Raw genomic sequence first — 114,369 nt, 5'->3', positions numbered from 1 at the left:
TTGTGCAACGGTGGATAGTTGTCTGCGGCCACCGATGCCAGGAGTTCGGCCAATGTTCCCTTCGACTGGCTCCACGAGACCGCCTCATCATACCACAGGCTGGTTCTGTCCAGTTCGTAAAATCGGAGGAAGGCGGCTATCATCAAAATGACGACTAGCAGGATACCTGCGGCAGGGTTGGTTGGTTTTTCTCTTTCTGCCAGCTGCACGCCATCAGATCCTGGTTGATCGCTTGAGAGTGAAAGCTAGACAATTCAGTTGCATGAGGAAAGTTTATCTTCGTCGGGGATTTCAGCTCCGGTGGATTGTCGCTAAGCTATTGACGCTGTTTTAAGGATCCGAACCCTGAAAGTCTGACGTTTGAGCGAGAAATCCACCCCAAAGACCAAACCGGACACCGGTGCAGCCATCGGACCGGTGGTTTCGGCGGCTCATCTGGCCTCCGGTGCGATGCCGGCACTTTCTGAAATCGAATTTGCCGTAACGATGATGGTCAATGCCTATCATCGATGGATGGTCCGCTGCATGGCGGCCAGTGGCTCGGAGGGCCTTGGCCCGCTGGATGTGCTGGTATTGCACACGGTCAATCATCGCGGTCGCGCAAAAACGCTTTCCGATATCTGCCTGGTCCTGAATATCGAGGACACGCATACGGTCACCTATGCGCTGAAGAAACTCGTAAAAGCCGGACTGATCAGTTCCGGTCGTCGCGGCAAGGAAAAAACCGCGGAAATTACCTCGAAGGGTGAGAAAGCCTGCCTGGAATACAGGAGATTGAGGGAAGCGCTACTGGTCGAGCCAATGAAGGCGCTGGGCCTCGATGAAAGCGAGCTTTCCCGGTTGGCTGCCACTATGCGGCTGGTCTCGGGAAACTACGATCAAGCAGCTCGGGCCGCTGCTGCCATGTGAGAAGATCGATAGATTGCGACACTATTGTGCGTTGCAAACTACAAGATTTCTTGTAAGGTCGAAATATGCAGGAACAGGCAGCCATATCAGCGCTGGGTGCGCTCGCACAGGAAGATCGACTTGCGGCTTTCAGGCTTCTCGTCACGCATGGACCGTTGGGACTGCCGTCGGGCACGATCGCGGAGAAGTTGGATGTACAGCCGACGCGGATGTCATTTCACCTGACCACGCTGGAACGGGCGGGCCTGTTGAATGCGCAAAGGGAAGGGCGGCATATTCGCTATGCGGTCGACTATGAACAGATGAAGAGCCTGCTGAGTTTCCTGATGGAAGACTGCTGCGGCAACAATCCCGAGATTTGCGGCCTGTCGCACTCCAATATCCTCAAATCATCAAGTCTTTGACGAAACAGGACCAAAATGACCATTACGATCTACCACAATCCGAAATGCGGAACATCGCGCAATACTCTGGAAATGATCCGAAAATCGGGTGTGGAACCTGATGTCATTGAATATTTGAAAACTCCGCCCAAGCGGGAGGAACTTGTCGACCTGATTGGGCGCATGGGCTGTTCAGTGAGGGACCTCCTGCGCCAGAAGGGTACGCCTTATGATGAGCTGGGACTTGGCGAGGACAAGTGGTCCGATGATCAGCTGATCGACTTCATGCTGGAGCATCCGATCCTGATCAATCGACCGGTCGTTGTCAGCGAAAAGGGTGTTCGCCTCTGCCGGCCGTCTGAAAAGGTTATGGACCTTCTTCCAGCTGACCTTGGTTCCTTCACCAAGGAAGACGGGGAAGTGGTGTCCTCCGGTACCGCGAATGACTGACCCTTTATTGAATGCAACCGATCTGCCGAACATTTCATCCATCGACTTGGACGCGATAGCACCTTCGCGTCGGGACGCTGCCGGGCATGAAACTCACCGGCCCCGTGTCCTTCTGCTTTACGGATCGTTGCGCGAACGTTCTTACAGCCGCTTTCTGGTGCTGGAAGCTGAAAGACTGCTCAAGGCATTTGGTGCCGAAACAAGGGTGTTTGATCCTGCAGGCCTGCCCCTGCCGGACGATGTTGGCATCGACCATCCCAAGGTCGCCGAATTGCGTGAGGCCTGTACATGGTCGGAAGCACAGGTCTGGTGTTCGCCGGAGCGCCACGGCGCGATGACTGGCGTCCTGAAATCCCAGATCGACTGGATCCCGCTCAGTACGGGCGCGATCAGGCCGACGCAAGGGAAAACGCTTGCGCTGATGCAGGTTTCCGGCGGATCGCAGTCGTTCAACGCGGTCAATCAGATGCGTGTTCTCGGCAGGTGGATGCGCATGGTGACGATCCCGAACCAGTCATCGGTGCCCAAGGCCTACCAGGAGTTCGATGATGAAGGCCGCATGAGGCCTTCGCCGCTCTATGATCGTGTCGTGGACGTCATCGAGGAATTGATGAAATTCACCTATCTCGTTCGCGGCAGATCGGATTATCTGGTCGACAGGTACTCGGAACGCAAGGCGGCGCGTGAAAAGGACATGGCGCTGGAACAGGTTGCCCAGGGGGCCGGACTCTAGATCCGACGCAGTGATCGCCTGCATTCATGCTCTCGCGAAGACGCAGCTCAAACGGTCGCTGTCTCGTTTTCTTCTTCTGAAGTTTCTTCCGGAGCGGCAAGCGTTGCGTATTGCGCAAGTTGGGGCGAAAGCGAAATTTTTGGCGGCGGCAGGACTTGCTTCCGTTTTTGCGGAAACCAAAATCCGCCTTCCTCATTGTGAGGGAAGATCGGGTAGGCGGCTTCGTGCTTTGCCACGGTGCCCGGTTTGCCGAACATATAGCCTTGCACGAGATCACAGCCAGCGGCGCTCAGGAGAATGGCCTGTTCTTCCGTCTCTACTCCCTCGGCCGTGATGGTCACGTTCAGGGACCGACCCAGTCCCACGATGGATGTGACGATGGCATCCGTGCTCGTGTCCTTGCCGAGGTTCTGGATGAAGGCCTGATCGATCTTGATCTTGTCGAACGGGAAGAGACTGAGATAGCTCAGTGACGAATATCCCGTACCGAAGTCATCCATAGCGATTGAAACGCCCATGTCGTGGATCTGACGCAGCGTCTCGATCACGGCTTCCGTGTTGGATATGAGCAGGCTCTCGGTGATTTCGATTTCCAGGCGCCTCGGGTTAAGTCCGGACTTGTTCAGTGCCTGCGCCACTCTTTTCTGTGTTTCACCGGCGACGAACTGCCCAACTGAAACATTGACCGCTACCTTTTTGCTCTGATCTTCCCAAAGCATTGCTTCCCGGCACGCGTGGTTCAACACCCAGGTGCCGATTTCGTCGATCAGACCGCAGTCTTCAGCGATGGGGATGAAAAGATCGGGTCGGATTTCCCCTTTGGTGGGGTGCTCCCAGCGAACCAGAGCTTCGTAACCTCGCAGCGTACCGTCGCGCAGCGCGTATTGTGGCTGGTAGACGAGCTTGAACTGGTCAAGTTTGAGTGCCTTGGCGAGCCCGTTTTCGACTTCCTGTCGCTTTTGGGCTTCCGCGTCCAGACCAGGCGTATACCAGGAGAATGTGGACCGACCGTTGTGTTTGGCATGATAAAGCGCAAGGTCCGCGCAGTGAAGAAGACGGGAAACCCGCCAGGAACCGTCTGTGGCACGCGCAATGCCAATGGAGAGCGAAAGCTTGATATCCTTGCCATCGATAATGCAGGGTGCGGAAGTCGCTGCAATCATGTCTGTGGCAAGTCGCGTCATGCGTGCCGGATCTGAGATCGAGGTCAACAAAACTGCAAACTCGTCACCTGACAGGCGTGCCACAAGGTGTTTGTGGAAGACCGTCTGCAAGCGTTCAGCGACGATCTGCAAAAATACATCTCCAATACCGTGACCGTGCGTATCGTTGATTTCCTTGAACTTGTCGACATCGATCAGCATGACGCCGACATTCGACGCCTTGGCCTGTGCACTACGCAGTGCTCCAGCGAGCCTGGCATTGAACACAGCCCGATTTGGCAGGCCCGTCAGAGTGTCATGATGGGCAAGGTACTGAATGTTACTGTTCGTGCGGACCTGATCATAAAATCGCATCCAGAGCAGAATGGCGGCCAACGCGAAGGAGAGCAGGCACAGCACGCCGATTGCCGCGCTGATTGACCAGATCAATCCTGAAAGGTTTTCCAGAATACCCGTTTGCGTCACCAGCAGAACGAGACTGGGTTCGACGACATCCGCTCGTTTCGGATTGTAGACGACAATGGCATTGGAACCGAACGCTCCGAGCCAGGTCATGTCCGGAACAACGGTCAGGGCCCGGTCCGAATTGAAGGCGGCCCAGGCGTGATTGAGGGTGCGAACAGACGTAAGCTCATTCTTTGCGAGCCAATCTATCTGCGCAAAATCCGGAAGGTTCGGATTTTCGGCGGACGCGCCCGCCGGATAGACAAGCGCCTGGTTCAGAATGATCGAGTCAGCATGATGCCGTGCCAGCATCTTTTGGAATTTTTCGCGTGTTTCACCAGACATCCGGGCGGCAGCGCTGCTTTCGGCAGGTGGTGAAAGGCGTAATCCTTCAAGCTTCTGGCTGGACTGCGGTTCGAGCTCAACAGCGTAAGTTGCCAGAGCGGTCTGGATATCGGTTTGCTGGTCAGCATAGTTCTGCTCCAGACCACTCACCAGGAGCCAGTGAGTAAGCAGGCGATTGCTGACATAAACCCCAAGCGCCAGCGCAAGCACCAGCGACATGGATACCAAAAATATGACAATGTTGCTTCTGACGAGTGGGATTGCCATCCGGCTTGGTACCGTTTTTCGAACACTTGTATCGCGATCGTAAGCAGAAATCCTTTAACCATCATGAATCTGAGGACATTCTCTTTAGGTTTTAACGAACTTGCAGAGAAGCTGTGGAATTCGCTGCCGTTTCAGGAATGCGTGCTTCGTTCAGCCTTGCTTCTAGTCAAAGCTGACAAGTGCCGATAAGAGTGTGAAGAAGCTTTGATTCGCCACCAACCGGCGAGTTTTGTCGCGCCGTTTTGGACATAGTGGGAGCTTGTAGGTGAGCGTCTGGAGCAGTATCGGCAGCATTGTCAGCTCGATCGGAACTGGCGGCGCTCAAATTATCGACCGGCTCGTGCAGCTTGTCCTGGCGCGCCCGGAAGGCACAAACAGTGTCGGCTTCACCGTCGCGATGATCGCACTTTCCGCAAAAATGGCCAAAGCCGACGGTGTCGTGACGACCGACGAGGTTCTTGCGTTCCGCGAACTTTTCGAAGTGCCGCCCAGCGAAGAACGCAATGTTTCAAGGCTGTTTAACCTGGCGCAGGAAGATGTCGCCGGCTTTGAAGTCTACGCAAAGAAGCTGGCCGATCTTTTCCCATATGATCACAAGACCTTGCTCGATATACTCGATGGGTTGTTCCACATTGCAAAAGCTGACGGTGTCGTACACGAGAGCGAAGTAGGCTACCTTTCCAAGGTGGCCGAAGTTTTCGGTCTGGATGAGCGGGAGTTTGGCAAGGTTCTGGCCCGGCATGTTCGGAACGACGGTAATCCGTACGTGGTACTCGGATTGGGACCGGAAGCCAGTGACGCGGACTTGAAGTCCCATTACCGGCGGGAAGTCCAGGAGACGCATCCCGACCGTCTCATCGCACGGGGTGTCCCGGAAGAGTTTGTCCGAATTGCAAACGACCGACTGGCAGCCCTCAACGATGCATGGGCAAAAATCCGCGCGGAAAGGGGCATATGAACGTCGTGACGGACACCGGTGTCGATGCAAGGGTTCATCCATCACCAAACCACGGGCCGCGGGCTCAGGATGCGCCGATTGACATGCTCGTTCTTCACTATACCGGCATGGAGAGCGCTGAGTTGGCGTTGCAACGATTGTGCGATCCGCGTACGGAGGTCTCCGCCCACTATTTTGTGTATGAAGATGGGACCATTCTTCAATGCGTTCCAGAAGCAAGGCGTGCATGGCATGCAGGACGCAGTTTCTGGAAAGGCGAGAAAGACATCAATTCTCGGTCGATAGGGATCGAAATCGTCAATCCTGGCCACGAATTCGGCTATCGCCCGTTTCCGGAGAGTCAGATTGATGCGGTTGTCAGGTTATCGAAGGATGTCTGCCTGCGTCACGACGTGCTTCCCTGGATGGTTCTTGCACATTCGGATATCGCGCCTGACAGGAAAGAGGATCCCGGGGAGAAATTTCCCTGGAACAGGCTTGCTGAAGCCGGTGTCGGACTTTATGTCGAACCGCACGCGATTGTCGCCGGATTGCTGATGCAGGAAGGCGACAGAGGTCAACCGGTGGAAGCCTTGCAATCGATGCTCGGGCTTTACGGCTATGATGTCGATATCAATGGTGTCTTTGATGAAAAGACACGTCATGCCGTGAAAGCGTTTCAGCGTCACTTTCGGCAGGAAAAAGTTGACGGCGTCGCAGATCATTCGACCATCGAAACGCTTAATCTGCTTCTGCGGCGATTGCCGACTTTCTCGGTGTAGGCCCGGATGCCGGTCACACAAGACCGGGAAGGCCAGGCTACCGGATGCCGTTCACAATAGGTGCCTCGACCCACCCGTCACCATCGATTTTTCTATTTTGCACCGCAGCAAATTAGATAACTTTGCTGCAGTGCGTCATGAATGGTCTTCAGTTTGTCTGCAAATTGCCGGATGCACGGCAAGATTTCGTCACAAACCCCGTTTTTTTCCGATTTGGGCCTGATTTTTTGGTAAATTTCTGTAACAATTTGAAATAAATCGTGATTGGATTGCGCTAAATTTCGTCCCACAGGTCCTGCATTTCTCCGCTCCGAAATTAACCAGAATGAAAACCAAAAGGGCTGGACGAATGTTACGGTCATTCAATAAACTAACTGGGGCGCTTTGCCTTTTCGCCTTTGCAACCACTACGATTGCACCCGTCGCGATGGCAGCCGGTTCGGGGTCGGATCCGATCCTCCACGTCATCGACCCTGAAAAAATGAAGAAGAGTGCCGAGAAGCTGGCATCGAGGGAACAGGTAGGCTCCGGTTCGGACCCGATCCTGCATGTCATTTCTCCGAACACGGAAACTTCCAAGAACAAGAAGGCGACCAAGACCGCCGCCAAGAAGTCCAGTCCGAAAAAGACCAAAAAGAAAGCGCAGGTCAAACCAGCTTCTTCCAAGAAGACGGTCAGAGCGGCAAATGCTCCGGCCAAGAAGCAGGAGTTTTCCAGGTTGATCCGCAAGGCAGCAGCGAAACACGGTGTTCCCATCAGAATTGCGAAAGCGGTCGTGGAAGTGGAAAGCAACTTCAACCCGAGAGCACGCGGCCGGGCGGGTGAGGTCGGGCTGATGCAGATCAAACCTGCAACCGCGCGAGGTATCGGCTACCGTGGATCCACGAAAGCTCTTTACGATCCGGCGACAAATATCGAGTGGGGCATGAAGTATCTCGCCGGTGCCCATGAACGGGCCAACGGTGATCTTTGCGGCACGATCCTGCGTTACAATGCGGGTCACTATGCGAAGCGGATGAATCCAGTCAGCCGTCGGTATTGCAGCAAGGTCAAGCGCCTCATGTCGTCCAGCTGATCTATTGACCAGGTAAGTGAGGTCATTGATTTCTAACTGGATGATTGAACTTACCGGGATATAAAACCCCGCTGCAGAGGCAGCGGGTTTTTTTTGTTTGCCACCAGCTATTTCAGGCAAACTTTCGTCTGGCTGCCGGGATCGACTCCGGCACGGGAGTGCCTTCTGGGACGTCGTATGCATCGAAAGGCTGCCCGAGTGCAGTTGTGACGGGAACCACACCTGCCCAAAGGTCCGTTCCCAGGTCTTCCGTGTCATCAACCGGCCCGCCTGTCCGGACCTTGGTGCTGACATGCTCCATGTCCATGACAAGGACTCCGGTTGCCTTGTGTTCCTTCGCCATCATTGCGCGGCATTCATCCCAGCGACCGGGTAGAATATGATCGGTGATCGCGGCGAGTGCCTCAATCTGTTTGTCGTGATCCTCCACGAGGTGTGCGGTACCATGCACAATGGCGCAGCGGTAGTTCATCGAGTGGTGGAAAGCCGAGCGCGCGACAACGATGCCATCGATGAGGGTCACGGTCAGGCTTGCCGGAACACCATTCGCATTGTCCTTGATGATCCGTGTTGTGCTGGCGCCATGAATATACAGCTTGTCACCAATCCTGGCGTATGCCATCGGAATTACCATTGGCTTGTTTTCGTGTATGAAACCGCAATGGGCCACAAGACCGGCATCAAGGATTTCATTGGCAAGGGCGCGATCATAGCTGCCTCTGTTCATCTGCCTGATCTTTGCATAGCGCGGCAGGTTCGTGGCCTTGCGCTTCTCCAACGTGGACATGGGTAACTCCTGATCCAGGTTTGTCTTGTGCTGACTGGTTTCTTCGATAAACTGGACTTGTAAAAGATCCGGTTTTTAAAAAATGACAGAACCAGTTTTTCCTGAGGGTATTCTGACGCTAGAACGCTCCGGAAGGGTTCCCCTGGCCGAGCAGATTTATCGCGGATTTCGCGATGCAGTGCGCAGTGGCCTTCTTGTCTCGGGAACCAGGTTGCCGTCCACCCGCAGGCTTGCGTCGACGCTCGACGTCGCACGAAACACGGTGAATGCGGCTTACGACCTGCTTCAGGCGGAGGGTATCATTTCGGTGAAGGCCGGCGCCGCTCCCAGGATCACCGAGGGATTTTCCCTGGAAGGAAATACGGGCATTCGAGTTGCGCCGGCTTTCAAGTCAAACCTTTCCGGCCGTGGTCTTGCCATGTCGACGAACGTTCGCGGCGAAGCCTGGGCCTCACGTGATGGTGCGCTACAACCCGGTGCGCCTGCCCTCGATTGCTTTCCCTACGAGGAGTGGGCACGGTGTCTGCGCCGTGCTGCGAGGATGGAACGCAGTCCTGATCTGCAGTATCGGAATTATTCGGGAGTTCCTGTTCTCAAGGAACAGCTTTCGCGTCATTTGGCTGCCGAAAGAGGTGTACGGACCGAGCCCGCGCAGATCCTGATCACCAGCTCGATGCAGGCCAGTCTATCGCTGTTGTCAATGGCTTTGTCGGATCCCGGCGATGAAGCGTGGTTGGAAGAACCCGGTTATCTGGGTGCACGCACTGCATTTCAGGTTGCCGGTTTGAGCATTCGCCAGCTTCCGGTCGATGACCAGGGTGCTGATGCGGAACGCATGCCAGCTACCGGTGTCTCCCCGAAACTGATTTACGTGACACCATCCCACCAGTATCCGCTGGGTGTCCGCATGCCGCTGGGCCGCCGGTTGTCCCTGCTCGAAGCGACACGGTCGGCAGGCGCTGTCATTCTGGAAGACGACTATGACAGCGAATTCCTGTTTTCAGGGCGCCCGGTCGCCGCTCTTTATGGCCTTGCGGAAGAGGGACAGGTCGTCTACCTCGGCACCTTTTCAAAAAGTCTGATGCCAGGCCTTCGCCTGTCTTACTGCGTTGTTCCACCCCAACTGGTCGAGCCGCTTCAACAACTCATGCGCAACATGGGATGTGCTGCCAGCGTTCAGATTCAGGTAGCGCTGGCACAGTTCATGGATAGCGGCGCCTACAAGAAACACCTGAAACATATCCGGAAGATTTACGCGGAGCGCGGGGCTTTGCTCGTCAGGACGTTGAACGAACGTCTCGGCAACAGGGTTGAAGTGGAAGCGCCAAGCGGAAACGTTCAGGTCGCGATGATGTTTCGCGAACAGGTAGATGACAACGCCCTGGCGACAGCAATGCAGGAAAGGGGATTTGCGGTGTCCCCGCTTGGCAATTGTTATCAGGGCAAGGAGCGCAAGTCCGGCCTGATCATCGGATTTGCGGATGCCAGCGCAAGACAGATAACTCAGGGTGTCGATACCCTGGGAACGTTGCTCGATAGTCAAGCAACGGTCTCAACTTTCTGAAAACAGGGACATTTTGGGAACGTCCCCTTGAACGATAAGCTTGGCTTCCGTTGCTGAAATGACGTCGTCGACGCTGGCCCCCGGGCCGACTTCCTTCAGAACCAATCCATCTTCGGTCGGTTCTATCACCGCCATTTCGGTCACGATAAGGCTGACGCGGCGCCGGGCAGTCAACGGCAGATTGCATTCGCGCAGGATCTTTGGTTTGCCCCGGGCCGTATGAACCATCGCAACGATCACATGTTTTGCACCGGCTACCAGGTCCATCGCCCCGCCCATGCCTGGAACCATCTTGCCCGGGATCATCCAGTTGGCAAGATATCCGCGTTCATCGACCTGAAGTCCGCCGAGCACTGTCATGTCCAGATGACCTCCACGGATCAGGCCGAAACTCATCGCGCTGTCGATCGATGCAGCGCCGGGAACAGCGGTGACAAAGCCGCCACCGGCATCGGTCAGATCCGGATCTTCCATGCCCTCGGGCGGGCGGGCCCCAAGCCCGATGACCCCGTTTTCCGCCTGAAAGAAGACATGAACCTCTTTGGGAAGATAATTTGCAACCATCGAAGGCAACCCGATACCGAGATTGACCAGTGTGTCCGGCTCGATTTCCTGCGCCACGCGCCGCGCGATGATTTCCTTAGCTTCCATCGGGCTGTCTCTCCAGTAGATGATCGACCAGGATTCCAGGTGTTTTCACGCTGTCAGGTGAAATGACGCCGATCGGGACTATCGTCTGGGGTTCCGCGATAACGGTCTTTCCCGCCAGAGCCATGATGGGATTGAAATTGTGTGCAGTGAGCGAGTATTCCAGATTGCCAACATAATCCGCCTGGTGAGCGGCAATCAGTGCAAAGTCTCCATGGATTGGTTCTTCGAGCAGAAAATCCCTGCCACTGACAGTGACAATCTGCTTGCCTTCTTCAACCAACGTTCCGAGGCCAGTTGGGGTCAGAATCCCGCCCAGGCCGACACCGGCTGCCCTGATCCTCTCCACAAGCGTCCCTTGCGGCACCAATTCAACGTCGATTTCGCCGGAAATCATTTTTTGCTGGGTCTCGGGGTTCAGGCCGATATGTGAGGCAACGACCCTGGTAAGACAGCCTGCCGTGACAAGCTTGCCGATACCGCGCCCAGGCATTGCGGTATCATTGGCAACAATCGTCAGGTCGTTGATGCCTCTGGCAACGATTGCATCTATCAACCTGTGTGGCGATCCAACGCCCATGAAGCCGCCGATCAGCAGCGTTGATCCATCCGGAATTAGCTCAGCAGCTTCCGCTGCCTTGATCGCCTGTTTCATGAGCACGTTCCCACAATCCAACCTGTCATCAGCAGGTTAGCGCTTGTCATGCTGGTTGGACAATGAAAATTGTGCGTCGCGGTAGTCCACGGGATCGCGGCAGTTACAGCACAGGTGTCAGTTTGCGGGCTGCTGCCCTGAGTTTTCGACAGCATTTGCCGCATGATCTGCAGCAGCAAGAATTCTGTCGCTGTCCTGACCGTTTCGGGCGAGCGCATTGAGGCCAAGAAGGCAGGAAAGGGCAAAGGCCGCAAGTTCACGGGCTCTTTTCTTGTCGGGAATACCATTTTGCCGATGGAGCGTGTGGAAAATGCGGTCTTCGAGCACGTTCATCCGCTCGCGCACAAGCGGCGACGTCTGTCCCGTCTCACTTTCTGGACTTCCGGATGAGGTGAGCAACAGGCAACCACGCGGCGTGTTCCGGCTCATGAACAGTCCGACGTGGCGAATGAACTGCGCCACGGCCCGGCGTGGATCTGCTTCCGTCTTCAGGTGTGCCAGGCCGAGTTCCGTCGCCTCATTCCAGTATTTGTTCAACACAGTTGCAAAGACATCGTCCTTGCACCCGAAAGCCGCATAGAAGCTGCCGCGTTTTATTCCGGCCACCTGCTGCAGATCGTCGATGGATGTTCCCTGGTATCCTTTTGTCCAGAACACGTCGACGAATGCCTCAAGGGCAACGTCCATGTCAAAAGATTTGGGTCGTCCGGCCATTTTCCCTCGTTCTGGACTGGCTCCGGCAATTGCTGTTGCCGGAGCCGATCAGTTTACTCCGCAGCGATGACAGCCGGATTCCATTCGAATTTCCGGAAGGGGGCGTCAACTGGCGTGTCTGCCAAATGGTTCACATAGTTTGACATGACTTTCTGTGCAACGCCAAGAATGACGTCGAGGATCTGTCGCCGGGTATAGCCCGCTGCAAGAAATGCGTTTGTGTCCTCTTCTGAGACCACGCCACGCTGACGAACCACCTTGAGCGTGAACCGGCGCAGCGCCTCGAGTTTTTCATCCTCAAGCGGAGCCCCGTTTCGCAAGGATTCGATGAGACCGGCATTTACCTTCTGCATGTGCGCGATCGCCGTATGCGCCGGGACACAATAGTGACAGGCGTGTTCGACGTTTATGGCCATCCACACGACGGTCTGTTCGACGACCGAGAGGCTTGTCTGCTGAAAAAGTTCGTGCAGTTTCTGATAGGCCTCAAGATGTTGAGGAGAGTCTGCCATCACGGCGTGAAGGTTCGGAATCATTCCGAAGTCCTTGAGGGAATTGTCCAGAAGTGGACGGCTCTCGTCAGGTGCGGATTCCAGCGTGTGAAGTGTGAAATCGGTCATTTGCATCTCCTGTTTCGGCGTCATTCGACGTCGTTACCGTTTGTCGGTAACCGCGATGTAGGTATTCTGTACTTAGTAGTCAAAAATAAAACCGAACTCCGGAATCGCAAGAATCCGCGGTTCTTGGAACTCTTCAAGCAATCGTGAATTTGACGGTGATACGCTTGGCTTCTTGTCGAGTGAGAACGACGAGGGCTAAGCTGAAGACCAAGATCCGACAAAGGACCAAGGGTCGGAGAGCCGGAGGACAAAGCGCGAATGACTGTCATCCAGGAAAGTCAGGAGACACAAACAGCCCTTCGGGATTTCGGCCGCTGGCTGCTGCAGTCCGGTGGTTTGCCCGCCGACAAGACAGAAGACCTGCTGACGAAGTCCAGGGCCTTGCATTGCGGGTCTGGTGAAACCGTCTTTTCGGCTGGAGACACACTGGAAGAGCTGTTTTTCGTCAATTCCGGACTGGTCCGGTATTACTACCTCACACCCGAGGGGAAAGAGTACAACAAGAATTTCGTATCCTCCGGCAGTGTCGTGACAAGCCTGTCTTCCTTTCTGGAGGCAAAACCGGCACCGTTCTTTACGGAGGCTCTTGAGGACACTGTTCTTGTTGCAGTGCCGATCGAACTGGCAAGGAATCTGGCGTCCGATGACATCGACTGGGAACGGCTGGTCGGCCGTTTCGTCAGGGCCCTTGCCATTCAAAAGGAGCAACGGGAGGCATCTTTCCTTTTGAAGAATGCCGAACAGAGATACGAGGCATTTCTGAAAGATTTCAGCGCGTTAGCCATGCGACTGCCACAATATCACATCGCTTCCTATCTCGGCATCACCCCGGTCGCACTTTCACGAATTCGGTCCCGTCTTGCTTGTCGGCGCGTTTCTTAACCCCGGTTAATGCAGATGGTTTCAGCACTGAACATGATGCCCTCACATTGACCTGAGGACGCATTGGCATGAACAAAACCATCGTAATCACCGGCGGCGCAATCGGATTGGGCCGGGAACTCACGCGGCTTTACTGCAAAAGGGGGCATCACGTCGTGATTTGTGGCCGTACGCGATCGGCATTGGAAGAGGTCAGGTCTGCCCATCAGAACGTGACTGCTGTTTGCGCGGATCTTGCGGCACCGGAAGGCAGACGGCACTTTCTGGAGGAGATCCATGCTCTAGAAATCGAAGTCGATCTGCTGATCCACAATGCGGCGCTTCAATTCACGTATGACTTCGTGAAGGGCTGCGTGCCGGTTGAAAGGATTGAAACCGAGCTTCTGGTCAATCTCCTGTCGCCCATGGAATTGACGACGGACCTGCTCCCCTTGTTGAAAACATCAGGGGGCGCCCGTGTCGTCTTCATCTCATCAGCCCTTGCCCGCGTTCCCAAGCGGTCCGCACCGGTTTATTGTGCCAGCAAGGCTGGATTGTCGGTTTTTGCCAGGGCGCTGCGGTATCAGCTCGAAGACACCGGGATTCGCGTCACGGACGTTGTTCCGGATCTGATTGTGACCCGGATGGCACGTGGCCGCGGAGACAAGGCGCTTTCAGCGTTTGAAGCTGCCGGGAAAATAATAGCGGGCCTGGACAAGGGCAAGGATGAAATTCGACTGGGCCGCGTGCCGATATTGTACCTGTTGCACAGGTTTGTGCCAGGCCTTGCCTACAAGGTGTTGAAGGCTGCATAAGCTCCACGAAAACAGCTGCTTGGATCACTCCTTTGCTTGACCTCTGTCTAAAAGCCACTTAAGTCCGCAGGCGCCAGTCGGCCGGACAGCCGCTGCTGCAAGTGTCGAAAGACCGCAGGAGAGGAAAGTCCGGGCTCCAAGGAAACACGGTGCCGGGTAACACCCGGCGAGGGCGACCTCAGGGAAAGTGCCACAGAAAGCAAACCGCCTCGGCTTGCCGGGGTAAGGGTGAAAGGGTGGAGTAAGAGCCCACCGCGCTACTGGCAACAGCAGCGGCACGGTAAACCCCACCGGGAGCAAAACCGAATAGGGGCAGCGCGGTCCGGAAGCAATTCCGGGCCAGGCCGGTTTCCAGGCCAGCTGTCCGGGTTGGTTGCGTGAGACGCCTGGTGACAGGCGTCCCAGATGAATGGCTGTCGCGTCCGCGAAAGCGGGCCTTACAGAACCCGGCTTACAGGCCGGCTGGCAATTCGTTTCTCATTCACCCGGCCGTGTATTGCGGCGCGCTTGCCAGGAACTCACCATAGGACGCTGCATCCGGATAGGAGAATTGTTCTGCTATCGGGTTGGATCGTTTTGTCTTGCCCGCCCCCATGTCAGACAGCAGTTCGTCGAAATGACGGAAGTGGAACGGTGCTGAACAAAGGCCACCGTAAACCTTTGCCGCCGGACGCTCCTTGCGGCGCCAATCAAGCATTTCTTCAATATTGCTGTTCATGTCTTCATCGCTTGGCTGGTTGGCAAGTTTGCCGTCCGCATAGCGAACGAGCCAGTTCGCGATCATTTCGGCGGACAGGATCGTGCAGAAGCTGGAATTGAACCCGACAAATCCCATGTCCGGCATGTCAGGATTTACGGCGAGACGATACACACGGTATTGACCATCATGCTCGATCAACTTGTCCTGGTACTCCTGAGCCAGGTAGGGCACGCCAAGTTTCCACCCAACCGCTAGAATAGAGAGGTCGCAGGGCACTTTTTCACCGTTCGTCAGAACAATTTGATCCTCCTCATATCGCTCGAATGATCCCCTGACCGGTTTGATCGAACCGTCCTTGAAGCCTTCGAACAGGCCCGGGGTCACGATGGGGAGCGAGCAGGATGCATCCTTTTCAATCGGTGTGTCGGGCACCATGTCCCATTTTTTCAAGCCGAGCTGCAACTTGAGAAGGGTCTCAAGGCCGCGGAAGTTGGCCCAGATCAGCGGCTTGAACGCGGTAAAGAGAGCCTTGCCCAAGGGGGATGGACTCCACCCGTTGAACTGTTGCTCCTGCGCCCGCATGTACAAAAGGCGCTTGAAATTGATACCGCCGACGAAATACGGCACGCGCCACACGGGTTCCCGATAGACGAGTGTTACGGATTTCGCGCCGTTTGCTGCCGCGTTGACGGCAATATCGGTTGCGGACTTGGAACCTCCCAATACGACGACATTTTTCCCTGTCACCGTGGTCGGATCGGTGTATTCCGAGCTGTGGATGACATCACGACCCGTGGCCTGAAACGCGTCCTGGCCCGGATGGGTGATTATGTTCTTGTCAGAGAACTGTCCGGTGCAGACCGCGACAAAATCAAAGTCCTGCGTCCAGGTTTTGCCGGCCGCTTCCAACGTAAGCGTCCAGCCGGGCAGGCCGTCGTTTCTGCGATCCATGGATTGAACGTTCGTGTTCAGCTGAAACAGCCTGGCCAGTTTGTGTTTGTCCGCATAGGCATGAAGATAGGCATGGACCTGTGGCCCCTTCGGCCATTCGGGATATTCGTCCGGCATGGCAAGATCGGTGTATCTGTAAAGATCTTTCGGGGACTGGGTCTGGACGCCCGGATAGGAACGGGACAGTTCCCAGACACCGCCAAAATCGTGGCTTCGCTCAAAACCGAACACCCGATGTCCGCGTTCATCGAAGGCCTTGGCCGCGGCAAGGCCACTCACGCCGCCGCCGATGACAGCGACGTTCTTTCGTTTCGTCATTTTGATCTCCTCGCTGAATTTTCGCGCAGGTCAGGCCTGGTCCGGCGGTGGGAGGAAGTCGACTTCGTGCAGGGCCGACAGTCTGACCAGTTCCTGCGGATCGGTAACGCCATTCAGCGCACCGAATAGGTCGAAGAGCTTGCGTGTCGGTGCGACTCCGAAGATGCAGGTCGCGGTTTTGCCGGACCGATTGTAAATACCGTGGGCTTCACCCATCGGCATTCTTACCGTGTCGCCGGCCTTTGCCACGTGGGTCTCGCCGCCCATCTCGACCTGCAATTCACCCTCAAGCATGACGATCCATTCATCCTGTGTCGGGTGGATGTGCGGTGGGACGAATGTTTCTGCCGGAACAACAGCGTGCCAGATGAACGCATTGGTGCTGTGCAATTTTGGTGTGTAGGTATGCCCGACGACATTCCAGCTTATGTCGCCCAGGCTTCCGTCAGCGGATGTGATGCCAGCTCCGTTTTGCATTTTGTTCCCCTCCATTGTGCAGTGTGTTGGCGGAAAAATGCTAAACTGACTTCTCGAAATTGTTTTATCCAGATTGCGAAAAAAACTGACCGGATGCAGTAAATTGCCGCATTGTCGGATCCGAATGCTTGAATGAATTTCCTGCTCACGGCATGATTTGTCATGTCCCAGGCCGCGCATAGACCGCCATTGAGTAACTACCGGTGTTTTGAAACGTTTGACGTTGACGAAGCCCGGGAAATCGTTGCGCGCAATTTTTGCAGCCACAGGCTTGATCGAATGTCCTCGGGGGATCGGTTCGATGCCTGCCAGAACAGGGTCGATGGCGAAAGACTCTCGCTGAACTACATTCGCTACGGTGCCGATGTGACCATCGATCCGGGCGAACTTTCGGAATTCTATCTGATACAGATTCCGATCACAGGCACGGCGCAAGTCAGGAACGGAATTCGATCCGTTTACTCAACACGTTCCGTCGGGGTTGTTTTGAACCCGGACCGACATACCACGATGCGTTGGCACGAAGGCTGTGAACAGGTTCTGGTCCAGATCGAAAAATCCTACATGCGGGATATCGCCGTCAGGATGACGGGTGTGGACGTGAACTCGGTCCGTTTCTCGCCAGGGTTGGATTTGAACCATGAATCCATCGCCTCATGGGCATGGCGCCTGCGCGCTTTGTTCGGGGCGGCGGAGGCCGGACAGGCTTTTCAGGGGTCTGACCTTCAGCAGCAAAGTCAGCTGGAAGAGGCTTTGGTGATGTCGTTGCTGGAGGTGCAGCCCAGCACTGTTTCGCACTTTCTCGGAGAACGGCGCAGCGGCGCCTCGCCGGCGATCCTGAAACGGGCGTTGTCGCTAATCAACGAGCAATTCGGGCAAGACATCAGTCTTTTGGATATCAGCGCTTTCGCCGGAACAACGCCCCGCAATCTGCAGATCCTCTTCAAGCGGGAGTTGGGATGTACGCCAATGGAAAAGCTGCGGGACGTTCGGTTGAATTTTGCGCGACACCTGCTGGTATCAAGCGGCAAACATCAATCCGTCGCGGACATTGCCGAAAAGTCCGGGCACCGCCACGCGGGGCGGTTCTCACTGGCATACAAAGCGTGTTTCGGCGAGTCTCCAAAGGAAACTCAACGCCGCCGGCCTTTCGGATAGTTCAAGCCGTTCCGTACCTGGGTCATGTATTGCTTCATGGCAACTTTTCTCTGAATTTACGGAAGATTTCGTTCGGTCGCGTGTTTTATGTATTACGCAAAATTTTGTGAGACTAAATATGATAAAATTGTGTCTTCGAGGTCATTTTAAAACCTTTAACATTTAATGTTTTGTCCATGTTGTTGTCTTTGTTCCTTCCTAATCTTGATTCGTTGTATTCAATACAGGTGGGATCGAAATGGAAGGGACGTTCGAGGACTTTTTGGCCGCGTTGTTGGCGTTTGAGTCGGGTTGGGACAGGGACCGCTACAGCGCCGGCGTCATTCAGGACTGGCAGCTCGACCAATGGGCGGGTGGTGCGGTTGAAACCCATTTTCCGCAATATACGAGCTGGTCGCAGTTGACCGACACGGAATGGGAAACCATGGCGTACCGGTCCATGAATTCGCTCGGGTTTGTCGGTTTTCAGTTCGGTGAAGCGCTGCTCATAGATCTCGGCTATTATGACGATGACGTCTTCTACGGAAACGGGGCAGCTTCCAATACTTGGGACGGGAACTGGACTGGCAAGAATGGCGTGAATTCCCTGGAAGAATTCATGACCAGGGACGCACAGAACGTCGCGATCCAGGAGGCTTTCGGCTACAATCTTCAGGTTCTGGAAACGCAGTTGGCCGGGAGCGGACAGTCGCTGAGCGATTTCATCGGCCAGACGACGAGCTACACCCAGAACGGCCAGACCGTCACAGTAGACCTTACGTTGACCGGTATTCTCGCCGCAGCTCATCTGCGCGGTGCATGGGGGACCGCGACGCTTCTGCAAGGCGGGGCCGTCAGCACAGACGAATACGGTACATCGATCCTGCAATACATAGATCAGTTCGGCGGCTTCGAGGCCCCTTCGATCGGGCAGATGATCGCCTTTTACGAAGATCGCCTGACCGGCGACGAAGGTCTCGGCACACCGGGCGAGACGCCCGGAACCGGCACGCCGGGCCAGCCGGACAGTGACGGCGGCAATGGCGGTGCCGGCGTCACCGAAAGCGATGCGGATGTCGTGATTACCTGGTCCTGGGGGCAGAACGAGGTTGTCACCGGTTTCGACCCGTCATCGGGTACAATCTTTATCGACTGGATCGGCGCCGATGACCTCGAGGTTTCCGAGACGGCTGAGGGTGTCGTGTTTGCAATCCCGTCCAACAACCAGACAACAACCCTCTCGGGTGTCCGGCTGAGTGAGCTGAGCGGGGAGAACTTCACGATCCTTGATACAACTACCGAAGCAGAAGTTCTGGGACTTGTTGGCAACGGATCAGGGATCCCTGATACACCGGATGAGCCTGACACACCTGTCGAGCCGGACACGCCAGACGAACCGGAAACACCTGACGAGCCGGATGCTCCCGATATGCCTGCTCCGCCGGTGACACCGGACAGCTGGAACGGTACGGCCGGTGTCACGGCGGCCACGGCGACGCTGGTAATCACATGGTCCTGGGGAACAAACAGGAGTGTTGCCGACTTTGATCCGCAAAACGACACGATCTTTATCGACTGGTTTGGACCGGACGCGATCAATGTCGACGAAGTGGGCGGGAATGTTGTCTTCACAATGGCGTCGAACAATCAGACACTGACGCTCGAAGGCCTCGCTCTTAGTGATCTTTCACCGTCGAATTTCACCATCATGAGTGAAGCAACAGGCAGGGAGCTTCTGTCTCTGGTCGGCAGCGATCCCGTTGCTCCAGGCGATCCTGTTGACCCGGGCACGCCTGACGGACCGCAAATGATCATGATCCAAACGGACAGCCCGTCGCGGGTGATCGACAACTTCAATCCGGCAACCGACATGCTTCATCTGGAAGCGGGTGTGATAGCCGAGCGGCTTGAGTTCGCCGGATATCCGACGACGATTGCCGATATTTCCGCTGGACTGACCGTGCGTGTGCTGACACCGACGGGTGAGATTGCCAGCGAAACGGTTCTGGTCGGTGTTGATGCTTCCGATCTCACCTTGAACAATTTCATGGTCGCCGAGGAATCAGCGTTGAACGAAGTTGCGACGCTTCTGGGACAGTCCGTGGTTACACCTGACACGGGAGGCTTTGACGTCGTATATGACGCCGATGGTTCCAATCCTCCTGTTCCGTCCGGTACTAGCGATTTGGGTGGGGTCAAATGGGCTGCCGACTTCGGGGCAGATGACATAATAGGGTTCAACCCGGCCTCGGACGAGATCGATTTCGGTAATGCTTCCGTGCATGGACTTGTTCTGAACATGACGGCGAACGGCGAGCCGGTTATCGACAATCCATGGGGACCCGACATGCAGATCCTTCAGGGCGTCCAATTGTCGGAATTGTCTATCGAGAACTTCGGTGTCGTCGGGAACGAGCATTTGCGTCAGGACGTAGGAGGTATCTTGTCTTGGGAGGGCAATATCGGACCACGGGATGCGGATACCGTCTATATCCGCTCACATGAATACGGTGCTTCGGAAGTGATCGAAGGGTTCGACCCGGCAACACAGAAAATCAGCTTCCTCTATTTTGGAACCCGAGAACGCCTTAGCGTCGAGGATACGCCTGAAGGAATGGTGATCAGTTCATTGCCGAGCGGTCAAAGCTTTGTTTTCCCGGCAGTTTCGAAAGGGGAACTCATTGCGGGAAATGTCGAGTTCCACCACGATCAGGTGATGGAAGACAACCTTGAAGCGTCGTTCGGCTTCGACCAGAACGATGTTACTCTTGTTTCGCGAACCGCTCTTCTGACCCCTGATGCTCCTCCTGGTGAAACGACGGACGGTCACCAGATCCGAGACGGTGTCGGCGCAGTTCCGGATCAACCCGATGCTCCGGATGATCCTGAAACGCCGGATACACCGGATACGCCTGTTGTGACCCCGGTAACTGACAGTGACATTGTGCTCGGGGAGGGCCCCGATACGGTGCTCGTGACCTGGGACTGGGGTCGGAAATTCGCGGTAAAGGCCTTCAATCCCGCGGAGGATTCATTAAATTTTACCGGTCTGCCGGCTTCTGATGTCCGGATCGAGGAAGTCGGCGCCGACCTGAAGATCACTGTCGAAAACAATGGCGGTCATAGCTTGTTGCTTGAAGGTCTGCAGGCTGAGGACCTCTCGATTGCCAACCTGGCAGCGGCCGACTGGAACCAGGTTGTCACGGATACGGGTGGCGTCTTGGATCAACTTGAAGCGCTCGGCAACAACGATGTGCTTGCCTGATAACAGAAACGGCTTCTCTGGAGCACAGCGCCGCGCACCTGCGCGGCGTTTTTTGTTCTCCACAGGTCATTCAAAAGCATGGTCTGCTGGGCAGTTCTTGCCGGGTTGCGCGTGACGGGACATCAAAACCTCCGTAATCCTGCGAATCCGATTCTCGCATTCTGTCAAGGCTTCATTAAGCATGTTTCGACTAACCTCATCCGATGAGGGCGTGTGCGATCAAATCGAGCCAAAATCCAAGAGATTCCATTGACCGCCCATGTTTTCCCATGGTATCCCATAAGGACCCAGAAAGGGGAGGGCGGGCCCATTTCAGCAGGGCCTGGGACATCAAATTTACGGCTCGGCAAGAGCCGGTTTTGCAAAATGCATGTCCTTAGGCCGCACGCTGGCCGTTTCTTCTCAGAGGTGATTAGGGAATTTGACGGTTAGGAACCCGTCTGAAGGGGATTTATGTCCGGTTTTGTTTCTCACTTTACCAACCGGCTGGATGCCAAGGGTCGCGTGTCGATCCCGGCACCCTTCCGCGCGGTGCTGGCGAGAGACGGATTTGAAGGCCTTTATTGCATCACCTCTGCCCATTGCGACGCGGTCGATGCCGGCGGCAACGAACTTCTCGCCGAGATCAACAAGCGTTCGGAGGCATTCGCGAAGCTCTCGCCGGATCATGACGCACTTGCAGTCGCGCTTTTCGGGGCAAGCGAAAATCCCAAGATAGACGGAGATGGGCGCATGACCATTTCCGACATGATCCGTGACCACGCGGGTATCACCGACCAGGTCACCTTCGTCGGCATGAACTACAAGTTTCAGATCTGGGAGCCGGCAAAGTTCCGCGAGTACCGTGCAGAGGCCCAAAGGCGCGCGCTCGCGATGCTGTCGGGGCAGGCCCCCGTACCTTCACAAGGAGAGCCGGCATGATGGCGCTCGGCGACAGAAATGCTGCATCTGCCGCTGGCGGACTCGAGCGCCATGTACCGGTTCTCCTGAGTGAAGTCCTCAAGTCGCTTGATCCGCGACCGGGCGAAGTGATCGTCGACGGAACGTTCGGAGCGGGTGGTTACTCGCGTGCGATGCTGGCACGCGGAGCCAGTGTTATCGGGATTGACCGGGATCCAGACGCTATCTCTGCCGGACAGGCTCTGGTCAGTGAGGCAGAGGGCAGCCTGATGCTGGTTTCCGGACAGTTCGCAGATCTGGATGAACTCGCCCGCTCCCAGGGACACGACATGGTTGACGGCGTTGTTCTCGATCTTGGTGTTTCGTCCATGCAGCTCGATGAAGCCGAACGTGGATTTTCATTCCTGCGCGACGGTCCTCTCGACATGCGCATGGAACAGGCCGGTCCGTCCGCAGCCGATGTCGTCAATGAACTCCCGGTCAGGGACCTGATCCGTGTCGTCGGACTGCTCGGTGAGGAAAAACGGGCGACTTCGGTTGCTCACGCAATCGACACGGCGCGCAAGGAAAAGCCATTCTCCCGCACGTTGGAGCTTGCCGATCTGATCGAGAAAGTGCTCGGACGCTCACCCAAGAAGGCGCAGATCCATCCTGCGACCCGCACGTTTCAGGCGTTGCGGATCTATGTGAACGGCGAACTTCATCAGGCCGCGACGGCTTTGGGCGCTGCCGAGCGTCTCCTGAAGCCGGGTGGCCGTCTTGTTCTGGTGAGTTTTCATTCCCTGGAGGATCGCATCGTGAAGCGTTTCTTTCAGGACCGGACCCGGACGCGAGGTGGTGGGTCCAGACATATGCCGGAAGAGGAAGTTCCTCCGGCAACATTCGAGCTCATGACCCGCAAGGCGGTTGAAGCTACGAGCCACGAGAGGGATGAAAACCCGCGTGCGCGCTCGGCAAAGCTCAGGGCAGGGCGGCGCACGGACGCGCCGGCGCGTGAATTGGATATCCATGCTGCGGGCGTGCCGCGTCTTGCAGATTTTCATGGTCTAGGGGGCTGAAGATGGTTCGGACGCTGAACATTTTGTTCATTCTGGCAGTCGTGATCGGCGCGGCAACCGTTTACGACATGAAGCTGGCGGCGACCAAGTCAGCCGAGAAAGTCGCCGAGCTGCAGCGTCAGATCAACGAAGAGCGCAACGCGATCCGGCACCTCAAGGCGGAATGGAGCCTGCTGAACAAGCCGGACCGCCTGCAAGGCCTCGTGGAGCGCTACAACGACTATCTCCAACTTGAGGCTCTTGATGTGAAGCAGATCGTGGCTCCGGCCGATCTTCCCGCGCGCCCAGTCATGCTTGAGCCCATTGGTGGCTCCAATCAGATGGGCGGCTATGCCGGCTCATCTGCTGCGATCCAGTGAGGGCTGACGGATGACGATAGTAAGCGAACCGGCAAGCTTCCTGCAGATCAAACGCTCAAACCCACGAGTCGTACGCGGATCGGTCTCGTCGAGTGCGGTGAAATCGCGGGTCTACGTGGCGATGCTGGCATTCGCCTGTGTCTATGCCGCAATCGCCGGCCGGCTTGTCCTTCTGGCCCAGATGGAGGAAGCGCCTTCACGAGCCTGGATTTCCGCGCAAGATTCCGTGTCCGCGTCCCGTCCGGATCTGATCGACCGGAATGGTGAAATCCTGGCAACGGATATCAAGACCGCTTCTCTGTATGCTGAACCACGCCGCATTCTGGATGTGGACGAAGCTGTCGAGGGATTGATCCGTGTCTTGCCGGAACTGGATGAAGGATTGGTACGCCGCCGTCTCGAAAGCGGCGCCGGCTTCGTCTGGCTGAAACGAGAAATGACGCCCCACAAGGCCGAAGAGGTGCACAATCTCGGCCTTCCGGGCATCGGCTTCCTTTCCGAGAACCAGCGCTTTTATCCGGGTGGGCCAACTGCCGGGCACATCGTCGGGTCCGTGAATGTCGACAATCAGGGCCTTGCCGGGATCGAAAAATACATCGATGACGAGTGGCTCGCCGATCTGCAGTCGCTCGGGTTCGCCTCCAACAGAACCATGGAACCTGTAAGACTGTCTGTCGATCTTCGAGTTCAGCATGTTGTTCGCGACGAACTGGTCAAGGCGATGGACCGCTACAAGGCGATTGCTGCCGCGGGAATTGTTCTGGATGCCAAGTCCGGCGAAGTGGTCGCCATGTCTTCACTGCCTGACTATGATCCGAATGACAGGTCGCAGGCGCTCCAGAAAGACAGGTTGAACCGTGCGACCGGCGGTGTCTTCGAAATGGGATCGGTTTTCAAGACCTTTACGACTGCCATGGCGCTTGATTCCGGTGCGGTTTCCATCAATGACAGCTTCGATGCGACACGTCCGATCAGGGCTGCCGGTCGGACGATCACGGATTTCCACGGGAAAAACCGCATCCTTTCAGTGCCGGAAATTTTCATCTATTCGTCCAATATCGGCACCGCCAAGATGATGCTTGCGACCGGAGTTGCGCGTCAGAAGGAGTTCCTGGGACGACTGCATCTGACCAGCCGGCTGAAAACCGAACTGCCTGAAAACGCTGCTCCGCTACTTCCACCGAAGTGGAATGAACTTGCCGCAATGACGATTTCCTTCGGGCACGGACTGTCTGTCACTCCCATGCAGACGGCTGTTGCCGCCGCAGCCGTGGTCAACGGTGGCACCCTGCTGCCGCCAACTTTCCAGCCGAGAAGCGAGGAGGAGGCCCAAGCTCTTGGAAAACAAGTTCTTTCTGCGGATGTCAGCCGCATGATGCGCTATCTGCTCCGCCTCAATGTCCTTTCCGGATCCGGGCGCCGTGCCGACGTTCCCGGCTATACGGTTGGCGGAAAGACCGGCACGGCAGAGAAAATTGAAAACGGCCGTTATGTCAGAAACAAGCGAAGGAATTCATTCCTGTCCGCTTTTCCGATGGACGACCCGAGATACGTGGTTCTGATTGTTATCGACGAACCGAAACCGGAACGCGCAGGGATCGGAGCGACGGCGGGGCTGAACGCGGCACCGACTGTCGCCGCGGTCGTCCGCAGGGCAGCTCCGATGCTGGGTGTGATGCCGCGTTTCGGCAAGGGGGATGAACCGATTGAGATTTCCTATTAAGGAGACAAGGGAGAAGTCGTGATTTCCGGCGGGGTCGCAGCCGTAATCCGGATCCAGGGCTTCTGAATGACGACGCACAAACCGAACGATCAGGTGAGATGGAGCTTGAATATTTGGCCGAGGGCACAAGTTTGCCAGACTCGGCGAGTGGTCTGAAAATTTCTGGACTTACGGCGGATAGCCGGAACGTCGAGCCGGGTTTCCTGTTTGCCGCCCTCAAGGGTGCCAGGACAGACGGGAGCCTGTTCGCACCGGGTGCCGTCGAGGCCGGGGCTGTTGCGTTGTTGTGCGCTAAGGATGCGGAACAACAGCTGCGTGCGGCCATCCCCGAGAATATTGCCGTTATTGCGGCTGAAGAACCGCGGCAAGTGTTTGCGAAAATGGCTGCGAGGTTTTTCGGTGCCCAGCCTGATGTTGTCGTTGCCGTTACCGGAACAGCCGGCAAGACTTCCGTTGCGCATTTCGTACGTCAGATATTCCAGTCTGCGGGTCATCCGGCCGCAAGCCTCGGGACGCTGGGTACGATCAAACCTGATGGCATCAGTTATGGCGGGTTGACGACCCCGGACCCGGTGGCGCTTCACAGGGAGCTTGCCGAACTGGAAGCCGAAGGCATCAACCACGCGGCCCTGGAAGCGTCGTCCCACGGACTTGATCAATTTCGCCTGGATGGAGTGCGGCTGACTGCGGCAGCTTTCACAAATCTGGGCCGCGACCATATGGACTATCACGCGACCATCGAGGACTACCTTTGCGCCAAACTCCGTCTGTTTGAGGATTTGTTGCCGGATGGTGGAACAGTTGTCGTGGATCCCGCTGAAAAATATGCAGACCGGGTCCTGGACGTTGCCGGCCGGCGCGGACTGCCGGCTTTCACGGTAGGTGAGACAGGCCGAGACCTGAAACTGACAGGAATACGTGCGGTCGGAGCCGGACAGGAACTGACGCTGCAGACAGCGCGTGGCGAATACAAGATCACGCTACCGCTGATCGGGCGCTTTCAGGTGTCCAATGCCTTGATTGCAGCCGGATTGGCGATTGCGGCTGGAACCGACAGCGGCTTGGTCCTGCGGTCTCTGGAAAATCTGAAAGGTGCACCGGGTCGACTGGAACTTGCAGGCAGGACGGCTTCCGGCGGACTGGTCTTTGTCGACTATGCCCATAAGCCGGACGCGCTTGACAATGCACTTGCTGCGCTGAAGCCGTTTGCGACCGGAAAATTGTCCGTTGTCTTGGGCGCGGGTGGTGACCGGGATCCGGGCAAACGCGAGCTCATGGGCGCTGCTGCCTCCCGAAACGCGGATCTGGTCATTGTGACTGACGACAATCCACGCTCAGAAGATCCGGCGGTCATCCGCAAAGCCGTCATGTCAGGCGCTCCGCAAGCAATTGAGATCGGCGACCGATTTGACGCTATTGCCGAAGGAATTCATCGGCTCAATGCGGGCGATATCCTGTGCGTTGCAGGAAAAGGTCACGAAACCGGCCAGATTTTTGGCGACACAGTGATTCCCTTTTCCGACCACGAAGCTGTGCAGCATGCCATCAGCCTTGAAGGAGACACATGAGCGACCCTCTTTGGAAACTGGACTCCTTTGTCGAAGCTGCCGGTGGCAGCCTCAAGGGGGACGTTGGCGAGGAAATCATGGGCGTCTCAATCGACAGCCGGTCGCTTGAGCCGGGAGACGCATTTATCGCCATCAGAGGAGACCGCCTCGATGGGCACGATTATGTCGCGGCCGCTCTGGAAGCTGGAGCGGCACTTGCAGTTGTTGCTGAAAGCCGGCTGTCCGACCTGCCGGAAGACGGTCGTTATCTTGTTGTTCCTGATCCGCTGGAGGCGATGCGTCTTCTCGGTATTGCGGCTCGTGAACGTTCACATGCCAAGATTATCGCCGTAACCGGCTCCGTGGGGAAAACCGGAACCAAGGAAGCACTCAGGCTGACGCTCGAGCAATCCGGAAAAGTGCATGCATCCGTCGCGTCGTTCAACAACCATTGGGGTGTGCCGCTGACACTTGCCCGCATGCCTGCAGATACTGAATTCGGCGTCTTTGAGATCGGTATGAACCATGCCGGTGAAATAACGCCGCTGGTCAGGATGGTTCGGCCGCATGTGGTGATCATCACGACCGTGCAGGCGGTACATCTGGAGTTCTTCGAGTCTGTGGAGAAAATCGCGCAGGCGAAGGCGGAGATATTTGACGGATTGGAACCGGGCGGAATTGCCATCCTGAACAAGGACAATCGGCAATACGATCTCCTGAGATTCCTGGCGGCCGCGGCGGGCGTCTCTCATGTCCAGACCTTCGGTGAAGACCCCGGCGCTGACAGCCATACCGAGAACGTCGTGGGTTATGCCGGTGGATCCAGTGTTGACGCCTCGATTGCCGGGACGGAAATCACCTACAAGATCGGCGCTCCCGGCAGGCATCACATCAAGAACAGTCTGGCGGTTCTGACCGCGGTCCAGGATGTCGGTGCGGACCTTGCGAAAGCGGGTCTTGCGCTGGATGCAATGCGCGCGCCGCGAGGACGCGGCGAAGTCAGCCATCTGAAGATAGATACCGGTGAAATCACGCTGATCGACGAGAGCTACAATGCCAATCCTGCCTCGATGCGCGCTGCGCTCGCGGTGCTGGGTGAGACGCCTGTTTCCCGCCCGGGACGCCGGATTGCCGTTCTCGGGGATATGCGCGAGCTTGGCGTTGATGCCGATCGTTTGCATGCAGGCCTGCTGGGACCCGTTACCGACGCCGGGATCGACGGTGTCTATTGCGCGGGCCCGCATATGCATACGCTCTGGGCACAGCTCCCGCATGAATTGCGTTCGCACTATGCCGAAGATGCAAAAGGTCTGGAAGACGCCATTTTGAGGGACGCGCGGCCCGGCGATGTCGTTATGATCAAGGGATCGCTCGGAACTCGCATGGGACCGCTTGTCGAAGCCCTGAAGAAGGAATACCCGCCCGCGGATGACACCGCGGCGGCATAAAGGATAGCTGATGTTTTATTTTTTGGGGCAGTTCGCTGATCAGATTTCCGCGCTGAACGTGTTCAGATACATCACGTTCCGGACCGGTGGCGCCATCATGACGGCGCTCTTTTTTGTTTTTCTGTTCGGTCCGAAGATCATTTCAAGCCTGAGGATCCGACAGGGGCACGGTCAGCCGATCAGGGCCGACGGACCGGAAAGCCACCTTTTGAACAAGAAAGGCACCCCGACCATGGGGGGGCTGATGATCCTTTCCGGAGCGTTGGTTGCAGCGCTTTTGTGGTCGGACCTGTCCAATCCCTATGTGTGGGTCGTCATAGGTGTGACCCTCGGTTTTGGCGGCATCGGTTTTTACGACGATTATCTGAAGGTTTCGAAATCGTCGCACAAGGGTTTCGGCGGCAAGGCGCGTCTGGGCCTTGAATTCCTGATCGCTGCTGTGGCCGCTTTCGTTGTGACTGTCCTGGATACGTCCGAGTTTTCAGAAGCGATCACGTTTCCGTTTCTGAAGGATTTCACGTTGAACCTCGGACTGGTTTTCATTCCGTTTGCGGCTTTTGTAATGGTGGGTGCAGGCAATGCTGTAAACCTGACCGACGGGCTTGATGGCCTCGCGATCGTCCCGGTGATGATCGCCTGTGCATCCTTCGGTCTGATTGCCTACCTGTCCGGCAATGCTGTTTTTGCGAGTTACCTTCAGATCCATCATGTCTCGGGAACCGGAGAGCTTGCCGTCATTTGCGGTGCTGTGATCGGGGCAGGTCTCGGGTTTCTGTGGTTCAATGCACCGCCGGCCGCCATCTTCATGGGTGATACCGGGTCCCTGGCACTTGGTGGCATGATCGGCGCTATCGCGGTCGCCACGAAACATGAAATCGTTCTCGCGATCATCGGTGGCCTTTTTGTTCTGGAGGCGGTGTCGGTCATCGTGCAGGTGATTTCGTTCAAGCTGACCGGCAAACGGGTCTTCCGGATGGCGCCGATCCATCACCATTTTGAAATCATGGGGTGGACGGAAAGCCAGGTCGTGATCCGGTTCTGGATAATCGCGGTTGTTCTCGCCCTGGTCGGGCTTGCCACACTCAAGCTGAGGTAGTCCGAATGATACCCATCACCACATTTGAAGGCAGGAAGGTCGCGTTGTTCGGGCTCGGGGGCTCCGGACTGGCGACTGCCCGTGCCTTGAAAGCGGGTGGTGCGGATGTGGTGTGTTACGACGACAATGATGCGCGCGTGCAGCAGGCAGCCTCCGAGGGGCTGACAACGCTGGATCTTCGCAATCTGGACTGGGATGGCGTTGAGGCGCTCGTGCTTGCTCCCGGTGTCCCGCTGACGAATCCGATTCCCCACTGGACCGTGGATCTTGCCCGCGATGCCGCTGTTGAGATTGTCGGCGATGTCGAATTGTTCTGCCGCGAGCGGCGCAAGCAATGTGCAACTGCGCCGCTGATCGCAATTACCGGCACCAACGGCAAGTCGACGACGACCGCACTTGTGGCGCATCTGTTGAAGGAGCTCGGGCTGGATGTTCAGGTCGGTGGCAACATCGGCACACCGGTGCTCGATCTGGAACCGCTGCAACCAGGGCGCCACTACGTCGTCGAGTGCTCCTCCTACCAGATCGATCTGGCACCAACGCTCGACCCGAGCGTCGGGATCCACATGAACCTGTCACCCGATCACCTTGACCGGCACGGCACGATGGAAAATTACGCAGCAATCAAGGAACGGCTTGTTGCGGGTTCCAGGGTGGCTGTCGTCGGTGTCGATGACGGACTGTCGTCTGCGATCGCCGATCGACTTGAACTGGCGCACAAGCCCGTTTGCAGGATCGCCGGAGAACGGGAGTTGACCAGCGGGATCTATGCCCGTTTTGGCAGGCTTTACGAAGCGCACAACGGCAGTCAGTCGGAAGTCGCTTTGCTGGGTGGCTTCGACAGTCTGCGCGGTGATCACAATGGTCAAAATGCAGCGGCTGCCTTTGCGACGCTCAGGGCACTGGAACTGCCGGCTGACAGGATTGCTGCGGCCATGAAGACATTCCCCGGCCTTCATCACCGCATGGAAATCGTTGCAAGACGTGGACGGATCCTGTTCGTCAACGATTCGAAAGCGACAAATGCGGAGGCCGCCGGCCGCGCGCTTTCCAGTTTCGACAGGATTTACTGGATCGCCGGCGGCCGCGCCAAAGCGGGTGGGATTGCGGTGCTCGACGAGTATTTCCCGAAGATCGCAAAGACCTTTTTGATCGGAGAAGCAGCGGAAGCGTTCTCAAAGACGCTGGAGGGCCGCGTCCCGTTCAAGATCAGCGGCACGCTGCCCGAGGCGGTGATCGATGCCGCCGGGGAGGCTGCAGAAGATGGCGCGGATGAAATTGCGATCCTGCTTTCACCGGCCTGTGCGAGCTTCGATCAATACCCAAATTTTGAACTGCGGGGCGCTGCTTTTGTAGATGCGGTGCGTGCCTTGCCTGATGCTGGTAACACTCAGGAGGTGGCGTAATGGTATCTCGGGCGGATCGCAGCCGGTTTGCCGAATGGCTCTGGACCGTGGATCACTATCTGCTCGCCGCTTTCGGTCTTCTGATGGTCGGTGGCGTGGTGCTTTCCTTTGCCGCCAGTCCTCCGGTTGCCGAACGGCTTGGTCTTGAAACGTTGTTCTTCGTGAAACGCCAGGCACTGTTTCTTATTCCCGCCGTTGCAGTCATGCTGGCAGGTTCGCTGATGCCACCGCGACTGGTCCGGCGCGCGGCGTTGATCCTCTTTGTGGTTTCGCTCGTCCTGCTGGTCGCGACGCTGTTTCTCGGATTTGAAGCCAAGGGTGCCAGGCGCTGGATTTACATTGCCGGATTTTCGTTGCAGCCGTCGGAATTCCTGAAACCCGCCTTCGTGGTACTGATCGCGTTTTTGCTTTCAGAAAGCGGCCGCCGCCGTGAAGTTCCAGGCGTCCTGTTTGCATTCGTGCTTTTCGCCGTCTGCGCAGCTTTGCTGATTGCCCAGCCGGATTTCGGACAGACAATGCTGCTTGGTCTCGTCTGGGCAGGGCTTTTCTTCCTGAACGGCATTTCGTGGCTGATCATCGTTGCGCTCGGGCTGATCGGCATTTTAGGTCTTTTGGCGGCCTACGCTTTCCTGCCGCACGTGACCAATCGAGTGGACAGGTTTCTTGATCCCAGTTCGGGCGACACCTTCCAGGTCGATACCGCAATGGATTCCTTTCTTGCAGGTGGCTGGTTCGGTCGCGGACCGGGAGAAGGCACCGTCAAACGAATCTTGCCGGACAGCCATACCGATTTCATCTTTGCGGTTGTCGGCGAGGAATTCGGAGTTGTCATCTGCCTGGTGCTTGTTTCAATCTTTGCCTTCATTGTGCTTCGCGGGCTCAACCATGCAGGCCGGGACCAGGATGCATTCAGCCGCCTGGCGACGGCAGGACTTGTGGTTTTGTTCGGCTTGCAGGCGACAATCAATCTTGCCGTAAATCTGCATCTCATGCCTTCGAAAGGCATGACTTTGCCGTTCATTTCCTATGGTGGGTCATCATTGTTGTCTTCCGCAATAACCGCCGGTGCCATCCTTGCCCTGACACGCAGAAAACCCCAGCCTTCCAGGGCGGAAACGGTAACGGTGAGCCGGCTTTCACCCTCTTCTTTGATGTAAGGCAGCGTTGCCGGATAGCATGAGCAAAACAGTATTATTGACAGCCGGCGGAACGGGCGGCCACTTGTTTCCCGCACAAGCGCTTGCATCCGAGCTTGATAGGCGCGGCTGGATTGTCGAGCTTGCGACTGACGAACGGGCAGACAGGTACGGTACCGCCTTTCCCGCCCGCAAGGTTCATATCATCGCATCCGAAACTATCCGGGGGCGCAATCCGATTTCGCTGGCCAGGACCGGTCTGAACCTGTTCCTGGGCACGCTCCAGGCAAGGGCTGTGATAAAATCCTTGAAACCCAGCGTCGTTGCCGGCTTCGGTGGTTATCCGACTTTCCCGCCGATGTACGCCGCACGCCTGACGGGAACACCGTCAATCCTGCATGAGGCCAATGGCGTCATGGGCCGGGCAAACAAGATGCTGGCCAAGGGAGTTACGGCAATAGCGACCAGCATACCGCTGGAAAACCTGCCTTCGGACCTTGCCGCCAAGCAGGTGGAAACCGGTAACCCGGTCCGCGATGCCGTTCTGGAAGCTGCCGGTCAGTCCTATGCAGCGCCAGTTGAAGGTGGAGAATTCAATCTTCTGGTCTTCGGCGGATCACAGGGCGCACGGTTTTTTTCCGATCTCCTGCCGCCGGCAATGGAACTGATGCCGAATGAGGTTCGAAGCCGCCTGACTGTTGTGCAGCAATGCCGCGCCGAAGACCTGGAACGCGTCAAGTCGGCCTATGACACGTCGGGAATCAAGGCTGAATGCGCGTCTTTTTTCAAAGATATGCCGAGCCGGATTGCTCAGTCTCATCTCGTTATCTGCCGTTCCGGAGCTTCGTCAGTAAGCGAACTCAGCGTCCTGGGACGTCCATCACTTCTCGTACCCCTTCCTGGAGCGATCGACCAGGATCAGGCTGCAAATGCGAAGGTTCTGGAAGCGGCAGGTGGTGCGTGGCCGATACGTCAGGCAGACCTTGACCCGGCAAGGCTGGCCGACGAAATCACCCGATTGATGAATGCGCCGGACTTGCTGGCAAGGGCCGCGGAAAATGCAAACAGCGTTGCCAGGCCGGATGCCGTCAAGCGCCTCGCGGACCTTGTTGAACAGGTCGCAGACAACCAAGGAGAACGGCCATGAAAATGCCGCACGACATCGGACCGGTTCATTTCGTCGGAATCGGCGGAATAGGCATGAGTGGCATCGCAGAAGTGCTGAAAACACTCGGGTACCAGGTCCAGGGGTCCGACATGGCCGAAAACGCCAATGTCCAGCGCCTGAGGTCGCACGGAATTTCTGTCGCGGTAGGGCACGCGCCTGAAAACCTCGGCGATGCGGAAGTGTTGGTGGTTTCCTCCGCGATCAGGAAGGACAACCCCGAACTGGTCGCCGCGCGCGAAAAACTGATCCCTGTCGTACGCCGTGCCGAAATGCTGGCTGAACTGATGCGCTTCAAGCAGGCGATTGCGGTCGGCGGGACGCACGGCAAAACGACGACGACATCCATGGTGGCGGCGCTGCTTGATGCGGGAAGTCTTGACCCGACCGTGATCAACGGTGGCATCATCAACGCATATGGCACCAACGCGCGAATGGGGGGCGGAGACTGGATGGTCGTCGAGGCCGATGAAAGCGACGGAACTTTCGTCAAGCTTCCGGCCGATATTGCAATTGTCACCAATATAGATCCGGAGCATCTCGACCACTATGGGGACTTTGACGGTGTAAAGGCTGCTTTCCGGCAATTCGTTGAAAATGTTCCCTTTTACGGATTCGCGGTGATGTGTCTGGATCATCCGGAGGTTCAGACCATGATCGGAACGATCGAGGATCGACGGGTAGTGACCTATGGCACCAATCCGCAAGCAGATGTTCGTTTCACCGACGTATCGATGGATGGTGGCAAGTCCAAATTCTCGGTTGCCATCCGGGACCGCCGAACGGACGACGTGGTTGAACTGAAAGATCTTGTCCTTCCGATGCCAGGTCTTCACAACGTTTCCAATGCGACGGCGGCAATTGCAGTGGCATCGCAACTGGGGGTCGGATCGGAAGACCTGAAAAAAGGTATTTCGGATTTCGGTGGTGTCAAACGCCGTTTTACGCACACGGGAACTGCCAACGGCGTGCAGATCTTCGATGATTACGCTCACCATCCGGTGGAGATCAAGGCGGTTCTTCACGCCGCTCGCGAGTCAACCACGGGCAAGGTCATTGCGGTGATGCAGCCTCACAGGTACACGCGTCTTCACAGCCTTTTCGATGACTTTTCCAACTGTTTCAACGACGCGGATTCGGTCATCATCGCGCCCGTCTACGAAGCCGGTGAGCAACCGATCGAAGGTGCGAGCCACAGGGATCTGGTCTCTGGCATGAAGACCAGGGGACACCGGCAGGTGCAGTCGATTGACGGGCCGGAAGAACTGCCTGCCTTGATAAAGGAACTGGCCGAACCAGGAGATTTCGTCATTTGTCTGGGGGCCGGCAACATCACGCAATGGGCCTATGCACTGCCGAAACAGCTTGACGGGAAATAGGGCCGAGATTGATGAACTTTCCCGACCTTCTGGAAGCATATCCGGCTCTTGGCGAAGGGCTGCGCGGCAGACTTACGGTGAACCAGCCGTTGTCGGCCGTTACGTGGTTTCGAACAGGCGGGCCAGCGCAATTGTTGTTCCAGCCGGCCGACGAAAAAGATCTTGCCGCGTTTCTCAGGAAACTGCCTGGTGATGTGCCGGTGCTGCCGGTCGGGCTGGGATCGAATCTCCTGATCCGCGACGGCGGCATGGAAGGTGTCGTCATACGACTGAGCGCCAAGGGCTTCGGGGAGATCGAGGATCTGGGCCGGAATCGCCTCAGGGCGGGGGCGGCCGTTCCGGACAAGCGGCTTGCGGAGGCTGCAGCCAGGGCGGGTCTCGGCGGCTTTGCGTTTTACACAGGAATTCCGGGTGGTCTCGGCGGCGCCCTTCGCATGAATGCAGGCGCGCATGGCACCGAAACCTGCGAGCGCGTGGTGGAATTGACAGCCCTGGACCGAGAGGGAAACAGGCACGTGCTGTCCAACGCGGACATGGGATATGCCTACAGGCACTCCTCGGCGCCAGGGGATCTGATTTTCACATCGGCGACTTTTGAGGGAAATCCGCACGACGAAACGGCAATCAGGCAGGAAATGGCCGACGTTGTCGCACACCGGGAGAAGTCTCAGCCGATCCGGGAAAAGACGGGGGGGTCGACTTTCAAGAATCCTCCGGGAACATCGGCCTGGAAGGAAATTGATGCAGCTGGCTGCCGCGGACTGCAGGTCGGTGGCGCGCAGATGTCCGAAATGCACTGCAACTTCATGATCAACACCGGCGAGGCAACCGGATACGACCTTGAAATGTTGGGCGAAACCGTGCGTGCACGGGTCTTGAAACACAGTGGTATCCGTCTGGAATGGGAAATCAAGCGGCTTGGACGATTCGGAGCCGCTGGAACAGTCGAACCGTTTCTGGGACGGGAAGGGGAAGTCGCGTAAATGACCAAGAAACACGTTGCGGTTCTCATGGGCGGTTGGGTCAATGAACGCCCGGTCAGTCTTAGCAGCGGCAAGGATTGCGCCGATGCGCTCGAAGAAGCCGGCTACAAGGTGACGCGCATTGACGTGAACCGGAATGTCTCCTCGGTCCTTGAGAAACTGAAACCGGACGTGGCGTTTAACGCGTTGCACGGTCCGTTCGGTGAAGACGGCTGTATCCAGGGAATTTTAGAGTTTCTTAACATTCCCTACACTCACTCAGGTGTGATGGCATCCAGCCTTGCCATGAACAAGGTGAAGGCCAAACCGGTTCTGCAGGCTGCCGGGGTCCCGGTGACGGAAGACATCGTCGTGAATCGCCACGACATCCAGCGCGAACATCCCATGAGACCGCCTTACGTGCTCAAACCGATCAATGAGGGGTCGAGCTTCGGTGTCCTGATTGTCAAGCAAGATCAAGAGTTTCCGCCCCAGGAACTTCACAGGTCGGATTGGCCCTACCCGGATGTCCTGATGTGCGAGAAGTTCATCGATGGCCGTGAGCTGACCTGCGCCGTGATGGATGACAGGTCTCTTGGGGTGATCGACATAGTGCCTATGGGTCACAGCTTCTACGATTATGACGCAAAATATGTAGAAGGCGGTTCAAAACACATTCTTCCTGCAAAAATTTCACCGATTGTTTACCAAACCATAGAGACACTAGCAGTTAAGGCGCATCAGGCTTTGGGATGCCGTGGCGTTTCCCGGGCCGATTTCCGATTCGACGAGCGCGAAGACGGAACCGGTGAACTGATTTGCCTTGAAGTGAACACGCAGCCAGGCATGACGCCAACCTCTCTTGTGCCGGAAATGGCGGCTCATAAGGGGATGAGTTTCAAGGATCTGGTCAGTTGGATGGTTGAGGACGCAAGTTGCTGTCGCTAGGTCGCAAATGGAAAAGGGAAGCATTGACACCGCTGGAGGCCGAGCTGGCCCCGCGCGGGCGTGGTGTTTCGCGTTTGCACCGGCAGCCGGTCTGGCGCTCGGCCGGACGCCTTGCCCATCTTCCGCGCTGGACGGGGTCCGCGGCAGCCCTTGGTTTCTTAACCTTAACGATTGGTTATGGAATAGTCATAGGCGGCCACGGCCGGATTGTCTCCGATGCGCTGCTGTCGGCAGCAGGCTTCGGCATCGAGGCTGTTAAACTTTCCGGTCAGCGTGAAATCAACGAATTCCAGATCCTTGAGGCACTTGAGATTCACGAAGGCACGTCGCTTGCCCTGTTTGATGCGCCCGGTGCGCGTAAGCGGTTGAACGAGATGGCCTGGGTCAAGAGCGCCTCGGTGATGAAACTTTATCCGAGCACGCTGCAGATCAAGATCGAAGAGCGGATACCATATGCGCTTTGGCAGCGCGGCGACCTGGTTTCAATTGTAAACGAAGCCGGCGACGTGATCACCGACGATGTCGACGGGCGCTACGCCAACCTGCTGCTCGTTGTCAATCATGGTGCACAACGCCGCGCGGCAGAGATCAATGCGGCTCTGGAAAAAGTACCTGAACTGCGTCCACGGGTGCGGGCCGCGTTTCTGGTCAGCAACCGGCGCTGGGATCTACAGCTTGAAAATGGAATTTCTGTGCGCCTTCCGGAACAAAACATTAATGCAGCCCTCACGGATCTCGTGGAGATGGACGAGGACAGCGGTTTGTTGTCGAGAGATATCGTTGCCATCGACATGCGACTGGCGGACAGGGTTACCGTGCGCCTGTCCGACGAGGCTGCAGAGCAGCGCAAGATCATGACCGGAGGCCGCAACCGGTCGGGCAAGAAGGAGCAGGACACATGAGCCGCTCCGACAAGAACCTTTATCTGCCCAAGATGCGGCCTTTGCCGAGCAGACGCTCCGTCATCATGTCGGTTCTCGATGTGGGGTCGACCAAGATCTGCTGCCTGATTGCAAAACTGGTGCCGCAGGAAGAAAACTCGATCCTGTCGAGCCGGTCGCACAAGGTTGAAGTCCTCGGCTATGGCTATCAGCGCTCGCGCGGCATCAAGTCCGGCGTCGTCGTCGACATGGACGCAGCCGAGCAGGCGATCCGCATGGCAGTCGACAGTGCGGAGCGCATGGCCGGTGTCACGGTTGAATCGCTGATCGCCAATATCAGCTGCGGACGGCTGCAGAGTGAAATCTACAGCGCCAATGTGCCGCTTGCCGGCGACAGTGTATCGGAAGCGGATATTCAAAGGGTGCTCTCGGCCGGATCGAGCCACTCGGTTACGGACGGGCGGGCTGTCACGCACGCGCTGCCGATATCCTATTCACTGGACGGCAGCCGGGGCATTCGCGATCCGCGCGGCATGATGGGGCACAAGCTCGGTGTCGACATGCAGGTCGTGACCGCTGAAAACCCGCCGGTTCGAAACCTCGAACTGTGCATCAACCGGGGACACCTGCACGTGGAAACGATGGTGGCCACACCATTTGCAAGTGGTCTGTCCACCGTGGTCGACGACGAGGCCGAACTAGGTGTTGCCTGCATCGACATGGGTGGCGGCACCACGACACTGTCGGTCTTTGTTGACGGTCACATGGTTCACCTCGATGCGATTGCGGTCGGCGGCAATCATGTGACAACAGACATTGCCCGTGCTTTTGCAACGCGCCTGCAGGACGCAGAGCGCCTGAAAACACTTTATGGCTCACCGCTGGCATCCAGTTCGGACGACAGAGACCTCCTGACGGTCCCTCCGCTGGAAAGCGATGGTGATCTGCCAAATCAAATCCCCCGCTCGGCGCTGACCAGGGTCATCCGTCCGCGTGTGGAAGAAATCCTTGAACTCGTAAGAGATCGCCTTACCGCGTCCGGCTTTGCAGGCCGGGTCGGCAAGCAGATCGTGCTGACAGGGGGCGCCAGTCAGCTCACGGGTCTTGGAGAGGTTGCGCGTCACATTTTGGGGCGCAACGTCCGTCTTGGCCGGCCTTTAGGCGTTGCCGGTCTTCCCGAGGCTGCCAAAGGTCCGGCTTTTGCCGCGGCCGTCGGCCTCTTGATTTATCCGCAAGTCGCTCAGATCGAACAGTTCGAACACAAGAATCGTCGATCGGGGTGGGGCGGGCAAACTGGTTATCTGGCCCGTGTGGGTCAGTGGATCAGGGAAAGCTTCTGACGACATGAGCCAAGAAGACGACAGCCAGGAAATCGAGCTGCCAGGTGTGGCAGTTGAAATTAGGGAAGAAGAGGAGTCTCCCGTATCGGGGGAGCCAGTGGGTCGCGAGGATAATATGACCATTAACCTGAAGATGCCCGACATTCAGGAGCTGAAACCGCGCATTACGGTCTTCGGCGTCGGCGGTGCGGGCGGAAATGCCGTCAATAACATGATCACAGCAGGCCTCCAGGGGTGCGACTTTGTTTGCGCCAATACGGATGCCCAGGCACTGGCCATGAACCATTCCGACCGGCTCGTCCAGATGGGCGTAGCTGTTACGGAGGGGCTTGGTGCAGGCTCCCAGCCGGAAGTCGGCTCTGCCGCGGCTGAGGAAGTGATCGACGAGATCAACGATCACCTGTCCGGATCGCACATGGTGTTCATTACCGCCGGTATGGGCGGTGGTACCGGCACTGGTGCAGCCCCGGTCATTGCCCGTGCAGCGCGTGAGCAGGGCATCCTGACGGTTGGTGTTGTCACCAAGCCGTTTCAGTTCGAAGGCGCGCGACGCATGCGCATTGCCGATTCCGGCATCGACGAACTGCAGCGGAATGTTGACACGCTGATTGTCATTCCGAACCAGAACCTGTTCCGGATCGCCAACGCACAGACGACATTTGCCGATGCGTTCGCCATGGCCGACCAGGTGCTTTACTCCGGTGTTGCCTGCATCACCGACCTGATGGTCAAGGAAGGTCTCATCAACCTGGACTTTGCCGATGTTCGTTCTGTCATGCGCAGCATGGGCAAGGCGATGATGGGCACGGGCGAGGCCAGCGGCGAGAAGCGGGCACAGCAGGCTGCCGAAGCGGCGATCGCGAACCCTCTTCTGGACGAATCCTCCATGAAGGGTGCGAAGGGTCTGCTGATCTCCATCACGGGCGGCAACGACCTGACACTGTTCGAGGTGGATGAAGCAGCCACGCGGATCCGCGAAGAAGTGGATTCAGATGCCAACATCATTCTTGGTGCGACCTTTGACGAGACACTTGATGGCATCATCAGGGTTTCCGTCGTGGCAACAGGGATTGACAAGGAGGAAGGTCTCGACGCCGTTCCGTTTCAGTCAGCGGCAGCACAGACCTTGAATTCTCATGCTCCGGCTTTGGCAAGCACACCGGATATCGCAACCGCCAAGGTTGCGACTGCGGCTGCAAAGACCGGTGCCGCGAACGCTGCCGCGCAAGCGGTTGCAAAGCTTGAAAAAGAGCTTGCGATCCCGGAACCGGCAGCCGTTGCGGTCGCCAGCGACCCTGACGTCGAAATCAAGCGGGTCAAGCCGGCGAGCGCTTCCATGGCGGCAAAGTCCCAAATGATTGATCTGGAAGAGGATACACCGGCTCCTGCCCTGGACGAGAAACCTGTCAGTCAGCCGTACATTCCTCCTGTTGCCGAGGAGCACAGCCCGGCACCACGCATGCCGCGCGTTGAGGATTTCCCGCCAATCGCACAGCGTGAAATGCGCGCGCAACAGACCCCTGCAACTCCGTCACAGCAACAGCCTGCTGCTCAGCAGCCAGCGGAACCGGCAACTTCTGCGCCGGTGCATGACGATGTTGAGGAATACGGTGACGAAGACCGCCGGCCAATGGGTCTGCTGCGACGTCTCGCAAGCGGATTGGGTCGCCGGGAGGACGAGGAAGACCAGGAAGTCGAGACAAGCGCACCTGTTGCCCGCAAGGTTCCGCAGATGCAGCCTGCTCCGGTTCCCGTCCCGCGGGCCCCGCAGGCAAGGGCATCTTCAGCTGGCGCGGCAGGCCAACTGGACGAGACAGGCCGTGCTGCGCCCAAGCCGGTCAGTGTCGCAGATGACGATCAATTGGAAATTCCGGCGTTCCTTCGCCGCCAGGCCAACTGATTCGTCTCGCGATCTTCTTCCCTGATCGCAGCAGCCCGGAGCGCATGTTTCGGGCTGCTTCCGTAACGGAAGAAATTCCTCTTTTAATTCAATGTTTTGTCTGCCTGTGAATCGTTACAAACCGTAATAAAGCTTTATTTCGCTCTACAGGGGAACGCGACTATCTTCGCGACCAACTCGTGATCGTTAAAAGTCCGTATGAGCATTGGGGCAAATTTTGGGCTTTGCGGTCGCAAATCGGAAGGGCTGGGTTTAATGACCACACATGTTGACCGACAAACGACGCTTGCCGAGCAGGTAACCCTGACGGGAATCGGCGTTCATTCGGGCAAACCTGCGTCGATTACACTTGTTCCTGCCGATGCCGGTGTCGGTATCGTTTTCATGCGCACCGACCAGGACAGCGCCGCAGAAGTTCCCGCTCTCTGGGACAAGGTTTCTGCGACAGCGCTCTGCACGGTTCTCGGCGATCCGACCAAAGACGGGATTGCGACCGTCGAACACCTCATGGCCGCACTCTTCGGTATGGGTATCGACAATGTCATCGTTGAAATCGACGGCCCGGAAATGCCGATCATGGACGGCAGCAGTTCCGTGTTTGTGGAGACTATCGAACAGGTTGGGCTGAAGAAGCTTGACCGTGGACGCCGCTATCTCAAGATCAAGAAAAGCGTACGCGTCGACAATGGCGGTGCCTGGTGTGAATTGCATCCGCATGAAGGGACCAAATTCGACATCACCATAGATTTCGAAACACCGGTCATCGGCCGTCAGCAATATGTTTCCGAGATGACGCCCGAAGTCTTCCGTGACGACCTTTCGCGCGCCCGGACGTTCGGGAATGTCAAGGACGTCGAGCAGCTCTGGAAAATGGGATTTGCTCTTGGGTCATCCCTGGAAAACTCCGTGGCAATTTCCGACGACAAGGTTCTGAATCCGGAAGGCACTCGCTGGCCGGATGAGTTCGCCCGTCACAAGGCTCTGGATGCCGTTGGCGATCTTGCGCTGGCTGGTCTGCCATTTCTCGGGATGTATCGGTCCTACAAGGGTGGCCACAAGATGAACCACTCCATTCTGGTCAAGTTGTTCGAAGACCCGAGTGCCTTCGAGATCGTTGAGGCACCTGCATTCCGGCAGGTCGGTCAGGTCGGCAAGGGTGGTCTTGCGGCAGCTGCTGCTTTCGGGCCCGACGTTTCCTGAATTTCCTGATAAACGGCTGTCTTATTGAGGCGGCCTGTCTGTTTCTTCAGAATTCACTGCAATTTGGGCATGTTGCCATAAAAATGCTCAAAAAAACCGTCAGATGGCCGTTGAGGACGTGACGGGGACAGGGGAATTCCGATAAACACTCCTGTCAATGAATCATAAGGCCGAAAAACCTGCGCGGCCGCATGGGCTGGAAACAGCTCGGGAGTATGGGTGTGAACGGAATTGCAACTGGTTCTGGTTTGAGCAGGACCGATTGGGTGAAATCTTTGCTGAGAATGGCTGTTCTTGCAGCGCCGATTCTTCTTGTCGCCTGTAGCGGAAAGGAAGATCTGGACGAACTTGCGTTGAACGATACGCCGCCGGAAGTTCTCTTTAACGAAGGTCTGGCGTTGCGCGCGCAGGGCAAACTTCGGGATTCGACCGAGAAGTTCGAGGAAATCGACAAGCTTTATCCTTACTCGGAATATTCCAAGAAGTCGCTCGTCAACCTGGCGTTTCTGAATTATTCGCGCGGCAAGTATCCGGAGACCGTTACGGCTGCGCGACGGTTTGTGACCCTTTATCCCGGCGATGAGGATTCAGCCTATATGCTTTATCTCGCCGGGCAGAGCTACTTCCGCCAGATGCCTGATATCACCCGGGATCAGGCGGTTACCCGCAGAGCGGCAGGGGCCTTTACCGAACTTATCCAGCGTTTTCCGGAATCCGAATATACACCGGATGCGGAAGAAAAATTGCGGATCGTTGAAGACCAGCTCGCCGGCAAGGAAATGCAGGTTGGCCGTTACTACCTGAAGCGGCGCAACTATGTTGCCGCGATCAACCGGTTCAGGGCGGTCGTCGTCGAGTTTCAGACCACCCGCCATGTCGAAGAAGCGCTTTTCCGTTTGACGGAAGCCTATTACGCACTTGGTGTGGTCAACGAATCCCAGACCGCTGCGGCCGTGCTCGGTCACAACTATCCGGATACGCAATGGTACAAGGATGCCTATTCGCTTCTGAATAAAGGCGGCTATCAGCCTTCAGAAGATTCTGGCAGCTGGATTAGCCGCGCATTCAGGAGTATCTAACGGGTTCTGGAAAGACGACTCGGTCCACTGTTATGGTGGGCTGCAACAAAGTCCGAGGAGCTCGCCTTCATGCTGGTCACGCTGTCTATTCGAGACATCGTACTCATTGATCGTCTAGACCTTGATTTTGCGGCAGGAATGTCGGTTCTGACCGGCGAAACCGGTGCGGGCAAGTCAATACTCCTGGATTCCCTGTCGCTGGCACTGGGGGCACGCGGCGATGCCGACCTTGTCCGCAACGGCGCGGCTCAGGGTCAGGTTACGGCGGTGTTTGACGTTGCAGGAGATCACCCTGTGCGTCTGTTTCTTCGGGAAAACGAAGTCGATGATGATGGCGACATCATTTTGCGGCGCATTCAGACTGCCGACGGACGAACGAGAGCATTTGTCAACGATCAGCCCGTCAGTGCAGGTCTCCTGAGACAGGCCGGCGGATTGCTGGTCGAAATTCATGGGCAACATGATGACCGGGCACTTGTGGACCCTGAAAGCCACCGGGCCCTTATCGATGTCTTCGGTGGTTTGACGCGTGACGCTGCCGCCGTTGCCGACGCGCATTCTGCCTTCCGTTCAGCGGAAAGAGCCGTTGTCGAACATGAACGGCGCATCGAGGCCGCCCGCAACGAGGCCGACTACCTTCGATCTTCTTCCGAAGAGCTCTCCCGGCTTAAACCGGAAGCCGGTGAAGAGGAGCATCTGGCTGCCCGGCGAACGGACATGATGCAGGTGGAGAAGATTGCCGGAGATCTCAGCGAGGCTTTCGAGACACTCAACGGATCGGCCTCTCCGATTTCTGAACTTGCCAGCCTTTTGCGGCGCCTCGAGCGCAAGGCGGATCAGGTGCCGCAGTTGCTCGCCCAGCCGGTCCGCACGCTCTCGGAGGCTCTCGACCAGCTCGAGGAAACGCGCAGCGGGCTCGAATCAGCATTGCGCGAGACCGAACACGATCCGCGCGAGTTGGAAAGTGTCGAGGAACGGTTGTTTGCGCTCCGGGCTGCTTCCCGAAAATATTCCGTACCGGTAGACGACCTCAATACCCTGTGTGATCGCATGACGGCGGACCTGGCCGATCTGGATGCCGGAGAGGACAAGCTGACGGCACTCGTCGACGCGGCTGCCAAAGCGCGCGCCGATTATGACCGAAGGGCCGCCGCCCTCTCCACCAAACGCACAAAGACGGCACGTGCACTGGAAAAGGCGGTGGCGGTCGAATTGCCCGACCTGAAACTTGAGCGTGCCCGGTTCATTGTTGAGATGTCGAGCGATCCGCAATTGCGCGGCCGCACGGGCATCGATCAGGTGGAATTTCATGTCCAGACAAATCCGGGAACGCGTCCCGGACCCATGATGAAGGTCGCATCTGGCGGCGAACTCTCGCGATTTCTCCTTGCGCTGAAAGTGTCGCTCGCGGACAAGGGTTCGGCTCCAACGCTCGTGTTCGACGAGATCGATACCGGTGTGGGAGGTGCCGTTGCCGAGGCAATCGGGGTCCGTCTGGCCAGACTCGCGAGCAAGGTTCAGGTCCTGACCGTCACACATGCGCCGCAGGTGGCAGCCCGCGCCGAAGGACACTTCCTTATCGCCAAGGAAGCGACGGGTGCAGACCGCGTTGCGACCCGCGTCCAAAGGATCGACAAAGATTATCGCAGCGAGGAAATCGCCCGCATGCTGGCGGGTAGTGTGATTACCGAGGAAGCCCGGGCTGCGGCCCGCAGACTTCTGACCGCAGCGGAATAGGGGCGTGCATGAGCGAGAAAACGACCGGCAAACCGGATACGAAAGACATCCGTGTCGAGGACCTGACGGCGGATCAGGCGGCCATGGAACTTGTGCGCCTGGCTGAAGAAATTGCCGAAAACGACCGCCGCTACCATCAGGAAGATGCCCCCACGATTTCCGACGCCGACTATGATGCTCTGCGTCGCCGGAACTCCGCAATAGAGGCCCGGTTTCCGGATCTGGTTCTGGCGGATGGCCCGTCAGTCCATGTGGGTGCAACCCCGGCGTCCGGGTTCGGCAAGATCACCCATAGCGTGCCGATGCTGTCGCTGGACAATGCCTTCAGTGACGAAGATGTCCGGGATTTTGTCGGGCGTGTTCGCCGGTTCCTGAAATTCGACCCGCTGATGGGCGCCCTTGCAGTCACGGCGGAGCCAAAGATCGATGGCCTTTCCCTGTCTCTGCGTTACGAGGGTGGCGAACTTGTCCACGCCGCCACAAGGGGCGACGGAACGACGGGCGAGAATGTGACGGCCAATGCCAGGACGATAAAGGACATTCCTGAAAAACTGGCAGGCGATGTTCCGGATATTGTCGAGGTGCGCGGCGAAGTCTACATGGCGCACAAGGACTTTCAGGACCTCAATGCCCGCATGGAGGCGAATGGCGGCAAGGTCTTTGCCAATCCGCGAAACGCGGCGGCCGGGTCTCTCCGGCAACTGAAATCGGAGATCACAGCCTCGCGCCCGCTCAGATTCTTTGCCTATGCCTGGGGAGAGATGAGCGAGATGCCCGCCGACACGCAGACCGCCATGGTGCAGGCATTCGAAGCCTGGGGCTTCAAGGTCAATCCGCTGATGAAGCGCTGTGAGGCTGTCGAAGAGCTCCTCGGTGTCTATCATGGTATCGAGGAGAGCCGGGCGCGTCTCGACTACGACATCGATGGGGTCGTCTACAAGGTCGATCGTCTGGACCTGCAGGAACGTCTCGGCTTCGTGTCCCGTTCGCCCCGTTGGGCCATTGCGCACAAATTCCCGGCGGAACAGGCCTTCACGGTGCTGAACGACATCGAGATCCAGGTTGGCCGCACAGGCGCATTGACGCCGGTTGCGAAGCTGGAGCCGATCACGGTCGGCGGTGTCGTTGTTTCCAACGCAACGCTTCACAACGAAGACTATATCAAGGGTATCGGCCAGGATGGTGAACCGATCCGCGATGGCAAGGACCTGAGGATCGGTGACACGGTCAAGATCCAGCGGGCAGGAGACGTCATCCCGCAGATCGTTGATATTGACCTGGTCAAGCGTCCCGCAGGAGCCGAACCCTTCGTGTTTCCGACGGTCTGTCCCGCCTGTGGCAGCCATGCCGTGCGCGAGGAAAACGAAAAGACCGGGCGCAAGGACGCTGTCAGGCGCTGCACCGGCGGTCTGATCTGTCCGGCCCAGGCAACGGAAAAGCTCAAGCATTTCGTCTCCAGAAATGCCTTCGATATCGAGGGCTTCGGCGAAAAGCAGGTTGATGCCTTCTACAAGGACGGTCTTGTGATGGCACCGGCCGATATCTTCACACTTGAAGAACGGGACAAGCGGTCGCTCACCAAGCTGCGCAACCGCGAAGGCTTTGGGGCGGTGTCGGCCAAAAACCTCTTTGAGGCAATCGATGCGCGCCGCAGCATCGAACTTCACCGTTTCATCTTCGCGCTCGGTATTCGCCATGTCGGCGAGGGCAATGCCAAGCTGCTGGCACGCGCCTATGGATCCTGGACAACGTTTTACGCGGCCATGAAAGCGGCTCACGACGAAACGGGCGAGGCCTGGGCCGACCTCAACGACATTGACGGCATTGGTCATATCGTAGCTTACGCACTGATCGAGTTTTTTGCCGAAGAACATAATCGCGATCAGCTTGATGCCCTGTTGGGTGAGGTCTCACCGCAGGATGCGGAGAAGATCCAGGCAACAGGTTCGCCTGTCGCCGGCAAGACGGTGGTCTTTACCGGGTCTCTGGAACGCATGACGCGCGATGAAGCCAAGGCAATGGCCGAGCGTCTGGGAGCCAAGGTTTCGGGGTCTGTCTCGAAGAAGACCGATCTGGTCGTTGCCGGGCCCGGGGCTGGATCCAAGCTCAAGAAGGCCCAGGACCTCGACATAGACGTGGTTTCCGAAGACGGCTGGTTCGATCTCGTCGGTGCCTGAACAGGACGGGCAAGGTCACTGGGTTGGTGTTTCTGTTTCGCGAGCGTTCTGAATTTCCTTGCCCTTTACGACTGGATGAACGCATCCGGGTGCTTGAAGACGACACGCGTTCTCACTCGGTGAACAAATGGTCATTTGTTGGTTGTGCCGGAATATTACAGGTGGCTGCGATCAAAGTCAGCCGCGCAAAAAACTTCCCGATGCGTTGAGTTATCCGTGGTCGACTCTCGCCCTGCGATTTGCCGGATGGGCAAAAATACTTAGGTAATTCAAAATAATTATACCACCTGAAATTGATTCATTTGACATTCTGTGAAAAGGCCGTCGTATTTTGTCAAGTTTGTATCTGACGTTAAGTAACAGGTAAGGCGTTCGCGGCAATTTGGGGTCAAGATCTCTGTTCTGGAGGGGACACCAATATGAAACGGATCAAACTGCAGATCGCGGTGCTTGCAGGAGTGCCGATGCTGGCGGTGATCGGCTTTGCGGCGCTCAGCGTTGCTGAAAAGGTCATCGAGCGATCGCACCACGAATTCATGAAGCCGCTTACACGGATCGCCGAGGATTCCGGTAATCTGATTCACGAGCTGCAAAAAGAACGCGGCATGAGCGTGAGCTACATCAAGTCCGACTATGATCCGGCGATCATGGCGAAGCTTGATGAACAGCGCCCGAAATCCGATGCTGCCTTGAAAATATTCGACGATCACCTCGCCGCTCTCGACCTGAATGATCAAGTCTTGCTGGAAGATCTCCAGCATGTGGCCGAAGAGGTTCACAAAACCGAAAAATTCCGCAAGTCCATCGATGCAAGACAGTTCTCTGTTGCCGATGTCCTGAAAGGTTATTCGCACGAGATCGAGGAACTCATTCACGTCGTTGGTATCACGACGGAATCCAGCCCCTCGAAAGAAATCACTGCTGAGCTGCTGCCTTACCTGACGATCGTCGAAGCCATGGAGTCCGGCGGTCTCGAACGTGCCAACGGTGCAGCTTTTCTGAATGTATTCAATACAACGGGCGAGATAGACATGGGCCTCTTCAAGAAGGTCATTGCAAGCTATGGCGGCGAGCATGCCTTTTTGAAGGAATTCAAATCGGTTGCCCTGAAAGAGCAAAAAGCCATGTGGAAAGACATGGTGAAGGGGCCGGATGTCGATAAGGCCCTGGAATGGCGATACATAATTCAGGATCTGCCGGAAACAAAGGATGCAAAGGGAGTCGAAGGTGCTGTCTGGTTCGCCACGGCGACCAAGCGCCTCAACCTGATGAAGGCGTTTTCAGACGAATTGATCCACCGGGCCGAGGCTGCAGCGGACGCTGATACCGCCGCTCTCGATAATCAGATCTTCTGGCTCACGGTTATTGCGGTGGTACTGACAGGCCTCGTCCTTGTACTGGTGTTCTACCAGGTGACGTCGATTACCCGGACGCTCGGCCGCCAGCGCGATACCATCTCAAGTCTCGCGGATGGCAACCTGGACGTGACTGTTTCCGATACGGATCGTCCGGATGAAATCGGCGATATCGCGCGGGCATCCGAAATTTTCCGGGATAATCAGATCCGCCAGAAGGAACTGGAGGAAGAAGCCGAAGCCGGGCGTGCCCAGCGCCGCAGGCGGGCTGAGCAGATGGAAAGTGCGATCCATCATTTCGAGGAATCTGTCTCCGCCATTCAGGCGCAGCTTTCCTCGGAATCGGAAGGCGTTCGCGAAAATGCCTCCGAACTGGTCCAGATTGCATTGCACGCTGACGAAAGTGCGAGTGCTGCAAATTCAGCGACCGAAGAAGCAAGTGCCAATGTGCAGACGGTAGCGTCGGCAGCAGCGGAATTGTCCGCGTCGATCGGCGAAATCTCGCGCCAGGCGGCATCCGCCACCGAAATCTCCTCGGTTGCAGCTGAAACGGCTGTTTCTGCCGACAAGGACATTTCGCTGCTGGCCGAGACGGCGGACAAGATCGGTGAAGTTGTCGAGATCATCCGCGCAATTGCCGAACAGACCAATCTGCTGGCGTTGAATGCCACCATCGAGGCTGCCAGAGCCGGGGAAGCGGGCAAGGGTTTTGCCGTGGTTGCAGCGGAGGTGAAGGAACTCTCCACCCAGACAGCCAAGGCGACTGACGAGATCGCAAGCCAAATTTCCGGTGTTCAGGCTTCCACGCAGAAGTCTGTCGCGGCAATCCGGTCAATCGTCGAGAGAATCGAGGAGGTGCGCTCCGTCAGCGAGACCATCGCGGTGTCGGTGGACGAGCAGAATGCCGCCACCAGCGAGATTACCCAGAGCATCACGTATGCGTCTGACGGTGCCACTGCGGCTGCAACCAATGTCACCGGTGTCTCGGGGTCGATTGACCAGACACGTCAGAAGTCCGAAACGCTCAGCATGTCTGCCGAGCAACTCGGCGAGGTCGCCACGAACCTTTCCGAATCCGTCAATCGCTTCCTGGAAGAGGTCCGTTCCGAAGAGGCTGCATAAAGCTTCATCGGAATATTGACCGCTTCACCCCAACATGGAAGCGCTGTGATCCCGGTTTGCCGCAAAACGGCAGACCGGGATTTTTTGTCCCTGAAGACGTCTGAAGCCTGTTTGCCGAAGTTCAGTGCGGATTGATTGCTCCGGGAAGTCGTTTGCAGATTTCACAGGCTTTTTTGTCCCCACGAAATCTTGGTTTTCTGTCTCGCCAGAGCGAGTTTGTTGCTATATTGTTCTCATTCGAACATCCTGCATTGAATAGAATGCCGAATGATGCTCGAAAAGTTTAGGCACATCCGTCTGACCTTGAGCGCTCTTACGCAACTGGACCAGTAAATCATGGCAGACCCGGGCGGGTATGACGATTCCTTCGACGATCCCTTTCAGCCGAACGTTGCGCGGCAGGACACGTCACCTGTGCCGCCGCGCCCGCAAGGTGGTATCGCGGCAAGGGCGATGGCAGCCAGGCAGGCCCCGGATTATCTGGCCGGGCTGAATCCGGAACAGGCACTTGCCGTTGAAACGACGGAAGGACCGGTTCTTGTGCTGGCCGGTGCCGGAACTGGTAAAACCCGTGTCCTGACGACCCGGATCGCACATATCCTGGCAACCGGCCGTGCCCGTCCGTCCGAGATTCTCGCCGTGACCTTCACCAACAAGGCCGCGCGTGAGATGAAGGAACGTATCGCGGGCTTTGTCGGCGGAAACGTGGAAGGCATGGCGTGGCTGGGAACCTTCCACTCGATCTGCGTGAAGATCCTGCGCAGGCATGCGGAACTTGTCGGACTGAAATCCAGTTTTTCCATCCTCGACACGGACGACCAGATCCGCCTGATCAAACAGATCATCCAGGCGGAAGGTCTCGACGACAAGCGCTGGACCGCCAAGGCCTTTGCCGGAATCCTGGACGGCTGGAAAAACCGGGCGCTGACACCGGACCAGGTTCCGGAAGGCGAAGCGCGCGCATTCGCCAATGGCAAGGGGCGCAGGCTTTACGAGGAATACCAGGAACGCCTGTCGATCCTCAATGCCGCCGATTTCGGTGACCTGCTGCTGCACGTGATCACGCTCTTCAAGACCCAGCCCGACCTGCTCAAGGACTACCAGCGCCGCTTCCGCTACATGCTGGTGGACGAATATCAGGACACCAACATTGCCCAGTATCTGTGGCTGCGCCTTCTGGCCCAGGGCAACCCGAATGTCTGCTGTGTCGGCGATGACGACCAGTCGATATACGGCTGGCGCGGCGCCGAAGTCGACAACATCCTGCGCTTCGAGCACGATTTCAAGGGTGCAACGGTGGTCAGGCTGGAGCGGAATTATCGGTCGACCAGCCATATTCTGGCATCAGCGTCACATCTGATTTCCTTCAATGAGGGCCGTCTCGGCAAAACGCTTTTCACCGATTTTGAGGAACCGGACCACGATCTGGTCTCGGTCGCGTCGGTCTGGGATTCCGAAGAGGAAGCGAGGACCATCGGCGACGAGATCGAAGCACTTCAAGCCAAGGGCCATTCTCTCAACGGCATGGCAGTCCTTGTGCGGGCTTCGTTCCAGATGCGTGAATTCGAGGAACGGTTCGTCACGCTTGGCCTCAATTACCGGGTGATCGGTGGTCCGCGGTTTTATGAGCGCATGGAGATACGCGATGCGCTTGCCTATTTCCGTTGTGTTGCGCAGCCCGCAGACGATCTCGCCTTCGAGAGGATCGTCAATACGCCGAAGCGTGGTCTCGGCGATGCGACCCTGAAGCTGGTGCATGGCCTGGCAAGAGCGGAGCGGATTCCGCTGACCCAGGCAGCGCAGCAACTCATCGACACAGAGGAACTGAAGCCCAAACCGCGCAATTCTCTGAAGACCGTGCTCGACAATTTCGAGCGTTGGCGACGTCAGCTGGAGCAGCTCAAACATACCGAACTGGCCGAGATCATTCTGGACGAGAGCGGCTATACGGAAATGTGGCGACTGGACAGATCGGCCGAGGCTCCAGGGCGTCTCGACAACCTGAAGGAACTGATCCGCTCAATGGAAGAATTTGAGTCCATGGCGGGTTTTCTTGAGCATATCTCGCTGGTGATGGACCGGGACAGTGCGGACGCCAGTGATGCCGTCTCGATCATGACGCTGCATTCCGCCAAGGGTCTGGAATTTGATACGGTGTTTCTGCCGGGGTGGGAAGAGGGGCTCTTTCCTCACCAAAGGTCGCTCGATGAAAGTGGCCGGGCGGGCCTCGAAGAAGAACGCCGCCTTGCCTATGTCGGCATTACACGGGCCAAGCGGCGCGCCAAGCTCTATTTCGCCTCCAACAGGAGAATTCACGGGCTGTGGCAGTCCACGGTTCCTTCGAGGTTTCTTGACGAGCTGCCGGCGGACCATGTCGAGATCGCGGAACCATCGTCCAACTACGGCGGGTATGCCGGTGGCGGATACGGTCCCTCGCGGTTCGATACCAATGACCCGTTCGAACGTGGCAGCTACTCGACGCCCGGCTGGCAGCGCGCGCAACGGGCCAAGAAGTCGAACGACGGTTTTTCGGAAGGCGGACGCGGGTATCAGTCCGCGCGCATGAAACGCCAGGGCCCGTTGACCATCGAGGGCGAACTGGTTGCAAAGTCAGTCAGCGAAACACCTTCAGCCTATTCACTCGGAGAAAGGGTGTTCCACATCAAGTTCGGATATGGCGCCATCACGGCCATAGAGGGAAACAAGCTGACGGTCGATTTCGAAAAGGCCGGAATGAAGAAAGTCATCGACAGTTTTGTCGAACGCCACTAGAGCGCATCCATTGAATGTTGGATCATTTGACCGACGCGCTTTCTTTGGCTGCCCAGGCGGCTTGTGTGCAGCGGTGTACCCCACCACAAGCGCAAGCCAACGCAGTCAGCGGGAGAAAGAGCCCGGCCCTTCGGGTGCCGGAAAGCAGCGCATCGGCAGCGTTGCGCCACTTGACCGATGCACCACATCGCCCTTCGTGACGCGCCTTGCCGAGTGACCTGCTTTCCGGCATCAAACGAACCAACATTTAATGGATGCGCTCTAGCGCGCAGCACGAACGGTAAAACCGGCCACCTGGCGGTGGCCGGTTTGTCTCCCTCTCGCATTTCTTAAGTCATTTGCGGGTTTGAAACACCCTTTGAGGGAGACTTGACATCGGCCTCGGTGGGAACTCGGCCGAATAGCCTGGTGTCATCAGACCTCAAAATCGGCCAACAGAGGTGATGCACCGGAGAACGCGGTTCTTCCGTTTGCAGCGTAGGGCGACGCATTTCGGGTTTCTTCCAGTATTGCGTTCATGATCTCCCGCATATCGGCATCCATATCACTCCCGCGATTTTCGGACGTGCTGCCGCCAGGAGGTGGCGGCGGTGGTCCGATGTCGCCGTTCTCGAACATCGCGCTCAACTGGTCAGCCAGGTCCTGCGTCAGGGCTCCTGTCTCAACCTGGTCGGACAACATGGTGTCGAACCTGGCCTGAATGTCTTCCCCGGACGGCGGAGAGGCGGCGAAATCCGATGCGTCTGCTGTTTTGTGGTCTTCGTGTATCGCATCCAGGGCCGCAAGCATCGCGTCGGCTTCTTCGGTGGTGATTTCACCATCTTCGACCTGTGTATCGAGCGCATTGACCGCCTGGTCTCTCGGGGATGCTCCCGGCGGTGGCAATGCCGGTCCTGCACCAACTGGCATCATTGATCTGCTCCTGAAATGAATGTCCTGCCTTGAGTGAATTCAGGCTGGCATCTTGAGTGTTAACGCGATGTTAACCGTGGAAACGCGTTGTTTTCAGCGTGTTTCCATCGCGTTTTCCGGAAACACGGGGAAACAATTTTCTGAAGTTTCCTGATGAAATTGTCCCCGGAACGCGCTTAAGGTCCAGTGATGAACAGGACGTCCCATATACTCGTTGTTGAAGATGATGCCGAAATCGGACTGCTGATGAAAAGGCATCTGGTGTCGAACGACTTCAAGGTGACCGTGGCGCGCGACGGCTCTGAAATGGATCGTCTGCTGGCAAGCAACCGTATCGACCTCGTTGTTCTCGACATCATGCTTCCTGGTGAAGACGGCGTCAGCATCTGCCGCCGCCTGCGGGCCACAAGCCCGGTTCCCATCATCATCGTGTCTGCAAAAAACGAGGATATCGACCGGGTGATTGGCCTGGAAGTCGGCGCCGACGACTATTTGCCCAAGCCCTTCAATCCGCGAGAACTGATTGCGCGTGTCCGGGCCTTGTTCCGCCGCGTCGAACTGGGGGCGCGTGCGGCTCCGGCGGAAGAGGGGAGCCTGTGTTTTGAGGGTTGGCGAATGGATTGCCGTGCCCGGTATCTGTTCAATGCCGACAGGGCGGTGATTTCACTGACGCCGGCGGAATTCAATCTGCTTCAGGTTATGGTGGAACGCAGAGGACGGGTTCTGAGCAGGGATCAGCTGATAGAACTCACCCTTGGGCAGATTGGTGCATCCAACGGACGAAGCGTGGACATTCTGGTCAGCAGGTTGCGCGGCAAGCTCGAGGCTGGCGGTGCATCCTACCAGTACATCCGAACCGTCCGGTCCGGCGGCTATGAATTCGTGGCCCCGGTCACGCGTGAAGGACGTGATGATTAGGCGCCTTTGGCCCGATACCATGCTGTACCAGCTGCTGTTGCTGATGGTGGTTGCCGGCACCTTCATGACCCTGGCCGGAGTGGTCGCCACGCTCTTTGTGCGGCAGGCGCTCGACGACAATCTTTCGGTGATGAACAGTCATCTTGTCAGCGTGGCGGTGGCAAAGCTCAACGAGACACCGGCAGATTTGCGCAAGACGATTCTCTTGGACCTTCAGCGGGAAGCGCCTGGCCTGAACATCAAGCTTGTTGAGGAGAGTGACCTTGCTGCTGCCACTGATGGGGAACGTGGCCGGCGCTTTGGTCCGTTTCGCCTCGGTGACACGCTTCTTGGCATGCGCATCGAACATGTTCTGGGACCGCGGGAACTCGGCAAGGGCGCGCCGCCGCGGCTGTTCATCCGGCTCGAGGACGATAGCCTTGTCCTGGCAGAGTGGGGATTTCGCGGTCCGCCACCGCCATTGCTGGGTTTGCCGTTTTACCTGTTTGCCGGTTTCCTTGCCCTGACATTTTGCGCCCTGCTGACTTGGGCTGCACGATCTTTGGCAAGGCCGATGGCGGAGCTCGCGCAGTCAGCGTCTACATTTGGCGAGTCGGGCACCGAGCCTGTCCCGGTTGCCGAAAAAGGGCCTAGAGAAGTGCGGGCGGCTGCGGCGGCATTCAACCGCATGCAGGTCAGAATCGACAGGTTCGTGGAAAAACGCACCCGTACGCTCGCCGCGATCAGTCATGACCTGCGCACACCGCTGACGCGTCTCCGGTTGCGCCTGGACCTGCTCGAGAACGGCGATATCCGGGACAGGAGCCTTGAAGACCTGAACATCATGGACCAGCAGATAAGTGCGGCGCTGGGATTTCTGAGAGAAGGGGAAAGTTCCGAACCCGTGCTTCGGATCGATGTCCCCAGTCTGCTTCACGCGCTCGTCGATCAATATTGCGACCTGGGATTTCCCATCGAACTTCGCTGCAGCGGGCGATTTTCCATCAACGCCCGAAGGGGGGAGTTGTTGCGGGCGTTGTCCAATCTGGTCGACAATGCCAGGCAATATGGCGACGGTGCCGAAATCGAAGCCGGGGTCCGGGACGGCAAGGTCCAAATCGATATCGTCGACCACGGCCCGGGGATAGCGGAAGAAGAGCGGGATCGACTGCTCGAACCCTTTGAACGGGGGGATGCCGCTCGTCAGATCCGGCAAGGCACCGGATTCGGCCTCGGACTGTCCACCAGCAAGGCGATCGTGGAGGCGGCTTCGGGAAAACTGGGCCTCTTGGAAACGCAAGGAGGCGGCCTTACCGTCCGTATGACGCTGCCGATGGAACGCGAAAGGACCTAGAGATCCACTCCCTTGGGGGCAATCAGCATCGACCTTTCCTTCAGGTAGGGATGAATTTCGACAGCCTGGCGTAGGGTTTCCTGGCCGAGCTTCACACGCCCCTGCGTTATGAAGATCATCGCCTTTCCCGATAGCGCGCCGAAATGTCGAGGCTCCAGATCGAGCGTCCGGTCGATGTCTTCAAGACTGGCCTCGTAGTTGCCCTGGAGAAACAGCACGAAAGCACGCTGGTTCCAGCCTTCCGAGTAGTCGGGTGCTTCCGCGATGACCTCGTCGAGCAGATCTCTGGCGCCTTGAAAATCGTACTGTCCCCGCAATCGCATGGCCGTCTCCAGTTTCGACTGCAGGTCCGGTGAGGGGGCAGCTTCCAGCCAGGAACGCCAGATTTCGTTTTCTATGACTTCGGCTTCGGCCTCGTTGGGCGCCTTTTTCAAGGCATCGAAAAGCGCGTCCCGGGAGCTGTCTGCATGAGAAATGCCGGCAAGCCAAATCAGGCAGAGCGCGATGCCCAGTAAAAGCCGGTTGACCTGTGCCAGTGAGAATTGCTGCCTTTTTCGTGTCATCGCATGCCTCCGTCCCGAAAAACATGGCGCGGAGAGCGCATTTGACCAGTCAAATGTACTTGACGCTGGCGTGTTGCCTGCCTTGAGGCTATATCGCACGCCTTGACCGACAACTTATCGAGGCGGATACACGCATGAACACCATCCGGGTACGGGTCGTAGCTGACGAACGCGAAGCAAAGCGGTTTGCAGAATTGCTTGAACATGTGTTCGAGGACGATGGCAACCCGGTTACCGTTTTTGAAACGTCAGAAGACGACAGGCTCTGGTCAGCCGAAGTGCTGGTGTTCGACTTGGGAGCTGACGACGCCAGGGATCTGGTCCGCAGCCGGGTCGGTGGTGATGCGCTTGCCGGAAAGCTGGAGGCCGAAGAACTCCCGGATATCAACTGGGTGGAAAAAAGTCTTGAAGGCTTGAATCCGGTTCGCGCCGGTCGGTTTGTGGTACATGGCGGTCACGACAAGGACAAGGTTCCGGCCGGGGCGATCGGGCTGGAAATCGAGGCGGCGCTGGCATTTGGGACAGGACATCACGGCACGACGGCCGGATGCCTTGAGGAAATCGACAGGCTTCTTTCCCTGCGTGAATACAACAGCATTCTCGATCTGGGTACCGGAACGGGCGTTCTGGCGATTGCTGCGGCGCTCAAGGCGCGTCAACAGGTTCTGGCAACAGACATCGATCCTGTCGCAACCCGGACGGCGCTGGAAAATGCCCGCCTGAATGGGGCAGCCCACCTCGTCAAGGGGTTCACGGCAAACGGCGTGGAAGACCGGCGGTTTCGACTTTACGGACCGTTTGATCTGGTCATTGCCAATATCCTGGCAAGGCCCTTGATGAAAATGGCCAAGGCGATCGGTTCGCAAATGGCTCAGACCGCCACCCTGGTCCTGTCTGGCCTGAGGGTTGAGGATGGTCCTCGCATCCTGTTCGCATATCGTTGCCAGGGCTTCGTTCTGGACCGACAGCGCGAGAAAGACGGCTGGCTGACACTGACACTGGTGCGCGGCCGCAATTTTGCCTGAGGCTATGATTTCTGCGGTCTTCCGGATACGAAAAGGGCCTGCCGGACAGCCGGCAGGCCCTTTTTCACGTGCACAGTACTTCTTTGCGAGCGCCTGAGCCCCATTTGATCACGGAAGGTCCATTGAAAGACGGACGCCCCGGTATTGATCGCATTTTTTGATGGCTGTGCATCTCATCCGCGTTCAACCGAACGCTGAGTGCATCAGAAGGGGTTAACTGCAGCACCTTCGCGCTCGAGCTGGTCACGGTCATAGCCGTGAGCGGAAAGAGTCGCGTCGTCCAGGGACAGCAGGTAGCCATTGACATAGCGGCGTGCCTGATGCGAACGGGCTTCAACCATACGGTCAAACGCGCGGCGCATGAAGCTGTTGCCGGAGCGGGTAGAAGTCGTGGTTGCGATAGTCATCTCAATCATTCCCATTTGAAGTTGAAGAGCTTCCCTAGGGAGAAACGTCTTTATTTGTTCTTGTCCCTAATATGCAGGTTCACGCGCGGATCCGGTAGGCCTCCAGATGCATGACAGCTTTGCGTCTTTCGCATATGCGAAGAGATTGCTGCGTTGCAAAATGACGTTAAACTGTTTCTGATTCAGCGAGTTTTACGGAAAAATTATCCGTCTTGATCCGCGGCGGCGGTCAAATTACCGTGCCGCTCATGTTCCAGTCCTTCGAAGATCTCAGTGATCCCTCCTGCGGAGCGCCGCATGCAGCGCTTCTCAGGGCCGAACTCGCCCGCCTCGGCCTCGACGGCTTTCTGATCCCGCGCGCGGATGCCCATCAGGGCGAATATGTGCCGCCGCATGACTGCCGCCTGCAATGGCTGACGGGATTTACCGGCTCGGCCGGTGTTGCAGCGGTTCTGGGCGGCAAGGCTGCCATCTTTGTGGATGGGCGCTACACGATCCAGGTGCGCGAGCAGGTGGATATGGAGGTGTTTCCTGCGCAGCATCTGATCAACGCGCCTGTGAGTGAATGGCTGGCGACGCATTTGCAACCGGGACAAAAGCTCGGCATTGACGCCATGCTGCATACCGTGCGTGAGGTTCGGCGTCTGCGAGAAGTCTGCCAGGAAGCGGGCGCAGAACTGGTTACGCTCGATGACAATCCGCTCGACAGTGTCTGGGAAGACCGCCCCGAACCGCCTCTTGGACAGGTCTCGCTGTATCCGGTCGCGCTGGCGGGAAAGTCCTCTCAGGAAAAAATCTCTGCGCTTCAGTCTGCCCTCAGCGACAAGAAAGCCGATGCCTGTGTTCTGACGCAACCGGATTCCATTGCGTGGCTGCTCAACATTCGCGGGTCGGACGTCACGCACACGCCTCTGCCCCTGTCATTTGCAACCGTCCCATCCAGCGGAAAACCGTCCCTTTTTATCGACGGCCGCAAACTTTCCAATTCGGTACGGGACACCTTGAGCGAACTGACGGACCTTGAAGAACCGGGCGACTTCAAGACCGGACTTGCGTCGCTCGGAAAGGCCGGTTCGAAGGTCATGATCGATCCGGCGCTTGCCGGTATCGGGATTGCGGACGCGATAACGGATACAGGCGGCACTCTGATCGAGGCGCAAGATCCTGTTCTGTTGCCGAAGGCGGTCAAGAACGAGACGGAACTCAACGGCGCGCGCGCAGCGCATCTTCGCGATGCAGCGGCATTTGTGAATTTCCTGTGCTGGTTCGATGAAGAGGCCCCAAAAGGCGGCCTGGACGAGATCGGCGTGGCAGAGAAGCTGGAAGAATTCCGGCGGGCAACCGGTGTTTTGAAAGACATTTCCTTCGACACGATCTCAGGTGCCGGACCGAACGGAGCCATTTGCCACTATCGAGTCAGCCGGACAAGCAATCTCCGGATTCCTCAGGGAAAGCCGTTCCTGATCGATTCAGGCGGACAATACGAAGACGGCACGACCGACATCACCAGAACGCTGGCAGTTGGTGATGTGAGTGCGGAGATGAAGAAAAATTTCACGCTTGTTCTAAAAGGTCACATTGCGATCTCGACAGCGCGTTTTCCTCAGGGCACGACAGGTGCGCAACTGGACACGCTTGCCCGGATCGATCTGTGGAAGGCGGGACGGGATTTCGACCACGGAACCGGCCACGGCGTGGGTGCCTATCTGGGTGTCCATGAAGGACCTCAACGGATTGCCAAAACCGGGACGGTGCCCCTAAAGCCGGGCATGATCCTGTCCAATGAACCCGGATTTTATCCGGCCGGGGAATATGGCATCCGACTGGAGAACCTGGAGATCGTGACGGAAGCTCGGGACATTGCGGGTGGGGAAAGGCCGATGCTCGGCTTCGAGACCATTACGCTGGTTCCCATGGATCTGCGTCTCGTCGACGTGTCCTTGCTGACAGCTTTCGAACGCGATTGGTTGAACCGCTATCACACACGCGTCCGCGCCGAGGTCGGACCTCTGGTCGGGGCAAAGGAACGTATCTGGCTGGAAAAGGCGACGGAGGCGATCTAGCCCGAACGGAGCGCATCGGGTCGAGTACGTGCCACATTCTTGACCCGACGTTCCGTCATCCCGGCAACCGCGGGGATGACAGCGTTTGGCTCGACCTTGCCCGAACTGTCCGGATAACCGCATTTACGACAATCAGCAGCTTAGTGGTGCTCTTCCTTGGTGGCCTTGATCAAGGCGGCGTTGAAGTACCGCAGGCCCCTGACATGGCGGGCCAGGCCGATGACCTTGGTCGCATCTCCCTTCCGAACGACAGGCAACGTGGCCTTGCCGCAGGAATCGAAGCTTTTCAAGGCACTTTCCAGAGTATCGGTATCGTGCAGATAGGGCCCATCTTCACCCGGGTTGAAGAGCTGCTCCTCCTCGTTTTCCGGTGGTGGATCCATGAAATCACGGACCTTCACGGTTTCGCTCAGGAATTGATGCGCGCCTTCATTGACGAAACATCCGCGCATGCCAAGCTGCCAGTGGAAATAGGACTTGCCGTGAACGGCCTGTGTCAGTCCCGTTGCGATCGAGACCGCGAGCAGCAGCGCGATCGACAGGGCGTAACCGCCGGTCAGTTCGAAGACAATGACGGTGGTTGAAAACGGCGCTCCAAGCACCGCGGCCGCAACCGCTCCCATGCCAAGAATGGCATAAAGGCCATGGCTCGAGGCCATTTCGGGAAACACGGAGGCTGCGATCAGACCGAACGCACCGCCTGTCATGGCGCCGAGGTAAAGGGAGGGCGAAAATATGCCGCCTCCAAACCTCGATGCGAGCGTTATTGCCGTTGCTGCGGTCTTCACCACAAGAAGGGTCAGCATCGTGTTGATGGTCAGTTCGTGTTTCAGCGCAAGATCCGTCGCCTCGTAGCCGACTCCCAGAATCTCCGGATAGAAAACACCGATCGCACCGACAGCCAGACCACCGATAACCGGTCTGAGCCAGAGGGGCATTGTTATATTGCGTGCCGTCCAGTCGCTGCCGATCAATGCAAACTGGAAGATGATGGCGACGGCCGCACACGTCAGTCCAAGGAGCGCAAAAGCGGGGATTTCCAGATAGGACGTGATTTCGTATTGCGGGATTTCGAAGGCTGCAACGTTTCCGAACCACAGGCGGGACAAAAGCGTTCCCATGACCGACGCCAGCACGATGGGCACGAAGGCTGACACCGCGTAGTGCGCCAGCACGACTTCATGGGCAAACAGAACACCGGCGATCGGAGCGTTGAAGGAGGCTGAAACACCGCTGGCCACGGCGCAGGCGAGCAGGATCCGGCGGGCTGAATCGGGAAGCTGGAAGAAACCGCAGACCGCCGTTCCTACCGTTGCTCCAAGGTGAACGACCGGGCCTTCGCGACCTGCGCTGGCACCGCCGCCGAGCGAAATAACCGTGACCAGCGCGGACCACAGACCGGCCTTGAAGGGCAGACCGCGGCCTCCATAGGCGCGCGCCTCGATAACGTCGGCAACTCCGCCGGCCCGCTGATAGGGGTGGTACTTGTGCAGGATCCAGCCGACCAGCAATCCGGCAATCGCCGGCGCGAGCATGACAATCCACCAGGGTTGCTGGGTGGCAGCCTGGATCGTGAGTTCAGTCGTCGTGCGCAGCCAGGGCCACTGGATAAGTCCGATGGCGGTGCGGAAGGCAATCGCGGCCAAGGCCACCAGTGCACCGACAAGTAGTGCAAGCAGCCAGACCACGGGCAGTTTGCTTGCCCGGAACTGGCGCACGTTGGGGGTAATCCAGCTGATGAGGATGTCTGGAAGTTGACCGGCGGTTTCTATTATCTTGCGCATTTGTCGGGCCGGAGAAGCGAGGACATTGTCTTGTTGTGCCCATCTTGCCCGAGTCGGTGCGAAAGAACAGGCCTACAATCCCGTCATATGCTCCAAATCACTCCATTTTGTTGTTTGAACCGCTTATTTTGCGATCGCAATGCGCCGGCCGGCTCTTTCGGGCAGCAATAGCGCGACCTGCGCGTCGCTTAATGACTTCAGATTGGCCAGGATATCTTCCGGCCAGGGGGCAACCTTGCGGGCGGTCATGTCGACGTGAAGGCTGAGCTGTTCGGAGGTTGCCGACAGCCAATGCTCTTCGGCGTGACGCAATTCCTGAAAGAAATGGGCCCGCTTGGAGTCAAAGTCCACAAGTTGAAGTGTGCCAATCACCGGCATGCCTGCACCAAGTTCGCGAAGATAGCAGACATGTACTTCCGCCGTGAAATAGGAGGCTCCGCGTGTCTTCAGATATTCGGGTCCAAGGCCCAGTCTTTCGAAGACCTGGTCGACCGCCGTGTCAAAGAGAACGTTGTAATAAGCCATGTTCAGGTGGCCGTTATAATCGATCCACTCGTCCTTGACCGTCATGACGTCACTTTCGACCGGTCCTTCACCCCACTCAGCCTTCATGCTGGACTCCTTCAGAATTTTCCTGCAAAGCTCTGCCGCCAAAGCCGGATTTGGCTTTGACCTTTTCCTCATCCGCTAACATATTCAATAACGAAATGCGGGGCCACATCCAGGTTCCGGAAGGAAGGACGGCGGCTCGAAATGGCGATAGAAGCAAAAGCAGACCTGCTGAATGAGCAGCAGCATGACGTTGCAGGTGTTATCAGGGCACTGAAGGAGCGGTTCGCTGATCGCTGCGCGACATCGCATGCCTTGAGAGAGCAGCACGGACACACAACCACCTGGCTCACGAACCAGCCGCCCGACGCTGTCGTATTTGCAGAAACGACCGACGAGGTGGCTGAAATCGTCCGGCTCTGCGCCGCAGAAAATATTCCGGTAATCGCCTTCGGCACAGGGACTTCGCTCGAAGGACATGTCAACGCACCTCGCGGAGGAATTTCGATTGATCTCAGCAGGATGAATCGGGTTCTTGAAGTGAATTCGGACGACCTTGATTGCCGGGTCGAGGCGGGCGTGACCCGCAAGCAGCTCAACAGTTATATCAGGGACACCGGATTATTCTTTCCGATCGATCCCGGTGCTGATGCCAGCCTGGGCGGCATGGCGGCAACCAGGGCATCAGGTACGAATGCCGTTCGCTATGGGACAATGAAAGACGCGGTTCTCGGGTTGACGGTGGTTACGGCCGACGGGAGCATTATCAAGACAGGCGGCCGTGCCAGGAAGTCCTCTGCCGGCTACGATCTGACGCGTCTGTTTGTCGGGTCCGAAGGAACGCTGGGTATCATCACGGAGCTGACCATCCGGCTTCATGGTCAACCGGAGGCAATTTCCGGAGGTGTCTGTCCTTTTCCTGATGTGGAGGCTGCCTGCCAGGCCGTGATCATGACGATCCAGATGGGCTTGCCGGTCGCACGGATCGAGCTGCTCGACAGCCTTCAGGTCAAGGCTTGCAATGCCTATTCAAAGCTGGACCTTGCGGAGACGCCGACACTGTTCCTGGAATTCCACGGATCGGAAGCCGGGGTTCAAGAGCAATCGGAGATGTTTTCTGCCATAGCCGATGAACTTGGCGGCGGCCCGTTCAAATGGGCCACGGTGGCAGAAGACCGAACCAGACTCTGGTCGGCACGTCACGATGCCTACTGGGCGGGCAAGGGATTGAGACCGGAAGCTCAGATCGTGGCGACCGATGTTTGCGTGCCGATCTCGCAGCTTGCCGAATGCGTGATCCAAACTGCGCAGGACATTGAGGCCGAAGGACTGCTGGCACCGATTGTGGGTCACGTCGGCGACGGCAATTTCCACGTCCAGATTCTGGTTGATCTCGATGATCCGGAGGAAATGCGAAAATCCGAAGCTTTTGTTGAACGGCTCGCGATCCGTGCCCTCGATATGGGCGGAACCTGTACAGGCGAGCACGGTGTCGGCCAGGGCAAGCAGAAATACATGAGGCGGGAACATGGTGATGCACTCGAAATGATGCAGGCAATCAAGCAAGCGCTCGATCCGCACAATTTGATGAATCCGGGCAAGATCCTGCCGCAATCATGATACTCTATCGAATCAGTTCGATAAGCTCGTTTTAACCGCGGCAGCTTATATGTTAGGCGGCAGGCGTAACTTTCCCTGTTTCTATTTGCGGTGCAGCAAAGATGCGCTACATGTGTCCGGTGAAGGGTCCGGTGACTTTGGAGAACAAGGAGACAAGGCCTGAACTCCGTTTACATCACGTTGGGAATTTCCGTTATTCTGGTGCTGGTTGCGGCACTGGTCGGACCGTTTTTTATTGACTGGACCGTTTACCGCTCCACCTTTGAAACCTATGCAGAACGGGCGTTGGGACACAGGGTAACCGTGCTCGGCGAAGCCGACTTGCGCCTGTTGCCTGCTCCGTCCATCAGTTTTTCCGACGTGCGGGTCGGCGAAGCGGAAGATCCGCTGCTTGTCGTTTCACAATTCAATGTCCGTATCGAGCTGCCGCCGCTTCTGAAGGGCGAGATCCGCGTTATCGACATGGAGCTGGATCGGCCCCACCTGTCGTTGTCGCTTGACGAAGACGGCAGACTGGACTGGCTGACTGCGCGTACGTCGGATGGAGCGCTTGCAAATGTGCCGCCTGAAGATGTCGCATTCGAGAAGATCACCATTCGCGATGGTGCGCTTTCCATCGTCGATGCACGATCAGGTGAAACGCATCGTGTGGATAATGGCAACCTTTCGGTCAGCGCCCGTTCGCTCGCCGGACCTTTCAAGGCGACCGGCAGCCTTACCCTTGAAGGTTCGCCCTACAATCTCTCCATTGCGACCGGTCGCGCCCAACAGGATCTTGGTATTCGCATCAAGGGGGAGATGACACCGGTCGACTGGGCCGTGAACTTTGCCTTTGACGGCATGCTGCAACAGTCCGACGCTGCACCTGCTTTCGACGGCAGGTTCAACATCGCGTCAATTGTTCTGGAGGAAGACGACAGCAACATCTGGACGTCCGAGGGCCGGTTCACGGCTGATATCGCAGAAGTCGCCGTGCCTGAATTCGAGTTTCGCTATGGGCCTGATGACAAGCGTCTCAGCGTAACCGGCAGCGCAGACCTGGTTTACGCAGGGAACAAACGGTTCGAGATCCGGGCGACGTCCAAGCAGGTCGATCTGGACCGGTTGCTCGGCGGCGGACCGCAAAACCCCGTCGAGCTCAATTCGGCGAGCGGACAATTGATCTCGGCGTTGCGCGCGGTGCCTCTGCCCGCGATTGACGGGTCACTCTCGCTCGATGTTCCTGCCCTCGTTGCCGGTGGTGGCATTGTCCAGAACGTGCGGCTTGATCTGGAGACAATGCTTGGTGGATGGCGTATTGCACGCCTGGCCGGGCGATTGCCTGGTCGAACAACGGTCGCAACCCAGGGAGATCTCGGTCTTGAGCCCTCGATGAGCTACCGGGGGGCCATTTCAATCAGTTCGGACCAGCCCGGGTCCTTCCTTGGATGGTGGCAGCAAAAGGAAAGCAATGTCTCCGCTATGGAGCCGATTGCTCTGGAAGGGCGCCTGAACCTGCTTCCGGAAGGCGCTGCATTGAACAATCTTCGCCTCACCATGGACGGTTCCGAGGCGCGGGGGGCTCTTTCCTATCGCAAACCGCGGCAAGGCAATGCAGAGTTTTCGCTCAGCCTTGATGCGCAAAGACTGGACCTTGATGCGATCGAAAGCCTCGCGGGTCTTATACGGCCGAGCCCTGGAAAGAACGGCAGTGCGGAAGATCCCAAAGGGCTGAATGTTTCGTTGCGGCTGCGCGCCAAGGAAGTGGTTGCCCGCGGCGTCGATGGCAAGGGCCTTGCCCTGGAAGCCGAATATACCGATGGCGGTGTCCGGATTGATCGGTTGTTTGCCGAAGACCTCGCCGGCGCTCGTCTCGATGTCACGGGAGAAATCAGTAACCTGTTCTCGGCTCCCGAAGGCGCGGTCGCAGGTGAGCTTGATGCGCGTGACCTGTCCGGCCTTGTTGCTCTGGCGGGCAGCATCTTTCCTGATACGGCATTCGCACGCCATCTTGAAAAGGCTGCTGGAAGTCTCGTTCCAGCGACCTTTCAGGGAGAACTCAAAGCCGCAGCAGTCGGTGATGGCACCGACATGACCCTTCGCCTCGATGGTACGGCAGGGGGGGCGGAGGCCGTTGTCAGCGCAAATCTCACGGGACGGGTAGATGATTGGCACGATGCCGGTGTGAATTTTTCTGTCGGGTTGAAGGGACCTGACGGCGGGAGACTTTTGCAGCAGCTTGGCTTCGACATCATTCCGGTGGGTACAAACAGCAGCGGCCAGATCTATCTGATTGCAACAGGTGTTCCTTCAAATGGATTGGCAGTCGAAGTTGCCGCCACCATCGGTGCATCCGACCTGAAGGCGGAAGGAAGCCTTGTTCTCCAAAAAGACACCGATCCGGAATACAGCGCCAGTGTTTCCGCAAAAACGGATGATCTGGCACCTCTTGCACTGATGGCCGGCAGGGTCCTTCCGGTCATGACCGGTACGATCCCGGCTGAAGTCGATTTCGATCTCAAGGGGCAGGGGAGTGACCTGCAGATCGACAACGCTACAGGTTCTCTCGGTGACACTTCGTTCGAGGGACGGGTTTCGGGAAATCTTGAACCGGCGCCCGGAGAACGGAACCGGCGGTTCAGCGGTGAACTTTTTGCCCGTGAGATTGATCTTCGGGGTTTGACCGAACTTGTGCTCGGGCCCGATCAGTGGTTTTCGGTGGGTGACGGGACGAGCATCTGGCCATCGTCACCATTCGGAGCACCGTTGTTGGATCAACTCGACGTCACGCTTCAGGTCGAAGCGGACCGTTTGCTTGTCGATGAAACAACCGAGATTGCCAACCCGCGTGGCGAACTTCGCCTTTCCCCCTCGCTCATGCGGCTTGACGGCCTGTCAGGTGCTTTTGCCGGTGGCAGCCTGAACGGCAGCCTGTCTGTTCAGCGTTCGGACGCGGAAGCGGCCTTTTCCGGACGCGTCAAACTGAACAATGCCGATCTTCGCCAGCTGGTCTGGAAACCCGGAAATCGTGCTGTCGCCTCCGGAACGCTGGATCTGTTCCTGGAATTCGAAGGTGCCGGGCGCTCGATTTCCGCGATCGTGGCGGGGCTCAACGGTGGCGGCACGTTTTCCATGGGGCAGGGCGATTTCCGCAGCCTCAATCCACAGGCGTTTCCATTGGTCACGCGTGCAGCGGACGCCGGTCTGGAATTGCAGGACGACAGGATCCGCGAGGTTTTTGTCAATCATATGAGCGCCGGGAACCTGCCTTTCGAGCGGGTCGACGGGACGCTAACGCTCGTCGGCGGGCGCCTCAGCGCGCGCAATGTCGTCGTGGACTCGGCACGAGCCGAGATTTTCGGATCTGGCGAAGTCGACCTCAGAACCTATGATCTCGATGCCGACTTTTCCCTGAAGGTCGACCCGGGAGTAGATGCTGTCACCGGAGCGGAACCGCAAGTTGGCCTGTTGTTCGAGGGACCTATTGAGCAACCCGAACGTCTTGTCGATATTGCACCCTTCACAGCCTACCTGACCTTGCGCGCTTTCGAGCAGGAAGTTGAACGGGTTGAGAAACTGCAAGCTGAAATTCTGGAAAGGGATCGGCTCGTTCGCGAACTGAAACGACAGAGACAGTCAAGGGACCGGCGTGTGCGCGAAGCCGAGGCGGCAGCCCTTGCAGCGGAAGAAGAACGACTGCGGCTTGAAGAAGAGGCACGTGTGCTGGAAGAACTCCGGGAGCAACAGGGCGAGGATAGCCCTGTTCCTGCACCGGGACCGACACCGTTGCCGCGCCAGCAGAGTGATGCGGACCCGTCCGGCAGCGATCAGCCGTTTGCCGACCGCATCCGAGCCCTCCTGGGCGAGACAGACGTGCAAACGACACAGTCAATTCCGCAGTCGACGCCCACCGCCAAGCCGACGGATGCTCTGCCACCTCTTGATCCACCGATCTCCATCGAGGACCTGATCACGCAGGACGTCGGTGCACCTCTGGTGTTGCCTGGGGCTCAGTAAGTTGTGTTTCGCCTCGGCGGAAAATCATTGAGTGTCTCTAGGTCTTCTTCCGGAACTATCATGGAGTTTCCAGGATTTCCCGTCGGTTGGGCCACCCCTTCCGGGAGAATGAAACTGACGCTTTGCGACCCGGCCAGACCTGAAGGCACGCGTATTGCGTCCAAAACTCGGTAGACATCCCTGTGGCCGAATCTGACCGGTTCAAGTTTTCCTGCGGCAACAAGCTGAGCCAGTCCGGCCTCAATAGGCAACAACTCGTAGTACCGGGCTTCAACGTCGCTCGACACCGCTTCCTTTGCGATGCTGACGACGCCTCCCGGATTGAATCTCAGCAGAATCTGCATCAACTGCCGGTTTACGGAACCGGCCATCAACTGCCGAACGGCCGGACTGTGGTCGGAGTTTTCGGAAACACCCACAGCCGACGCGACGTATGAAAACTTTTTACCGTCGCGGGCAGTCTTCGGCGGCTGATCCGAGTATTCGCCCGACGGCAGTGCGAGTTCATGGATTGTGCTGTGTCCGTGTATTTCGACGGTCGATGTCCCGACAAGGTCGGTCGATTGAAGCCAGGCTCTGATGCTTCTTACGCTCTCTTTTTCAGTAACATGGGAGATACAGTTGGACGACGAAACAAAGGTTGCTTTTGCGCCTGAAAGGCCTGTTGCTCCCGCCATGATTTTCCCCTGATCGTTTTCCCGGCCGGACAGAACGACGTTTTCCAGACGGTTTAATGCGCCGGTCAGCTGCCAGATCATCGGACTTTGAGAAGTGAGTATCAGGTAAAGCGGTGTCTCTCCAGCTTCGATGTTGATCTTCGCCACTGACGTCATCCTGTCCTGCCCGGAAACCGTGACTGACGAAACGCCGGTGCCTTTGGACGCGCCAACGAGGTGAACGTCCGCTTCAGCGGAAGCAACAGGCACTTCACAGGCATCCTGCTCCCCTGGAATTCGCGCTCGAACTTGGGCATCTGTACCGTCTTTGAGGATTGCTCGCATGAGACCGGCGGCCTCATATGCCGACAGAGTTCCGCTGTTGTCCGGATCAAGTTCGAGCAGGTCTTCTAAAACAAGGAGTGCTTCGTGTTGCCTGTTTCGCCCGTCCGACACGGTCCTGGTGCTGATCGCCGCTAGCTCTTGGAGGGTGATTTTTCCGTCCTGATTGGGGTCTTTCTGGAGTATTCCCTGGATTGTCGATTCAATGCGAGCGTTGTTGCGCTCTGTTCGCATTCTATTCCTTTTTGGAATACGCGCGCTGGAGACAGTTGCGATCTCCTCGCGGTCGATGACGAAGTCGCCGTTCAAGTCATACTTCAGGTAGCCGGAGACAGTGTTCGCGCGCTTTTCCGCCAAAAGCCGGGCCCTGAATAAGTCTATGTCGTCTTGGCTGATGCCATGGTCGTCACGGTCGATTTTGTGAATCACCATAACAAGGTTGTCGAGAAACGCCGTTTCCCTCACGCGCTCGGCAAAGTGAACCATCCACTTGTCGCGCAGCGTCTTGAATTCCTGAGCGGCGACCGACGTCATCGGCGTTGCGGAAGCAAACAGCACACATATGCCGAGCCACAACGGCTTGAAGTGTCTATGGAATTTCAGTGAGGTTTGATCACGCATCATTGACTCCGAAATACACGCATTGAGTGTTCAGAAAAAATGTATCTATGAATGGTATGCGGAAGTCGGAGCGAAATTTAGGCAGTGCGCAGCTGATTTACCACCCACACCCGGACTGCTGAAGACAGCGGATCGTCCGGATCGCGGTTGTCGTCGATTTCTGCAATCAAGCTGGCAAGGGATCGTTGTTCGGCTGCGACATGTTCATCCACGACTTCCCAGAATTCGGGTTCCAGGGCTAGGCTGGTGCGATGGCCATGCAGGGAGAGAGACCGTTTGACGAACGCCATACGGATCAGTCCGTCTCGGTTTCGCTGGATGAGCCCGGTCCGGGGAGCCGGTGGCTTTCTACCTGGTTTTCCAGATGCTCACGCCGTCTGCGCGCGTCATCCCGCTCGGCTTTGGTTCGGCCGAATTTGCGCCGGTTGTCTTCGGCCTGTTTTTCCTTGTCGGTCCGCTTTCTTTGCTTGCGAACCTGGCGCAGATTGACGATTTCCGCGCTCATGCAAACCTCCGGCAATCAGGTTTTCTTGCGGAACGCGTCCAGGGAGACGACTTCGCCGCCGCTATCACCGGCAGGCGTTTTTTCAGCCGGCTTTTCGCTTTCAGCCGCATCCACCGCCGCAACTTCAGCTCCGCCAGTCACAGCCGGGGCATCGCTCTCGCCGTCCGTCTGTTCCTTTTCGGCCTTTGCCAGTTCCTCTACCGCTTCAAGCAATTCTTCCGGCAGTTCTTCGGCGGTTTTGCCCGGATCGAATTCCAGGGCGAACTGGACGGATGGATCGAAAAAGCCCTTGATCGCCGAAAAGGGCACCAGCAGTTTTTCCGGAACGCCACCAAAGGAAAGCCCGACCTCGAACGCATGCTCGCCGATTGCCAGATCCCAGAACTGATGTTGCAGCACAATGGTCATTTCCTGAGGATAGCGTTCCTTCAGCCTCTGGGAAATGCGCACGCCCGGCGCGTTGGTATCGAAGGCGATGTAAAAATGATGGTCACCGGGCAGGCCCGTTCGTCCGACCTCGGCAAGAATCTTCTTGACCGCGCCCCTGAGCGCGTCCTGGATAAGGATATCGTATCGCAGAAGGTCTTCAGACATCAGTTCTCGTCGAATCTCGTTCTAATTAGCTCTATCCGGCCCACATTGACCGTCCGGCGTCAAAAAGAAAAGCCAATTTTCCAAGTGATACCAGAATAATGAGTCTTTCCTGAGAAGGCTAAGCCAATGCATGCACAACGTCCAGAAAAGGGCTGTTTTGGGGAACCCAAAGGGAGGGGATTAGGTGAAGGCTTCTGTTGCCAGGTGCCTTCGAACCCCGCCTGAAGGTGCTAACCTACGGGACTTAGTGGACTACCGGCGCTGCATTACGCGGCGACAGCGTTGTCCATAGCATAGTTGTCGTTTGCAACTATTAGAACAGCCCGATAACGGTGGTACAATGCCGAGCAAAAGCACAGTCTTTACGCCCTCGTCGATCCTATTTCGCCCCCGCCGAAACCCGTGAGATTTCCAATAGATAGCCTCACGGGCTTGGGTGGAGGCGCCGGGTACCGCCCCCGGGTCCGATAGGTTTATTGCACTGACAGTTTATTGCCGTAGCTGGCGAACCAGCAGCCTTGATATAAGCGCTTTGTTACTGAAAGAAAAGGGGATGCAGTGATTTGTCGGGAAAACATGGAAGGAGACTCACACCTCTCGAAGACAGGTCGACTGCAGGGTTGACGGCAGATCGCTATCGAGTTAGTTAGAGAGACTAACTAAATGGATTGAGCTGTGGATCTTACCGAATTTTTCGAACTGGTGCATCGGCACGCGCACCGCCGATGGAATGCGCTCGCAGCGGATGCGGGTGTGTCCTACAGCGAATTTGAGTATCTGAGCGCGATCCAGCAGCAGGAATACCGGCAAACTGACAAGAACGATCATGGTCAGCATCTGCAGGATGTGGTTGAGGCGATGGGCGTTCGCAAAGCTTCTGCAAGCGTCATGGTCGTCAAGCTGGAGGAACGTGGCTGGGTGCGCAGGGTACCTTGTCAATATGACGCCCGGGCACAGCACATATTGCTGACCGCAGAAGGGAAGTCCCGGCTGGATTGCGGCAAAGGCATTTACGCATCTGCTGCGCGCCAGATAATGCTGGAACTGAGTAGCGAGGAATGGGCCGGACTGTTGCAAGTCTGGAATTTGCCGGATGCGTCATAGTTCACTCTGAAATTTAACCCATTAAGTAAGTTAAACTAACTAACTTTATGGAGCGCAATGCGGGGAAGTATGAAATGCGAGTTGATGTTGATGGGCACGGCAATCCACCTTCTTGTATGGGACAAGCAGCCCGAATAGGGAACCTGGTTCAAGACTCCCCTGGAGAATTTGCCCAGGCCGCTACAGTCGCTCTGCGACCAGTGGTATTGCCCCTGCTGTGCCGGTTTCTGGATTGCGCTGGTACTGCATGCCTTGACCGGATTCTGGACCCTTCCCGATCTGGAAAACCTTCCTTCCTTCGTTGGTGTCCTCCGGGAGCCCGTCGCGTGGACGCTTGATGCACTGGCTACCGCAACCCTGATTTATGCTGCAATTCTGAAAATCAAGGCGATCGGCTTGCCTGCCATGAAAGCACACATGATGAAGGCAGAATTCCCGAAGTCGGCCCTTCCAGCCCAATTGCAAGACAAGTAGCGAGAAATGACCGATGGCCTATGATTACGACGCACTCTACCGCACAACTCCCGATGCGCTCGGCGCTCCTACCAGGGCATTTTGCGAGTTCTTCGAGACTTATTCAAAGCCGAGTGCACGAATACTGGATGTCGGGTGCGGACAAGGCAGGGACGCCTTGTTTATCGCAAGGCTGGGGCATCTTGTAACCGGCGTGGATTTGTCGTCCTCAGGGATCGCCTGTCTGTTGAAACAGGCTGCGCGAGAAGGGCTGTCGGTCGAAGGAGATGTCGCCGACATTGCCAGCTATGACCCTTGCGGCATGTTTGACGTGATTGTCTTCGACCGTACCCTGCATATGCTGGAGCGGACACCACGGATGAAGGTCCTTGCGAGGCTCACGGAGAAACTTGCCAAAGATGGATTTCTTCTGATCGCGGACGAACCCTCCAATCTTCCAGATTTTCATGATGTTTTGAATATCACCTCCGGAGCGTGGTCCATTGTCAGGGAGGAAAAAGGCCTCTTGTTTTTGAGACGGGAACCGGAAGCACAATGGCTCGCCGGGCAATGGCCCCAGATTTCCCGATAAGAGCAAACAGATCGGAACGCGCATCGCATCCGATTGCAAACCCGGACGGCGAGCGGATTGAGACAACCCGCGGAATTGTCAATCAGGAACCCTGATCGATCTGGGGAAAGTGTGATCGGGGGGCTGCGTTTTTCAGAAAATCTGCGAAGTTATCATCACGCTCCCTCCGTGTTTCAAAGGCCGTTGCCGTGCAGCAATATCTCGACCTCCTGGCAAAAATCCTCGACGAAGGTACCGACAGGGGCGACCGAACGGGAACGGGTACTCGCTCAATCTTCGGTCACCAGATGCGCTTCGATCTTGCCGAAGGTTTTCCGGTGGTGACGACCAAGAAGCTGCATCTGAGATCGATCATTCATGAGCTGCTCTGGTTTCTGGCCGGCGACACGAATATCCGCTATCTCAATGAAAACGGCGTGAAAATCTGGGATGACTGGGCGGATGAAAATGGCGAACTCGGCCCGGTTTACGGCTACCAGTGGCGGTCCTGGCCGGCACCGGACGGCAGGTCCATCGACCAGATCGAAAAGCTGCTGGAAATGATCCTCACCAGTCCGGAAAGCCGCCGGCTGATCGTTTCCGCCTGGAATCCGGCCCTGGTCGAGGAAATGGCTTTGCCACCATGTCATTCCCTGTTCCAGTTCTACGTGGCGAACGGCAAGCTGTCGTGCCAGCTCTACCAGCGATCGGCTGATGTCTTCCTTGGTGTGCCTTTCAACATCGCTTCCTATGCGTTGCTGACCCTGATGGTGGCACAGGTCACCGGGTTGAAACCCGGCGATTTCGTGCACACGCTCGGCGATGCACATCTTTATTCCAACCACTTCGAACAGGCGCGCGAACAGCTTACCCGGACCCCGCGTCCGTTGCCGCAAATGAAGATCAATCCGGACGTCACCGATCTCTTTGCCTTCAAATACGAAGATTTCGAGCTGACAGGCTACGATCCGCACCCGCATATCGCGGCACCTATTGCGGTATAGGGTTCCATTTGTTTCTGCTTGTCATTGGTCACATTGAAAAGTTCAGGATCCGCATTCAGCGGGAAAATGAACCAGAAGCTCTTGTCGAAGGATTGCGTTGAAGGCGCTTGTTGCCTCAAGTGGCGCGTAGTGACCGCAATTCGGAATTACGTGACAGCTTCCATCTCTTGCTGTTTGTGCCTGTTTGAATGTCAATTCCGGACCGGGGGCGATATCGTGGCTGCCTGAGATGAAAACTGTCCGGTGAGGGAAGCTTTCCAGAAGATCGCGTCTGCTAGGGCGCATGTGGAACGCAACAGTGCCGTCAACGAGTTCGCGAGCGGATCTTTTGTCGAAACTTTCTTTCGCGGCCCTCACAACATCATCATTTGAGGAAACTGAAAAAAGCGGTTTCCAAAAGGCATTCCACGCTGCATTCGGCCCTCGCGTTCGGATGAGATTGACTGCTTGCTCCAAAAAAACTGGATTTGGGTTTTTGTGTGCTTTTGTTCCAGTCAGCACGATGGCTCGAACACGATGTGGTGCCAATTTCGCAATTTCAAGGGCGCACGACCCGCCGATTGAACAACCTATGACAATAATTTCTTCTTCGTGTACTTCTTTAAGCGCGGCGGTTGCCCAGTTCTCGATCGAGTTGCCATGTCGGTACAGGGTCGGCGCATAGCAGGCAGTGGGAAACAGGTCCAACTGACCTAGCCACATTGTGCCGTCCAGCGGCAAGGCGTGCAAAAACAAGATCGCAGGCGGTGTTTTGGCGTTCAATCGCGCTCCCTTATTCTCTCAAGGTGAGTTGGCCATCACCCTAAAGGGATTCGCGTTCTAGCTCACCTCGAACCAAGTCATCATGCCCGAGGCGGCATGGCCGAGCATGTGGCAGTGGATGAGCCATTTGCCGGGATTGTCGGCAACGAAGGCGATCTTTACGGTTTCACGCGGATCCGTCGTGAATGTGTCGCGCCAATCCTGGTGCTCCAATGTTTCGCCATCGCGCGCCAGAACACGGAAGTGGTGACCGTGAACATGCATTGCATGGGCGAAGCTGGTGTCGTTCCGGCTTTCCAGAACGACGGTTTCACCGCGCCTGGCACTGAACATGGGTTGGTCCTGCATGCCTGGAATGCCGTTGAACGTCCAGAACTGGCCGTCCTGCATCATGCTGCGGACATCTTCCTCCGACCGGTCCTCCAGCAACGAGCGCATTCCGCCCATGGCACCGCCCTGCATCACGAGCGGCAGTTCCAGCGCGTCCTCCAGGTCCGGTTCCGGCAATCGGTTGACAGGAGGAAGCGTCAGGGGAAGATCGCTGCCCTGGGCCTCCGTCACCTGGAAATTGGCGAAAGTGAATGGCTGCCCGGTCATCATTTCGAGGGGCAGCGTTCCGGTTTTCGTCGGGCGCATGACGAGATCCATGCGCTGTGCGGGGGCAAGCCGCACGACACCTGAGACCTCGCGCGGGTCAGAGAAGACCTGACCGTCCAGCGCAATGACGCGTGCACCGAAGCGCTCCGGGGCAAGATCAAGAATACGGGACGCCGAGGCGTTTATCAGACGGACCCGGTGCCAGACACCTGTCCTCATCGTAATGTCGGGCAAGGACACCCCGTTGACCGTCAACCAGTTGCCGAGCCTGCCTGCGTGAAAAAAGTCATGCATTGCGCCGAAGCTTGCAGTGTCGAGGACGCCATCTTCATCCAGGCGCCAGTCGCTCAGCACCAAAGTGATGTCCGCTTCCGGGGGAAAAAGCTGTTTGTGTTCGTCGACGATCAGCGGTCCGGAAAGACCGCGGGGCACCTGGTTCCAGCTCATGTTGTGGGCGTGGTACCAGTAGGTTCCGGCGTCCGGTACGACGAAATCGTAGTCGAAACTGTCACCGGGTTTGACAGCAGGTTGCGTCAATCCGGCAACGCCGTCCATGGTGTTGTCGATACGGATGCCGTGCCAGTGAATGGACGTGGGTTCGTCGAGTTCATTGATGAACCTGACCCTGACCTTCTCGCCCTGTTTGACCCGGATTTCCGGTCCCGGGAGCCGGTCATTGTAGAGCCAGAGATCGGATGCACCACCCTTGTCACCGTAAAGATGCGCTTTTCCATAGGCTGCCTTGAGTTCCAGGAAACCCTCGGAAGATTTTGCAAGGGCGAGTTGCGGCACAGCTGCTGTCGCGCAGCTCGCAAGCGTGGTTTTCAGGAACGACCTGCGATCCAATTTCATTTCCGGCTCACATTCATCGAGAGAGGCATCTCGATGTTATGGTGTTTCCAGCTACTGGAAGGTCAAGGTCTGGTCAGGCTTCGGCTCTGATGCAATTGGAATGACTTGGTCCGATGCTGGGTCCGACGCACAAATGTTCGCATTTGGTTGTAACCTTGTGTCAGATTGCTCAAACATTGCCGATCGGGACGATCACCATGACCTCTTCAGACTACTCCGTTTCCCTGTCTCCCCATGCCCTTGCTGCTGAAAACAGCGGCTTCGATCCGATGATCGGACGCAAGCTGGTTGCCGGCGTGGAATCCGGCCTGCTGCCGCATCTGCATGTTGTCCTGGCGGAACGGAGTGGCGAAACCATTCTGGAAAGTTACAGCAAGGGACCGGACGAAAGCTGGGGGCAGCCGTTGGGTGAAGTCACGTTCGACGCCGGAACGCTGCATGACCTTCGTTCGGTCACCAAGAGCGTTGTCGGTCTCCTTTACGGTATCGCCCTGGAACGGGGGATGGTCCCGACGCTCGATACGCCAATTCTGTCGGTTTTCGACGACTACAAGGATCTTTCGTCCGATCCGGCGCGGATGAAGCTTACGGTCGAACATGCTCTGACGATGAGTCTCGGACTGGAATGGGATGAATCGCGACCTTACACGGATCCTGAAAACAGTGAGATCGCGATGGAACTCGCTCCGGATCGCTACCGGTTTATCCTGGAGCGGACGATCGTTGAAGAGCCGGGAACAAAATGGACCTATAGCGGTGGTGCAACGGCGCTCATTGGAGGGATACTCGAGCGCGGTACCGGCAAAAGCCTGCCAGAGTTTGCAAGCGAGGTTCTGTTTGGCCCGCTTGGCATTGAGACATACGAGTGGACAGCCGGCAAAGACGGCACGCATTCGCCGGCGTCGGGTCTGAGATTGACCGCGCCGGATCTTTTGAAGATCGGGCGCCTTGTATTGAACAACGGTCTGTGGGACGGGAAACGGATTGTTCCGGAAGCCTGGATACGGGCCTCCCAGATGCCTCATATTCAGACCCCGGAAATGCTGAGCTACGGTTATTTCTGGTTTCTCGGCAAGGCACCGGTCAAGGCACTCGGTGGACCGACCGACTGGGCCGCCGGTTTCGGCAACGGTGGCCAGCGTCTCTGGATCTGTCCTAAAGCCGATGTCACTGCGGTGATCTACTCCGGCAACTATAACAACTGGAATGCCTGGATACCGCCGACACGCATCTGGATCGAGATCATTCTCGCCAATCTGGAAAAGGCCTGACCGGTCTGCCAGAGGGGATCATGCTGGCTGCATACTTTTACATCGCATACACAGGTTTCAGAATATCCGCCAGCCACTGCCAGAACGGCAATGTGGGGTTCCAGGCACTCACCATGAATGTCGGGGCTGCATCGCCGATCAGCTGATCAGTGTCTTCAATCGATTTCCAGACGGCGAGACCCTTGTGGCGTGCAAGGTCGGCAAACTGGTTATCCTTCGGAAACCCTCGCGGCACTTTTGCCAGGTCGGGTTCTGACCGATCAAATCCCTCACTGTTCAATTGGTCGAGCAGCCTCTCGATTTCTTCACCTTTCCCGGTTTCGAGCGCCTGAAGGTATGAGCCGAGAGCCGGTTTCGAAAAAGCCATGCAGCCAGTTCCGAACCGTATGTGGTCGGGTTCAACGGAAAGAAAAAAGCTCGGCGGCTGCGCATCACGGCCTTCGAAGGCTCCGCCATTCGGCCAGAAGGCCATACGGATATGGGTGTTATAGGGTGTCTTGTCCTTGGAAAACCTTAGGTCGCGATTGATCCGGAACTGTTTCGAGACGATCTCGTGGCCGGTGAGTTCAGCGAGTTTCCGGGCGACTTCGCTGCGAAATAAGTCCGAGGGTTTCTTGACGAAGCGCTGGTAGTCGGCCTTGTGGGCGTCGAACCAGTCTTTTGCATTGTTGTCCTTGAGTGACTTGAGAAACGCGAAGGTTTCCGGTGCAAATCCCGCCGCGCTCATGGTCTTGCCTTTCCGGATTTCGATTTTCTCGGCTTTGCTTGCTTGGGTGGCAGTGCACAAACGTAGTTTCGTGCCAGGTCAACCCAGCTCTTCAGGTCCTTGTCACTTTCAATGCCTTCAGGCTCGACCCGGATGAAACCCGGCATCGGGCGTCCTGCCGGCCGGCAGGGAGTGGCGTGAGGCTTTGAAAGAGCTTCGGCTTCCTGATCCTTGCCGACACGTGCCATCAACCCGCGCTTCGACGCGCAAATAAGCATGTTGCCATTGACCATGAAGCAGGTCGAACCGAACATCTTCTTCTGCTCGACATTGTCGTCCGGGATCAATTCCCTGGTGCGCTCGATCAGCACGGTCTCCATCAGGTCTGACATATCCGGTATTCCCTTTTCCTGTTGGCGTTCTCATCAAGGACGTGGGATGTCGGTCAAATCCGACAATCTGCATCGAGAAATTGGTCGAAATGTACTCAGGCGACGGAAAAACATGCTAGGAGGCGAGCCGGAAAATGCAAACCGGATTCGGAGAAGCCCTTGCCGGAACTTGTTCTGATAGCCGCGGTTGCCCGCAACGGGATTATCGGGGCGGATAATGACATGCCGTGGGCGCTATCGTCCGACCTGAAGCACTTCAAGCGAATGACGCTCGGCAAGCCGATGATTATGGGCCGCAAAACCTTTCTGTCCTTCGGTGGACGGCCTTTGCCCGGACGCCCGCACATCGTGATCACCCGTGACCGGAACTACGCACCGGACGGTGCCGAAACGGCGACGTCATTGGAAGGTGCTTTGAAGCGGGCAGGTGAACTCGCCGGACAAATGGATGTCGACGAGATATTTTGTATCGGTGGTGGCCAGATTTATACCCAGGTGATCGAACAGGCCGACCGTCTCGAAATCACCGAGGTTGATGCGCGGCCTGACGGCGATACCCGATTTCCGGAGATACATCCTGCGGTCTGGCGCGAGACCCGAAGGATTGAAGGCAAGCGATCAGAAAAAGACAGTGCAGATTTTGCCTTTGTGACCTATCGCCGCAAGGTCTGACGCAAATCGGGTAAATCCGACATGGAATTTGACGAATCTTTTGACGCCCGATGGGCCAGGTTGCAGGAATTGGGTCCGATCGATGTTCATGATGTCCTGAAACTGCGTCAGGATGTTTTTCTTCTGGAACAGACATCGCTCTACCAGGATATCGACGGCAAGGACCCGGATGCGTTGCATTTGCTTGTGCGCACCAGGACGGCGGGCGATCTTGTGGGAATCATACGCCTGTTCGCCGAACCGGATGTCGGAACAGCCAGGATCGGTCGGGTCGTGATTGCGTCCGGGCAGCGGGGCAGTGGGCTTGGCCGGAAAATGATGCTGGCAGGGATTGAAAAGGCTGGGGAAATTGCACCGGGTTGTCCGATTGACCTGTCGGCGCAGGCGCACCTGGAAGAGTTTTACAATGCTCTGGGATTTGAAACGGTATCGGACAAATATATCAAGGACGGCATACTGCATATCGACATGATCTGCCAAGGCAAACGGCCCGGTTAACCTTTTGTCTGAAACTTTCGGCGCGGTCGACTTGACAGCGCCACAATCGACACCCACCTGCGGCACGGGAAAACGTACGGGTTTTGCGTAGGGTGTCGGCCGGGCTTTTGATTGAAAGCGTCCGGTAACCTCCCTATAACCAACGGTGAGTCAGAACGGGCACATGCCCATGTCCGGCAGGTGCTGCCGGAGTTCACAGAAGGAAGTCTTGATGCCTTGGAGCAATCAGTCAGGTGGCGGTGGCCCCTGGAAGGGTGGCGGAAACAATGGCGGCCCATGGGGCGGCGGTGGTGGAAACAATGGCGGCCCATGGGGCGGCGGTCCGAACCGGGGTGGCGGCGGCGGCGGTGGCAATCCGCCCGACCTGGAAGAGCTGTTGAAGAAAACTCAGGACCGCATGAAGTCTGTTTTACCTGGCGGCGGCGGCGGCGGTGGTCTCGGCCTTGCCGGCATCCTGATCGTCATTGGTATTGGCGTCATCGGCTGGCTGTTTACGGGCATATATACGGTTGATTCCGGCGAACGCGGTGTTGAGCTCGTTCTTGGTAAGGTCGTTGGACTGACAGCGCCGGGTTTCAATTACAACCTGCCTTATCCGATTGGTGAGGTCTACAAGCCCGCAGTCGAGTTGCAGCGTGAAACGACGGTTGGCGTGGACGAGACCTATTCCACGTCCGGTGCGGTCCGTGCGCGGGACATTCCCGAAGAAAGCCTGATGCTTACCGGTGATGAAAACATCGTCGATGTCGGGTTCAAGGTTCTCTGGAGGATCAAGAACACCACCGAAGGCATCACGGACTATCTCTTCAACATTCAAGAGCCTGCTTCGACAGTGAAAGCCGTGGCGGAAAGCGCCATGCGCGAGGTTGTCGGCGGATCCAATATTGATTCGATCCTGACCGAAAACCGCGTTTCCATTCAGAATGATGTGGCGGCCTTGATGCAGACAACGCTCGATGCCTACAATGCCGGTGTCGAAATTTCAGAAGTTCAGATGCAGCGCGTTGACCCGCCGGCCCAGGTCATCGAGGCTTTCCGGGATGTTCAGGCGGCCCGAGCCGACCAGGAGCGTATCCGCAACGAAGCTGAAGCCTACGCCAACCGGATTGTTCCCGAAGCGCGCGGTCAGGCAGCACGCGTTCTGGAAGATGCAAACGCATACAAGGATCAGACCATCGCGGAAGCGACGGGTCAGTCACAGCGTTTCACCAAGGTTTACGAGCAGTATGAGAAAGCACCCGACGTGACTCGGGAACGTCTATATCTCGAGACGCTTGAAAAAGTGCTTGGTTCCAATAACAAGATCATAATCGACAGCGAAACTTCAGGCTCCGGCGTATTGCCGTTCCTGCCGCTGAACGATTTGAACGGACGCGGCTCGACTCCGTCCGCACGCACGGGAGGTAACTGATCATGCGTAGCGGTATTCTAGCAATTCTACTCGTTGTCGTCGCAGTGGTCGGATATCTGTCCGTTTACGTTGTCAATCCGACGCAGCAGGCACTGGTCCTGCAGTTCGGCAAGATCATCGAGCAACCGAAAACCGAATCCGGCCTCTACTTCAAGATCCCGTTTGTCCAGAACGTTGTTTACCTGGACAAACGTATCCTGAACCTGAACATGCCGCCTCTCGAGCCGATTTCCTCGGACAAGAAACGACTGATCGTGGATGCGTTTGCGCGTTACAAGATCTCGGATCCGGTCCTGTTCTACCAACGCGTCCAGAATGTGTTGACGGCCAACCGGCGCCTGTCAACACTGTTGCAATCCTCACTGCGGTCAGAAGTCGGCCGGACCAGTTTCGTTGCGCTCGTGCGTGACGACCGGTCGGGCGTGATGGAAAACATCCGCCGTGACGTCAGCGCGAATGCAGAGGAACTTGGCATCGAGGTGATTGATGTGAAGATCCGCCGGGCCGACTTGCCCGACGCGAACTCCCAGGCCATTTACGCGCGCATGCAGACAGAACGTCAGCGTGAGGCGACAGAGATCCGGGCGCAGGGTGAAGAACAATCCCGCAGGATCAAGTCGCGCGCCGATCGTGACGCAACTGTTCTGGTTGCCGAAGCGAAACGGGATTCGGAAATCATCCGCGGTGATGGCGACGCTGAACGGAACAAGATCTTCGCCGAGGCATTTGGTGCCGATCCGGACTTCTTCGCGTTCTATCGTTCCATGCAGGCCTATGAAGCCGGCTTGCAGTCGGGCGATACCAGCCTCGTCCTGTCGCCGGATTCCAGCTTCTTCCGGTTCTTCAAGGACCCGGCCGGCGCTGCGCTTCCAGGTTCGGGCGATGATGACGGTACCGGTGTGTCGACACGCTCGCCGTCGCTTGCCGCGCAATGAACGACTTTGTGACCGCGCTTGGGCTGGTCCTGGTGATTGAAGGTATTCTTTACGCAGTTCTGCCGGGTGGTATGAAAACCATCATGCGGGGTGCGCTGGAAACATCGAACCAGACTTTGCGCATGACAGGTCTGGCGATCGCCGCGATGGGCCTGATTATTGTGTGGATCATACGCGGATAACGAAAAGTTTCAGGGCGGGAGAGGCAAAAATCTCCCGCCCGTTCTATATTTTGACTACATGTCCTAAGACACTATCGGCTGATACTGCCTTTCAGACAGCCGAACCGGCAGGGATGAGGAGAAAGCCCTATGGCTCCAAATATTGTTCGCCGTCGCATGACCCGGATCGCGTTTGCCGCGGCGGGTCTCATGCTGGGCGGAATGATTGCGTTTCAGCCTGTCCAGACCGCACAGGCCCAAGGACCGGTTTCGGTTGCGGATCTGGCTGAAAATCTTGGTGATGCTGTTGTGAACATTTCAACCGCACAAACCGTTCAGGGACGAAGGTCCGTCCCGATGCCGCAGGTTCCCGACGGATCTCCTTTCCAGGAATTCTTCGAGGAATTCTTCAACCGGCAGAACAAGGACAACGATCAGGCACCGCGCCGTGTTCAATCTCTCGGCTCCGGTTTTGTGATCGATGGCAAGGAAGGCATCATCATCACCAACAATCATGTGATTGAAGGTGCGGATGAGATCACCGCCAATTTCAACGACGGAACCCAACTGCGCGCCGAGATTATCGGCACGGACGAGAAAACAGATCTCGCGGTGCTCAAGGTAGAGCCGGAAACCCCTTTGAAAGCCGTTGATTTCGGCAATTCGGACTCCATTCGGGTCGGTGATTGGGTCATGGCGATCGGCAATCCGTTCGGACTCGGCGGCACCGTTACCGTGGGGATCGTGTCCGCACGTAACCGCGATATCAATTCTGGTCCATATGACAACTTCATCCAGACGGATGCGTCCATCAACCGAGGGAACTCCGGTGGCCCTCTGTTTGACATGCAAGGCAATGTGATCGGCATCAACACGGCGATCATCTCACCGTCGGGTGGGTCAATCGGTATCGGGTTTGCCATTCCGGCCAAGACTGCAATGCGGGTCATCGGCCAGTTACGCGAATTCGGTGAAACCCGGCGCGGCTGGCTTGGTGTTCGCATTCAGGAAGTAACCGACGAGATTGCCGAAAGCCTTGCCATGAGTGAAGCGATGGGTGCGTTGGTTGCCGGCGTCACGGATGACGGGCCGGCAGCAAAGGCCAAAATCGAGGCAGGTGATGTCATCATCAGGTTCGATGGCAGGGATGTTGAGGAAATGCGCGAGTTGCCGCGTATGGTAGCCGAGACTGCGATCGGCAAGGAAGTCGAAGTGGTTGTTCTGCGCAAGGGCGACGAGGTCAAGATCAATGTGATCCTTGAGCGCCTGGAGGAAAACACTCCGACCGAGGCCAGTGTCGAGACAGATGAAGAACCCGTGGAAGAACCGGCTGCAAAGAGCGAAGTGCTCGGGATGATGCTTGCGGAACTGGACGATCAATTGCGTGAGCAGTTCTCCATCGACGCGGATGTTACGGGTGTCGTGGTGACTGAAGTCAAACCGGATTCCTCGGCGGCTGAAAAGCGGATCACCGCTGGTGACGTCATCAAGGAGGTCGCCCAGGAACCTGTTGAAACCCCGACCGATGTGGAAACGGAAATTGGCAAGCTGAAGGATGACGGCCGTCGCTCGGCGCTCCTGCTACTTGCCAACCCGACCGGAGACGTGCGTTTCGTTCCCGTACGGATCGAAGACGAATAAATCGGGAACGCAAGTTTCTCGAGCTGACAAAGGGCGCCGGCAACGGCGCCCTTTTTGTTTCAAGATTTAAGCTATGCAACGCAATTGGCTCAAGGATACATTTCCGCCGTCACCAGCAGGTCTCCCCGGGACCCGCGGTGAAACATTCAAATTGCTTCACATCAACTGGTACCTGGTGCCGCTTGCTTTGTGTCGAGTGTGCTTTCCCGCGCCAGGTGTCGAGCGCAGCTGCACCTGGTTGCGTCCTGATCGGCAAATCTTTTTTGTTTGGATTTGGAACCGATACCGTTAAAAACCTCGCGAAACGGCTGCAATGGCAAGTGCCCCATTCGAGGCGCAGGACAGATGGCTGACGGAATGCGTTTTGCGAAATTGCGATGTGCTCAAAAACAGTTTTGAAAGACGAGTGATTTTCAGATGACCGGAAGAAGCAGTTCCTGGAAACGGATCAGCGGGGACATTCCGCTCAATGAACTTGAGAAACTCCAATACCGGTTCAATGCCTGGATTGAACAGCGTCGCCTGCCATTCGAAACTTTTCCGGTTGATGTCGAGCCTTATGTTCCCGTTCTGAACATTGAGGCCTTGAGGCACCATTTCGGCGACGCGATCATGCGTGCCAGTCCGACCCGCGCGCTGTGTTTTGACTTTATCCTCGAACAACTTCCCGGGATATTTCCAGAAAAACCCCGGATTTTTGATCTGGGATGTGGCGTTGGATCATACTCGGAATTCCTGAACGCAGCGCTCGGCTACGAAGATTATCAGGGCTGTGACATTCAGGAGCGCGGCTCCTGGAAAGGCATGAAGAAGCCGGGTGTGACATTTTCCGTTGCAAATCTTGGCGAAGATTGCATTGCGCTCAAAGGGGCTACCAGCGTTTTCACGCAGTCGGTACTGGAGCACATTCAATATGACCGCTCAGTCCTTGACCTGCTGACAGTCGAAGAGCCTTCGGAAATCCAACACGTTCATTTTGTGCCCGCGACGTGCAGTTTTGTCGAACATCGCTACCATGGCTACCGGCGCTATGGTCCCGGAGCGATTTCCCGCCTTCTGGACAACCCATCGGTGTTCGACGTGCGGATCTATTCGATGGGCAATGCCATCACACGTGAAATGTACTGGCTGCAAAAAGGCAAGCTGAAGAACTACCAGAAATCACGGGCGAAAACTGACATTCAATACGACCAGGAACTTTCCTGCGTCGAGAATCTGGCTAACAACAGGAAGCACATCATCACCAAAGAAGCAAAAGAGGCGTCATTTTTCGCCTTGGTTTTCAAACAGCGTCTCGCGCCGTCTTCCTGAATTCAATGCAGACAACTCGAGGTCACGTGAATTCAGATCAGCTCAAGACAAACTCGCTTTCAGAATAGCCCTGAAGGTAGAGGAGCGCTGTGAGATCGCCATGGTCGACCCTGAAATCAGCAATTTCCGCGACTGCCGGTTTTGCACGATACGCGACACCTGAGCCGGCCCGCTCGATCATGGCCAGGTCATTTGCGCCGTCGCCCACGGCCAACGTGTCCTCGAAGGACAATTTCTGCTGGCTCACAAGCTCTTCCAGGCGGACACGCTTTGCTTCACGACCCAGGATCGGTTCACTGACCTTCCCCGCAAGCCGCCCGTCCGTTTCAAGAAGTGTATTTGCCTGATTTTCATCGAAACCGATCATCGCGGCCACAGCACGGGTGAAATGCGTGAACCCACCGGAAACAAGGGCGCAATAGGCACCGTTGGACTTCATGGTCTGAACAAGTGTGCGCCCACCAGGCATCAAGACGATCCGGTTGCTGAGCACCGTATCGATCGCGGAAACCGGTAATCCTGCGAGCAGCGCAACTCTTTCCCGCAGGGCCGGCTCGAATTCGATTTCTCCCCGCATGGCCCGCTCTGTTATGTCGGAAATCCTTTCCTTCAGTCCCAGTTCTGCCGCGAGTTCATCGATACATTCCTGCCGGATCATCGTGGAATCCATATCGGCGATAAGAAGGAGCTTGCGGCGTCCTTCTTCCGGTTGCACAAAGATATCCACTGGCGCGGTGCCGGTGATTTCGCGCAACAGTGTCATGGCGGTACTTGCATTGGGGCCTTCGAAACGGATATCGGCTGCGACACCGGTACTCAGTACCGTTGCAGTCTCGCTCGCCCCCAGGGCTTCCTGGGCGCGTCGGACAAGATCCTGATCGACGGCGGGGGCTGTCGGAGTAGACACCAACGTGGCAACTAAAGGCATGGATGAATTCCTGAAACACGAGAGGAAGCAGCCTGCTGAGGCTTCAGCCATTCTGATAGCTGGCCCGACGGCGAGCGGCAAGTCCGCACTGGCGATGGAGGTTGCCAAAGCGCTGAACGGTGTGATTCTCAATGCTGATTCCATGCAGCTTTATGAAGACCTGCGACTTGTGAGCGCGCGCCCTTCGCTGGAGGAAGAAAAACAGGTTCAACACCGGCTGTACGGTATGCTGCCCGCTTCGACGGCGTTTTCAACCGGTGCCTGGTTGAGATCGGCAAAGAAGGAGGTTGCTTCAGTTCAGGCATCGGGAAACATGCCGATTATTGTCGGCGGGACCGGGCTATACTTCAAGGCTTTGACGGAAGGCTTTGCCGACATGCCGGACATACCCGACGAAATTCGCGAAGAGGCGAGGGGGCTTGCGGACCGCGAAGGAGTCGAAGGGCTCAGGAAAGCGCTGGTTGAAAAGGGGGACGGCGAGGCAGCGGTGACCATTGCGGACCCGCAGCGTCTGGCAAGGGCTCTGGAAGTGCTTCTGGCAACAGGTAAACCGCTTGGCGACTGGCAGGTCTCGGCCCAATCTGCTCCGTTTCTATCTGGAACGGACTGTGTCCGGGTCGTCCTTTCTCCACCTCGCCCATGGTTGCATGAGCGGATCGAGCGGCGGGCGCGACTCATGCTGGCGGAGGATGGATTAAATGAGGTCAGGTCGTTGCTCGCGCAGGGATTGTCCCCAAAACTACCGGCCATGCGGGCCATCGGTGTTGCCGAGATTCGTGACTATCTGTCGGGCGACACGGGTTATGAAGAAACCGTCCACAGGCTTACTGTTGCAACGCGGCAATATGCCAAGCGGCAGGAGACTTGGTTCCGCAATCAGATGCCGGATTGGCAACGGGTTGATCCATCAGTCGGAATTAAAGTTGGTGATATTTTGGATCCGAAATGATGTGCGCCCGTCAACCTCCGGGTGCTGCACCGCAGCAGGCTGTTTTACGGTAACCTGTTGGTAATACGAATTTATTTTTACCATGTTTGATTTTATAGTCCGACGTGCCTTTGGGTCGGCACAATTCAGGGTTACCTCTCCGTCGGTCGGAGCTTGGTGGTTCTGAAGTCTCCACCGATTGCCGGAAATTGAACTGAATTCATTGGGAGGACCACGTGCAGACGATATTTCTCGAATGTGGCTCAGTGCGGCTTGTTCCCTTTTCCCCGTCCGACATAAATTTCGTCAAAGACCTTCACGCCGACCCCTTTGGAAACCGATGCACGGAATTTGCAACTGACTGCACGATTGCCGATGCTGCCGATCTGGTCAGGTCGGCGTTGCAGAATCAGGCAGACCTGGGCTTCGCCAAATGGAAGGCTGTCTCGGATGACGGGCGGTTTCTCGGCTGGGCCGGTTTCACCCCCATCAGCGAGACGTCTGAAATCAGCCTGAACTATTGTCTTTCCACCGAAGTTGTCGACCAGGATGCGACGCTCGCAATGCGCCTGTGTTCCGCCCTGACCGGCTGGTTCTTTGAAAACACCTATTTCTCCCATCTGGTGGCGGTGATCCGGACTGATAACCGGGATGTTCGAAAAGTGGTCCAGAACGTTGGGTTTTGCCATCGGGAAAGCAAAGTGATTGAAGGCATGCAGGCCGACGTCTTTCAGCTGTTCAGCCCGTCCATGCAGTCCTATCTGATGAGCGCCTGACATTGACAGTCCGGCGCACGCCGGTAATTTCCTGACAAAGATCAATTGTCCTGCCGCGGTCAGCGCGGCTTTTAGTTGGAAGTCGATAATTTGACGGAAGACATTCTGACGAGCGAACGTCTGCGCATCGTTCCTTTTGAGGACGCGGATTTTCCGCTTCTCTTCGAGCTTCATTCAGACCCGGAGGTCAATCGGTATCTGTCACCCGGCCTGGTGCCGATGGAGGCGGCAGAGGTCGAGCGGCGATTGCAAGGCTATGTCTTCGAACATCGCAGATCGGGGCTGAGCAAATGGAAGGTCTTGACGCGGGAAGGTGACTTTATCGGTCGGGCAGGTGTGACCTGGATGACTGAACCCGATGGATACGAACTGGGTTACAGCCTGAAACGCGCAGCCTGGGGAAAAGGCTATGCATCCGAAATCGCGACAGCTCTGACAGGTTGGTTTTTTGAAAGAACCGACAACAGGTATCTGATCGCATTCGCCTGTTCGGAACATGAAAAATCTCTGAAAGTCATGCGGAACGCTGGCTTCAGCCATTGGTTCGATCGGGAAAGACATGGTGCTCCTTGCACATTTTACCGGATCGAGCGGAACGAAGCTTTCTGACTATTCATGCCCGACGGCTGTCATGGCGGATGTGAACGCGGCACTGGCAACAGCATCCGCCTGATCTTCACTCGCCATTGCGCGGGAAGTCATGAGCGCTCCGATCAGAATGCTCAGGAAGGCCCAGGCTTTGTTTAGCTTTTCGTCGTCGCTTTCGCCTTCCAGTCCTTTTGCGATCAGTTCGGCAATCGTCTTCATTTTGTGTTCATAGAGTTCTCGCGTCTCGTCATTGGATCTCACGACGTCCGGGGAGAGGGCGGTCATTGCGCAGCCGCAAGCAAGGTCCCTGCGGTGAGTGCTGCCGAGATAGTAGCGCGCAAAAGCTTCCGGCCAGTTGCTGTTGTAGCGCCGTTGATAGTCGGGAACCGTTTCGATGACTTCATCAAGCCCCAGTTCAAGTGCAGCCAGAAACGCACCGTCCTTTGAGCCAAGATGCGAATAGAACGCTCCGGAAGTTGCGCCTGCTGCACGCGCAATGCCGTCAACGCCAACTCCCGCATATCCCTTGCTGCGGAAGGATCTACTGGCGGCAGACAGCAAGGACTTCTGTGTTTCTGCCTTTCGAACCTGCTGTTTCGCCATGCTTTCCTCATTTTTAGATAGCGATCGTTATATATCAATTGACAATATAACGATCGCTACATAAATAGGGTCTGTATCAAAATATAACGAACGTTATATATGTAGGGTGAAAAGGATCTGACAATGCCACTTGCACTTAGCTACACCGTGGGCGTTCTGACGCCTGAGGCCGGACAACGCGCCGGCTCGAGGATCACCAACGCATTCCTGAAATGGCACGGCCTTGCCGGTAACCGGGTGATGACACCCAATGTCACGATGCAGATCCAGCCATTGCCGAAAAACGGTGCGCTTTCGGGCGGGGAGCCGGTGGAGGGCGTCTGGCTGGAGTGCAAGACACCTTCCTTCGCCTTCGCAGACCGGGACGTCCAGGTTGGTTTCTTTCAAGAAGCAACCGACATCATTGTCGACGAAGCGGACGGAAATCTCACCAGGGATCGGATCTATTCCAACGTTGTGCACACGGTGGATGGAACCTGGAACCTTGATGGCGAAGCCATGACGGATCACCAGCTGACAGAACGGATCGCCCGCGGTTGACCTCTCGATTTGACATTAGGGAACATCTCAAGATGAAACTCATGCAGAAAATCCTCGCAGCCACGGGACTGGTCCTGGCAGCATCGACTGCTCATGCCGCAGAATGTCTGGACATGGGCGGTGTCGCCATCCCCAACTTCTTTTCCGAAGGCAAGGGCAAGCCTGTCGTCATTTCGGCAACCCTGATGGGGACGGTGACCAACGCAGCCGGAAAAATCCTCGCACAGCGAGTGACGGAAACCGGGTTGGAAATGGACATGGAGCACTATTTTGGCCGCTCAGACGGTGGAGCAATCTTCACCAGGGACAGGGGCGTCCTGACTGAAATTCCCGGAAAAGAAGGCCGCTACATGATCGAGATCACTTATGAAGTTCAGGAAAACATGAGCCGGGGCACGCTGGAGGACTACAGCGGCACCTTCAGGAGTTATGGTCTCGTTGACCTGAGAGATCCTGACGATCTGCAAGGACTGGTGCGCTATTCGGGTGAGCTATGCAAATAGCCTGAACAGGCTCTGTTTCCTGCACGCAATTGCAGAAAGATGATTGTGCCGCGGTTTTTCAACCAGCCGTCCCGGGCCTGGCCCGGGGGCCTCGTTTGCCGGCAGCGTGGTTCGTTGCAGACGGATTCAGCGCCTTGGGTTGAGGCTCTGGGCATGGTGCTCAGAGCCTCTTCTTGTCTATCATACCGCCTGCAAGGCACCGGGATTGTCGGTCTGTTGTCGCAGGGCCAGCTTGTTCATGGCCGAGACATAGGCACGCGCCGATGCCACCAGGGTGTCGGTGTCGGCTCCCTTGCCGGTGGCGATCCGGCCTTCGGCTTCCAGACGCACGGACACTTCCGCCTGGGCGTCTGTGCCTTCTGTCACGGCATGCACCTGGTAGAGCGACAGTGTCGCCTCGTGCGGCACAATGGCCTTGATCGCATTGAACGTCGCGTCGACCGGTCCATCACCGGTGGCTTCCTTGGTGATGTGCTGGCCGTTGACGTCCATGGTCAGGATTGCCTTCTGCGGACCACCGGTGCCGGCAATGACGGTCAACGCAATGACCTTTGTGCTTTCGCCCAGGATGGTGATTTCGTCCTCGACCAGCGCTTCGATGTCCTCGTCGTAGACATGCTTCTTGCGATCGGCGAGCTCCTTGAAGCGGCGGAAGGCATCCTGCAACGCCTTGTCGCCCAGCTCAAAGCCCAATTCACGCAGCTTGTCGCGGAACGCGTGGCGACCTGAATGTTTGCCCATGACCAGCGAGGTCGCTTTTACCCCGACATCTTCCGGACGCATGATTTCGTATGTTTCTGCATTTTTCAGCATGCCGTCCTGGTGAATGCCGCTCTCATGGGCAAAGGCATTCTTGCCGACGATCGCCTTGTTGTACTGGACGGCAAAGCCGGACGCTCCGGCAACCATTTTTGATGCACGGACCATGAATTGAGGGTCGATCTGGGTGGCATATTGCAGGACATCGCCGCGCGTGCGGATTGCCATGACGATTTCTTCGAGCGCTGCATTTCCGGCGCGCTCGCCCAGGCCGTTGATCGTGCATTCGATCTGTCGTGCCCCGCCGGCGACACCGGCCAGCGAGTTGGCCACCGCCAGCCCCAGATCGTCATGGCAATGCACGGAGAAGATTGCCTGGTCACTGTTGGGCACCCGTTCTCGGATGTCCTCGAACATGGCCTTGTACTCATCCGGTGTTGCATAACCGACCGTATCGGGCAGGTTGATGGTTGTTGCGCCGCACTTGATGGCGGCTTCCACGCAGCGGCACAGATAGTCGATTGGCGTGCGGGTCGCATCCATTGCGGACCACTCGACATCGTCGATCAGGTTGCGCGAGCGGGTCACCGTGTCGGTGATGATCTCCATCACCTGATCTTCGGTCTTGTTCATCTGGAATTTCAGATGGATCGGCGAGGTGGAAACGAATGTGTGGATCCGGCCCTTGCCGGCGTGTTTCACAGCTTCGCCGCAGCGGTCGATATCGGCGTGGATGGCGCGGGCGAGACCGGCTATCACGGAGTTCTTCGAGCGCTTGGCGATTTCACCGACGGCTTCGAAGTCGCCGTTGGAGGCAATCGGGAACCCGGCTTCGATGATGTCGACGCCCATGTCGTCGAGGATCTCGGCAATCTGCAGTTTTTCTTCCAGCGTCATTGAGGCGCCGGGCGATTGTTCACCGTCGCGCAAAGTGGTGTCGAAAATGCGGATATGGTCCGTTTCGGGGGTGGCAGTCATGTCGTTTCGTCCCTGGCTTGGATCGCCGGTTCTATATCCCTTGTCTGGATTAGACCACTGCGCGACCCGGAAATCATGTTGTGGGTTTTTGAAATATCTCCCCTAAGTGCCCGTTCCGCCTAATCAAAACGCGGATCAGCCGACGCTCAGGGGCATCTAAGAAGGAGGAGATCGCCAAGTAGAAGGAGGCCGCCGCGCTGCTTCAGCGCGTGGAAGTCAGATCCGGAAATGTCGCGAGCCGCGATCATGGGTCTCAACTGGGCCTTCGGTCGTCTTCAGTTTCAGCCACCAAGCTTGAGGGAAAAGCATGAGCAGGTGGTTAACGGAATTTGTTCTTACGGCAGGATGGGCCCGGTTGCAACAGTCAGTTTACGTCCGGGGATGACGGAAGGCTCGAGAAACTCGTTTTGGATCGACCTGGCATCGGTCCGCAGACCGGGTACTTGTTGCGTTTGCGCAACTTGATTTCAGTTTGGCGCGTGATTTGAAATTGCCGGTTGAATCGAAATGTGCTTGCCGGTAAGAACCACGGACTTCGCGCCGTTGATGTGGCGTATCAAGGAGAAATGCATTGCTGGATAGAGACACCTTACCGGGTCTGCGCTGCGGCGCCCTCCAGTCTCCACTGTAAGCACGCCCCATGTGCTGCGGTCGAGGCCGGAACTGAGCTGACCGCACAAACCCCAGACAAGTGAAAGTATTCGGGTGTTGAAAGTGCGCGTATTCGCGCCGAACAGACCCGATTTGGGATTTGGGAAAAACCGTGAACGAATATCAGATGGTGAAAGCCGTGCTGCTCCACTTGAGCCGCGGGCTTTCCGAGGATGCCCCCTTGGCCAAGGCGCTGAGAGACTGGGTGTTGGACAATCTGGCCTGGCTTGATCTGGGCCTTCGAAAAAGAGACGCAACAAACTGGGACGCCTTGCAACAGGCGCTCCAGGACTGGCGGCTGCCCGAGGCTCCCGTGCCTTATGTTACGGAAATTTCCGATACTCTTGCCGATCTGCTCGGGCTGGATGTCGAAAACAGCACCCTGCTGGCTCTGCTCATCGGCTGCGATCGCCTGCCGAAGTTGCAGAACCTGACGGAAGTTGTGATCGGAAAAGGGGTCGATCTGCCGGTATTGCTCGCCGAGCTTTGCGGCGTTTCGGCCCATGAAGCATTGCGCTTTGTCAGGCGCAGCCCCGTGTTCCGGTTGGGCCTGATCGGTTTTCAGGCATATCGCTCGGGCGTTGTGTCGGTCGACATCAAGTGGGCGCTGGAAAAGTTGCTGGATCGCGCTCCGAGCCATGGTGAGGAATTCGTCGATGCGCTGATTGGTCCGCGTCACAAGACAAGCCTGTCCATGGAGGATTTTGCCGAAGTCGAGGATGCACCTTTTCTTGCGAGCCTGATCGCGGGTGCTGCCAGGGAGCAGGCAAAAGGCATCAACATCCTGATCTATGGCCCGCCGGGTACGGGCAAGACCGAACTGGCACGTGTGCTTTGCCGCGAGGCAGGCATGCGTCTTCATGCCGTCGGTGAGGTCGATGATGACGGGGAAGAGCCGACACGCTACGACCGCGTCAGTGCACTTCTGCTTGCACAGCGTGTTCTGAAGGACGGCAAGGAAGCCGCGATCCTGTTTGACGAAATGGAGGATTTCATCGGCGATGCGCAACGCAGCTCTGGTGACTGGATGACGCGCCGCGACGGCAGCAAGGTGTTCGTCAACCGCATGCTGGAAGACAACCCTGTTCCCGTCATCTGGACAACAAACGCCGTCGGCAACATGGATGATGCGATCATCCGCCGGATGAGTTTTGTCCTGAAGATGGACTATCCGGTGCGCAAGGCAAGGCAGCGCGTTGCCGCTCGCATCTGCGCCGACGAGAAAGTGGAATTTTCCAGGGAAGTTGCGGATCTGGTCGAAAGCGCTGCTGAATCGACGACCATTCTGCGCACTGCAGCAAGGGCCTCGAGGCTGGCGGGGGCAAGCGGTCGGGTCGAAAGACCTGCGGAAGTGCTGGTCAAGACGCTTCGCGGCGGGGAAATGCCGAACCGGGTACCGCAGGAGATTGATCTGGGCCTCTACAACACCGAGCCTTCGCTGGGTGCTGTGATGGAGAGCATCGCGGAATGTGGCCACAGTGATGTTTCGCTGTTGCTCAGCGGCCCTCCAGGCACGGGCAAAACGGCTTTTGCGCATCACTTTGCAACTCGCCTGGACAAGCCGTTGCTGACCAAGCGGGCCTCAGATCTTCTGTCCAAATGGGTCGGTGGCACGGAGCGCAATATCGCCGAAGCCTTCGCCGATGCGCGGCAGGAGCAGGGTGTCCTGTTTTTCGACGAGGCGGACAGCCTGATGTTCGACCGAGGCACAGCGAGCGCGAATTGGGAAGCCGGGCAGGTCAACGAACTTTTGTCGTGGCTTGATAATCATGACCAGCCAGTGCTGGCGGCAACCAACTTTGCATCAAAGCTGGACGCGGCAACCCTGCGCCGGTTTGATTTCAAACTCGAACTGAAGCCGCTCGACAAGGCTGGCCTGTCACACGCGTTTCGCAGGTTCTTCGGAGCCGAGGCGCCTGCGGAAATTGCTTGCATGCGCAATTTGACGCCCGGAGACTTTTCCGTCGTCAGGAAGCAGATGCGGTTCAACAAGAGCCCGTCTGTGCACGACATTACCCGTGCGCTGATGAAGGAGGCCAGGATGAAGCCTGAAACCGGACTGTCGATCGGGTTTGTATGAAAATGAAAGGCACCCCACCGCAGATCGGGATGAAACCTCAAGCCAGGACCTCGGCGGATCTTCAACCTTGAAGCCTCATTGCGCCTGCGGACTGCAAAGCTCCGTAGGCGCAGTTTGGTGCACGCGCGTGGAGAATAAATGAAACGATTCAATCAACCGCTTCACTTTTCAAGGTTTCGAAGCGGAATGAGAAGCTTCTGATTTTACGCTGGTCCACGCAATGATATTCGTGTTTGCCATATGCTCCACGGTCGTGAGTTCTTTAGCGGTTGCAATCCGGGCAGTCTTTTGATGTAGCTTGGCGAACTCGTCAATTTTGTCAGGGTTCGTGCGCCATGAAGGTTCAATTTGTTTTCCTGATTTCAAGTTCCCTTTTGCTTGCAGCATGCAACACGTCGTCAACAGGTTCAGGCACACCCTCGGTACCCGATAAGGACACTCCCGCGGTGGAACGTGGCATCCCTGGAGAATGGAACCTGAAGGCAATGGACAGTGTTCTGTCGTGTCGCGTAAAGGTGTCGGGCAAAAAACAGGACCGGGAAGGCCGTGCAACCGGGTTCGGATGTATTGGGTTGGACAATTTTCTCATGGTGGATCGCTGGAAGCGGGAAAAGGGAAGGGTCGAGTTCTTCCGGTTTGCGGACGATCGTCCGGTTGCGAGAGTTTATCGGGTCAGCCGCGACGAGTTCCAGGGAGAGTTGCTGCCATCAGGTCGAGAAATAGTCCTGAAGCGGCGATAAGGACAAGGTAGTCACAGCATTGGAGAATTTCGTGTCAAAAACTGTCGGGCTCAATCACCTTGGTCTTGCCGTTGCCGATCTTGACCAAACGACGTTGTTTTTCGAAAAGGTTCTGGGCTGGACTGAAACAGCTCGCGATGACGCCTATCCGAGAAATTCGATCACCGATGGCACTTTGCGACTGACCTTGTGGCAGGTGGACAAATCAGTTTCACCAAGGCGTTTTGATCGGCGCCTCAATATCGGCCTGCACCATCTGGCGCTCGAGGTCGAAAGCGGAGAGGAGCTGTTGCGCCTCGCCGATGTTGTTGCCGCCTGGCCGGGCGTGAAAGTTGAATTCATGCCGGAATTCATGGGCACGGGGCCACGAAAGCATATGATGTTTGCCGAGCCGGGTGGCATCCGGCTGGAACTGGTGTGGATGGGCGCCTGAAACAAGTTCAGCCTCGAAGCGGCCGCAAGGCTTGGCCAAAAACCAGGTCGACTGGCCCACTCCGGGAGTATCCGGCTTCGTGATGGACAATCGTCGTTTGAAAAAATGCGCGGCCTCGGTTGTTCGCTGAAGCCGCACTGGTGATTGAAATCTGTTTTCAGGCCTGAATATCGACAGTTTCGCCAAGGCCTGGAGGAGGGGCGCCCGGGCCACTGGGTGCGCTGGCAACTATCTCTGGGCTTGAGGCCCCTGACTGTCCAGGCGCAGTCGGTTTTGACGCATATGCGTCTGATTTGAGAGGCTGTGCGCTGGCTGTTGCCGCGCTTGCAGATCCTACGTCCATTTTCGTCTCCTTTTGAAACCCATCCATCCATTGGATGCTCTGACGTAGTCCGTGGAGCCTTAACGAGCGCTAAAGCAAACCGGAGGCATTACAAGACGTGAACTTGATTTCTAATAAGGTGATGGTCCGGCCTCGCTTCCGCATCACCCGGGATGCAGTTCAATCATGAGGTCGAGAGGCGTGCCCTTGCGCCATCAAAGGACATTTCACCGAATGATCAACCTTCCGGATTGCAGGTAAAAAGCGCAGTTTCGTGCTGACTATTCATTGAATTTCAGTCGAAGTTGATGTGAACCCGTCTCCGGTTCCGAGTTCAATGCCGTGTGCTTCGCACCAGCATTCAACCAATCAAAAGTGGTTTTCCGGTTGGAGATAAACTACCTTGGGAATTGCGACGGCTAATCTAATAGCAAAGCTGGAATACCGGGGAAGGCTGATTAGACGGTTCGGAATATCGGATTCCCTGCGATTCAATCCTGAGAACATTTGTATGACGGACCGCTTGGAACGCAGCATGTTTTATCGGAAACAAACGCACTTTTTTGTCCATTTTATGTGTGTCTTGACATTCTGTGTCGCGGGATTCGGTTTCAGTGGTGGAGCCAGCGCAACTACCGTTGGCGCGGCACAACTGGTGCTGGGACTCGATGGTGGAGCGCAGCAAGTTGTCAATCTGCTGATCAAGCGCCTGATTGATGTTGGTGTTGGAGCGCGCGGAGCCGCGGTCGCCGCCGTCGTAAAGACCGACAGCGACAAAAAAGGAGCAAATTCCGGCTTTTTCGGCGACACCGGGTTACTCATCGCATCTGTCGCTGACGCTGATGGTGCCGCCGAGGCCAAGGCTAGAAACAAGCTTCGCGGCAAGGTGAACACTGTTGCAACGTCAGGAAAAATTGCAGCGGCGCGCTCAGTCCTGACCTGGAAAGGGAGGGTCGTCTGGGAGGCGCCCACTGCAGCATTGCCGGTCTTGCCGGACGTGTCCAAGGTAGTTTCAGCGCAAGTCAACGTAGCTTATGCGATTGAAGGTACCGACGTTTCAGTCTCTAGCCCGGCCGGGCTTGGCGCCGGCTCATGGGACGTTGAGCACAGTTGGAACGGCAAAACCTCTTTCCTCGGTGGCGTGGGTTTTGACCAAAGCAACCCTGAAGCCACATTTTCCGGAGATCTTTCGGCACTGTCAGGAATGTTTTCTTCGGGCCCGGGGTTCTTCAGCGCTTCTGGTCTGACACTCGCCGATACTTTTGGAATATCTGTAGATTATGCCGAGTTTCTGAGCATGGGAGAAGTCTCGGCCGAATTTGCCGGACGAATGGTTGCCGAAGCCGCTATCGTTCCTGTTCCAGCGGCTTTGCCGCTGCTTGCGGTCGGGTTGGGTTTTCTCGGCATTGCCGGATGGTGCCGGAAGACGAAAATCAGCTGAATCAGCTGAAACTGCCTGGTGAGGCCGGAAGGTCGCGCAATCCGTCGGCAAATGGGCTCACCCCTGTGTCTTGTTAGGTTTCATCCCGCCAGCGTCCGGCTGACCGTATTCTGCAATGAACGTCTCCATGACCTGCTGGAACTTTTTCTCGTCGATGACGTCGTCGAAATTTTCCAGCAGGATCGTCAGAAGGTAGTTGTTTCCGAAATGCCAATCCGCGTTGAGGTCGCGAAGTTTGGCGTAGGCCTTTTCGGTGAGGGCGGCGCTAAAGCGTTTGGGAAGGGGCAGGCGTTTAGGTTTCTGGGGCATCTTCTTTCTCTCCACAGCCGGAAAGTGGCTCGGTCGATCCCTTTCCGGCTTCTTCTATGTCCTTGGTACGCCGCCAGAAAACGGCATGCAGGCCCGCCATCGACCCGGGTTCGGCCTTGCGGACGATCGCCATGCGAGCCGCAAGTGCGGAAACGTCGGGAAAGTCAGCCGGGTCTGCTGACTCACCGGAAGCCATCTTCAGGCCTGCGCACTGATGACAGATACCTTGCTTGCTGACCAGCGCACAAAGCCCGTCATACTTGTCCTCCATCGCACGTCTGGCGGCAGAAAGACGGTGGCGCAAGACCGCATCCGAGATACCCAGAACTGTGGACGCTTCGCGCGCCGAGAGATCCATGACATCGCGCAGAACCAGGGCAGCCTGTTCGTCGACTGGCAGGGATCTGCCGACGCAGGTGAAGCAATAGGAGATATGTTCCCTGACTTCATAGGCAAATTCGGGATCGGTGATGGCGCCGACCACTTCGTTCGAGAGTTCATCCGAATGCGCGCATGAATTGGCATAGGCAACCTGTGCCTCCGTGCGCCACCGTTTCTGACGGCGCAGATGATCAATTGCCGTTCTGGTGACAATCGATGTCACCCAGGTGGCGAAGCTGCAGCGTCCCTCGAAATTGGACATGTTTGACCAGGCCTTCGCAAGAGCCTCTTGCAGAATATCTTCAGAATCTTCCGGATGCCCGACCAGGCGCCGGGTAATCCGGCGCAGTTTCGGGAACTCCGCTTCGACGAGCCTGGAAAAGGCGCCACTGTCGCCTTGCTTGGCTTGATCAATCAGGCTGTCAGGCATGGCTGGGATCCCGCTTGCAGGCAATCCCGCCAAATATGGCGCCGATGGCGAAAAAAACAAAACCGGGCAGGGATTCAAGAAGGGACAGATAGCCAGGCACAATCAGGAAGACGATCAATCCGAACTCGATTGTCAGGACAAGACCACTGTTGATCGCAAGGCCTGCCTGTGAGTTTGACCAGTTCAGCTTGATGGCAACAGCAAGGGCTGCCGCCCCGGAAAGGGCCAGCAGATAAGCAAAGTATGCCAGGATGGCTCCGGTTGCTCCGGGGAGGGGGCCGCCATCATAGCCATAGATTGCATAGCCATCGGCGGGCCCGGACCCCAAAGTTGCTGACAGAACAAGACCCGCTCCGGCGATGTGCAAAAGGCCCCATAGGCCAAATCCGATCGCACCCAGTTTCGCAAAATTCATCATGGAACCTCCTGTTGTTTCCATGATGTTGGACGCCAGAGATGCGAAACTTCGCCAAGTGATTGTTTGGACTGGTTTTCCTGGGAGCGAAATTGGGCAACCGGTTTTCCTTGACGGCGCTGGCTCGCACCCGGGTTCAGGCGCGAACCGGAGTGCAAGCCGCCGGGTTTGGAGACCTAGTCATCCGTTCCATACATGTCCCGTCGGCGCACCCAGGCCTGAGCATATGGCAGATCGTCCTCGTGACGGCCCATCGGGGTCAAATCGAGCAGATTGTAGGCCATGTTCAGAATGTCGAGCCCACGGCCGTAAGTGGAATAGCTGTGGCCGACACGGCCATCATCCAGCTTTAAAAACGTGCTGACACCAGGCAGCTCCTCGGAGTGAACGGTATTGTTGCCGCTGTAATTGTATCCCTGGCCGGTCTGGTCCTTCTTGTCCGGAAAGGTGACCCCGAAATCGACCCCGAAGCCGTTGCCGGCGGTTGATGCCCATTCGAAGGTCCAGCCCATGCGTTCCTTGTAGCCCTGCAGCGTTTCAAGCGGTGCGTTGGATATGGAAATCAACGAGGTGTCGCGCGCAGCCAGATGCCTGTCGAGGCGCTCGTAATTGTCCGCCCAGAATGAACAGCTTGGGCAACCCTCCTGCCAGGTTTCGCCGAACATGAAGTGATAGACCGCAAGCTGCCGGTTCGGTCCGAAGAGCTCGGCCAGTGATTTTCGTCCGCTCACCGTGTCGAAAACATAGTTTTTTTCGACAAGAACCAGTGGCAATTGCCTGCGCGCGGCGGATAGTGCGTCACGCTCCCTGGTAAAGGCCTTCTCCCGGGCGAGCAGGTCCTTGCGGGCTTCGAGCCAGTCTTCCTGGCTGACAAACTGTGGAGCTGTCATGTCTTCCTCCTGAGCGTGCGTTTTATGTGGAAACAATTTCATCGAGGCGCCTGAAGCAACCGTTCCAGCCCCCGCCAACACCACGGCGAGCATCTTCAGACTTGATGGCTTCATGCCGGAGCTTCACTTCCGTCGCCTTGCCGGCTTCGGTGAAGGTGATGGCAACCTGAGACGTGTCTGTTGCCTCGCGTGTACCGTCGGCAAATTCCTGGACATGGCGCCAGCTGAATTCCAGCCTGTTCGGTGCATCGATCGCGAGATATTCGCCTTCGAAATGGATTTGCTTTTCCTGGGTCTTTTCAATGACGAAACACCATTTCCCGCCGACCTTCAGGTCGATATCGACCGAGACCAGACCGCCTGATTTCGGAACAAACCAGCTCTGGACTTCGTTCGGTTCCGTGAAGGCCCGGAAAACGCGCGCCGGGTTGGCGCGAAACAGCCCTTCAACGATGACAGGTTCCTGCCCGGGATCAGATTTCAGAAATTCTCTTTCACTCTGTTGAACGGTCATTTTTCGCTATCCTCTTTGGCAAGATGACGGGCGAGGGCGTCGAACCGGTCGATCCAGAACGATTCATATTTGCTCAGCCAATCGACGGCTTCCTTGATTGGGGCGCCGCGCAAGCGGCAGTGGCGGGTGCGGCCCCGTTTTTCAATGTCAACAAGGCCGGCATCGGACAGAACCCGAAGATGTTTGGATACCGCCGTCAGCGACATGTCGAACGGTGTTGCAAGATCCGACAAGGTCGCTTCGCCATCCGCAAGTCGGGTGACGATGGCGCGCCGGGTGCCATCGCTGAGGGCTGAAAAAGTCGCGTCCAGTTGGGCCATTTGTTGCACAGTCATAAAGTTAACCTTTTGGTTGACTATCATGGGAATTCATTATAGTCAACTAATTGGTTGAGTAAAGTCGTTGCAACGGCGTTGACCTCGACATCGGCCGGACAGGAATGTTTCCTGGGACCGGCAGGCACAGGAGAGTAAGCAATGAAACTTTATGTAACCGACTTGTCTCCCAACAGCCGGCGAGTACTGGCTGTCATGCATCAGCTCGGCCTTGCAGGGGAAACTGAAGTCCAGAAGTTCAACCTCGTAGAGGGACAGCACCGGTCCGAAGACTTTCGGGAAATCAATCCCAACATGAAAGTGCCGGTTCTGGTCGATGGTGATTTCAAACTCTGGGAAGCCAACCCGATCATGATCTATATGAGTGATCGTCAGGGGGCAGAGGAATTCTGTCCGTCAGACAGTGCTACGCGCATTGAAATCCTGCGCTGGATTTCCTGGGAAGTGCAGCATTTCAACAGGGCTATCGGCGACATCACGTGGGAGACAGTCGCCAAGCAATTCTTCAATATGGGCGAACCGGATGCGGAAAAGATCAAGGCGGGGCAGGAAAACTTCCGCCGCTTTGCTGCCGTGCTCGAAGAGCACCTGGCAGATCGGGACTTCATTTTGGGAGACAAGCCGACGGTTGCCGATTTCGCTGTAGGCAGTCATTCAGCCCTGGCGCTCTATCCGCAGTCACAGGTGCCTCTTCTGGAGTTCCCGAAGGTTCTTGCCTGGTTCCAGCGGTTGGAAACCTTGCCCGCATGGGCGAAGACTGCTCCGCAAGCCCCGGCCGAGGCCGCCGAATAAACAACGTATCTGCTCATGGTGACCCGTGGCCGGGCCACCATGCAGCTTTCAGGACCGGATTGCGTTGCCCGGGCGTCATTCCTTGGTTAGCCTTGGTTGATGGGAGTAATATCTTCGAAACGCGCCCTTGGGTTTGGTGTCCTTGCGGCGCTGTTGTTCGGCACGCACAGCGTAATTGCCCGGTTTTTGACCAGCGACCTGCATGGTTTGCAAATCGCAGTCGTTCGCATCTGGATTGCAGCAGCCGTCCTGTTCGTTCTGCTTAAGTTCAGCAAACAGGCGGTTTTTCCGATCCGGTTCGACAGATACAAACTGCTCGCGATTGCCGGATTTGTTCTGAACTATGCGGTCTTTCACATCGGTTTGGAGCGCACCAGCGCGACCAACGCCATGGTACTGGAAAACACGGCACCGTTCTTCGTGCTTGTCATGCTTGCAAGCGTCGGCATCGAAAGGGTCAGAAAGGTCGACATCGCCGCAACTGTCCTCGTGATGGCCGGGGTTGTTCTGACTGTCAGACACGATATCGACATTGGTACCAATGCCTTGTCGGGAGACCTGTTGATGGTCGTTGCCGGATTCACCTGGGCGATGTTCATCATCGGAAGCACAAAATCGGTGCAGAACACCAGCGCGCCACTCGAACGCCTTCAGCTCCTGTTCCAGATCCTGTTTGTCAGTGCCATCGTTCTCACCCCGGGCTTTTTCCTGTTTTCATTCGAGCCGACAGGCGCGGATCTGATGTGGCTTGTGTTTCTTGCCGTCTTCCCGACAGCGGTCGGCTATTTTCTGTGGTACGAGGCCATGGCAGGTGTTTCGACGGTCACAGCCGCGCTTCTGTTCGTGCTGTCAGTGGTCTTTACGTTCATCAATTCGGTGGTTTTCCTTGGGGAGGCGTTGACGCCGGGCATGATGATCGGCGGCGCACTGGTCGTGGGCGCCGTCATCCTGCCGTCGCTCTTGGAATCAAACGACGAAAGTCCGGAAGGTTCCGAATCCTGATATTCCTGCGTTCTGTGTGTCAGACAAACAACTCGCCGCGTGCGACAAGCGTCGCCTGGCCACCGATGCGGACGGCATGCATGCCACCGTTTTCGACATCGATTTCAAGATCAATCAACGACGGACGCCCCATTTCGAAACCCTGTTCGATGCGGATATGGTGCGTGCCCGCGGTCAGACCATCATAGAAGTGAACGACACCGGCAAACGCCGCGGCGGCAGACCCGGTTGCAGGATCTTCAGGAATCCCCATCTCGGGCGCAAACAGGCGTGCATGGAACGCACTGTCGTGGGAACGGGTTTCCCGGCAGTAAACATAGGCGTCGTTGTGATCGTCCTTGCCAAAGCCCGCTTTCCACATCGCCGCGACGGGTTTGGCGCGCGACAACGCATCTAGGTCGCGGACCGGAACAAAACTGAAAGGTGGTCCGACCTTGAATCGCGACGGTGCGTGGTTTTCAAAACCGATATCGGTAGGCTCCAGGTCGAGGGCAGCGGCGATCAGTTCGACATTGTGGGTCGGTCCCGCGGGCTCCGGCAGGTTGGGCACGTCGAACTCGGCAAAGGCGGCTGCGTTCTCGCGCAAGATCACAGCACACCGGACTGTGCCGATCTTTTGCTTGAGCACAACCACGGCGTCCTGTTCGCCGTCGACGTCTCCGAACCGCTCGGTTGCCAGGAGAATGGCTGTTCCGACGGTTGGATGACCGGCAAAGGGAAGTTCCACCTTCGGCGTGAAGATCCGCAAGCTTGCGGAATGTCCGGGATTTTCCGGTGGAAACACGAACACTGTCTCGGAAAGATTGAACTCGGCCGCGATCTTCTGCATCTGCTCGTCGCTCAGATCCTCGGAGTCCAGTACCACTGCCAGCGGATTTCCGGCAAGAAGTGTGTTTGTGAAGACATCCAAGATCGCGTAGCGGCGGCCCATATTCATTTCTCCCTGGAGATGCACCAATACCTTTGTCCAAAGGTGGGCGGACTTTTACATTTCTCTGTCCGTCCCGCCAGTCCTTAGTGGTTGTTCTTGGTGAACAAATTATTGACAGGTCAACGGCGTTTCACCTCCTCATTGAGGTAGCAGATATTCCGCGATTTCGCGTGCGAACGGAACGATAGCCGGATCCTCAAGATCCGTGCGCGAGCGTATGATGCGAATGTCGGCCAGTTCCTGTTCCTCGGACGCCATGGAATGCTCGATCATGTGCTGACACAGATCATCCGCGCGTTCGGTACAATCGAAGACCTGCGCAATCGAAATACGCGGCCCGTCAAAGGCGGCAAGCAATTCGGCCCTGGTCAGCGTTTCGCCTGTCAGGCCGGTCTCTTCTTCAAGTTCCCGGTCGATTGCACTGATCACGTCGACCCTGCCATCGGGGGTGATGTCGTTCAGATCAAGATTTCCGCCGGGTGGACAGATCATGCCCGCTGTTGCGGTGTGACCACCCATGACACCGTAGAGCAGCGCACCGTCGGATGACCTGATGATGGCGGAGCCGAAAAGGTTGAAAGCGGAGGCATCCGGTGCGCCCCAGTCCCGCCACGCAAGATGGGCGGCATAGGAGCTTTCGGAGCAGTGTCCGCTGAAGATGCCGTTTTGAAACTCGTATCCGGTCAGTTTCAGCGTCCGGCCATTCCACAGAAGCGCGATCCGCTTCTGGGCCTCTTTGAAATGTTCGGCGATTTCGGCACTGTTTTCGGTCTCGAAACGCCACGGCCGGTCCGAGATGGTAAGATCGATTTTTGAAACCCTGTGCACGCAGGGCGGAAGCACCTTTTCCATGAGAGGAATGTCTTTTCCGGGCGACATTTCACTTGGACGGGTGGCCATGGTCCGGAACCCGTGTTTTTCGTAAAACGCGCCTGCGTGGAAATCGGATTCAAGAGAAAGACGTGAAAGTTTCTTTTGTCGTGCAAAATCCTCTGCGCGTTTCAGGAGCAGATTGCCGATACCCTTTCCCTGTGCCTCGGGATCAACAAACAGAAAATCGACAAGAAGTGTATCTTCACCTTCTTTCGTGACACCCGAAAAGGCGAGGGGGATACCATCCTGCTCGGCGACAGTCATTTCAAGCGCGCGGATCGTGGTTTCATGAATACTCCACGCTTCCATGAATTCCGTCATCTTTGCCTCGGGATATCCCCAGGACGCCTTGGCACGGTGGAGGATACCCGTCAGGTCGAGGGCATCGGCGGGCGTGGCGGAACGGAGTTTGAGAGGCATGGCTGTCCGGTAATGTGATTGCCGGACAGCCGTATCCAGAGATTGTGAAAGTTACAAGGCAACGGAAACAGTTGCGTGCCCGCTACCTGATAAACGATCCGTTCTGTAGCTCCGTGACGGCCTGCAGCAGTTCATCTCGCGTGTTCATGACGATCGGGCCGTGCCATGCGACAGGCTCCTTTATCGGAGCGCCCGAAACGAGAAGAAAGCGGATGCCCTCATCGCCCGCCTGAACGACGATTTCATCACCCGTACCGAAGATGACGAGCGTGCGGTCACCGGTCTGGTCGCGGATCTTCAGTTCTTCACCGCCGAATTCCTTTTCCGTCAGGATGCCAAATGCATCTGACGACCCTTCAAATGTGCCGGACCCTTCGAAAATATAGGCAAAAGTCTGTTTGTAGGTATCGACCTTGAAGCGCTTTTTCTTTCCGGCCGGAACATGGATGTCGAGATATTGCGGTTCTGCCGCAATTCCATCTACAGGTCCGCGCTTCCCCCAGAATTCACCGCAAATGATGCGTGCGGACGATCCGTCATCGTCGATAACAACCGGGATCTCGTTCGAGGCGACATCCTGGTAGCGCGGTTCCGTCATTTTCAGCGAGGAGGGCAGGTTTGCCCAGAGCTGAAAGCCGTGCATCAGTCCGTTTGCGTCGCCCTTCGGCATTTCCTGGTGCATGATGCCCCGGCCTGCTGTCATCCACTGCACGTCACCTGCACCCAGGTCTCCCTTGTTGCCGAGGCTGTCCCCGTGTTCAACCGTCCCGGCAAGAACATAGGTAATCGTCTCGATGCCCCTGTGCGGGTGCCAGGGAAATCCTGCAAGATAATCCTCCGGACGATCGTTGCGAAAATCATCGAGCAACAGAAACGGATCGAGCATCTCCGGTTCCTGAAAACCGAACACTCGTTCAAGTTTCACACCTGCACCTTCCAGTGTTGGCTGCGTGGAACCGATATGGGTCACAGGGCGTATCGACATTGCTGCAGGCCTTTTTTCCAATGTGTTCCAGCCAAAATAGCGTTGATCGCCGTAAAACCCACCCCGTGACGTCCGAACGCAGTGTTCAGTCCGGGGAAACAATGGGGAGACTTGTTTCGGGTCTTGCTAATTGACAGTTGAACTTCGGCTTACGTACGTACCTCAAGCGCAGTAGCATGGTCTCCGAAGTGTTTTGCCGATCGAATGGCTTGCTCAAGTTTTCTGGACTTCGAAGGGGGCGGGAACCAGCAAACACGGGCACTCTTGACATTCGGTGTCCTGGCAGAACCTGATGGATCAATTGGATGCGAGGGAAGTGCACATATGCAGGAATTCAATCTCAATCCGGAGTTTGTCGTCGAAGATGAGACATCGCTGCGAAAACTCTTTCAGCCGATCCACGAGTTGGCGGTCAAAAAGTGTCAGACGACACTCGACAGGCATGCGCGGGACTTTATCGCGCGTTCGCCCTTCCTTTGCCTGGGCACGCAACACGCAGATGGCAAGGCAGACGTTAGTCCACGCGGCGACCCCGCAGGTTTTGTCAGGGTCATCGACGAGAAAACCCTGGTTGTTCCCGATCGCCCCGGAAACAATCGTCTCGACAGTCTCGTCAACATAATTTCCAATCCGAGTGTTGGGTTGCTGTTCGTGATTCCCGGTTTCGACGACACCTTGCGTATCAACGGAACGGCGAGGCTTGTGGTCGACCCGGAACTGCTGGAGACCATGAGCGTAAACGGGCGTTGTCCCAAAATTGCTATACTGATCAAGGTTGACAGCGTTTTCATGCATTGCGCCAAGGCGTTTCGCCGGTCGCACATGTGGGACCCGGACCGGTTTCAGGATCGCAGCGAAATGCCATCGCTTATGAACATTATTCTGGATCAGTCGAACAGCGCACCGGCGGACGATGCGGAGCTGGACACCCTGGAGCAGAATCTCGAAGAGGAATACAGGAAAACCCTGTATTAGTCGCTTGTTCCAACCGGCTGACCAGAAATGTCCTGCCACGAACGGTGAGTTGACGCTTGCAGCGTGATGGAACAAAAGTTGTCGCGTCGATGGTGACATCGTGCTGTCAGCAAACCCTTTGACTTGCATCTTGCGGCGGTATCGTCCACATGCGACTTTGGCCGTCTGGTCAAATTGATTTATCTGAACCGGTTGGAACTTGATGCCTCCGATACTCTCCGTCCGCAATCTGGAAAAAACCTATGACGGCGGTTTCCAGGCGCTCAAATCCGTGTCTCTGGACATCAAGGAAGGAGAAGTGTTTGCACTGCTTGGTCCCAACGGTGCTGGCAAGACGACACTAATCAGCACGATTTGCGGTTTGGTCCGGCCGACGTCCGGGAGCATTCAGGTCGGAAAATTTGACGCCCAGAAGGATTTTCGCGCAGCGCGCAGCCTGATCGGTCTGGTTCCACAGGAAATGCCGACAGCACCGTTTGAAATTGTTGGTGATACGGTCGCATTGAGCAGGGGGCTTTTCGGATTGCCGCCTGATCGAAAGTTCCTGGAGGGAGTTCTCAAGGACCTCACGCTGTGGGACAAGCGCAAGAACATGATAATGGCACTGTCAGGCGGCATGAAACGCCGGTTGCTTGTTGCCAAGGCGCTGGCCCACGAACCCAAGATTCTGTTCCTCGATGAGCCCACGGCCGGTGTCGATGTGGAATTGCGCCACGATATGTGGCGCATCGTTGGAGAGCTGAAAGAGCGTGGCGTCACGATCATCCTGACGACCCACTATATCGAGGAAGCCGAGGAGATGGCTGACAGGGTCGGTGTCATTGACAAGGGGGAAATTATCCTTGTCGAGGAAAAGGCCGAGCTCATGCGCAAACTCGGCCGCAAGCTGCTGAAGCTGAACCTGGCAGATCCACTCACGTCTGTGCCGGACAGCCTGTCGCACTACAATCTGACACTCGAGGACAATGGAACCCACCTGATCTACACTTACGATACCCATGCTGAGAGAACGGGAATCACCGCTCTTTTGACGGATCTGGCCGAAGCTGGCGTTCGTTTTCAGGACTTGCAGACCGACCAGTCGTCTCTTGAAGACATTTTTGTCGATCTGGTGAAGAGAGGATGAGTTGAATGGGTGTGGATTTTTCCATTAGAAAAGCGAACCTGAGTGACAGCCAGGCGCTCACGGATCTTTGCATGAAGTCCAAGCAGTCCAACGGCTACGACGATGACTTCATGCGGCAGTGTGCTGACGAGCTGCGTATTCAGCCCGCATGGATAGAAAAGGATGATTTCTGGCTTGCTGAAACCGCTCAAGGATCGCTTGTCGGATGTATCCGCCTGTCCGCCTCGGAAGACGGAAACGGTGAACTTGAAACCTGTTTCGTTGATCCGGATTGGCACGGCAAAGGCATTGGCAGAACCCTGTTCGATCATCTGCTTGCCAGGGCAACGGCCCTGGAACTGGTCCTTGTAGGTGTTGACTCGGATCCTGCTGCGGAAACGTTTTACGCCCGGATGGGGTTTCGAACGATCGGCAGGGTTGCCTCCGGTTCCATTGCCGGCAGGACGCTGCCCAGGATGGAAATGGTTCTTGAAAACAAAGCGTCCGGGGCGTCGAAAATGACAGCGGAAACAGGTGTCTGAATGAATTTCGGAGCGGTCAAATCCATTTACCTCGCGGAAATGGCACGGACAAAACGCACGGTCATGCAGAGCGTGATATCACCGGTGCTTTCAACCGTGCTCTATTTCGTCGTGTTTGGCGCAGCGATCGGGTCGAGGATCTCCGAAGTTGACGGCGTCGGATACGGAGCGTTTATTGTGCCGGGTCTGATCATGCTTTCGCTCATGACCCAAAGCCTGTCGAATGCGTCCTTCGGCATTTATTTTCCACGCTTTACCGGCACAATTTTCGAAGTGCTTTCCGCACCGATCTCCTATCTGGAGATTACGATAGCGTATGTCGGGGCAGCCGTTTCCAAATCCATGCTCGTAGGGCTGATCATTCTCGTTACGGCGAACTTCTTCGTTGATATCGAGATCCAGCACCCGTTCTGGATGGTGACCTTTTTCGTTCTGACAGCGGTGACATTCGCGTTGCTGGGTTTCATCATCGGCATCTGGGCGGACAATTTCGAAAAGCTGCAATTCGTGCCGATGCTGATCGTGACGCCGCTTGCCTTCCTAGGCGGCAGCTTTTATTCCATCAACATGCTACCCGAATTCTGGCAGAAGCTGACGCTGGTCAATCCCGTCGTCTATCTGATATCGGGTTTTCGCTGGAGTTTTTACGGTCAGGCTGATGTCAGTCTCTGGCTATCTCTTTGCGCAACCATGTTGTTTCTGTGTGTTTCACTCGCCATAGTGCACTGGATCTTCAAGACCGGATACAAATTGAAAGCCTGAGTGCCAATGAAGCGTATCAGTTTCTGGAAAGCTCTGCTCGGGCGTAAACATCTCGGTCAGTGATGCACGTTCGAGAGAAAAACTAACAAGACGAAGCCGGACAGGTGTGAGCAAGTAAATGCGATCAAGCATATTTCCCACGAAGATTTCGATACTCCTGCTGGCGCTTTTTCTGGCTGCCTGTCAGACCGCACAGAACCAGCCGTCTTCACCACCGGCAGTGTCTTCGGCGGCAGTTACATCCGTTGAGACCACTTCGGTTCCCGTCAGTGCATATGCTCCTGCCACCGCAGAGGAGAAGGGTTTTTCGGCGCTTGTCCTGAATGCGGGAACCGGCGAGGAGCTTTATGCGGTTGACGCGGATGCCGCCCGCTTTCCCGCGTCCCTGACCAAAATGATGACGCTGTATCTCCTGTTCGAAGCCGTGGCGGAAGGTCGTTACACGCTGTCGTCTCCTTTGACCGTGTCGGAGAACGCGGCAGCGCAACCGCCGGCGAAAATTGGGCTGAAAGCAGGATCAACGATTACGGTGCAACAGGCGGCGCGCGCGCTGGCAGTCAGGTCCGCAAATGACGTCGGCATGGCAATTGCCGAAAATCTTGCGGGAAGTGAAGCAGCCTTTGCACGTCAGATGACACAGCAAGCAAGGGCGCTCGGACTGACCAGGACGCGCTTCGTCAACGCAACGGGGCTACCGGACCCGAAACAGGTGACGAGCGCCCGGGACATGGCGAAACTCGGCCTGGCCCTGAAACGGCGCTTTCCCCAATATGCAGGTTACTATCGGGCAAAATCATTCGCTTACAACGGCCGGACCTTCAAGGCCACGAACAATCTTCTTGGAAAGGTTGCAGGCGTTGATGGATTGAAAACCGGCTACATCCGCATGTCGGGCTACAATCTTGTGGCCACAGCCAGGCGCGGCGGCAAGCAGTTGATTGTTGTCGTGATGGGTGGAAAGAGCGAATCGGCACGGGACAAGGAAGTCACAAGGCTGATTGAAGCCTATTCCTGAATTTGCCAACCGGTTTTCGCTTAATGGGTCGCCTGCAGCGCGCGTGCGAATGTCACGCAATTGCGTCCGTTGTTCTTTGACGAATAAAGGCTTTCGTCGACGACCTGCATCAGGTCTTCCATCAGCAGTTGATTGCCGTCGCCGTGATAAATTCCGGCAGAGGCGGTGATCCGGAATTCTTCCGGTGCGAATTCGAACCTGATGTCAGAGATACGCCGACGAAGGCGGTCTGCCACCTTTGCCGCGTTTTCCCGTGAAATGTTCGGCAACAGGACCGCGAATTCCTCGCCGCCTAGCCGAGCAAAACAATCGTCTTGCCGGAGCTGTGCCTTTACGGCCGCAACGACCTTAACCAGCGCCTGATCGCCTGCCAGATGCCCGTACTCGTCATTGACCTGCTTGAAGTGATCCAGATCGAAATTCAACAGGCCGAATGATTTCTTTTCGGGCGCGTGAAGCAGATCTTCAAGGCGCACCTGAAATTCTCGGCGATTATATGCACCGGTCAGCGGATCGCGCCGTGCGGCTTCCTTGTGACGCTGGGCCACCTGCTCAAAGGAAAGAGCTGTTGAGAATGCGCCCGTCAGGCTTACGAACAACATGGCGCTCATCAGGTGAAGATCCTGCATCATGTCGTTGATCATGCCGGGACCGGTGGCGCCATCGCCTGTGAGCCCGTGATAGACGCGCAGCCCTCCGACCGCAGCGAGAAAGAAGAACGCCAGGACCAGACCGATTACCGAGATCAGGCCGTGGAAGTTCTTGGAAGTATAGGCGGCGATCGTCGCGACGCACAGGATCGTGAAAATGACGTTTCCGCCGACATAGGCCAGGGTCGGGTCGGACAACAGATAGGCAAGCATGCCGACAAGAAGGTTCGCGAATGCCGGCGCAAAAACGTCGCTCACTTTGTTCGGCAAGCGGGCAAGCACACGCGCGGCGTAAAGGTGAAAGCCGAATCCCAGCAAAAGCAATGTATTGGGTAGGAGGTAGGCCGCCAGATCCGGGAGAACACGCTCAAATGCAAAACAGACCAGGGCTGCAACCAGCAAGGCGTTGGCAGCAGCCCAGCTGCGCCAATGCGTGCTTTGTGTAACGCGTAGCGACATCGCCTGAAACGAAATGGCGAAAATCAGCAGCAAAAGCAGATTCGCCGAAAAAAGCGTCAGAAGATCCATATAGACGCACTCCACATACTATTCACCGGTAACAACCGCATGAAGGAGCCTACTTGGTAAGGTTTTTAGATGGTGTTAGTGCGAGTTAATAGATTTTCATCAAATTGTATTTGTACGGAAGTTACAATAAATACTCCGCAGCAAGAATATGATCCGCATTGGCGCATGCCCACTTTAAGATTTTCTAAAAGTCAGTGAATAATCTGGGCTATTTTATCTAATTTGATTGAATTTATTCTCGAATCAAATTTTCCGGCGGGTCCAGGCACACGTTTTTACAGCGCTTCCTTTAGCTTTCGTCGCATTTTTTGAATTCAATTCAGGGTGGATCCCGTTTTCGGGTTCAACGACTGTTGCCGGTCCCACAGCAATTTGTTTTAAACGGACTGAAACATGAACTCGCATCGTACTTCACCACGGCTAATGTCGATCCGTGCGGGTTCGGCGCGAACGTGCCGACGTCGGTTGAAAGTTTTTCTAGGGTGTTTTGGTAGAGCAATGAAATTTGCAGTTTGTTTGTTTGTTGGTCTGGCACTCATGCCGATGGGCACCCTTGCAGCGGGCAAGTCGGGGGATGCGGACCAGGAACAGTCCTGGAGATTGGGCGGCGGCAGCAATTCTTCACTCGGACCGCAACAGAGTGGTCCCGATCACCTGGATACCTTGCCGGATGCGCAGGAGCTCGAGAAACTCCTGTCACGGGAAACCTCCGGAGACCCCGAAGACCTTTACCGGCTTGGTCTGGCCTATGAAAATGACGAGCTGTGGGAACCGGACTACAAAAAGGCATTTTCATATTTTCAGCGCTCGGAAGCGTTGGGGTATCCCTGGGCAAAGTCACAACTGGGATACTACTACGAAACCGGGATCGCCGGACCTCAGGACCACGAAAAAGCTGTCTCCTACTATCAGCAGGGAGCCGATTACGGCGATAGCTGGAGCGGTCTGCGACTTGGATACCTGTATTTCGACGGGCTGGGCATACGCCAGCATGACGGACAGGCATTTTTCTGGATCCAGTGGGCGAGCAGGGGCGGTGTCCCGGAAGCAACGGCAGCGCTCGGATGGCTTTACGAGAACGGGCGCGGAACCGAAGTCGACCTGAAGGAAGCAGCACGGCTCTACAGGAAGGCGGGCGAAGACGGGAACCCGAACGGCTGGGTCAATCTCGGTCTGATGCATGAAACCGGCGCCTTTGGCACGCAGGACTACAAGAGGGCCGTGGAGTTTTACCGGAAGGCAGCCGATGAACAATCCAGCCGGGGAATGCAAAAGCTCGGCTATATCTATTACTGGGGGCTTGGGGGCGATCAGGATCGAAAGCGGGCGGTGTCCTTTTTCAAGCGTGCAATCGACCTCGGTTCCCCCTATGCACACATTTCGCTCGGTCTCGCTTATGAGCAGGGCGGGGGCCTGGAGCAGGACTACGCGAAAGCTGCGGCCCACTACCAGAGCGCTATTGACGCCGAAGGATACTCACGGGCCAAGGCGTATCTGGCCTGGCTCTACCAGGAAGGCCTCGGCGTCGAGCAGGATTTGACCAAATCCAGGGATCTTTTTGAAGAGGCGGCAGCGGTTGGTCAGCCCTTCGCGTTGACCGAACTCGGCTTCGCCCTCGTTTATGGCACCAGCGGTGCTGACAGGGACGTTCATCGTGGGAGGCGGCTTCTGGAGCAGGCCGCCGCAGACGATTACACGGCTGCGATCCTCGTGCTCGCCGAAATGTACGACACAGGAAGCGGCGTTGCGAAGGATCCGGGCGAGGCGCTTGAGCTCTACCGAAAAAGCGCAGATCTGGGTAACTCGGATGCATTTATCGCACTGGGGGATTTTTACGCTGACGGCGATCAGGTTGAAAGGGATTTCGAGAAGGCACTCCAGCTCTATGGCCAGGCGCGAGAGGACGGAAACTCGGATGCGCTCTTCGAACTGGGTTATCTCTATACAAGATCGGAATGGCCCGGGCACGATTTTGACAAGGCGATGGACTATTTCCGCGAGGCGGATGAAGCCGGTGTAGAGAACGCCGCGACATTTCTGGGCATAGCCCACTTTCACGGGGAATGGGCCGACGAAGATGACAAGCAGGCACGCGCTTACTTCGAACGAGCTGCGGACGCGGGCTACTATCTGGCAGCCAAATATCTTGCCTACATGGAAGAAGAAGGCCTTGGCGGCCTGACCGAAAAACATGAAGCGGTCCGTCACTATGAACTCGCCGCCGAGGGCGATGAACTCTTTGCAGCGCAGCGTCTCATGACCGCCTATGGCGACAATGGCTGGATGACACCGAACCGCAAGAAGGCGCTTCGCTGGACGATCCGAGCAGGGGAACTCGGTGATGCGGATGCAGCCTTTGAAGCGGCGGAGGTGCTTCATGACGATCCCTCGCCCGAGAATCTGGAGAAGGCTTCGTCTCTGTACCGGGTTGCCGCCGATGACGGCAATCTGGATGCGTCTGTCAAATGGGCGCGCATGCAGATCCTGGGGGAGGTCGAAGGGGCTGATTTTTTCTACGGACTGGACGAACTCAAGGCCATCGCCGAGGCGTCCCCATTGTCTGCCATCGGCCCGCTCTCTCAGTTGATCAGGAATGATGAGAAGGGACCTGGAAAATCGCGCCGAGAGGCGGAACGCGAGCTCTTTCTGGGGCTGGCCTATGCCAACGGCATCATCTTTCCCCAGGACGTCGCCAAGGCGGATGCGCATCTGCGCAGGAGTATCGAAATTTCTTCTGGCGCCATGCCCGTCGTCCATCTTGTAATTGCCGACCTCTTGCTGCGAACACAGCCGAACTCCCCGGAAATCATTGATGAAGTAATGCAGCACCTGAATGTTGCGGCCAACAGAGGTGAAAAGCTTGCGCAACTTGCGCTTGGTGAAGCCTTCGCCATTGGCAAGCTGCAGGGCCGCACAGTGGCCGAGGCAAATGACAAAAAGGCTTTGATGTGGCTTCGGTTGGCGGCGGCAACAATGGAAGATGCACGTTACCTGTTGGGTTCGGGGCTTTTGCGAGGGCTAGATCCTGATGTTGATGTGTCCACCGGAATTGAGATGCTCAAGGACCTGGCCGCGGCCGGGAATGCCAGCGCCGCACTGGAACTTGGCTTTCATTTCAGCAATGAAGCAATCGGTGATGATTATGCGCCGGAAACTGCTCTGGCATGGTTTCAAAAGTCCGCTCGTTTTGGAAACATTGATGCTTTGAATTCAATTGGCCTGCTTCACCAGAACGGGCTGATCGAGGGACACTCGAACGAACTGGCCTACGACTATCTTTTGCGTGCCGCAAACGCAGGTCACGCCGATGCTGCGGGCTCCCTCGGCTGGCACCTAAAAAACGGCATTGGGGTGGAGCGGGACATATTTGCTGCCGAAGACTGGTTTCTGCGATCCCTGGAAGCAGGAAGTGAATGGGCGAGTCTGAATCTCGCAATGCTCTATATCGAACAGGAAAAGAGCTTCGGCCGCACGAAAGCTGGCGAGGCAATTCCGGTTCTTATTGAATACGCTGACAGGGGTGACGCTTACGCGCAAATAACGCTCGGGCGCGTTTTCGCGGACGGCAACATAGTGCCGGCGGACCCGAGACGCGGCGAAACCTATTTCAGGCAAGCGTTGCCGGTGATGCCCAAACCAGCGCATACTGCGCTCGGGAACTACTACTTCCTGGGTAAGGGAGGAGAAGTCGACTACGAAAGAGCATTCAAACACTATTCTGTCGCTGCTGATCTTGGAAGCGGCATTTCACTGAACAATCTTGGCTGGATGTTTGAACATGGCCTCCATGTCGGTCAGGACTACGAACAGGCCGTCACACTTTACAGGGCATCAATTGAAGCTGGAGACACGGGTGCGCTCGTTGCATTCGGGTTGCTGTACCGAGACGGCAAAGGGGTATCACAGGATTACGGAGAAGCGAACAGACTGTTCCGGCAAGCGCTGAGCAGGGGCTCCAGCGCAGGCAAGGCCAATGCAGGATGGATGATGCTTCATGGCTGGGGCGTTGAGCCGAACCGCTCGGAAGGAATGGCCCTTCTGGAAGAGTCCGTTTCCCAGAATGACCACGACGGCACCTACTACATGGCCCTCCTGCTGGAAGAGGGGAAGTTCGTCGAGGCCGATATGGCGACCGCAAAAAAATATTATGAGATTGCGGCGGATCAGGGCAATTTCCTGGCAGAAGCAGCATTGGAACGCCTTCAGGAAACTGAAAAAACAGCCATTCGCTGAAACGGATGCGAGAACAGGGGTGCCTGGCTTTTGAAGCGTTTTTTGGCCTATTTTCTTCCAAGTGCATTCGCCGCGGCCATTCTTGGTTTTTTG

The 114,369-nt window shown here is 56.7% G+C and carries 108 protein-coding genes and 2 other RNA genes (2 of these 110 cut by a window edge); 71 read left to right on the top strand and 39 right to left on the bottom strand.

Going from position 1 to position 114,369, the window contains the following annotated elements; translation table 11 throughout:
- On the bottom strand, positions 1–209 hold the 5' end (the start) of the coding sequence (locus LA5095_RS17930) for a glycosyltransferase family 39 protein (protein WP_055117381.1). The gene continues 1,258 nt to the left of window position 1, outside the view; the window shows 209 of its 1,467 coding nt (coding positions 1–209); the start codon lies at positions 207–209; the stop codon falls past the left edge of the window.
- Positions 210–450: 241 nt separating this feature from the next.
- Here LA5095_RS17930 and LA5095_RS17925 point away from each other — a divergent pair, with 241 nt between their 5' ends.
- From LA5095_RS17925 to arsH, 4 genes are all read left to right on the top strand, one after another.
- The gene (locus LA5095_RS17925; protein ID WP_208992769.1) at positions 451–909 is read left to right on the top strand and encodes a winged helix DNA-binding protein; all 459 of its coding nucleotides are present in this window, start codon (positions 451–453) and stop codon (positions 907–909) included.
- A gap of 65 nt (positions 910–974) precedes the next feature.
- Complete coding sequence (locus tag LA5095_RS17920) at positions 975–1,313, top strand: ArsR/SmtB family transcription factor (RefSeq protein WP_055117379.1); 339 nt, start codon at positions 975–977, stop codon at positions 1,311–1,313.
- Between the two features lie 15 nt (positions 1,314–1,328).
- Positions 1,329–1,742 carry an arsenate reductase (glutaredoxin) gene (gene arsC, locus LA5095_RS17915; RefSeq protein ID WP_055117377.1) on the top strand — a complete coding sequence of 138 codons (414 nt, stop codon included), beginning with the start codon at positions 1,329–1,331 and terminating at the stop codon, positions 1,740–1,742.
- A complete protein-coding gene (arsH, locus tag LA5095_RS17910) occupies positions 1,735–2,475 on the top strand; it encodes an arsenical resistance protein ArsH (RefSeq protein ID WP_055117375.1) in 741 nt (246 codons plus the stop codon). The genes arsC and arsH overlap by 8 nt, the downstream gene beginning before the upstream one ends.
- 47 nt (positions 2,476–2,522) lie before the next feature.
- Here the strand turns inward: arsH and LA5095_RS17905 are convergent, their stop codons facing one another.
- Positions 2,523–4,694: a putative bifunctional diguanylate cyclase/phosphodiesterase gene (locus tag LA5095_RS17905; protein WP_082442870.1), complete on the bottom strand. Its 2,172-nt coding sequence runs from the start codon at positions 4,692–4,694 to the stop codon at positions 2,523–2,525.
- A gap of 265 nt (positions 4,695–4,959) precedes the next feature.
- Between LA5095_RS17905 and LA5095_RS17900 the strand changes: the two genes are divergently transcribed.
- The 3 genes from LA5095_RS17900 (at position 4,960) to LA5095_RS17890 (ending at position 7,488) form a co-directional block, all read left to right on the top strand.
- A complete protein-coding gene (locus LA5095_RS17900; protein WP_055117372.1) occupies positions 4,960–5,652 on the top strand; it encodes a J domain-containing protein in 693 nt (230 codons plus the stop codon).
- Positions 5,649–6,413, top strand: a complete 765-nt coding sequence (locus tag LA5095_RS17895; protein WP_055118020.1) for a peptidoglycan recognition protein family protein — start codon at positions 5,649–5,651, stop codon at positions 6,411–6,413. Before LA5095_RS17900 ends, LA5095_RS17895 begins: the two co-directional genes overlap by 4 nt.
- A 481-nt stretch (positions 6,414–6,894) precedes the next feature.
- Positions 6,895–7,488, top strand: a complete 594-nt coding sequence (locus LA5095_RS17890) for a lytic transglycosylase domain-containing protein (protein WP_208992768.1) — start codon at positions 6,895–6,897, stop codon at positions 7,486–7,488.
- Between the two features lie 112 nt (positions 7,489–7,600).
- Here LA5095_RS17890 and LA5095_RS17885 read toward each other — a convergent pair whose 3' ends face one another.
- Positions 7,601–8,275 (bottom strand): pyridoxamine 5'-phosphate oxidase family protein, encoded by a 675-nt coding sequence (locus LA5095_RS17885; protein WP_055117368.1) that lies wholly within the window; start codon positions 8,273–8,275, stop codon positions 7,601–7,603.
- Positions 8,276–8,357: 82 nt separating this feature from the next.
- On the opposite strand from LA5095_RS17885, the gene pdxR reads away from it, so the two are divergent.
- A complete protein-coding gene (gene pdxR / locus LA5095_RS17880; RefSeq protein WP_055117366.1) occupies positions 8,358–9,839 on the top strand; it encodes a MocR-like pyridoxine biosynthesis transcription factor PdxR in 1,482 nt (493 codons plus the stop codon).
- Here the strand turns inward: pdxR and LA5095_RS17875 are convergent.
- The 4 genes from LA5095_RS17875 to LA5095_RS17860 all read right to left on the bottom strand — a co-directional run bounded on the left by LA5095_RS17875 (position 9,828) and on the right by LA5095_RS17860 (position 12,476).
- Positions 9,828–10,490 carry a 3-oxoacid CoA-transferase subunit B gene (locus LA5095_RS17875; protein ID WP_029060913.1) on the bottom strand — a complete coding sequence of 221 codons (663 nt, stop codon included), beginning with the start codon at positions 10,488–10,490 and terminating at the stop codon, positions 9,828–9,830. The two genes, pdxR and LA5095_RS17875, sit on opposite strands and share 12 nt — an antisense overlap.
- Positions 10,480–11,142: a CoA transferase subunit A gene (locus LA5095_RS17870; RefSeq protein ID WP_055117364.1), complete on the bottom strand. Its 663-nt coding sequence runs from the start codon at positions 11,140–11,142 to the stop codon at positions 10,480–10,482. The genes LA5095_RS17875 and LA5095_RS17870 overlap by 11 nt, the downstream gene beginning before the upstream one ends.
- A gap of 117 nt (positions 11,143–11,259) precedes the next feature.
- A complete protein-coding gene (locus LA5095_RS17865; RefSeq protein WP_055117362.1) occupies positions 11,260–11,856 on the bottom strand; it encodes a TetR/AcrR family transcriptional regulator in 597 nt (198 codons plus the stop codon).
- 53 nt (positions 11,857–11,909) lie between these two features.
- Positions 11,910–12,476: a carboxymuconolactone decarboxylase family protein gene (locus tag LA5095_RS17860; RefSeq protein ID WP_055118018.1), complete on the bottom strand. Its 567-nt coding sequence runs from the start codon at positions 12,474–12,476 to the stop codon at positions 11,910–11,912.
- A 258-nt stretch (positions 12,477–12,734) separates the two neighbouring features.
- Between LA5095_RS17860 and LA5095_RS17855 the strand changes: the two genes are divergently transcribed.
- From LA5095_RS17855 to rnpB, 3 genes are all read left to right on the top strand, one after another.
- On the top strand, positions 12,735–13,358 hold the full coding sequence (locus LA5095_RS17855; protein ID WP_055117360.1) for a Crp/Fnr family transcriptional regulator: 624 nt from the start codon (positions 12,735–12,737) through the stop codon (positions 13,356–13,358).
- Positions 13,359–13,426: 68 nt separating this feature from the next.
- The gene (locus tag LA5095_RS17850; RefSeq protein WP_055117358.1) at positions 13,427–14,152 is read left to right on the top strand and encodes an SDR family NAD(P)-dependent oxidoreductase; all 726 of its coding nucleotides are present in this window, start codon (positions 13,427–13,429) and stop codon (positions 14,150–14,152) included.
- 73 nt (positions 14,153–14,225) lie between these two features.
- An RNA gene (rnpB, locus tag LA5095_RS19765) (RNase P RNA component class A) lies at positions 14,226–14,622 on the top strand.
- An 11-nt stretch (positions 14,623–14,633) separates the two neighbouring features.
- Here rnpB and LA5095_RS17845 read toward each other — a convergent pair.
- Both LA5095_RS17845 and LA5095_RS17840 read right to left on the bottom strand, forming a co-directional pair.
- Positions 14,634–16,121 (bottom strand): flavin-containing monooxygenase, encoded by a 1,488-nt coding sequence (locus LA5095_RS17845; RefSeq protein ID WP_055117356.1) that lies wholly within the window; start codon positions 16,119–16,121, stop codon positions 14,634–14,636.
- A gap of 30 nt (positions 16,122–16,151) precedes the next feature.
- Positions 16,152–16,598, bottom strand: a complete 447-nt coding sequence (locus tag LA5095_RS17840; RefSeq protein WP_055118016.1) for a cupin domain-containing protein — start codon at positions 16,596–16,598, stop codon at positions 16,152–16,154.
- Between the two features lie 162 nt (positions 16,599–16,760).
- Between LA5095_RS17840 and LA5095_RS17835 the strand changes: the two genes are divergently transcribed.
- The 24 genes from LA5095_RS17835 (at position 16,761) to LA5095_RS17720 (ending at position 51,690) form a co-directional block, all read left to right on the top strand.
- A complete protein-coding gene (locus LA5095_RS17835) occupies positions 16,761–17,756 on the top strand; it encodes an AraC family transcriptional regulator (protein ID WP_055117355.1) in 996 nt (331 codons plus the stop codon).
- 238 nt (positions 17,757–17,994) lie between these two features.
- The gene (locus tag LA5095_RS32745; protein WP_055117353.1) at positions 17,995–21,000 is read left to right on the top strand and encodes a hypothetical protein; all 3,006 of its coding nucleotides are present in this window, start codon (positions 17,995–17,997) and stop codon (positions 20,998–21,000) included.
- A 453-nt stretch (positions 21,001–21,453) separates the two neighbouring features.
- Entirely contained in the window at positions 21,454–21,921 is a 468-nt protein-coding gene (locus tag LA5095_RS17825) for a division/cell wall cluster transcriptional repressor MraZ (RefSeq protein WP_055117351.1), read from the top strand.
- Positions 21,918–22,958, top strand: a complete 1,041-nt coding sequence (rsmH, locus tag LA5095_RS17820) for a 16S rRNA (cytosine(1402)-N(4))-methyltransferase RsmH (protein ID WP_055117349.1) — start codon at positions 21,918–21,920, stop codon at positions 22,956–22,958. The genes LA5095_RS17825 and rsmH overlap by 4 nt, the downstream gene beginning before the upstream one ends.
- 2 nt (positions 22,959–22,960) lie before the next feature.
- On the top strand, positions 22,961–23,317 hold the full coding sequence (ftsL, locus tag LA5095_RS17815; protein ID WP_029060904.1) for a cell division protein FtsL: 357 nt from the start codon (positions 22,961–22,963) through the stop codon (positions 23,315–23,317).
- A 10-nt stretch (positions 23,318–23,327) separates the two neighbouring features.
- Entirely contained in the window at positions 23,328–25,040 is a 1,713-nt protein-coding gene (locus LA5095_RS17810; protein WP_055117347.1) for a peptidoglycan D,D-transpeptidase FtsI family protein, read from the top strand.
- Between the two features lie 98 nt (positions 25,041–25,138).
- Entirely contained in the window at positions 25,139–26,608 is a 1,470-nt protein-coding gene (locus LA5095_RS17805; protein WP_055117345.1) for a UDP-N-acetylmuramoyl-L-alanyl-D-glutamate--2,6-diaminopimelate ligase, read from the top strand.
- Positions 26,605–28,035, top strand: a complete 1,431-nt coding sequence (locus LA5095_RS17800; RefSeq protein WP_055117343.1) for a UDP-N-acetylmuramoylalanyl-D-glutamyl-2,6-diaminopimelate--D-alanyl-D-alanine ligase — start codon at positions 26,605–26,607, stop codon at positions 28,033–28,035. The genes LA5095_RS17805 and LA5095_RS17800 overlap by 4 nt, the downstream gene beginning before the upstream one ends.
- Positions 28,036–28,045: 10 nt before the next feature.
- On the top strand, positions 28,046–29,131 hold the full coding sequence (gene mraY, locus LA5095_RS17795) for a phospho-N-acetylmuramoyl-pentapeptide-transferase (protein WP_055117341.1): 1,086 nt from the start codon (positions 28,046–28,048) through the stop codon (positions 29,129–29,131).
- Between the two features lie 5 nt (positions 29,132–29,136).
- Positions 29,137–30,537 carry a UDP-N-acetylmuramoyl-L-alanine--D-glutamate ligase gene (gene murD, locus LA5095_RS17790; protein WP_055117338.1) on the top strand — a complete coding sequence of 467 codons (1,401 nt, stop codon included), beginning with the start codon at positions 29,137–29,139 and terminating at the stop codon, positions 30,535–30,537.
- Positions 30,537–31,694, top strand: a complete 1,158-nt coding sequence (locus LA5095_RS17785; RefSeq protein ID WP_055117336.1) for an FtsW/RodA/SpoVE family cell cycle protein — start codon at positions 30,537–30,539, stop codon at positions 31,692–31,694. The genes murD and LA5095_RS17785 overlap by 1 nt, the downstream gene beginning before the upstream one ends.
- 19 nt (positions 31,695–31,713) lie before the next feature.
- Entirely contained in the window at positions 31,714–32,820 is a 1,107-nt protein-coding gene (gene murG, locus LA5095_RS17780) for an undecaprenyldiphospho-muramoylpentapeptide beta-N-acetylglucosaminyltransferase (RefSeq protein WP_055117334.1), read from the top strand.
- Positions 32,817–34,217 (top strand): UDP-N-acetylmuramate--L-alanine ligase, encoded by a 1,401-nt coding sequence (murC, locus tag LA5095_RS17775; protein WP_055117331.1) that lies wholly within the window; start codon positions 32,817–32,819, stop codon positions 34,215–34,217. The genes murG and murC overlap by 4 nt, the downstream gene beginning before the upstream one ends.
- 11 nt (positions 34,218–34,228) lie before the next feature.
- Positions 34,229–35,200, top strand: coding sequence for a UDP-N-acetylmuramate dehydrogenase (gene murB / locus LA5095_RS17770; protein ID WP_055117329.1), 972 nt, complete (start codon positions 34,229–34,231; stop codon positions 35,198–35,200).
- Positions 35,201–36,127, top strand: coding sequence for a D-alanine--D-alanine ligase (locus tag LA5095_RS17765; RefSeq protein WP_055117327.1), 927 nt, complete (start codon positions 35,201–35,203; stop codon positions 36,125–36,127).
- The gene (locus tag LA5095_RS17760; RefSeq protein ID WP_029060893.1) at positions 36,115–37,029 is read left to right on the top strand and encodes a cell division protein FtsQ/DivIB; all 915 of its coding nucleotides are present in this window, start codon (positions 36,115–36,117) and stop codon (positions 37,027–37,029) included. The genes LA5095_RS17765 and LA5095_RS17760 overlap by 13 nt, the downstream gene beginning before the upstream one ends.
- Positions 37,026–38,348, top strand: a complete 1,323-nt coding sequence (ftsA, locus tag LA5095_RS17755; protein WP_055117325.1) for a cell division protein FtsA — start codon at positions 37,026–37,028, stop codon at positions 38,346–38,348. The genes LA5095_RS17760 and ftsA overlap by 4 nt, the downstream gene beginning before the upstream one ends.
- A 115-nt stretch (positions 38,349–38,463) precedes the next feature.
- Positions 38,464–40,248, top strand: coding sequence for a cell division protein FtsZ (gene ftsZ / locus LA5095_RS17750; RefSeq protein ID WP_055118014.1), 1,785 nt, complete (start codon positions 38,464–38,466; stop codon positions 40,246–40,248).
- Between the two features lie 255 nt (positions 40,249–40,503).
- Positions 40,504–41,448, top strand: a complete 945-nt coding sequence (gene lpxC / locus LA5095_RS17745; RefSeq protein WP_055117323.1) for a UDP-3-O-acyl-N-acetylglucosamine deacetylase — start codon at positions 40,504–40,506, stop codon at positions 41,446–41,448.
- A 266-nt stretch (positions 41,449–41,714) separates the two neighbouring features.
- Positions 41,715–42,527, top strand: a complete 813-nt coding sequence (locus tag LA5095_RS17740; protein WP_321191927.1) for an outer membrane protein assembly factor BamD — start codon at positions 41,715–41,717, stop codon at positions 42,525–42,527.
- 69 nt (positions 42,528–42,596) lie between these two features.
- Complete coding sequence (gene recN / locus LA5095_RS17735) at positions 42,597–44,264, top strand: DNA repair protein RecN (protein ID WP_055117318.1); 1,668 nt, start codon at positions 42,597–42,599, stop codon at positions 44,262–44,264.
- An 8-nt stretch (positions 44,265–44,272) separates the two neighbouring features.
- Complete coding sequence (gene ligA / locus LA5095_RS17730; RefSeq protein WP_055117315.1) at positions 44,273–46,441, top strand: NAD-dependent DNA ligase LigA; 2,169 nt, start codon at positions 44,273–44,275, stop codon at positions 46,439–46,441.
- A gap of 419 nt (positions 46,442–46,860) precedes the next feature.
- On the top strand, positions 46,861–48,918 hold the full coding sequence (locus tag LA5095_RS17725) for a methyl-accepting chemotaxis protein (RefSeq protein ID WP_055117313.1): 2,058 nt from the start codon (positions 46,861–46,863) through the stop codon (positions 48,916–48,918).
- Between the two features lie 336 nt (positions 48,919–49,254).
- On the top strand, positions 49,255–51,690 hold the full coding sequence (locus LA5095_RS17720; RefSeq protein ID WP_055117311.1) for an ATP-dependent helicase: 2,436 nt from the start codon (positions 49,255–49,257) through the stop codon (positions 51,688–51,690).
- A gap of 22 nt (positions 51,691–51,712) precedes the next feature.
- Here the strand turns inward: LA5095_RS17720 and LA5095_RS17715 are convergent, their stop codons facing one another.
- Complete coding sequence (locus tag LA5095_RS17715; RefSeq protein ID WP_055117309.1) at positions 51,713–51,937, bottom strand: hypothetical protein; 225 nt, start codon at positions 51,935–51,937, stop codon at positions 51,713–51,715.
- Between the two features lie 167 nt (positions 51,938–52,104).
- Positions 52,105–52,602 (bottom strand): hypothetical protein, encoded by a 498-nt coding sequence (locus tag LA5095_RS17710; protein WP_055117307.1) that lies wholly within the window; start codon positions 52,600–52,602, stop codon positions 52,105–52,107.
- A 189-nt stretch (positions 52,603–52,791) separates the two neighbouring features.
- Between LA5095_RS17710 and LA5095_RS17705 the strand changes: the two genes are divergently transcribed.
- The gene (locus LA5095_RS17705) at positions 52,792–53,520 is read left to right on the top strand and encodes a response regulator (RefSeq protein ID WP_055117304.1); all 729 of its coding nucleotides are present in this window, start codon (positions 52,792–52,794) and stop codon (positions 53,518–53,520) included.
- Positions 53,513–54,853 carry an ATP-binding protein gene (locus LA5095_RS17700; protein ID WP_158510400.1) on the top strand — a complete coding sequence of 447 codons (1,341 nt, stop codon included), beginning with the start codon at positions 53,513–53,515 and terminating at the stop codon, positions 54,851–54,853. The genes LA5095_RS17705 and LA5095_RS17700 overlap by 8 nt, the downstream gene beginning before the upstream one ends.
- Here LA5095_RS17700 and LA5095_RS17695 read toward each other — a convergent pair.
- Positions 54,850–55,416 carry a tetratricopeptide repeat protein gene (locus LA5095_RS17695; RefSeq protein ID WP_055117300.1) on the bottom strand — a complete coding sequence of 189 codons (567 nt, stop codon included), beginning with the start codon at positions 55,414–55,416 and terminating at the stop codon, positions 54,850–54,852. The genes LA5095_RS17700 and LA5095_RS17695 overlap by 4 nt on opposite strands.
- A 134-nt stretch (positions 55,417–55,550) precedes the next feature.
- Between LA5095_RS17695 and LA5095_RS17690 the strand changes: the two genes are divergently transcribed.
- Positions 55,551–56,441 carry a 50S ribosomal protein L11 methyltransferase gene (locus tag LA5095_RS17690; RefSeq protein WP_055117298.1) on the top strand — a complete coding sequence of 297 codons (891 nt, stop codon included), beginning with the start codon at positions 55,551–55,553 and terminating at the stop codon, positions 56,439–56,441.
- Between the two features lie 203 nt (positions 56,442–56,644).
- On the opposite strand, the gene LA5095_RS17685 is transcribed toward LA5095_RS17690, so the two are convergent.
- On the bottom strand, positions 56,645–56,848 hold the full coding sequence (locus LA5095_RS17685) for a hypothetical protein (RefSeq protein WP_035898125.1): 204 nt from the start codon (positions 56,846–56,848) through the stop codon (positions 56,645–56,647).
- Between the two features lie 248 nt (positions 56,849–57,096).
- On the opposite strand from LA5095_RS17685, the gene LA5095_RS17680 reads away from it, so the two are divergent.
- Positions 57,097–58,911, top strand: a complete 1,815-nt coding sequence (locus LA5095_RS17680) for an aminopeptidase P family protein (protein WP_055118012.1) — start codon at positions 57,097–57,099, stop codon at positions 58,909–58,911.
- A gap of 140 nt (positions 58,912–59,051) precedes the next feature.
- Here LA5095_RS17680 and LA5095_RS17675 read toward each other — a convergent pair whose 3' ends face one another.
- Both LA5095_RS17675 and LA5095_RS17670 read right to left on the bottom strand, forming a co-directional pair.
- Positions 59,052–60,695 (bottom strand): chloride channel protein, encoded by a 1,644-nt coding sequence (locus tag LA5095_RS17675; RefSeq protein ID WP_055117295.1) that lies wholly within the window; start codon positions 60,693–60,695, stop codon positions 59,052–59,054.
- Positions 60,696–60,818: 123 nt separating this feature from the next.
- The gene (locus tag LA5095_RS17670) at positions 60,819–61,307 is read right to left on the bottom strand and encodes a thioesterase family protein (RefSeq protein ID WP_055118010.1); all 489 of its coding nucleotides are present in this window, start codon (positions 61,305–61,307) and stop codon (positions 60,819–60,821) included.
- A 141-nt stretch (positions 61,308–61,448) separates the two neighbouring features.
- Here LA5095_RS17670 and LA5095_RS17665 point away from each other — a divergent pair, with 141 nt between their 5' ends.
- Together LA5095_RS17665 and LA5095_RS17660 are read left to right on the top strand one after the other, a co-directional pair.
- Positions 61,449–62,864, top strand: coding sequence for an FAD-binding oxidoreductase (locus LA5095_RS17665; RefSeq protein ID WP_082442868.1), 1,416 nt, complete (start codon positions 61,449–61,451; stop codon positions 62,862–62,864).
- Positions 62,865–63,065: 201 nt separating this feature from the next.
- Positions 63,066–66,860, top strand: a complete 3,795-nt coding sequence (locus LA5095_RS17660) for an AsmA family protein (protein ID WP_208992751.1) — start codon at positions 63,066–63,068, stop codon at positions 66,858–66,860.
- Here LA5095_RS17660 and LA5095_RS17655 read toward each other — a convergent pair.
- The 5 genes from LA5095_RS17655 to ssrA form a co-directional block, all read right to left on the bottom strand.
- Positions 66,854–68,479, bottom strand: coding sequence for an EF-hand domain-containing protein (locus tag LA5095_RS17655; protein ID WP_144436037.1), 1,626 nt, complete (start codon positions 68,477–68,479; stop codon positions 66,854–66,856). The genes LA5095_RS17660 and LA5095_RS17655 overlap by 7 nt on opposite strands.
- A 77-nt stretch (positions 68,480–68,556) precedes the next feature.
- Complete coding sequence (locus tag LA5095_RS17650; protein WP_055117286.1) at positions 68,557–68,769, bottom strand: ribbon-helix-helix domain-containing protein; 213 nt, start codon at positions 68,767–68,769, stop codon at positions 68,557–68,559.
- Between the two features lie 5 nt (positions 68,770–68,774).
- The gene (locus LA5095_RS17645; protein WP_055117284.1) at positions 68,775–68,984 is read right to left on the bottom strand and encodes a DUF4169 family protein; all 210 of its coding nucleotides are present in this window, start codon (positions 68,982–68,984) and stop codon (positions 68,775–68,777) included.
- A 15-nt stretch (positions 68,985–68,999) separates the two neighbouring features.
- On the bottom strand, positions 69,000–69,578 hold the full coding sequence (locus LA5095_RS17640) for an SspB family protein (RefSeq protein ID WP_055117282.1): 579 nt from the start codon (positions 69,576–69,578) through the stop codon (positions 69,000–69,002).
- Positions 69,579–69,761: 183 nt separating this feature from the next.
- Positions 69,762–70,131: a transfer-messenger RNA gene (ssrA, locus tag LA5095_RS32075) on the bottom strand.
- A 122-nt stretch (positions 70,132–70,253) separates the two neighbouring features.
- Here ssrA and LA5095_RS17635 point away from each other — a divergent pair.
- The 4 genes from LA5095_RS17635 (at position 70,254) to LA5095_RS17620 (ending at position 72,710) form a co-directional block, all read left to right on the top strand.
- On the top strand, positions 70,254–70,682 hold the full coding sequence (locus LA5095_RS17635) for a MarR family winged helix-turn-helix transcriptional regulator (protein ID WP_144436036.1): 429 nt from the start codon (positions 70,254–70,256) through the stop codon (positions 70,680–70,682).
- Between the two features lie 168 nt (positions 70,683–70,850).
- Positions 70,851–71,156, top strand: coding sequence for a hypothetical protein (locus tag LA5095_RS17630; RefSeq protein ID WP_208992750.1), 306 nt, complete (start codon positions 70,851–70,853; stop codon positions 71,154–71,156).
- Positions 71,157–71,169: 13 nt separating this feature from the next.
- Positions 71,170–71,727, top strand: coding sequence for a class I SAM-dependent methyltransferase (locus tag LA5095_RS17625; RefSeq protein ID WP_055117280.1), 558 nt, complete (start codon positions 71,170–71,172; stop codon positions 71,725–71,727).
- A 188-nt stretch (positions 71,728–71,915) separates the two neighbouring features.
- Positions 71,916–72,710 (top strand): thymidylate synthase, encoded by a 795-nt coding sequence (locus LA5095_RS17620; protein ID WP_055117278.1) that lies wholly within the window; start codon positions 71,916–71,918, stop codon positions 72,708–72,710.
- A gap of 42 nt (positions 72,711–72,752) precedes the next feature.
- Here the strand turns inward: LA5095_RS17620 and LA5095_RS33530 are convergent, their stop codons facing one another.
- The gene (locus LA5095_RS33530; protein WP_368681475.1) at positions 72,753–73,439 is read right to left on the bottom strand and encodes an alpha/beta fold hydrolase; all 687 of its coding nucleotides are present in this window, start codon (positions 73,437–73,439) and stop codon (positions 72,753–72,755) included.
- A gap of 90 nt (positions 73,440–73,529) precedes the next feature.
- The gene (locus LA5095_RS17610; protein WP_055117275.1) at positions 73,530–74,921 is read right to left on the bottom strand and encodes a multicopper oxidase family protein; all 1,392 of its coding nucleotides are present in this window, start codon (positions 74,919–74,921) and stop codon (positions 73,530–73,532) included.
- A 197-nt stretch (positions 74,922–75,118) separates the two neighbouring features.
- Here LA5095_RS17610 and LA5095_RS17605 point away from each other — a divergent pair, with 197 nt between their 5' ends.
- Positions 75,119–76,192 (top strand): serine hydrolase domain-containing protein, encoded by a 1,074-nt coding sequence (locus LA5095_RS17605; RefSeq protein WP_082442902.1) that lies wholly within the window; start codon positions 75,119–75,121, stop codon positions 76,190–76,192.
- 37 nt (positions 76,193–76,229) lie between these two features.
- Here the strand turns inward: LA5095_RS17605 and LA5095_RS17600 are convergent, their stop codons facing one another.
- Together LA5095_RS17600 and LA5095_RS17595 are read right to left on the bottom strand one after the other, a co-directional pair.
- Entirely contained in the window at positions 76,230–76,919 is a 690-nt protein-coding gene (locus LA5095_RS17600; RefSeq protein ID WP_055117273.1) for a DUF2461 domain-containing protein, read from the bottom strand.
- A complete protein-coding gene (locus LA5095_RS17595; RefSeq protein ID WP_055117271.1) occupies positions 76,916–77,290 on the bottom strand; it encodes a TfoX/Sxy family protein in 375 nt (124 codons plus the stop codon). Before LA5095_RS17595 ends, LA5095_RS17600 begins: the two co-directional genes overlap by 4 nt.
- 159 nt (positions 77,291–77,449) lie before the next feature.
- Between LA5095_RS17595 and LA5095_RS17590 the strand changes: the two genes are divergently transcribed.
- From LA5095_RS17590 to LA5095_RS17560, 7 genes are all read left to right on the top strand, one after another.
- Positions 77,450–77,962 carry a dihydrofolate reductase gene (locus LA5095_RS17590; RefSeq protein ID WP_055117269.1) on the top strand — a complete coding sequence of 171 codons (513 nt, stop codon included), beginning with the start codon at positions 77,450–77,452 and terminating at the stop codon, positions 77,960–77,962.
- 21 nt (positions 77,963–77,983) lie between these two features.
- The gene (locus LA5095_RS17585; RefSeq protein ID WP_055117267.1) at positions 77,984–78,460 is read left to right on the top strand and encodes a GNAT family N-acetyltransferase; all 477 of its coding nucleotides are present in this window, start codon (positions 77,984–77,986) and stop codon (positions 78,458–78,460) included.
- Positions 78,461–78,671: 211 nt separating this feature from the next.
- The gene (hflK, locus tag LA5095_RS17580; RefSeq protein WP_055117264.1) at positions 78,672–79,871 is read left to right on the top strand and encodes an FtsH protease activity modulator HflK; all 1,200 of its coding nucleotides are present in this window, start codon (positions 78,672–78,674) and stop codon (positions 79,869–79,871) included.
- A gap of 2 nt (positions 79,872–79,873) precedes the next feature.
- Positions 79,874–80,806: a protease modulator HflC gene (gene hflC, locus LA5095_RS17575; protein ID WP_055117263.1), complete on the top strand. Its 933-nt coding sequence runs from the start codon at positions 79,874–79,876 to the stop codon at positions 80,804–80,806.
- Positions 80,803–80,988, top strand: a complete 186-nt coding sequence (locus LA5095_RS17570; protein WP_055117261.1) for a DUF2065 domain-containing protein — start codon at positions 80,803–80,805, stop codon at positions 80,986–80,988. Before hflC ends, LA5095_RS17570 begins: the two co-directional genes overlap by 4 nt.
- Positions 80,989–81,117: 129 nt before the next feature.
- Positions 81,118–82,608, top strand: coding sequence for a Do family serine endopeptidase (locus tag LA5095_RS17565; RefSeq protein WP_055117259.1), 1,491 nt, complete (start codon positions 81,118–81,120; stop codon positions 82,606–82,608).
- A 417-nt stretch (positions 82,609–83,025) separates the two neighbouring features.
- Positions 83,026–83,919, top strand: a complete 894-nt coding sequence (locus LA5095_RS17560; RefSeq protein WP_055117256.1) for a class I SAM-dependent methyltransferase — start codon at positions 83,026–83,028, stop codon at positions 83,917–83,919.
- A 37-nt stretch (positions 83,920–83,956) separates the two neighbouring features.
- Here LA5095_RS17560 and serB read toward each other — a convergent pair whose 3' ends face one another.
- Positions 83,957–84,847, bottom strand: coding sequence for a phosphoserine phosphatase SerB (gene serB / locus LA5095_RS17555; RefSeq protein WP_055117255.1), 891 nt, complete (start codon positions 84,845–84,847; stop codon positions 83,957–83,959).
- Here serB and miaA point away from each other — a divergent pair.
- The 3 genes from miaA (at position 84,831) to LA5095_RS17540 (ending at position 87,160) form a co-directional block, all read left to right on the top strand.
- Entirely contained in the window at positions 84,831–85,796 is a 966-nt protein-coding gene (gene miaA, locus LA5095_RS17550; protein WP_235808868.1) for a tRNA (adenosine(37)-N6)-dimethylallyltransferase MiaA, read from the top strand. The genes serB and miaA overlap by 17 nt on opposite strands.
- Before the next feature lie 215 nt (positions 85,797–86,011).
- Positions 86,012–86,551 (top strand): GNAT family N-acetyltransferase, encoded by a 540-nt coding sequence (locus LA5095_RS17545; RefSeq protein WP_208992748.1) that lies wholly within the window; start codon positions 86,012–86,014, stop codon positions 86,549–86,551.
- Between the two features lie 90 nt (positions 86,552–86,641).
- On the top strand, positions 86,642–87,160 hold the full coding sequence (locus LA5095_RS17540) for a GNAT family N-acetyltransferase (RefSeq protein WP_158510399.1): 519 nt from the start codon (positions 86,642–86,644) through the stop codon (positions 87,158–87,160).
- On the opposite strand, the gene LA5095_RS17535 is transcribed toward LA5095_RS17540, so the two are convergent.
- A complete protein-coding gene (locus tag LA5095_RS17535; protein WP_055117248.1) occupies positions 87,161–87,742 on the bottom strand; it encodes a TetR/AcrR family transcriptional regulator in 582 nt (193 codons plus the stop codon). It lies immediately after the preceding gene.
- Positions 87,743–87,865: 123 nt separating this feature from the next.
- Here LA5095_RS17535 and LA5095_RS17530 point away from each other — a divergent pair, with 123 nt between their 5' ends.
- Both LA5095_RS17530 and LA5095_RS17525 read left to right on the top strand, forming a co-directional pair.
- Entirely contained in the window at positions 87,866–88,282 is a 417-nt protein-coding gene (locus tag LA5095_RS17530; protein WP_055117246.1) for a hypothetical protein, read from the top strand.
- Positions 88,283–88,314: 32 nt separating this feature from the next.
- Entirely contained in the window at positions 88,315–88,785 is a 471-nt protein-coding gene (locus LA5095_RS17525) for a hypothetical protein (RefSeq protein ID WP_055117245.1), read from the top strand.
- A gap of 180 nt (positions 88,786–88,965) precedes the next feature.
- On the opposite strand, the gene LA5095_RS17520 is transcribed toward LA5095_RS17525, so the two are convergent.
- The gene (locus LA5095_RS17520; RefSeq protein WP_055117243.1) at positions 88,966–90,522 is read right to left on the bottom strand and encodes a 2-isopropylmalate synthase; all 1,557 of its coding nucleotides are present in this window, start codon (positions 90,520–90,522) and stop codon (positions 88,966–88,968) included.
- 763 nt (positions 90,523–91,285) lie between these two features.
- Here LA5095_RS17520 and LA5095_RS17515 point away from each other — a divergent pair.
- Positions 91,286–93,253, top strand: a complete 1,968-nt coding sequence (locus LA5095_RS17515) for an AAA family ATPase (RefSeq protein ID WP_055118006.1) — start codon at positions 91,286–91,288, stop codon at positions 93,251–93,253.
- A 168-nt stretch (positions 93,254–93,421) separates the two neighbouring features.
- On the opposite strand, the gene LA5095_RS32740 is transcribed toward LA5095_RS17515, so the two are convergent.
- The gene (locus LA5095_RS32740; RefSeq protein WP_158510398.1) at positions 93,422–93,640 is read right to left on the bottom strand and encodes a hypothetical protein; all 219 of its coding nucleotides are present in this window, start codon (positions 93,638–93,640) and stop codon (positions 93,422–93,424) included.
- A gap of 59 nt (positions 93,641–93,699) precedes the next feature.
- Here LA5095_RS32740 and LA5095_RS17510 point away from each other — a divergent pair, with 59 nt between their 5' ends.
- Entirely contained in the window at positions 93,700–93,993 is a 294-nt protein-coding gene (locus tag LA5095_RS17510) for an AprI/Inh family metalloprotease inhibitor (protein WP_158510397.1), read from the top strand.
- Between the two features lie 31 nt (positions 93,994–94,024).
- Positions 94,025–94,426 (top strand): VOC family protein, encoded by a 402-nt coding sequence (locus tag LA5095_RS17505; protein WP_055117238.1) that lies wholly within the window; start codon positions 94,025–94,027, stop codon positions 94,424–94,426.
- A 157-nt stretch (positions 94,427–94,583) separates the two neighbouring features.
- Here the strand turns inward: LA5095_RS17505 and LA5095_RS32425 are convergent, their stop codons facing one another.
- The gene (locus tag LA5095_RS32425) at positions 94,584–94,769 is read right to left on the bottom strand and encodes a hypothetical protein (protein ID WP_144436035.1); all 186 of its coding nucleotides are present in this window, start codon (positions 94,767–94,769) and stop codon (positions 94,584–94,586) included.
- A gap of 634 nt (positions 94,770–95,403) precedes the next feature.
- Between LA5095_RS32425 and LA5095_RS17500 the strand changes: the two genes are divergently transcribed.
- Entirely contained in the window at positions 95,404–96,189 is a 786-nt protein-coding gene (locus tag LA5095_RS17500) for a PEP-CTERM sorting domain-containing protein (protein ID WP_208992747.1), read from the top strand.
- 57 nt (positions 96,190–96,246) lie between these two features.
- Here the strand turns inward: LA5095_RS17500 and LA5095_RS17495 are convergent, their stop codons facing one another.
- From LA5095_RS17495 to LA5095_RS17470, 6 genes are all read right to left on the bottom strand, one after another.
- The gene (locus tag LA5095_RS17495) at positions 96,247–96,498 is read right to left on the bottom strand and encodes a hypothetical protein (protein WP_055117234.1); all 252 of its coding nucleotides are present in this window, start codon (positions 96,496–96,498) and stop codon (positions 96,247–96,249) included.
- Complete coding sequence (locus LA5095_RS17490) at positions 96,482–97,309, bottom strand: RNA polymerase sigma factor (RefSeq protein WP_055117232.1); 828 nt, start codon at positions 97,307–97,309, stop codon at positions 96,482–96,484. Before LA5095_RS17490 ends, LA5095_RS17495 begins: the two co-directional genes overlap by 17 nt.
- Positions 97,302–97,727, bottom strand: coding sequence for a hypothetical protein (locus LA5095_RS17485; protein ID WP_144436033.1), 426 nt, complete (start codon positions 97,725–97,727; stop codon positions 97,302–97,304). The genes LA5095_RS17490 and LA5095_RS17485 overlap by 8 nt, the downstream gene beginning before the upstream one ends.
- Positions 97,728–97,900: 173 nt before the next feature.
- Entirely contained in the window at positions 97,901–98,614 is a 714-nt protein-coding gene (locus tag LA5095_RS17480) for a DUF899 domain-containing protein (RefSeq protein WP_055117229.1), read from the bottom strand.
- Positions 98,615–98,636: 22 nt separating this feature from the next.
- Positions 98,637–99,128 carry an SRPBCC family protein gene (locus LA5095_RS17475; RefSeq protein WP_055117227.1) on the bottom strand — a complete coding sequence of 164 codons (492 nt, stop codon included), beginning with the start codon at positions 99,126–99,128 and terminating at the stop codon, positions 98,637–98,639.
- On the bottom strand, positions 99,125–99,448 hold the full coding sequence (locus LA5095_RS17470) for an ArsR/SmtB family transcription factor (protein WP_408010233.1): 324 nt from the start codon (positions 99,446–99,448) through the stop codon (positions 99,125–99,127). Before LA5095_RS17470 ends, LA5095_RS17475 begins: the two co-directional genes overlap by 4 nt.
- A gap of 156 nt (positions 99,449–99,604) precedes the next feature.
- On the opposite strand from LA5095_RS17470, the gene LA5095_RS17465 reads away from it, so the two are divergent.
- Positions 99,605–100,255 (top strand): glutathione S-transferase family protein, encoded by a 651-nt coding sequence (locus LA5095_RS17465; protein ID WP_055117223.1) that lies wholly within the window; start codon positions 99,605–99,607, stop codon positions 100,253–100,255.
- A gap of 99 nt (positions 100,256–100,354) precedes the next feature.
- On the top strand, positions 100,355–101,257 hold the full coding sequence (locus LA5095_RS17460; RefSeq protein WP_055117221.1) for a DMT family transporter: 903 nt from the start codon (positions 100,355–100,357) through the stop codon (positions 101,255–101,257).
- Between the two features lie 19 nt (positions 101,258–101,276).
- Here the strand turns inward: LA5095_RS17460 and LA5095_RS17455 are convergent, their stop codons facing one another.
- The 3 genes from LA5095_RS17455 to LA5095_RS17445 all read right to left on the bottom strand — a co-directional run bounded on the left by LA5095_RS17455 (position 101,277) and on the right by LA5095_RS17445 (position 104,466).
- Positions 101,277–102,188, bottom strand: coding sequence for a PhzF family phenazine biosynthesis protein (locus tag LA5095_RS17455; protein ID WP_029066373.1), 912 nt, complete (start codon positions 102,186–102,188; stop codon positions 101,277–101,279).
- 138 nt (positions 102,189–102,326) lie between these two features.
- On the bottom strand, positions 102,327–103,481 hold the full coding sequence (locus LA5095_RS17450) for a GNAT family N-acetyltransferase (RefSeq protein WP_055117219.1): 1,155 nt from the start codon (positions 103,479–103,481) through the stop codon (positions 102,327–102,329).
- 82 nt (positions 103,482–103,563) lie between these two features.
- A complete protein-coding gene (locus tag LA5095_RS17445) occupies positions 103,564–104,466 on the bottom strand; it encodes a pirin family protein (RefSeq protein WP_055117218.1) in 903 nt (300 codons plus the stop codon).
- Positions 104,467–104,790: 324 nt separating this feature from the next.
- Between LA5095_RS17445 and LA5095_RS17440 the strand changes: the two genes are divergently transcribed.
- The 5 genes from LA5095_RS17440 (at position 104,791) to LA5095_RS17420 (ending at position 108,865) form a co-directional block, all read left to right on the top strand.
- A complete protein-coding gene (locus LA5095_RS17440) occupies positions 104,791–105,441 on the top strand; it encodes a pyridoxamine 5'-phosphate oxidase family protein (protein WP_055118005.1) in 651 nt (216 codons plus the stop codon).
- Between the two features lie 202 nt (positions 105,442–105,643).
- Positions 105,644–106,567, top strand: coding sequence for an ABC transporter ATP-binding protein (locus LA5095_RS17435; protein WP_055117216.1), 924 nt, complete (start codon positions 105,644–105,646; stop codon positions 106,565–106,567).
- A 5-nt stretch (positions 106,568–106,572) separates the two neighbouring features.
- A complete protein-coding gene (locus LA5095_RS17430; RefSeq protein ID WP_055117214.1) occupies positions 106,573–107,088 on the top strand; it encodes a GNAT family N-acetyltransferase in 516 nt (171 codons plus the stop codon).
- The gene (locus LA5095_RS17425) at positions 107,089–107,850 is read left to right on the top strand and encodes an ABC transporter permease (RefSeq protein WP_055117212.1); all 762 of its coding nucleotides are present in this window, start codon (positions 107,089–107,091) and stop codon (positions 107,848–107,850) included.
- A gap of 118 nt (positions 107,851–107,968) precedes the next feature.
- Positions 107,969–108,865, top strand: coding sequence for a D-alanyl-D-alanine carboxypeptidase family protein (locus LA5095_RS17420; protein ID WP_055117210.1), 897 nt, complete (start codon positions 107,969–107,971; stop codon positions 108,863–108,865).
- Between the two features lie 20 nt (positions 108,866–108,885).
- Here the strand turns inward: LA5095_RS17420 and LA5095_RS17415 are convergent, their stop codons facing one another.
- On the bottom strand, positions 108,886–110,043 hold the full coding sequence (locus LA5095_RS17415) for a GGDEF domain-containing protein (RefSeq protein WP_055117208.1): 1,158 nt from the start codon (positions 110,041–110,043) through the stop codon (positions 108,886–108,888).
- A 498-nt stretch (positions 110,044–110,541) separates the two neighbouring features.
- Between LA5095_RS17415 and LA5095_RS17410 the strand changes: the two genes are divergently transcribed.
- Positions 110,542–114,276, top strand: coding sequence for a tetratricopeptide repeat protein (locus LA5095_RS17410; protein WP_055117206.1), 3,735 nt, complete (start codon positions 110,542–110,544; stop codon positions 114,274–114,276).
- Between the two features lie 42 nt (positions 114,277–114,318).
- Positions 114,319–114,369 carry the start of a tetratricopeptide repeat protein gene (locus LA5095_RS17405; RefSeq protein WP_055117204.1) on the top strand. Its footprint extends 1,245 nt past the window's final position, so the window shows 51 of its 1,296 coding nt (coding positions 1–51); its start codon is at positions 114,319–114,321; its stop codon lies off the right edge, out of view.

This window comes from Roseibium album, assembly GCF_001404515.1.
GTDB classification, from domain to species: Bacteria; Pseudomonadota; Alphaproteobacteria; order Rhizobiales; family Stappiaceae; genus Roseibium; species Roseibium album.
Note: the sequence above shows the minus strand (reverse complement) of the source record. Positions and strands in the feature narration are given on the sequence as shown.

Excerpts from the sequence above, each read along its gene's own strand:
- LA5095_RS17470 (WP_408010233.1), bottom strand. The coding sequence starts at position 99,448 with ATGGCCCAACTGGACGCGACTTTTTCAGCCCTCAGCGATGGCACCCGG.
- LA5095_RS17810 (WP_055117347.1), top strand. The coding sequence starts at position 23,328 with ATGACGATAGTAAGCGAACCGGCAAGCTTCCTGCAGATCAAACGCTCA.
- LA5095_RS17450 (WP_055117219.1), bottom strand. The coding sequence starts at position 103,481 with ATGCCTCTCAAACTCCGTTCCGCCACGCCCGCCGATGCCCTCGACCTG.
- LA5095_RS17535 (WP_055117248.1), bottom strand. The coding sequence starts at position 87,742 with ATGGCGAAACAGCAGGTTCGAAAGGCAGAAACACAGAAGTCCTTGCTG.
- LA5095_RS17685 (WP_035898125.1), bottom strand. The coding sequence starts at position 56,848 with ATGACTATCGCAACCACGACTTCTACCCGCTCCGGCAACAGCTTCATG.
- LA5095_RS17420 (WP_055117210.1), top strand. The coding sequence starts at position 107,969 with ATGCGATCAAGCATATTTCCCACGAAGATTTCGATACTCCTGCTGGCG.
- arsH (WP_055117375.1), top strand. The coding sequence starts at position 1,735 with ATGACTGACCCTTTATTGAATGCAACCGATCTGCCGAACATTTCATCC.
- LA5095_RS17655 (WP_144436037.1), bottom strand. The coding sequence starts at position 68,479 with ATGCGTGATCAAACCTCACTGAAATTCCATAGACACTTCAAGCCGTTG.
- LA5095_RS17905 (WP_082442870.1), bottom strand. The coding sequence starts at position 4,694 with ATGGCAATCCCACTCGTCAGAAGCAACATTGTCATATTTTTGGTATCC.
- LA5095_RS17435 (WP_055117216.1), top strand. The coding sequence starts at position 105,644 with ATGCCTCCGATACTCTCCGTCCGCAATCTGGAAAAAACCTATGACGGC.
- LA5095_RS17715 (WP_055117309.1), bottom strand. The coding sequence starts at position 51,937 with ATGTTGGTTCGTTTGATGCCGGAAAGCAGGTCACTCGGCAAGGCGCGT.
- LA5095_RS17475 (WP_055117227.1), bottom strand. The coding sequence starts at position 99,128 with ATGACCGTTCAACAGAGTGAAAGAGAATTTCTGAAATCTGATCCCGGG.
- hflK (WP_055117264.1), top strand. The coding sequence starts at position 78,672 with ATGCCTTGGAGCAATCAGTCAGGTGGCGGTGGCCCCTGGAAGGGTGGC.
- LA5095_RS17490 (WP_055117232.1), bottom strand. The coding sequence starts at position 97,309 with ATGCCTGACAGCCTGATTGATCAAGCCAAGCAAGGCGACAGTGGCGCC.
- LA5095_RS17410 (WP_055117206.1), top strand. The coding sequence starts at position 110,542 with ATGAAATTTGCAGTTTGTTTGTTTGTTGGTCTGGCACTCATGCCGATG.
- murB (WP_055117329.1), top strand. The coding sequence starts at position 34,229 with ATGAACTTTCCCGACCTTCTGGAAGCATATCCGGCTCTTGGCGAAGGG.
- LA5095_RS17460 (WP_055117221.1), top strand. The coding sequence starts at position 100,355 with ATGGGAGTAATATCTTCGAAACGCGCCCTTGGGTTTGGTGTCCTTGCG.
- LA5095_RS17805 (WP_055117345.1), top strand. The coding sequence starts at position 25,139 with ATGGAGCTTGAATATTTGGCCGAGGGCACAAGTTTGCCAGACTCGGCG.
- LA5095_RS32745 (WP_055117353.1), top strand. The coding sequence starts at position 17,995 with ATGGAAGGGACGTTCGAGGACTTTTTGGCCGCGTTGTTGGCGTTTGAG.
- LA5095_RS17885 (WP_055117368.1), bottom strand. The coding sequence starts at position 8,275 with ATGTCCACGTTGGAGAAGCGCAAGGCCACGAACCTGCCGCGCTATGCA.
- LA5095_RS17670 (WP_055118010.1), bottom strand. The coding sequence starts at position 61,307 with ATGAAGGCTGAGTGGGGTGAAGGACCGGTCGAAAGTGACGTCATGACG.
- LA5095_RS32740 (WP_158510398.1), bottom strand. The coding sequence starts at position 93,640 with ATGCTGCAAGCAAAAGGGAACTTGAAATCAGGAAAACAAATTGAACCT.
- LA5095_RS17865 (WP_055117362.1), bottom strand. The coding sequence starts at position 11,856 with ATGGCCGGACGACCCAAATCTTTTGACATGGACGTTGCCCTTGAGGCA.
- LA5095_RS17650 (WP_055117286.1), bottom strand. The coding sequence starts at position 68,769 with ATGGCGTTCGTCAAACGGTCTCTCTCCCTGCATGGCCATCGCACCAGC.
- ftsA (WP_055117325.1), top strand. The coding sequence starts at position 37,026 with ATGAGCCGCTCCGACAAGAACCTTTATCTGCCCAAGATGCGGCCTTTG.
- LA5095_RS17605 (WP_082442902.1), top strand. The coding sequence starts at position 75,119 with ATGACCTCTTCAGACTACTCCGTTTCCCTGTCTCCCCATGCCCTTGCT.
- LA5095_RS17800 (WP_055117343.1), top strand. The coding sequence starts at position 26,605 with ATGAGCGACCCTCTTTGGAAACTGGACTCCTTTGTCGAAGCTGCCGGT.
- LA5095_RS17845 (WP_055117356.1), bottom strand. The coding sequence starts at position 16,121 with ATGACGAAACGAAAGAACGTCGCTGTCATCGGCGGCGGCGTGAGTGGC.
- LA5095_RS17925 (WP_208992769.1), top strand. The coding sequence starts at position 451 with ATGCCGGCACTTTCTGAAATCGAATTTGCCGTAACGATGATGGTCAAT.
- LA5095_RS17425 (WP_055117212.1), top strand. The coding sequence starts at position 107,089 with ATGAATTTCGGAGCGGTCAAATCCATTTACCTCGCGGAAATGGCACGG.
- LA5095_RS17485 (WP_144436033.1), bottom strand. The coding sequence starts at position 97,727 with ATGATGAATTTTGCGAAACTGGGTGCGATCGGATTTGGCCTATGGGGC.
- LA5095_RS17825 (WP_055117351.1), top strand. The coding sequence starts at position 21,454 with ATGTCCGGTTTTGTTTCTCACTTTACCAACCGGCTGGATGCCAAGGGT.
- recN (WP_055117318.1), top strand. The coding sequence starts at position 42,597 with ATGCTGGTCACGCTGTCTATTCGAGACATCGTACTCATTGATCGTCTA.
- LA5095_RS17680 (WP_055118012.1), top strand. The coding sequence starts at position 57,097 with ATGTTCCAGTCCTTCGAAGATCTCAGTGATCCCTCCTGCGGAGCGCCG.
- serB (WP_055117255.1), bottom strand. The coding sequence starts at position 84,847 with ATGCCTTTAGTTGCCACGTTGGTGTCTACTCCGACAGCCCCCGCCGTC.
- LA5095_RS17525 (WP_055117245.1), top strand. The coding sequence starts at position 88,315 with ATGAAACTCATGCAGAAAATCCTCGCAGCCACGGGACTGGTCCTGGCA.
- LA5095_RS17920 (WP_055117379.1), top strand. The coding sequence starts at position 975 with ATGCAGGAACAGGCAGCCATATCAGCGCTGGGTGCGCTCGCACAGGAA.
- LA5095_RS17480 (WP_055117229.1), bottom strand. The coding sequence starts at position 98,614 with ATGACAGCTCCACAGTTTGTCAGCCAGGAAGACTGGCTCGAAGCCCGC.
- LA5095_RS17705 (WP_055117304.1), top strand. The coding sequence starts at position 52,792 with ATGAACAGGACGTCCCATATACTCGTTGTTGAAGATGATGCCGAAATC.
- LA5095_RS32425 (WP_144436035.1), bottom strand. The coding sequence starts at position 94,769 with ATGGACGTAGGATCTGCAAGCGCGGCAACAGCCAGCGCACAGCCTCTC.
- LA5095_RS17595 (WP_055117271.1), bottom strand. The coding sequence starts at position 77,290 with ATGTCAGACCTGATGGAGACCGTGCTGATCGAGCGCACCAGGGAATTG.
- ligA (WP_055117315.1), top strand. The coding sequence starts at position 44,273 with ATGAGCGAGAAAACGACCGGCAAACCGGATACGAAAGACATCCGTGTC.
- LA5095_RS17530 (WP_055117246.1), top strand. The coding sequence starts at position 87,866 with ATGCCACTTGCACTTAGCTACACCGTGGGCGTTCTGACGCCTGAGGCC.
- murG (WP_055117334.1), top strand. The coding sequence starts at position 31,714 with ATGAGCAAAACAGTATTATTGACAGCCGGCGGAACGGGCGGCCACTTG.
- LA5095_RS17840 (WP_055118016.1), bottom strand. The coding sequence starts at position 16,598 with ATGCAAAACGGAGCTGGCATCACATCCGCTGACGGAAGCCTGGGCGAC.
- LA5095_RS17465 (WP_055117223.1), top strand. The coding sequence starts at position 99,605 with ATGAAACTTTATGTAACCGACTTGTCTCCCAACAGCCGGCGAGTACTG.
- LA5095_RS17710 (WP_055117307.1), bottom strand. The coding sequence starts at position 52,602 with ATGATGCCAGTTGGTGCAGGACCGGCATTGCCACCGCCGGGAGCATCC.
- LA5095_RS17765 (WP_055117327.1), top strand. The coding sequence starts at position 35,201 with ATGACCAAGAAACACGTTGCGGTTCTCATGGGCGGTTGGGTCAATGAA.
- LA5095_RS17625 (WP_055117280.1), top strand. The coding sequence starts at position 71,170 with ATGGCCTATGATTACGACGCACTCTACCGCACAACTCCCGATGCGCTC.
- LA5095_RS17665 (WP_082442868.1), top strand. The coding sequence starts at position 61,449 with ATGGCGATAGAAGCAAAAGCAGACCTGCTGAATGAGCAGCAGCATGAC.
- LA5095_RS17870 (WP_055117364.1), bottom strand. The coding sequence starts at position 11,142 with ATGAAACAGGCGATCAAGGCAGCGGAAGCTGCTGAGCTAATTCCGGAT.
- murC (WP_055117331.1), top strand. The coding sequence starts at position 32,817 with ATGAAAATGCCGCACGACATCGGACCGGTTCATTTCGTCGGAATCGGC.
- LA5095_RS17445 (WP_055117218.1), bottom strand. The coding sequence starts at position 104,466 with ATGTCGATACGCCCTGTGACCCATATCGGTTCCACGCAGCCAACACTG.
- LA5095_RS17415 (WP_055117208.1), bottom strand. The coding sequence starts at position 110,043 with ATGGATCTTCTGACGCTTTTTTCGGCGAATCTGCTTTTGCTGCTGATT.
- LA5095_RS17520 (WP_055117243.1), bottom strand. The coding sequence starts at position 90,522 with ATGACTGCCACCCCCGAAACGGACCATATCCGCATTTTCGACACCACT.
- LA5095_RS17430 (WP_055117214.1), top strand. The coding sequence starts at position 106,573 with ATGGGTGTGGATTTTTCCATTAGAAAAGCGAACCTGAGTGACAGCCAG.
- rsmH (WP_055117349.1), top strand. The coding sequence starts at position 21,918 with ATGATGGCGCTCGGCGACAGAAATGCTGCATCTGCCGCTGGCGGACTC.
- arsC (WP_055117377.1), top strand. The coding sequence starts at position 1,329 with ATGACCATTACGATCTACCACAATCCGAAATGCGGAACATCGCGCAAT.
- pdxR (WP_055117366.1), top strand. The coding sequence starts at position 8,358 with ATGACAGAACCAGTTTTTCCTGAGGGTATTCTGACGCTAGAACGCTCC.
- LA5095_RS17585 (WP_055117267.1), top strand. The coding sequence starts at position 77,984 with ATGGAATTTGACGAATCTTTTGACGCCCGATGGGCCAGGTTGCAGGAA.
- LA5095_RS17850 (WP_055117358.1), top strand. The coding sequence starts at position 13,427 with ATGAACAAAACCATCGTAATCACCGGCGGCGCAATCGGATTGGGCCGG.
- LA5095_RS17690 (WP_055117298.1), top strand. The coding sequence starts at position 55,551 with ATGAACACCATCCGGGTACGGGTCGTAGCTGACGAACGCGAAGCAAAG.
- LA5095_RS17785 (WP_055117336.1), top strand. The coding sequence starts at position 30,537 with ATGGTATCTCGGGCGGATCGCAGCCGGTTTGCCGAATGGCTCTGGACC.
- LA5095_RS17860 (WP_055118018.1), bottom strand. The coding sequence starts at position 12,476 with ATGACCGATTTCACACTTCACACGCTGGAATCCGCACCTGACGAGAGC.
- LA5095_RS17455 (WP_029066373.1), bottom strand. The coding sequence starts at position 102,188 with ATGGGCCGCCGCTACGCGATCTTGGATGTCTTCACAAACACACTTCTT.
- LA5095_RS17440 (WP_055118005.1), top strand. The coding sequence starts at position 104,791 with ATGCAGGAATTCAATCTCAATCCGGAGTTTGTCGTCGAAGATGAGACA.
- LA5095_RS17890 (WP_208992768.1), top strand. The coding sequence starts at position 6,895 with ATGAAGAAGAGTGCCGAGAAGCTGGCATCGAGGGAACAGGTAGGCTCC.
- LA5095_RS17695 (WP_055117300.1), bottom strand. The coding sequence starts at position 55,416 with ATGACACGAAAAAGGCAGCAATTCTCACTGGCACAGGTCAACCGGCTT.
- LA5095_RS17700 (WP_158510400.1), top strand. The coding sequence starts at position 53,513 with ATGATTAGGCGCCTTTGGCCCGATACCATGCTGTACCAGCTGCTGTTG.
- LA5095_RS17560 (WP_055117256.1), top strand. The coding sequence starts at position 83,026 with ATGACCGGAAGAAGCAGTTCCTGGAAACGGATCAGCGGGGACATTCCG.
- LA5095_RS17640 (WP_055117282.1), bottom strand. The coding sequence starts at position 69,578 with ATGTCTGAAGACCTTCTGCGATACGATATCCTTATCCAGGACGCGCTC.
- murD (WP_055117338.1), top strand. The coding sequence starts at position 29,137 with ATGATACCCATCACCACATTTGAAGGCAGGAAGGTCGCGTTGTTCGGG.
- LA5095_RS17570 (WP_055117261.1), top strand. The coding sequence starts at position 80,803 with ATGAACGACTTTGTGACCGCGCTTGGGCTGGTCCTGGTGATTGAAGGT.
- LA5095_RS17495 (WP_055117234.1), bottom strand. The coding sequence starts at position 96,498 with ATGCCCCAGAAACCTAAACGCCTGCCCCTTCCCAAACGCTTTAGCGCC.
- LA5095_RS17895 (WP_055118020.1), top strand. The coding sequence starts at position 5,649 with ATGAACGTCGTGACGGACACCGGTGTCGATGCAAGGGTTCATCCATCA.
- ftsZ (WP_055118014.1), top strand. The coding sequence starts at position 38,464 with ATGACCATTAACCTGAAGATGCCCGACATTCAGGAGCTGAAACCGCGC.
- LA5095_RS17835 (WP_055117355.1), top strand. The coding sequence starts at position 16,761 with ATGTCCCAGGCCGCGCATAGACCGCCATTGAGTAACTACCGGTGTTTT.
- LA5095_RS17720 (WP_055117311.1), top strand. The coding sequence starts at position 49,255 with ATGGCAGACCCGGGCGGGTATGACGATTCCTTCGACGATCCCTTTCAG.
- mraY (WP_055117341.1), top strand. The coding sequence starts at position 28,046 with ATGTTTTATTTTTTGGGGCAGTTCGCTGATCAGATTTCCGCGCTGAAC.
- LA5095_RS17645 (WP_055117284.1), bottom strand. The coding sequence starts at position 68,984 with ATGAGCGCGGAAATCGTCAATCTGCGCCAGGTTCGCAAGCAAAGAAAG.
- LA5095_RS17855 (WP_055117360.1), top strand. The coding sequence starts at position 12,735 with ATGACTGTCATCCAGGAAAGTCAGGAGACACAAACAGCCCTTCGGGAT.
- LA5095_RS17875 (WP_029060913.1), bottom strand. The coding sequence starts at position 10,490 with ATGGAAGCTAAGGAAATCATCGCGCGGCGCGTGGCGCAGGAAATCGAG.
- LA5095_RS17725 (WP_055117313.1), top strand. The coding sequence starts at position 46,861 with ATGAAACGGATCAAACTGCAGATCGCGGTGCTTGCAGGAGTGCCGATG.
- ftsL (WP_029060904.1), top strand. The coding sequence starts at position 22,961 with ATGGTTCGGACGCTGAACATTTTGTTCATTCTGGCAGTCGTGATCGGC.
- LA5095_RS17610 (WP_055117275.1), bottom strand. The coding sequence starts at position 74,921 with ATGAAATTGGATCGCAGGTCGTTCCTGAAAACCACGCTTGCGAGCTGC.
- LA5095_RS17565 (WP_055117259.1), top strand. The coding sequence starts at position 81,118 with ATGGCTCCAAATATTGTTCGCCGTCGCATGACCCGGATCGCGTTTGCC.
- LA5095_RS17600 (WP_055117273.1), bottom strand. The coding sequence starts at position 76,919 with ATGAGCGCGGCGGGATTTGCACCGGAAACCTTCGCGTTTCTCAAGTCA.
- LA5095_RS17675 (WP_055117295.1), bottom strand. The coding sequence starts at position 60,695 with ATGCGCAAGATAATAGAAACCGCCGGTCAACTTCCAGACATCCTCATC.
- hflC (WP_055117263.1), top strand. The coding sequence starts at position 79,874 with ATGCGTAGCGGTATTCTAGCAATTCTACTCGTTGTCGTCGCAGTGGTC.
- lpxC (WP_055117323.1), top strand. The coding sequence starts at position 40,504 with ATGACCACACATGTTGACCGACAAACGACGCTTGCCGAGCAGGTAACC.